Origin of the sequence: Bacillus chungangensis, from assembly GCF_030812995.1 — a bacterium.
GTDB lineage: Bacteria > Bacillota > Bacilli > Bacillales > Bacillaceae_C > Bacillus_CF > Bacillus_CF chungangensis.
On record NZ_JAUSTT010000008.1, the window covers coordinates 57672 to 173014 of the forward strand.

The window sequence follows — 115343 nt, forward strand, 5'->3', positions numbered from 1 at the left end:
ATAATCCGTTCTTCACGCATGAGTTTTGATACGGTACCAATTCGCAAATTTTTTTGTTTCATTGATTTGATTAGTTGATCAAGTGCTGCTGAAGTGGAAGCAGTTGGGTGCATTAAAATCATCGCTCCTGGAGAAACCTTTGTTGTGACACTATTAATGATGACTTCGGGACTTGGCTTTTGCCAATCAATTGTATCGACAGTCCACATGACTGTTCCTAATTGCAAAGAATGTGCCACCGCAACTACTTCATCTCGATAGCTTCCACTAGGCGGCCCAAACCACCGTACCTGCTTTCCGGTTGTTGCTTCTATCACTTGATTTGTTTTGATTAGTTGTTCTCGAATTTGCTCACGGCTTAATGTTTTCATATCAGGATGTGTATATGAATGGTTGCCGAGTTCATGTCCACTATCAGCAATCATTTTTGCTAAGTCTGGATTTGCTTTTACCCATCTTCCTTCCAAAAAAAAGGTGACAAATACGTCATGCTTCTTCAATGTTGCAAGCATATCAGGGATAAATTCATTGCCCCATGCCACGTTAATCAAAAAGCTGACCATAGGTTTGTCAGGATGCCCTCGATAGATAGGAGATGGAGGCAAGTCTGACAAATGGACTTTAGGCGATATTTGTTTAAATACTAATTTCCGATCATCGTATTTGCGCTCGCTTTTCATTTTCTTATAAGATGCTTCCACATCAACCGCGAGACCATTATAGCCGGGGATAGCCTTCCATACACGATCTACTTTTGCGTCAGATGGTGGAATGTAATGCTTTGATGCGTTGGCTTCAATTGTTTTCCAAAGAGAAGATTTTTGGGCAGAAGCAGTAACTGAACGCTGCTTCCATTTATTTACGTATTGCTTCGTTAAAGGGTTGTGCACTGCAGCTATTGCCGCAATAGCGATCATTCCAATTATAATTAATTTTTTTATCTGATTCATTTGCGCATTCCTCCTCGTTTTCAGCCTATGAAACGAGCATCTATAATTAGAACACGCAATTTAATATTAGAGAGGATGTACCAAGAGTCTAGGTTTATCTTTTCAGAAACCTTCGTTGTCTTTATCGCAGTTTATCTTATACAGCTGTCTTAATAGAGAAGATGTATTTTTTCCAAAAAGAAAAAGCCAGGGTCTCCTGACTTTTGTTATTATAAGCGATCATGAACAGCATTGCTATTGAATTGTCTCAAATTGACGATTATTTTTGGGTATTCTTTTCTTTTTGTTCTTTTAAGACGGCTTTTCGTGATAAGTTCACTCTACCTTGGTTATCAATATCAACGACTTTTACTAAAACCTCATCGCCAATAGAAAGTACGTCTTCTACTTTGCGGACTCGTTCTTCAGCAAGTTCGGAAATATGAACCAAACCATCTTTGCCATTAAATATTTCAAGGAAAGCGCCAAATTTTTCAATTCGCTTTACTTTGCCAAGATAAATCTGTCCCGGTTCTACTTCACGAACAATGTCTTCAATAATTTTCCGCGCTTTCTTGTTCATCACTTCATCAGTAGAAGAAATAAATATCGTTCCATCTTGCTCAATGTCAATTTTTACATTTGTTTCTTCAATAATTTTATTGATTTGTTTTCCGCTCGGCCCAATAACATCGCGAATTTTATCAGGATTAATCGCCATCGTTAAAATTTTTGGTGCATATTTAGATAAAGCTTCACGCGGCTGCGAAATCGTTGCCATCATTGAGTCTAAAATATGCATCCGGCCTCGTTTTGCTTGCTGCAATGCTTCCTCTAATATTTCTCGAGATAGACCTTCGATTTTAATATCCATTTGTAAAGCAGTTACACCTTTTGCTGTACCTGCAACTTTAAAATCCATGTCGCCAAGGAAATCTTCCATACCTTGTATGTCACTTAGTATTGTATAATGCTCTCCTGCTTTGACGAGTCCCATTGCAATCCCAGCAACTGGAGCCTTTAATGGCACCCCAGCATCCATCATTGCCAAAGTGCTGGCACATATACTTGCTTGTGATGTAGAGCCATTGGATTCCAATACTTCCGAAACCAATCTTATGGTATAAGGGAATTTGCTTTCTTCTGGAATAACAGGTTCGAGCGCACGTTCTCCTAGAGCACCATGCCCAATTTCACGACGGCCAGGTCCACGCATTGGTCCTGTTTCGCCAACACTGAATTGCGGGAAATTGTAATGATGCATAAAGCGCTTTGACTCCTCAATGCCAAGACCGTCTAGAATTTGGACATCACCAAGTGCTCCTAGTGTACAAACACTTAGCGCCTGTGTTTGTCCTCTCGTAAATAAGCCAGATCCATGCGTACGCGGCAGGATACCTACTTCTGAAGACAACGGACGAATTTCATCGACCTTTCTTCCATCAGGGCGCACTTTTTCTTCGGTAATGAGACGGCGTACTTCCTCTTTGACTAGCTTGCTTAACACTTCTTGTACTTGCTTCAACAGCGCCTCATCGCTCTCTTCGCGTTCCTCAAATACAAGTACCACCTTATCTTTTACAGCTTGAATCGCATCTTCGCGGGCATGTTTTTCTGCTACTTGGATTGCAGATTTCAGTTCTGTTTCACACATTTGTCGAACTTCTGCTTCAATGTTTGCATCAAGCTCGTACAATTCCACTTCAAGTTTTTCTTTCCCTACATGCTCAACAATTTTCTCTTGAAAAGCGATTAGTTTTTTGATTTCTTCATGGCCAAACATGATCGCTTTCAGCATCGTTTCTTCTGGAACTTCATCTGCTCCAGCTTCTACCATATTAATCGCATCTTTTGTTCCTGCAACGATTAAATTAATATCACTCTTCTCTAATTGCACTACCGTTGGATTAATAACAAATTCTCCATCTACACGGCCAACGACAACACCTGCAATCGGACCTTCAAAAGGGATATCCGATACACACAGCGCCAAGGAAGAGCCAAACATTGCAGCCATCTCAGAAGAACAGTCTTGATCAACACTCATTACGATACTTACGACTTGAACTTCGTTTCGAAATCCATCGGCAAACAATGGACGGATTGGACGATCAATAAGACGGCTTGCTAAAATCGCTTTTTCACTTGGCCGCCCTTCTCTTTTAATAAAACCACCAGGAATTTTACCAACAGCATATAAACGTTCTTCATAATTTACTGTTAGTGGAAAAAAGTCAACACTTTTAGCTGCTTTAGAAGCAGTTGCTGTACTTAATACTGCAGTTTCCTCATAGCGGACAAGCACCGCGCCATTTGCTTGCTTTGCCAATTGTCCGACTTCGACAGTCAGTTTGCGGCCTGCCCAATCCATGGAAAAGCTCTGTTTCTCTTGTTCCATATAGAAACTCCTCTCTATGAAAACAATCATAGTTTATTTTATGTTTAAAGAGGTTGTTCAAAAAGTCCGCCATTTACACTTCGCCTCTCCGGTTCGAAACGATGCACCTCATCGAACACTTCGAAGGTCAGCTTTCGAAAGGAATCAAGCTTGTGCTTTCAATCATCGAACTTCTCGGCTCTTTTTGTCCTCCTTTTTGAACACACAATCAAAACGTATAAATTCTCATGCAGCACTTATTAACATACGTCTATCAAGAGCATTTATATGTATTGTTCACCATTTAATATGATTTTAAATGTTTTTTGTATATTTTCCAACACTATACAAAGATTTTTGTGAAAATCTCAACATGAGGGTGGCGAACTGTATATGTTCACAAACGCAGTTCATTTAAACAGTTCACTTTTATAAGCAGGATCAGTTGCTTCCATTTTAACATAAATAACGAGTGATATTGAAAGAAAATCGTTATGTTAAAGGAAGGTATGATATTCGCTTCCTTTTGACCTTTCAAATTGTTGTTTGACTGTTCAAGTTTTGAATCTTGATTTTTTTGATTTTATGCTAACAAAAAAGCGGGGATTATCCCGCTTTCTCGTTGACCTTTAAGACCTTTCGGTCTACTTACATCCCTATAATGGACAAGGGATGTATATAAAAAACATTTCATACAGCACTGTTTTATATACAGTACAGAACAGCCTACATTTAGCGACGTAAACCTAGTCTGTTAATCAAATTACGGTAACGTTGAACATCTTTGTTACGTAAATACGTTAACAGGTTACGACGTCTACCTACCATCTTCATCAAACCGCGACGAGAATGGTGATCTTTTTTATGTGTGCTCAAGTGGCCGTTCAGGTTGTTGATTTCTTCCGTTAGAATAGCAATTTGAACTTCAGGAGAACCTGTATCACTCTCATGAATTTTATAAGCTGAGATAAGTTCATTTTTACGTTCTTGAGAAAGTGCCATTCTGTTTCACCTCCATTTTTTTGCATCCCCTTTTCCCTAGCAAGCGTTGGTGAGTCGCTTTGCCAAGCAAAGGTTCATATCATACGAGTATTAGAATACTACTTTCTGACAAAAAAAGCAAGGCATTTAAAAACGTTTCTTTCTAAAATAATCGAGTGCTTGCTGTTTATCTTTTTCCATCTGTGCAATCAATTCATCGACATGATTGAATTTTAACTCTTCGCGAAACCGCTGATGCCACTCAACAACGACCTCTTCACCGTATATATCATCAGAAAAGTCGAATATATGTACTTCTATAGAAAGTGCATATGCGCCCGGATGGGTAAAAGTTAAATTGTAGCCGACGTTGCAAACACCTTCATACCATCGATGATTCACAAAGAAACGAACAGCGTAAACACCCATCTTCGGAATTAAGTAATCATGATTCAAATGAATATTGGCTGTTCTAAATCCAATCTTCCTTCCCCGCTTCTCACCATGGACAACTGTTCCTTTCATCGTATAAAAACGGCCTAATAGATTGGTGACAGTGGGAAAATCCCCATCTTCCAATCGTTCTCTAATCTTTGTTGAACTCACTTTTTCTTCTGATTCCGATAGTTTCTCCACAACTGAATAAGTAAAACGGCTATCAGCAAATGTCTCCATTGCCTCCATTGTTCCCTTGCCATATTTTCCATATGTATAATCAAATCCTGCCGTCACATGTTTCACATGAAGATCAACCAAATACTGATCAACAAATTGTTGTGGGGAGAGACTGGAAAAAAACGAAGTAAACCTAACAATAAATAAGTAATCTACTCCAAGTGAAGCGATCAACGCAATTTTATCTTCTAGTGGAGTAATGTAGCGCACGAGTTTTTTTTCTTTGCCAAGGACAACAGAAGGGTGGGGATCAAATGTCATGACTGCACTCTTCCATTGCTGCTTTTGAGCGGTTTGAACTGCCTGCTGTATGACTTTCTGATGCCCACGATGCACGCCATCAAAAAAACCGAGTGCGATTGATAGCGGTGGAAAATCTTTTTTTGTTAATGAATGAGGATGGTGTATTGTTACTACTTTCATTTTCTCTCACCTTTTCAACGAATCAATTTGTAAAACTTTTACTGGTTTAATGACATGAGATTTCCGTGGATGAACTTGATAAATAGCAATTGCAGACTTTCCCTCATAAAATACTACTTGTTTTTGATGGTCTGTCCACCATTCAGGTGTTGGCAATACAGCGCCATTTCTTAGTTTTGCTGCAGTATCTGCTGATACTTGTCTTTGAGGCAAATGAGAAAGTCCTTTTTCCAACGGCGCGATGATATCAGACAGTGTTCCTGCCTCCAAATGCTGCGCTAATACTGAAAAAGGTATCGCATCTGATTGAGTGAAAGGGCCAGATGCAGTTCTCGTTAAAGCTTTCATATGAGCAGGATAGCCTAACTTCTCACCGATCATTACAGCAAGTGTACGAATGTATGTACCTTTGCTGCAGCGCACTCGGAACTGAAAGGAAACAGTTTCCCCGGAAAAGCTTTGTTCGTTATGGAGAAGCCGAAGTTCATAAATAGTCACTTTTCTTGTCGGACGCTCTATATGGATCCCTTTTCTAGCGTATTCATATAATCGCTTGCCATTTACTTTGACTGCTGAATACATGGGAGGCGTCTGCAAAATCTCTCCTGTTAAAGAGTGAAGCACCTCTTCGATTTCCTTACGGGTAAATGGACGCTCAATCGGTTTTCGTTCCACTACATCCCCGGAGGCATCTTCTGTAGTGGTTGAAAAACCAAGTGTCACTTCTCCTTCATATTCTTTTCCATCATTCGTCATGTATTCTGCAACCTTTGTAGCTCTTCCTAGGCAAATCGGAAGGACCCCAGTCACGTCTGGATCTAATGTCCCTGTATGTCCTACTTTTTTTGTTTTAAGCATTTTTCGGATTTTCCACACACAATCATGTGAGGTCATTCCTGCTGGCTTCCATAATGGGAGGATCCCATCCACTTTGATTCTCTCCCTTCCCTAAAATGAACTCGTTCATTATTTGTTTTTAAATCAGGAGGAGGAGATTCCCCATCCCGCTCTCTAATGAAACAATAACATTGTTTTCGAGCGAAAAAAGGATAGACACGGTGTCTATCCTTTTTCCTGTTCTTCAAGTAAACGCTAGCGATCTTATAAAGATTCAGAATACCCTCTTCACATTAGCCCCTTGCCACATTTCTCTTGCTATTTGTCTCTAAGAGGTTGGTTCAGATGCAGCAGGAAAAGAAACGTTTTGACGGTAGTATCAACGAGGCTTTCAAGGCTTTAACATTTTTAGTTTTGTTTAACAGTAAATGCCTTTCCTCTACATTCTTTTGAATAGACTTATTTGTCTTTTTTGAACAGATATAAAAAAGGTGTTCCAAATTAGATGTCAGTGAAAGGAAACGATTATTTCTCTTCGTCTACATGTTCCGGCGCTTCTTGAATTTGCTTTAAGATCGATTCAATCCGGTTTCCATATGAAATGGATTCATCGAATTCAAATGTCAATTCTGGCGTCTTACGCAAACGAATTCGCTGGCCTATTTCTGTGCGGATAAAACCGCTCGCTTTTGCAAGACCTTTTAATGTGTCTTCCTTTTTTTTCTCGTCTCCTAGGACGGAAATATACACTTTTGCTTGTTGAAGATCCCCAGTTACTTTCACGTCTGTCACGGTAACAAACCCAACACGCGGGTCTTTTAATTTTCGAGAAATAATCTCGCTAAGTTCCTTTTTCATTTGTTCACCGACGCGATTGGCACGCAGGTTCATTATCTTCACCTCTCATCTTTCAATCTAGGTGGCATGTGCTGCGCTAGATTCGTCCTTTTTCTTACAGCCATTCATAGATCGTTTCTCCTCTTTCCCAATCAGGATAGGAATCAAGAAACTTTAACGCATGACTCAGTTCTCTTTCAGCTGCTTGTCTAGAGGACGAGACTGTTACAATGGCAATTTTAGCATGTTTCCATTCATCTTGAAAGTCTATCTCAGCTGCAGATACATTGTACTTTTGTTTAAGACACGTTAAAGCTCGTTTGAGGACTGCCCTTTTAGCTTTTAATGATTGCGAAGTATATAGGTGCCATTCACATTCGGCATAACCGATCATTTCCGTTCAATTTCCTCCATCAAGAAGGCTTCAATCACATCATTTTCTTTAATATCGTTGAAGTTTTTAATCGTGATCCCGCACTCATAACCTTGGCTCACTTCTTTTACGTCATCTTTAAAACGTCTTAGAGCATCTATTTCCCCTTCAAAAATAACGACACCATCTCTAATGAGGCGAACACCACTGTCACGTGTGATTTTTCCATCGGTTACATAACTTCCAGCAATCGTTCCAATCTTAGAAACTTTAAAGGTTTGCCTAACTTCAGCTTGGCCGATAATTTTCTCCTCATACTCTGGATCAAGCAAGCCTTTCATTGCCGCTTCGATCTCTTCAATTGCTTTATAAATAATACGATGAAGACGAATTTCTACCTCTTCTGCATCCGCAGCACGTTTTGCATTGGTATCAGGTCTTACATTAAAGCCAATCACGATTGCATTAGAAGCAGCTGCCAGTGTAATATCAGACTCATTAATTGCTCCTACTGCGGTATGAATAATTTTAATATTAACGCCTTCTACTTCAATTTTTCGCAAGGAGGCAGCCATTGCTTCTACAGAGCCTTGAACATCTGCCTTAATAATAATATTTAATTCTTTCATTTCCCCTTGCTTCATTTGCTCAAACAAATTGTCTAGGCTGACACGGGTTTTTTCACCACGTTGAGCCATTAAATCCTGCTGCGCACGGTTTTCCCCAATTTGACGAGCTGTTTTTTCATCTGGAAAGACGACAAAACGGTCTCCAGCTTGAGGAACATCGCTCAAACCAGTAATCTCTACTGGAGTGGATGGGCCTGCTTCTTTTACACGGCGGCCAACGTCATTGACCATGGCACGAACACGACCAAAAGTAGAGCCTACTACAATTGGATCGCCAACATGCAATGTTCCATTTTGTACGAGCAATGTAGCAACTGAACCGCGGCCTTTGTCAAGCTGGGCTTCAATAACAGTCCCAATAGCACGACGCTTCGGATTAGCTTTTAGCTCCTCTACCTCACTCACAAGCAAGATCATTTCGAGTAAGTTATCAATTCCTTCTCCTTGCAATGCAGAAATCGGGACAAAGATTGTATCTCCACCCCATGCTTCAGCAACAAGTCCTTGTTCCGTCAGCTCTTGCATGACACGATCAGGATTAGCCGTTGGTTTGTCCATCTTATTTACTGCGACAATAATAGGAACTTCCGCTGCTTTCGCATGGTTGATTGCCTCAATTGTTTGCGGCATCACGCCATCATCAGCAGCAACAACAAGTACAGTAATGTCGGTTACTTTTGCTCCTCTAGCACGCATTGTAGTAAATGCGGAGTGTCCTGGTGTATCGAGGAAAGTAATTTTTTTACCATTAGCTTCAATTTGGTAAGCACCGATATGCTGGGTAATGCCTCCTGCTTCTCCTGCTGTCACTTTCGTATGGCGAAGTGAATCTAGCAGTGTTGTTTTCCCATGATCGACATGCCCCATAATCGTTACGACTGATGGCCGTTCCGTTTGATTTTCTTGATCGTCTTCAGTGAAATACGTTTCGAGGTCTGTTGCATCTACTTGAATTTCTTCCTCTACCTCTACCCCGTATTCGTCAGCGATAATTTCGATAGCATCTTTTTCTAATTCCTGATTAATCGTTGCAATGACGCCTACCATGAACAGTTTCTTGATAATTTCTGATGGTTCACGATGCAGCTTCTTTGCTAGTTCTGCAACTGTTAAGGAGCCGCTGAACGTAATTTTTTTAGGCAGTTCCTTCGGTTTTTGAGGTTGTTGTAATGTATGTTGCTGCTTCTGACGTTGTTTGTTTCTGTTTCCTTTTTTATTTTTATTCCCTTGATGTTTATTGCTCCGATGCTGACCAGTTGTCTTTTTCTGTTCTTGTTGATCCGTCCCCATTTTCATTGTTGGTTTTCCTGTCCCCTTGTCTACGCGTGTTGATTCTTTTTTCACTTGCTCTTGTTTCTTTGGAGCATCGTGTTCGCTTTTTTGATGTTGTTGCTTTTTTTCCTGTTTATCCGTCTGTTGCTGCCCTTTAGCCTCGGAATCTTTATTTTCAAAAATTTTATCCAGTTTATTCATCGTTGCACTATCAATTGTTGACATATGGTTTGCAACATCGATCTTCATTTCTTGAAGCTTTGTAATGACATTCTTACTAGAAATTTGTTTCTTTTTTGCATATTCATAAATACGCATTTTATTCATATGTTCACCCCCGCCTAAGATTCATCGAGCAATGATGCAAGCTTTTTAGCAAAGCCTTCATCTAAAAGCGCTACTGTTACTCTTGCTTCTTTCCCGATTGCATGCCCAAGCAATTCTCTGTTGGCGACGTAATAAAGCATCACATTATAATGAAGACACTTATCTTGCAGCTTCTTTTTTGTGTTGAGAGAGGCATCTTCAGATAATAACACAAGCTTTGCTCGCCCGCTTCTAATTTCCTTCAAGACAAGCGCTTCTCCAGAAATCACTTTCTGTGCTCGATTTGCCAGTCCTAGTAACAGTTCCCATTGACTATTTTTCATCGGACAGTAGCTTCTCTCTTTCTACTAGCCGCAGTAATTCATCATAAAAAGAGGATTCAATCTCTGTGTGCAGCTGGGCTGCTAAAATATTTTTCTTTTTCGCTAAAAGAATAACGTCCTTATCCTTAGATAGGTAGGCGCCTCTCCCTGATTTTTTTCCTGTTGGGTCAATTGAAACTACGCCTTCCTTTGAACGGACAATGCGAATCATTTCTTTCTTTGGTTTCATCTCACCACTCATCACACATTTACGAATTGGGATTTTCTTTTTGTTTGCCATTTCCTTCACCCCTTATTCGATTTCTTCCTGCTCAAAAGAAAAGATATCATTTATCTTGTCACTTTCCGAAACATCTGTTGCATCAGATGATGGATAGATTCCAAGTGCGCGTGCATCAGACTCGCTTTTAATATCGATTTTCCAGCCTGTAAGTTTTGCAGCAAGACGAGCATTTTGTCCACGTTTTCCAATAGCAAGCGACAACTGATAATCAGGAACAACAACAGTCGTTGCTTTTTCTTCTTCTTCTACCATCACTGTTAGCACTTTTGATGGACTAAGGGCATTAGCAACAAAAGTCACAGGATCATCTGTCCATTCGACAATATCAATTTTTTCGCCTTTTAATTCATTGACGATCGCCTGCACCCTCGCACCCTTAGGCCCAACACACGCTCCAACAGGATCCACTTCTGGATTATCCGTGTATACGGAAATCTTTGAGCGATCTCCAGCTTCACGTGCAACAGATTTAATTTCTACTGTCCCGTCATATATTTCTGGCACTTCAATTTCGAAAAGTCTTTTTAGAAGGCCTGGGTGTGTACGCGATACAAATATTTGCGGGCCTTTTGTTGTTTTCTCTACTTTCGTAATATATACTTTAATACGGTCATGAGGCTTGTATGCTTCGTTCGGCATTTGTTCACTTTGTGAAAGCAGCGCTTCAATTTTCCCAAGGCTTACATAAATAAAACGAGGATCCTGCCTCTCGACAATCCCTGTCATGATATCATCTTCACGGTCAACAAATTCAGAATAGATAATTCCGCGTTCTGCTTCACGGACACGTTGGGTTACTACTTGTTTCGCCGTTTGTGCAGCAATTCGACCAAAGTCTTTCGGTGTTACTTCAATCTCCACAACGTCTTCTAATTCATAAGCGGGATTAATGGCTCGTGCTTCTTCTAATGAAATTTCCAATCGCGAATCAAATACCTCTTCAACGATATCTTTGCGAGCAAATACACGCATCGTACCAGCTTCTAAATTTAGGTCAACACGGACATTTTGTGCTTGATTAAAGTTTCTTCGGTATGCAGAAACCAATGCCGCTTCAATTGCCTCAATAATGACCTCGCGAGAAATGCCCTTTTCTTTTTCCAAAACCGTTAGAGCATCAAGCAATTCTGAGCTCATGAAAATGTCATCCCCTTTCTCGATTAACCACTCGTAATCTCTATCATTTTCATCTTTAACAAGTAGAAGCTGTCAATATTTAAAAAGAAACGGCTAATCTTGCTTTTGCCACTTTGCTGTATGGTATGTTTATTGTTTTTTTTCGAGTTTTGATGGTGATTTCTATCTCTAATGCCTCTCCATCAAAAGTTAGTAGTTTTCCCTCAAATATCTTTTCATTATCGATTGGTTCGTATGTCTTTACGTGAACAAACTTTCCAATTGCCTGTTGAAAATCCTCCGCTTTTTTCAACGGACGTTCTGCTCCAGGTGATGAAACCTCTAAAAAATAATGATGTGGAATCGGATCCACTTCATCTAATTTTTCGCTCAAACGTTCACTGACAATCCCACACTCTTCAATATCAATTCCGTTCTCTTTATCAATGTAGAGGCGAAGGAACCAATTTTTGCCTTCTTTTACATATTCAATGTCCACTAATTCCAGTTGCATCTCTTCTAAAATTGGTGTAACAAGTTTCTCTGCAACGTCTGTTACCTTGCTCATACTTACCTCCAGAAATATTGATCTTCATTTTAAGACTATACCCTAAATCTCCTGCTTATGGTTAATTGAACCAATAAAGACTCCAACGGATGCTTATGTTCTTGATCCGTTAGATGTGGGATAATCGGAGACAATAGGAAAGAGTGGGGGGCACCCACTCTTTAAATTCAGAGAGTTATCCATAGTATTTCCAATTAAAATATACCATAGACATTGTTTTTTTGCAAATAGCATCCCGTGAATTACTCACCACTTATTGACCTTGCGGTCTGATTGAAGTGGGAGCTTCTTGGGAACTAGATACTTTTGTTAGCTATCTATATTTACCAAGCTATAAGGGCAGTCCCTGCCCCTAGAGAAAATACTAACTACATGGCTAGTTTCAGCAAGTTCTTACTTGCATTCACATCCCTGCCAATACAAGATGGTAATGCAAGAGAAAGACTGAGTGTTTGTTACGATCTAATTTCATAGTGCTATCAACTCCATATTGTATAGACTGATTATAGAACAATATTTTGGCTTACGCCAACCGAAAATTCATCTCCCACTTTCATTAGGCTATGCCCTTCACATTTAGAAGTGAGAAAATTCTTTTCGGAAATCAAGTTAAAAGAAAGATAATTGGTTTTGCTCTGGCAATGCATCTAAACATCCTTGTTTTTCGAGAAATTCAATAATCGTTTTCGACACTTTCCCACGCTTTTGCAAATCTTCCTTCGATAAAAACTCGCCCTCTTCTCGAGCTTGTACAATATTTTTAGCTGCATTCGTACCGAGTCCAGGAATGGCATTGAACGGTGGGATAAGTGTATCGCCATCAATTAGGAACTCTGCAGCGCTAGAACGATATAAGTCTACTCTTTGAAATTGAAAACCGCGCTCGCACATTTCCAGCGCAATCTCTAAAACCGTCAGCAAGCTTTTTTCCTTTGCAGACGCATCAAGTCCTTTTGCATGAATCTCTTCCATCTTTGCCCTTAATGCTTGGGAGCCGCGGATCATTGCTTCCAAATCAAAATCTTCTGCCCGTACTGTGAAATAAGCTGCATAATAGAGGAGCGGATGGTGGACTTTAAAATAGGCAATGCGAACCGCCATTAAAATATAAGCAGCAGCGTGTGCTTTCGGAAACATGTACTTAATTTTTTTACAAGAATCAATGTACCATTCAGGGACTTCATTCTTTCGCATTTCTGCTTCAAATTCCGGCGTCAATCCTTTCCCTTTTCGCACCGATTCCATAATCTTAAATGCGAGCGATGGTTCCAATCCTTGGTAAATTAAATAAACCATTATATCGTCGCGGCATCCTATTACGTCTGATAATGTACAAGTTCCATCTTTAATGAGCTCCTGAGCATTACCCAGCCAAACATCTGTCCCATGCGAAAGGCCAGAAATTTGAACGAGTTCAGAAAAAGTCGTTGGTTTTGTCTCTTCAAGCATCTGGCGTACAAATCGGGTTCCGAGCTCTGGGACGCCTAGCGTACCTGTCTTACACATAATCTCCTCTTCTGTCACTCCTAAAGGTGCTGGGCTGCTGAAAATTTCCATTACTTCAGGGTCATCCGTTGGAATTGTTTTCGGATCAATGCCGCTTAAATCTTGCAACATACGAATAACAGTCGGGTCATCGTGTCCAAGTATATCGAGTTTTAGCAAATTATCATGAATCGAGTGAAAATCAAAGTGTGTTGTTTTCCACTCAGAGGCGTTGTCATCCGCTGGATATTGTATAGGTGAGAAATCGAAAATATCCATATAATCAGGAACGACGATAATACCGCCCGGATGTTGGCCAGTCGTTCGTTTTACTCCCGTACAGCCTTGAACAAGCCGATCGATTTCTGCTCCGCGGATTGTAAGATCATGGTCGCTGGTATATCCTTTTACAAAGCCATAAGCAGTTTTATCTGCAACTGTGCCAATCGTTCCTGCTCGATAAACATAATCTTCGCCAAAAAGTTCTTTCGTATAATGATGAGCACGAGGCTGGTATTCACCAGAAAAGTTTAAATCAATGTCCGGGACTTTATCCCCTTTAAAGCCAAGAAATGTTTCAAACGGAATGTCGTGTCCGTCTTTTCTGTAAAGTGTCTGGCAGTTTGGACAAGATTTATCTGGAAGGTCATAGCCTGAGCCAACAGAGCCATCATTAAAAAACTCGGATTTTTGACAGTTTGGACAGACATAATGCGGCGGCAATGGATTGACTTCTGTAATATCTGTCATCGTTGCCACAAATGATGAACCAACAGAACCTCGGGAACCAACTAAATAACCTTCATCCAGCGATTTCTTGACAAGCTTATGGGAAATTAAATAAATAACGGCAAAACCATGTCCAATAATACTTTTTAACTCTTTTTCCAAGCGGGCTTCGACAATTTCGGGCAATGCCTCTCCATAAATCGATTTTGCCTTCTCATAGCTCATTGTTCTTATTTCTTCATCTGCCCCATCAATTTTTGGAGTGTAAAGATCGTCTTTAATTGGCTTAACAATTTCAATGCTGTCAGCAATATTATTTGTATTCGTAACCACGACTTCTTTTGCTCTTTCTGCACCTAAAAAAGAAAAAGCTTGCAGCATTTCGTCCGTTGTTCGGAAATGAACATCAGGAAGTTGATGGCGATTTAAAGGATTTGCACCGCCTTGTGAGTTAATTAATATTCTCCGATAAATCTTATCCGTTGGATTTAAATAATGAACATTGCCAGTAGCAACGACAGGAATCCCCATTTTCTGGCCAAGATTCGCTATATTCGTAATAATTTCCTCTAATTTCTCTTCATTTTGGACAAGTTCCATTTCAATAAGTGGAGCATATACTTCCTTTGGATGAATTTCAAGGTAGTCATAAAAATCAGCTTTTTCCTCTGCTTCCTCTACCCCTCTTTGCATCATGCTTTCAAAAATTTCGCCATTGCTGCAGCTGGAGCCAACGAGAATACCTTCACGATATTTGTTTAATAGTGATCTCGGGATTCTCGGCACCCGATAGAAATATTGCAAATGAGAAATAGAGATAAGCTTAAATAAATTTTTTAAGCCTGCTTGACTTTGTGCAAGCAAAGTACAATGAAACGGACGAGCCCGTTTGAAAGCATCGCCTTCTCCCATATGGTCATTGAATTGATCATGGTATTCGATGCCTTTCTCCTTTGCATCTTTAAGCATTTTTAAAAGCAAGTAGCCGGTTGCCTCTGCATCATAGATAGCGCGATGATGCTGTGTCAGTTCAATATCAAAACGCTTCGCCAATGTATTTAAGCGATGATTTTTGAATTGCGGATAAAGAAACCTTGCTAGTTCTAGCGTATCAATAACTGGATTTTTTGCTTTTCCAAGACTTATTTTTTGATAGCCTGTGTTTAAAAAACCCATATCAAAAGCTGCATTATGGGCAACGAGCACATCATTATCAGTCCATTCATAAAAATCTTTTAACACTTCTTCTGGAAGTTTGGCATCTTTCACCATATCATCCGTAATACCTGTCAGTTCAATTGTAGTAGCAGATAGTGGATGACCAGGATTCGCAAAAGCTTCAAATCGATCAATGATTTCACCATTATTAATTTTTACTGCAGCTAGTTCAATAATCGTATCATAGACAGCAGAAAGACCCGTCGTTTCTACGTCAAAAACAACAAATGTATCATCTGCTAGTAATCTATGAGCATCTTGATAAGCGATCGGTACACCGTCATCTACGACATTCGCTTCAATTCCATAAATAATTTTAATATCATGCTTGTTGCCAGCATGAAATGCTTCTGGAAATGCTTGTGCAACTGCATGATCGGTTACTGCTATTGCTTTATGCCCCCATCTTTTTGCTTCGGCTACATATTCACCTATAGAAGTAACAGCATCCATCTGGCTCATCGTCGTATGTAAATGCAGCTCGACTCTCTTTTCCTCAGCAGGGGCAAGATCCATTCTTAGTTTTGGCTTTATTTCGTTGATGTCCTGGGCAATCATAACGAGATCACGAACAAAGGTATCATTTTGAATACTTCCGCGAGCACGCACCCACATGCCCTTTTTTATATGGTTAAACAAAGATGCATCTTCCTTATCGCGAGAAAACATTTTCACCATCATTGAGTTTGTATAATCTGTTAGCTTAAAAGTTAACAAGGTTCTGCCGCTTCTTAGTTCTCTCGTCTCTACAAAAAAGATATATCCTTCCACAGCGATACGTCTTTCTTCATCAACGATATCAACTAGCTTATGAACTTCATCCTCCTTAATGGTATAACCGATCGTTAAAGGACCTTGCAGTGCATCTTTTGCATCTGTCTCTTTTTCAGATTCTCGTTTTTTCATTTCCATCATTGCTTGTTGAGCACGTTCTGCATCTTCTTTTTGTTTTTCCTCAAGAAATTTTGCATAATCATCATCCTGCTGGCGCTGCTTCCCTATTTCTGTCTCAAAAATCAGCGTTGGGAAACCAAAACTTTCATACATACGTGTAATCTGATCTCCATATTTCTGTTTTAAAGCGCGCGCCTCGGTGTCGTGCCGCGCTTGAATGATAAGCTTATTTCCATTCAAACTTGGCTTCTGGTCTTTTAATAGTGAGTGGAGCATTGGGGACATGCCTTCTAAGCCTTGGATGCAAAGCTGCCAATAATCCAACACAAATGACTCTGGATAATCATGTTGTCTTACACGTGCAGTGAATGCAACAGCAGCAATATGACGAAATGTCATTTCCAGCTGCTGGCTAAAACGCATGAATAAATTGATTGGCAAGATACGTTCAAACACGAAGTGAAAGTGCCATTCTCTTCGCTTCTTATCCACAACGAGCTTTTCAATTTCACCATCTTTAAAATAGGGCATGATTGTATCATCTGTTAGTTGCAGCTGCTGCAGCAAAATGAGAAAGCGTTCTTTCTCAGCAGTGGGATTACTTGTCATTTTTTCTCCCTCCTGTCTATACTTTCAAGAAAAAGGTACCTGTTTAGGTACCTTTTTAATCGAAACATCATCGTTTAAGTGTGTAACAATATTTTTTCCGAGGTCCTTTTCTTTAAAAAGTGGTACAAAAAAGCCTTTTTCATTGAAAAAAGATTCATATATGAAGACGATTTTTTTGCTTTACTGATCAGTAATGACTTCAGTCCTTTAGTCAGATGTCAAATCGTACAGTTATTCAATAAGCTTAGTATAACCGTCTATTGGTTATCTTTAAAAAAAGCATGAAGCTCTTCAATAAGTGCTTCTTTCTGCACTTCAATTGATTCGCCAGTTTTTCTGTTTTTCACTTCAATAATGCCATCAGCTGCTTTTTTTCCAACAGTAATCCGAATTGGCAAGCCGATAAGATCCGAATCAGTAAATTTAACTCCAGGCCGTTCCTTGCGATCATCAAGCAGCACATCATATCGGTGGTCTCTCAAAAAATCGTAAAGCTCATTTGTCAATGCAGCTTGTACGTCGTCCTTTACGTTGATCGGAATAAGATGAATATCGAATGGCGCTAGATTTGGCGGCCATATAAGTCCGTTGTCATCGTGAAATTGTTCAGCAACAGCTGATAATGTTCGTGAAACTCCTATGCCATAGCATCCCATCAACATCGTTTGTTCACGGCCATTTTCATCTAAAAATACCGCATGCATTGGCTCACTATACGTACTTCCAAGCTTAAATATATGCCCAACCTCAATGCCTTCTGCAAATCGAATAGTCCCTTTTCCATCAGGAGAAGCATCGCCTTCTTGAATAAAACGAAGATCAGCATATGTTTCCACATTAAAATCACGGTTAAGATTTACATTTATGTAGTGATAATTTTCTTTATTCGCACCGCATACCCCATTTACCAATCCTTTTACCGCTTGATCGGCAACTACTTTTATATTTGTCTTTAAGTTGATAGGGCCTAGCGAGCCGACGCGGCAGCCAAGGATCGCTTCTGTTTCTTCTGGTGTTGCCAATTCTACTTGATCTGCATCAAGCACATTTTTTAATTTAATTTCATTAATATCATGATCTCCACGGCAAAGCACTAAAATATGTACGTCATCTGCCTTAAAGAGCAATGATTTAATGCATTTTGCAGGTGCTACAGATAAAAATTCAGCTACTTCTGCAATTGTTTGTTGATTTGGCGTTTCCACTTTCTCTAATGATCTTGGTGCTTCATCTGATGTGTTATGCTCATAAAGAACTGGCGCCATTTCAATATTAGCTGCAAAATCAGAGCCGTCAGAATATACAATGGTATCTTCACCAATTTCTGATAATACCATAAACTCTTTTGTATCTTTGCCGCCAATTGAACCCGAGTCAGCAATTACAGCACGAAAGTTCAATCCGCAACGCTTAAAAATATTTGAATAAGCAACATACATTTTTTCATATGTTTCGTCTAAACTCTCAGCAGTTGCATGAAAGGAATACGCATCTTTCATAATAAATTCGCGGCCACGAAGCAATCCAAAACGCGGTCGTTTTTCATCGCGGAATTTTGTTTGAATTTGATAGAGTGTTAACGGCAACCGCTTATAGGACTTAATTTCATCACGTACGATTGTTGTAATTACTTCTTCATGAGTAGGTCCTAGAGTAAAATCACGTTCATGGCGATCTTTTAACCGCATCAGCTCAGGGCCATAGCTTTGCCAGCGTCCTGATTCCTGCCATAATTCTGCCGGCTGCAGCGCTGGCAATAGTAACTCGACACCTCCAGCACGTTCAATTTCTTCACGAATAATGGTTTCAATTTTCCTTAATACTTTCCTTGCAAGCGGCAAATAGCTGTAAACGCCACTTGCTGTTTGGCGAATAAATCCCGCTTTCAGGAGAAGCTGATGGCTTTTTACCTCTGCATCAGCTGGCACATCACGCATTGTTGGAATCAATGTCATACTTTGCTTCATAACTGCACCTCATTCTTTTTTATCCCGTCTAAATAATTGAAGTGAGAAATGGGAAGCGAGTCTTTTCTCACTTCTCATATCTCACTAGGTTGCATATTAAGTCTTCATCTCATTTTATAAGAAAAAACGCTGAATATCATTCCATGTTACGACGATCATTAATAGCATAAGCAACGCAATGCCGATAATATGAACCATCGTTTCCTTGTGGCGATCAACCGGTTTTCCTCTTACTAATTCAACGAGTAGGAACATAAGACGCCCGCCATCAAGTGCTGGAATCGGCAATAAGTTCATAATGCCTAGATTAATGCTTAATGCTGCCGCCCATCTCATTAATGATACAAGCCCTGATTTCACAAACGTTTCTGTTGACACGTAGATGCCGACAGGACCAGCTAGCATATCAATAGAAAACTGTCCTGTAATGATAGTCCCTAGAATACGGAAAATCTCTATTGTCCAAAAGTAAGTCGCTTCAAAACCATATGTGGCCACCTTCCAAAATGATCTTTCAAGCGGACTTTGAACGCCAATTAATCCATACTCTTCGCCATCGATCTTTTCCACTTTTGGTGTGACTGGTATCTCTAAGGTTCGGCCTTCTCTTTCAATAGTAAAGACCAGCTCATCTCCTGGATGTGACCGAATTTCCTTGACAACATCATTCCATGTAGAAATTTCACCGCCATCTATGCTAATGACGATATCGCCCTCTTGAAAACCTGCATCTCTAGCAACACCGTCGTCCGTTAATTTTCCAAAAACGGGATCTTCTACTGGCACTCCTTGCATAATCGCTAGAACAGTAAAAATCAAAATGGCTAGTACAAAATTCATCATCGGTCCAGCAAAAATAGTCATGATTCGATGGCCTAAAGATTTGGAGCCGAATTGACGATCCCACGGAGCAATTTGAGAAGACATTTGATCCTCAATGATAACAGCTTCCTTTGACAGTGGGAAAGTTTTTAACACTTCATCATCGGCTTCCTCATAGCCGCGAATAAAAAGCTCATGCTCTAAATCAGCAGACTCGACTTCTAAATTGCGGACGTTGGGATAACGGTCTTTTCCGCTTATAATGATTTTTTCAACGACTTCTTGTTCGTTTAAGATGAGCCCAACCCGATAGCCTGGCTTTAGTTCGATCATTTCAGGGTCTTCGCCTGCCATTCGAACGAATCCTCCAATTGGAAGCAATCGAATCGTATATGTCGTTTCATCTTTTTTATAGGAAAAAATCTTTGGTCCGAATCCAATCGCAAATTCGCGGACGAGTATGCCTGCTCTTTTAGCAAAAATAAAATGTCCGAATTCATGGAAGGAAACAAGCGTGCCAAAAATGATAATAAAGGCTATTACTGTGCTCAAATGCATAACCACCTTTTATAAATTTAATCAATAAGGGAGCCTACATAGACCCGTGTTTCCTGATCAACTGCACTAATTGTTTCTAAATCAGGCTGTTTAATGCCTTGATGTCTGTTAAGAGCAGCTTCAATCAATGATTCAATTTGTAAAAATGAAATTCTTTTTTGAAGAAATGCCTGAACAGCCACTTCATTTGCTGCGTTCAATACTGTTGCTGTCGTCCCGCCTTCTTTGCCCGCTTCAAATGCCAATTGCAGACAGTAAAAACGTTCTAAGTCCATTTCTTCGAAGTGAAGTTTGCCAATTTCTGCTAAATGAAGCTTTTTCGCTTGTTTGAGAGGCATTCTATCTGGATATGTAAGTGCATATTGAATAGGTACCCGCATATCAGGAGTCCCCAACTGGGCAATAACACTGCTATCTTGGAACTCCACCATCGAATGAATAATGCTTTCGTGATGAAGCAACACGTCTATTTGCTCATATGGTATTCCAAATAGCCAATGTGCTTCAATGACTTCCAAGCCTTTATTCATCATTGTGGCAGAATCAATTGTTAATTTTGCTCCCATAGACCAATTAGGATGCTTTAAGGCATCTTCTACCGTTACATGTTGCAATTGATCCCTCGATAACGAGCGAAAGCTTCCGCCAGACGCTGTTAAAATCAAACGATCTATTTGTGATTTTTTTTCACCTTGCAAGCATTGGAAAATAGCGGAGTGTTCACTATCAACAGGAAGCAAATCAACTTGATGCTCCTTTGCCGCAGCCATCACTAGATGGCCTGCTGTAACCAACGTTTCCTTATTCGCAATCGCTACTTGTTTTTTTGTTTGAATAGCCATTAAAGTCGGATGAAGCCCAATGCTGCCAATTACCGCATTTAGAAGCAAATCGGAAGGATAGACAGCTGCTTCTATTAAGCCTTCTTCCCCATATGAAAATGTTATGTCTGAGGAATATTCTTTACGTAATTGTTCATAATCATCCTTATATTGAACAGAAACAAATTCAGGTTTAAATTCTTTAATAATTTTTCTTGTCAACTCCATGTTGCGGCCAACAGAGATTGCCTTCAAATGGAATTTATCAGGATATGCCCGTATGACATCTAATGTCTGGGTTCCAATGGAACCAGTAGCTCCTAATAAACTAATATATTTCATCTCTTTTTTCAACTCCAAACATCTTTGCCTTTACGCTTACCTTGTTCCGAGAATTTGCCAAAAAGATTCTTTAGAGTGTTATTAAAAAGCCTAGTCTTTCGTTTTTACGTTATTAATGAAATAAAGATCTCTGGCAAAGACAAACAAGACTTATAACAAACACAGTTCTACTTTTTGTTACGATAATACGCTTACGATCTTGATAAAGTAGCTTATCCTGTTACTACTTTTAATAAGTGCAACAAGGGAAGCACAAATAATAGGCTATCAAAGCGGTCTAAAATACCACCATGTCCAGGCAAGATGTTGCCTGAATCTTTTACATTATAATAGCGTTTTAAAGCCGATTCAACTAAATCACCTATTTGTCCAAAAATTGATAATATCACCGTGAAAATAAGCAGTTTCCACATCGCAATATCCATATCTGCAAAAAGAGTGAAGAGCAGGGCTACAATCATCGCAAAGCCAATGCCGCCAAAAAAGCCTTCTACTGTTTTGTTTGGACTGATTTCAGGCCAAAGTTTCCTTCTGCCAAAAGACCGTCCAACAAAATAGGCCCCTGAATCAGTCATCCAAATAAGCAGCAAGGCAAAAAGTATGTATGTCATGCCTGCCTCTCTTGTTTCAATTAAGTAATAAAAACCGATGCCTATGTAAAACACACACATCAATGAGGAAGCGACATGTTCAAACGTACATTTATTCTTTGAAATTACCGTATAGGTTAAATAGAGAATGACTGCAATGAACATACATTCTAGTTTAGACAAGCCGATGTAGTCCATTACTACAATATATTTGCTTGGTATTAAAATAATCCATAAAGCAAGAAAAGAAATACATCCTGGAATAGAAATGATTTTTTCTTTTCGCATTCGGAATATTTCATATAAGGAAATGGATGCTAGCAAATAGGTCATAAACATAAAGGGCAGCTTCCCATAGAAAACAAAGGGCAGAAAAACAATTAATGCCACTATTGCTGTAATCACTCTTTGTTTCATATCTTAAAACTCCTCACTTTACAAACCGCCATATCTTCTCGAACGATGCTGAAATCCTTCAATGGCTTCGATCAGCTGTTCTTCGCGAAAATCTGGCCAAAGGACATCCGTAAACCAAAATTCTGTGTAGGCAAGTTGCCAAAGCATAAAATTGCTCAAACGAATTTCTCCGCTTGTTCGAATTAATAGATCTGGATCAGTTAGTTGGTTTGTCATTAAATATTTGGAAAATAATTCTTCGTTCATTTGATTTTCATTTATTATACCATTTTTCACATCATCAGTAACCTTCTTTACCGCTTCAATGATCTCAGATCTCCCTCCATAATTAAGCGCAAAATTTAAGACAAGTCCATTATTATCTTTTGTATCATAGATTGCCTTTTCAACAGCTGCTAATGTATGTGCAGGGACATGTTCTTTATGGCCCATCATTTTTACTTGGACATTCTCTTCAATTAGTTCTGGAAGAAAAGTTCCTAAAAACTCTCCTGGAAGCTTGAACAAATATTCCACCTCATATTGTGGACGTTTCCAGTTTTCTGTAGAGAATGCATATAAAGTGAGTATTTGAACACCTAGCTGACTTGCCATTTTTGTGATTCTTTTAACCACTTTCATGCCCTCATGATGACCTGCAATTCGTGGAAGTGCACGTTTTTTCGCCCACCTTCCATTGCCGTCCATAATAATAGCAATATGTGCTGGTATTGGATGCTTTTTCACTTTTTCAATTCTTTCCTCTAAGCCAGCGCTATTTTTAGAAGTAGTCCATAACTTCATTTTATTTAACATCACAAGTCCTCCACTTGAAATCCTTACCTATAATTCTTGCTGCACTTACTATCATACCAAAAAAAAAGATTCATATCTCTATTCATTTTCAAAAATAAAAAATCCCTTTTATATAGACAAACAGCAAATGTTTCAAAACTGTCTACATAAAAGGGATTATATCAAAACGGAAGCAGTAATTTTATACTTCCATGATTTCCTCTTCTTTTTCTTTCGTAATTTGGTCAATTTGCTTAATATGATCATCTGTTGCTTTTTGAATATCGTCTCCATAGCCGCGGAGATCGTCCTCAGTTATATCACCGCTTTTTTCGAGTTTTTTCAACTCTTCATTGCCATCACGGCGTACATTTCTTACAGCAACTTTTGCTTCTTCTGCTTCTTTTTTCAAGAGCTTGACAATTTCTTTCCGACGCTCTTCTGTTAATTGCGGAATAACGATCCGAATAAGAGAGCCATCATTGCTAGGTGTAATGCCAAGATCTGAGCGTAAAATTGCTTTCTCAATATCCCCAAGAGAAGATTTATCATAAGGCTGGATGACTAACATTCTTGGCTCTGGTATGGATATCGAAGCTAACTGATTAACAGGTGTTGGAGCTCCGTAGTAATCAACAGTAAGCTTGTCTAACAAAGAAGCGTTTGCTCTGCCGGCGCGAATGCTCGCGAGCTCTCTTGTAAAAGCTTGAACTGCTTTTGTCATTTTGTCTTTTGTTCTTGCAAGAACTTGCTTCGCCATTAATTTTTCCCCCTAACTGTAGTTCCAATTGTTTCGCCCATTACGGCACGCTTAATGTTCCCTTTTTCAGTAAAAGAAAAAACGATCAGTGGAATATTATTGTCCATGCATAAAGATGAAGCTGTTGAATCCATTACTGTTAAGCCGTCTTTTAGTAGATCTAAATAAGAAAGCTCATCATACTTCGTCGCACTTTTGTCTATCTTTGGATCAGCGGAGTAGACGCCATCAACATTATTTTTTGCCATTAGAATAACTTCTGCTTCAATTTCAGCTGCCCGTAATGCAGCTGTTGTATCGGTTGAAAAATACGGATTGCCTGTTCCAGCAGCAAAGATGACAACACGTTTTTTTTCAAGATGGCGGATAGCACGACGGCGAATATATGGTTCTGCCACTTGCCGCATATCAATCGATGTTTGAACGCGGGTTTCGATGCCCATTTGTTCGAGGCTGTCCTGAAGCGCCAAGGAGTTCATTACCGTTGCAAGCATCCCCATATAGTCAGCTGAAGCACGATCCATTCCCATTTCACTTCCGATTTTCCCTCGCCAAATATTTCCGCCGCCAACGACAACTGCGACCTCTACTTGCAGCTCTGCCACTTCCTTAACCTCTTCGGCAATTGATTTTATGACAGATGGATTGATTCCAAAGCCTTCACTGCCAGCCAGCGCTTCTCCACTTAATTTTAAGACGACTCGTTTGTATTTTGGGGTGCCCATATGTACCTCCAATATGTGTATGTAATTATTTTATCAAATTATTCAAAAGAAAGCTTCTTAAATTTATTTGTTTCGCTATGGTTTCAAAGCTCGTTCTCGAAAAAGAGGGAACACATGGACGTGTTCCCTTCACAAGCAACGAAGCAATTTCCCTAAAATAATTATCTAGGGCCTCACTTATCTAAAAGATTCGGTTCTAAGGATGCGAATCCATTTCGTGGAGTATGTTTGGAAACATTCGTTGTCATACAAGTTTTTATTTTTTCATTTGGCTCATTACTTCTTCTGCAAAGTTTTCTTGGCGTTTCTCCATTCCTTCTCCAACTTCAAAGCGTACCATTTCTTTAACCTCTGCATTATTTTCTTTCACAAACTGTCCAACTTTTTGGTCAGGGTTTTTAACGAATGATTGATCTAGCAAGCAAATATCTTCAAAAAACTTGCCTAAACGGCCTTCTACCATTTTTCCAACAATTTTTTCTGGTTTTCCTTCATTTAATGCTTGTTGTGTTAATACTTCTCTTTCCCGTTCTACTTCTTCTTGAGAAACTTGCTCACGAGAAATGTATTTCGGATTTAACGCTGCTACATGCATGGAAATGTCTTTTGCAATTGCAGCATCTGTTGTTCCTTCTAATACTGTTAGAACACCAATTCGGCCGCCCATATGCAAATATTCACCAAAAACGCCATTATCTGATTTTGTTTTGATTGCGAAGCGGCGCAGTGTAATTTTTTCGCCAATTTTAGAAATAGCTTCGTTAATAAATTCGCCTAATTGTTTTCCATTGTCCATTGTTTGTTCTAAAGCTTCTTCTGCTGTTGCTGGCTTTTTCGCAAGCACATGTGCAGCAAGATCTTTAACGAGAGTTTGGAAGCCTTCATTTTTAGCAACAAAGTCGGTTTCTGAATTCACTTCGAGAATGACAGCTTCGTTACCTTGACTCATAATAAAAGTAGTCCCCTCAGCAGCAATACGATCTGCTTTTTTAGCTGCTTTGGCGATTCCTTTTTCACGCAAGTAGTCAATTGCTTTTTCCATATCGCCATTTGTTTCTGTGAGCGCTTTTTTACAATCCATCATTCCAGCGCCTGTTTTTTGCCGTAGCTCTTTTACCATTTGTGCAGTAACTGCCATTGTCAAAACCCTCCTATGTCTTTCAATCTGAATCTCTGCACAACCAAAGTCGGCAGGTTCACAAATCATCACTTTTTTTGCATTTCCCTAATTCTTTCATGAGCAAGCATGCTCTTTGCTCCTGTTTAAGATGGTTTCTCATTCACGTATTGTGGCGAAAATCTTGAATGTACAAAACGAACATGTTGTCTTAAAAAAAGGTGATAAAGGATGCATCCTTATCACCTTTTGTCTCATTCTTTTCAGCCACAAAGATCAAAGGCTTATGAATGACCCTTCCAACATTTCGCAAAGTTTTATATCGTCTCCACAAGAAACTTTAACTGAAACCAAATCATCAGGGTCTATTATTTGCATGCCCGCATGTGATTGTCTAATCAATACGATTAGGGGATATTCCCATCTTAGTCAAATACCGTTTAAACTATTCAGCAGCTGCCGTCTCTGGTGCTGGTGCTTCTTCAACGCCTTGCTTTGATTCAATAATAGCATCCGCCATTTTTGCAGTTAATAGCTTCACTGCTCTAATTGCATCATCGTTTGCAGGAATCACGTAATCAATTTCATCTGGATCACAGTTCGTATCCACAATCCCAACAATTGGAATATGTAATTTACGTGCTTCTGCAACTGCGATTCGCTCTTTTCGTGGATCGATAATGAACAGTGCATCTGGGAGTTCTTTCATATCTTTGATTCCACCAAGGAATTTTACTAAGCGATCATATTCTTTATTTAACATAACAACTTCTTTTTTCGGCAGCACTTCAAAAGTTCCATCTTCTTCCATGCGCTCAATTTCTTTTAAACGTTCAATACGCTTTTGAATTGTTTCAAAATTAGTAAGCGTACCGCCTAGCCAGCGATGGTTCACATAATACATGCCAGCGCGTTCTGCTTCTTCTTTCACAGACTCTTGCGCTTGTTTTTTCGTACCTACAAATAGTACTTTTCCACCGTTTTCAGCAAGTTCTTTTACAAAGTTGTATGCTTCTTCTACTTTTTTAACTGTTTTTTGTAAATCAATAATATAGATTCCGTTGCGCTCCGTAAAAATATATTTTTTCATTTTTGGATTCCAACGGCGTGTTTGGTGTCCAAAATGTACACCAGCCTCTAACAATTGTTTCATTGAGATAACTGACATGTTTCATTCCTCCTAATGGTTTTTAAATTCCCTCCGTTTCTTTCATTTCCGAGTAAATACTGTCCTATAAGAAACAGCACCATCTACTCAAATCCAGAAACGTGTGTAATAACACCAGAAAATAATATAACATATTGAAATGCGACACGCAAGCGATTATGACTGTTTTTGCTGAAATTTGAGCAAGAGAGCGATTTCCGTTTTTCCTTTATTTAACTTAGCTGCAATTTCATCGTTCGATAGCCCTTCCTTTTTTAATGTATGAACCTTTTCGATAAAAACATCATTTTCAGTTTTTTTGTTTTCCTCGCTGCCTTTATTCCGCGGTTGAAGGGCCTGTTTTACGATTTGTTCGGGATCGCTCTGAGGCGGACGCTTTTCCATTGCCAGCTCATAGGCTTTTGCAGCATGCTGTTTAGGGACCAGAGCAGCCACTTCCTGGATCATATTTTCATGCTTCGGAATTCCTGCGGCAACAGTTTGGGAAATTCCTTGATCAGGAAGTTTTTCTCTAGTTTCTTTACGTAGTTTTCTTTGCTGCAATTGTTCCATCTTTTGAATAAATTGCTCATTTTCTTCTTTCATCTCAAGTATATAAGTTGAAATAACATCTTCCATTTCTTTGACTATTTGATCATACTGCTTTTCCATGTTTAATAGACGATTTTGCCGTGAATATAAAAGAACAATGGATAATAATGCGATTATATTTAATATGAGAGAAAAAAACAATAATGTTGTGATCATTTTATTACCTACTGTCTACCCGTTAAAGTCAATCGATTTTCCTTTGTAAGGATGAGATTGGCGGGATGCCTGTTTTTGTTTATTTTTCTTCTTGCGGTCGCTCTCGTCATGTGTTTGTTCTTTATCAAAGGGTTCTTCATGAAGTTTTGCAGGATCTTTTTGTTCTTGCTTTGTAATGCCTTTCCTTTTCAGTTCCAGCTCTTTTTTTAGCTGCTCAGCTGCCTGTTCATTCACCATATGCCCCCGCTGCTGAAGCTGTTCTGATAGTTTGCCAGCCTCATGAGTCCGCGGCAGCGCTACTTGCATTTCAATAGATTTCAGGCTCATTCATCATCACCTCGGTAACCTATGCATTCGGTTGTAATGCTTTTCTTAAACGAAACAATGCTTTTGAATGAATTTGAGAAATTCTTGATGTTGATAAATGAAGGATCTCCCCAATTTCTGTCAAAGTTAATTCCTCAAAATAAAAAAGACTAAGGACAATTTGCTCCTGTTTAGATAGTTCGGCAATTAATTTAGTTAATTCTTCAATTGTTTCATCTTTTAGAAGATGCTCTTCAGGACAAGGAGTGTGATCATCACGCAAAACAACCTTTCGCGTTTCCCCGTCTTCATTATCTTGAAAATGTTCGTCTATGGAGAGAATGGAAGCGGTAAAATGTTCATGAAGTGTTCGATACACTTCTTCTTCTGGAATTGCTAGTTCCTTGGCCACTTCCTCAGCTGCTACGTGACGCTGTTTTTCTTGTTCAAGCTTTTCAATGACTGCTTCAATTTTCTTTGCTTTTTCTCTTGTTCCCCGCGGTAGCCAATCTTCTTTTCTTAAGCCATCAATAATGGCTCCCCGTATCCGAAAGGAAGCATATGTATCGAATTTCAAGTCACGAGAGGTGTCGAATTTGTTTAAAGCATCAAACAACCCTATCATGCCTAGGCTTTTCAAGTCTTCAATTGAAACATTGCGAGGGAGGCCGACTGCAATTCTTTGGACATGATAATGAACGAGCGGCATATATCTCTTTACAAGAGCATTCCCCGCCTCTGTATCGCGTGAATCAGTCCACGATTGCCATTGTTTTTGTTCTTCGGTTAATGTTTGATTGGCCATCGCAATCCTCCTACGTTAGTTCATCTCTTGTCCCGCCTTGCGCTGCCGTTTCATTTCTCACTTATGATGTGAGAACCTCCATTATGTTTACATAACCGGCTGCTAGCATTCCTTGAACTTCATCATGTTTTGATGACTCGCTACATGCGCTTGACGGTCTTTTTTCATCAACTTTTTATAGTAGACTACTATTCTACCTTTCATTTGGCAAAGAAAAGCAGTCATATGCTGCCTGACTGCTCATATTTCCGAAGTTCCTTTATTGACAGTTCGGACCTGAAGAATGGATGTCTCTGGATCAAATTCTATTGTTCGTCCACTATTGCCTCCAGTATCTTCTGCAACTAAACGAATATGAAGCAATTTTAGTTCTTTTTTTACTGCTTCAACATTCCGAGGTCCAATACGCATCAGTTCACTTTTTGACGAAAATTGAAACATTTGTGCTCCACCAGCAATTTTTGCCTTTATTCGATATTTGCTGGCTCCCGCCTCTACTAATATTCGCATTAACTCCTGAACGCCCGTATCCGCAAACTTTGCTTTATTGATTGCTATATCTCCTTTTGCCAACTGAGAATCAGGAAGCATGACGTGCACCATGCCAGCAATTTTTGCTGTTTCATCATAAAGAACTGCCCCTACACAAGAGCCTAGTCCAGAAGTCCTAATTGTGTCAGGAATACGGACGATATTTAAATCAGCGATGCCCACTTTTACTACCATTTTCGTGTCAACCACTCAATCCCACTCCTAATGCATTAAATATTGTTTCAAAGGATGCTGGATCAGGAAGTAAGAAAAAATGGCCTTTAATTGTTTTCGATTCATCTGAATTTTGTTCGTTCAAGGTTGTATCAATGACAATTGCAAAATCGCTTACTTGCGATACTTCAATTAATCCATAGCTAATGACTGCTCCTACCATGTCGATGCATAACGCAGGCACTGATGGATATAACGGAATCTTTGTAAAATCCGATAATGCGGATAAATAGGACCCAGAAAGAATATTTCCAAGCTCCTGCATAGCAGATAGTCCAAGCTCAGAATAGGGAGGCACTTCAAAAGAAAATGTCAGGTCGCCAGTCATTTGTTGGATAAAACGCGTCCCTTGTTCTAGAGGTAGAATAAAAAACATACTTCCCGGCGCTTCTCCTTCAATCCGAAGAAAGACGCTCACTGCCACCTTTTCTGGACCTCCTGCAAGCTCCATCATTTCATCAAACGAAACAATTCGAACACTTGGCACTTTCATGTCAATCTTTTTTCCAAGTAAAGTAGAAAGCGCTGTCGCAGCATTACCAGCGCCGATATTGCCAATTTCCTTTAAAATATCCAGATGCATGGAAGTGATGTTCTTTTTATAAGTCATTGTTCACATTCCTTTAGTTTAATGGGTGCAAGACTTTTTCTAGATTGATAAGGTTTAGTAAGCGATTGCCATGCTTTACGACACCGCTAATAAATTCTGCTTCCTTCGTACCAACCACTTCAGGCTGCGGCTCAATGGAATTGCTTGATATATCCAACACATCGTTTGCACTATCGACAATCAAGCCAACTTCCATATTATCCATTGACACAATGATGGTTCTTGTCTGTTCAGAGTACTCCATTTCATCTAGGTCGAAACGTTTTCGCAGATCAATAATCGGAGTGACAACTCCCCTTAAATTGATAACCCCTTTTACAAAAGGAGCTACCCGTGGAACCCGGGTAATATGCTGCAATTTTTCTATTGCACTTACTTGCTCTACAGAAATCGCATATTCTTTATTTTTCAATTGAAAAACAATAATTTTTTGGTCTGTAGAAATAGCCGTTTCTGACATTTAAAACACTCCTCTCTATCAGTTCAAAACATTCTTTTAATTAATTATTTCTTATGCTTATACATTTATTTAATTAATTCATTACAATCGACTATTAATGCTACTTGTCCGTCTCCTAAGATGGTTGCTCCAGATATTGCAAATACAGTAGACAAATAATCTCCTAAAGACTTTAGCACAATTTCTTGTTGTCCAATAAAGGAATCGACAACAATTCCAGCTAATTTTTCTCCTTTGCGGACAATGATAACAGAAAGGAATTCGTCCTCTTCTTCGATTTGCGGTACTTCAAATACATCTTTCAGAAAGACTAATGGAACTACTTTCCCGCGGAAATCGATCACTTCTTGATTATGTGCATTTAAAATATCGGATTTATTAATAATTGCTGTTTCAATAATAGAAGAAAGTGGAATTGCATATTTTTCCTTTTGTAATTCTACAAGCATAACGGAAATAATAGATAATGTTAAAGGAAGTTGAATGAAGAAAGTAGAGCCTTCTCCTTCAACAGAGTCGATCGTAATCGAGCCGCCCAATGATTCAATCGTTGTTTTAACAACATCTAATCCAACACCGCGTCCAGACACATCTGAAATGGTGCTAGCTGTGGAAAAGCCAGAAGCAAGAATAAGCTCGTTAACCTGCTTATCAGTAAGGTTTGCAGCCATTTCCGGTGTGACGACATTTTTTTCAATCGCTTTTTGTAAAACTTTTTTGCGGTTAATTCCGGCTCCATCGTCTTCAATCTCGATAAATACGTGGTTGCCGCTATGATATGCTTTCAGCTTTATCGTGCCTTCAGGAGGCTTTCCATTTGCTTCTCGAACCTCTGGTGTTTCAATGCCATGGTCTAGTGCATTTCTTAATAAATGGACGAGCGGATCGCCAATTTCATCAATCACCGTTCGATCTAATTCTGTTTCAGCACCAATGATTTCCAATGTCATTTTTTTATTTAAATCGCGTGCAAGCTGCCTCACCATACGTGGAAAACGGTTAAAAACAGTTTCAACTGGAATCATTCTCATCGTTAAAATAATATTTTGTAGATCACCAGATATTCTAGACATTCGTTCGACCGTTTCATCAAGTTCAGCATGATTCAAGTCACGAGAAATTTGTTCCAATCGACCGCGATCTATGACTAATTCCTCAAATAAATTCATGAGAATGTCAAGGCGTTCAATATTTACACGAATTGTTTTGTTGTTGATTTGTTTCGTTCCGACACTTTTTGATGCTTTTGCTTGATTTGCACGCTTCTCTTCCGTTTTCTTGCTTTGTACGATCGGGCCTTTTTCTGTTGGTTTAGCATCTGCTGTCTTTTCTTGCTCTAATTGCGGCTGTTGGCGAAATTGTTCAGCTGTGATAACTGCTATCGAAACTGATTCAATTTCTGACACTTTCATCACTTTCTTTTCAATGTCTTCTTTCGGCTCTTTCGTAACTATTGTAACAGTAAAGTGTTGATCAAATTGCTCTTCTTCAAGCTGCTCAACGGACGGAACTGATTTTATGACTTCTCCACATTTCTCAAGTACTTCAAACACCATGTATACACGCGCAGTTTTAAGCAAACAATCGCTGCGAAGAACGATTGTAATTTCGTAGCAAGAAAAACCTTGTTCATTTGACTGTTGTATAACCGTTTGTTCAAATTGGTCATAATCTGCGTATGTTTTTTCTGCTTGTGCAGTAGCTGCAGTCTCCTGTTGAGCAGTTGGAGAGGGAATATCACCATTTTCAATCCGTTGCAGTTGTTCGACAATACTTGTAACATCTTTTTTTCCGTCTCCGCCAGTGGCAATTGACTCTAACATCTCTTCTAAATCGTCAACAGCTAGAAACACAACATCTAAAATATCTGCTGTAACATGCAGCTTTTCATTTCGAATTGCATCAAGCACGTTTTCCATCATATGCGTTAAATTAGCTAAATCCTCAAATCCCATCGTTGCGGCCATTCCCTTTAATGTATGGGCAGATCGAAATATTTCGTTGACTATGGATAAATCTTCTGGATTTTTCTCTAATTCTAACAAGTGTTCATTACAGCTTTGTAAGTGTTCTTTACTTTCGTCAATGAATACTTCTAAATATTGACTCATTTCCATCTGGTTCCCGCCTCTCTGTTAAGTAAGCTGCTCAAATAGTCATTGAATCAGTGCGCAAAAATTTTAGGCACGATATGAAAAACGGACGGAGTGAACATTGGTGCATAAACAGGTTTTTCATCGTGCAATGACAAAATGCGGATAGATTTTCATAGACTTTTGAACATCCTCCATTACATATATTTCATGATAGCTGGTGCAATTTGATCTAAATCCTCTACATCATCAACAAGATTTGTTGCAATGGCTGCTTTTGGCATGCCAAAAACGATGCAACTGTTTTTTGATTCTGCAATGACTCTAGCGTTTCCTTTGCTTTTTAATTCTTGTAAGCTGTTAGCACCATCTGCCCCCATCCCAGTCATAATAACGGCTACTTTATCATAATCCGCCAGCTCGCTGACAGATTGAAACATCGTATCAACAGAAGGGCGATGGCCGTTAACAGCAGGGGACGTGTCGATATTGACAGCCAAACTAGAGCCAATTTTTCTTACTTTTAGATGATATCCTCCCGGCGCAATATAAGCAGTACCTCTTTGGACAATTTCTCCATCGCTCGCCTCTTTGACACGGATGTCACATAATGAATCCAAACGATTCGCCAAGGACTGGGTAAATCCCGGCGGCATATGTTGAACAACAAAAATAGGTGCTTCTATATTTGCCGGTAAAGCAGTCAACACTTCCTGCAGTGCTCTTGGCCCGCCGGTAGACGTGCCGATACAAATGAGTTTTTTACTATTTTTTGACCACCGGCTCTTTACAGCTTTTTCAGTTCTGTTTTCTTGAACGATTAAGTTGGAAGGCTTTCTTTCCACGATTTTTCGTTCTTGTTTTGTCATTTTAGCAAGATTAACTTTACTAGCGGATAAAACTTTTCCGATAATGTCATCTTTCACCTTGTGCAAGTCAAGTGATATGGAACCTGATGGCTTGGCAACAAAGTCAATCGCACCATATTGCATTGCAAGCATCGTATTTTCTGTTCCCTCTTTCGTTGTACTTGAAAGAATAACGATCGGAACTGGCATTTCCTGCATAATTCTTTGCAGCGCCTCTAGTCCATTCATTACTGGCATTTCAATATCCATCGTCATCACATCTGGCGATAGGCTTTTCACTTTTTCTATCGCATCAAGGCCATTCCTTGCTATGCCGCATACTTCCATACGTGGATGCCCTTCTATAATATCTGTTATTAATTTGCGCATAAATGCAGAATCATCTACGACTAGGACTCTAAGTTTCTTCATCATTATGACCGCCCTTCGAAAATAGTCGACGAAGCTTATCTACAAATTTAGGCTTAGTTGAAACCGATGCTGTCAACGGAATGCCAGTTAGATAGCTTTCTAACATTTTCTCAATGTTCCATGCTGCTGGTGATCTAGGAAATGCCAAATAGAATGGTTCTTGTCTCGTTACCGCTTTTCTAACATGTATATCTTCTGGAATAGTTCCTAAAATGGTTACATCCTTATGTAAAAACTGGTTCATGACTTTTTGTAGTCTTATCAGTGTTTGCTGTCCTTCTTTTTCACTATCTGAACGATTGCAGATAAGATAGAAAGAACATGTTTTTTCTTGCAGATGAATAAACTTCATCATTGAATAGGCATCGGTCATGGAGGTTGGTTCTGGTGTTGTAACGACAAAAATGTCATCTACTGAAAGTAGAAACTGAATACTTGATCCTGTTGCACCTGCACCCATATCAAAGAAAATAACATCAAAATCATATTGAAGAGCCTCCAAGCTATCAAGCAATTTGTCTGTTAATTGGTTAGTAAAATCCAATACTTCTGCAAATCCGTTTCCACCTGCAATGAACCAAATGCCGCCTGGCCCTTGATAAATTAGTTCCTGTATATGTAATGAATGCTGTAGGTAATCTGTAATCGTGTAACGAGTTTGCATCCCTAACAAAAGATTCGTATTGCCCATACCAAGATCCAAATCAAAAACCAAGACTTTTTTTCCTTTTTTCGCCATTGCCAATGCTGTACTGATCGTAATATTGGATTTTCCTACTCCTCCCTTCCCACTAACAACTGCAATTGTTTTTGCTGCTTGTTTCTCTTTATTTCTTAATTTCATCCGCAGTTTTTCCGCTTGATCCATTATTGCTCTTCTACCTTCAATAAGTATTCAGCAAGTACCTTTGGACTCGCTTCAATCATATCATCAGGAACGTCTTGACCATTCGTAACATACGCAACTCCGATTTTATAATCAAAAATAAGATTCAGCATTGAACCATATGCAATTGTTTCATCAATTTTTGTAAAAACAAATTTGTCAATCGAAATGGAGGAAAAATTATGAATGATTGCTCGTAAATCTTTTTCTTTCATGGAGAGAGAAAGCGCAAGATAATTCTCCATTTCCTGTTCAAAGTCGATGATTTTCTTTAATTCGTCCATATATTGAGGATCTCGATAATTCCTGCCTGCTGTATCAATAAATATCAGGTCATAATCATGAAATTTGTCGACAGCTTTTTGGAAGTCCTCTCTTTTATAAACGACTTCAAGCGGAACATTTAACAAATTTGCGTAGACTTTTAATTGTTCAATAGCGGCAATTCGATAAGTGTCCGTCGTGATAAAGGCAACCTTTTTGTTTTTTTCCAGCACCTCATGAGCAGCCATTTTCGCTAGCGTTGTTGTTTTCCCAACACCTGTAGGTCCTAATATGTTGACAAATCGTTTCTTTATTGCTCCTCCATGTTGGAAAGAGGAAAGTTGTTTCTCAACGATCTCTCTCGTCCATTCTTTTAATTCGCGAGAGGACACTTCTTCATTTTTATTACGCCATTTTTCCAGCAATTTTTCTGAAATAGCCTGCTGATGTTTTTGTGCTAATTCTTGCTCCTCTAAATGTAAGAGCCAATTTTGAAGAAGTACTGGATAATGAGCAGTCGCTAAATGCCCAGGGGCGGACATCGTTTGAAGCATCGATTTTAATGATGCTACCTCTTGATAGAGTTTCTGATCATCCGCCGCTGCAGTTCTGGTTGGTACATTCCGCTGTAATTTAGGAGTACTATTTTTAACAGCTGTCTTTACAGGATTATTTTTCTTTATTTGTTTTACCTCTAAATCTACTGCTGCAATTACTTCGATATTTTTCTTTTTAAAAAGCCCCAAAAATCCAGAAGTAGTAATTTTTTTCGAATGAAGAATGATGGCGTCATCACCAAGCTCAGCTCTCACCCTTTTCATAACTTCAGGCATGGTTGGAGCGACATATTTTTTTACTTTCATTCGATATTCACCACCCCTACACTTTGCACTTCAATGTTTGCCTCTAGTTCGTTATAGGACAGAATCGGTACTTGTGGAAAGTAACGCTCTGTCATTTGGCGTACATACATGCGTACCGCAGGGGAACATAACATAATTGATGATTCTCCCGAAAGCGAACGTTGTTCAATTTGAGCAGCCATTGCCTCCAGGATTTTTTGTGATTCAGTAGGATCAATTGATAAATAGTTGCCATGATCGGTTTGCTGAACCCCATCTGCAATTAGTTTTTCAACTCTTCCAGATAAGGTGATGACTTTTAACGTTTCTTCGTTTTCTGCATATTGATTAGTAATTTGTCTTGCCAATGCTTGACGCACATACTCTGTTAATAAATCAGTGTCTGTGGACATTTTTCCATAATCAGCAAGTGTTTCGAAAATAATCGGTAAATTGCGTATCGAGACATTTTCTTTTAATAGTTTCGCAAGGACTTTCTGAATCTCTCCAATAGAAAGTGGATTTGGCGTGACTTCCTCGATCAATATCGGGTAAGTCTCTTTGACATGATCGATCAATTGTTTTGTTTCTTGTCTTCCTAATAGTTCATAGGCATTTGCCTTAATCACTTCTGTTATATGCGTTGAAACAACAGAAGGTGGATCGACAACCGTATATCCGAGTATTTCTGCCTGTTCTTTTGTACTTTCTGTAATCCATTTTGCAGGCAATCCAAAGGAAGGTTCAACTGTATCGATTCCTTCTAATCCATCATCTTCCATCCCAGGACTCATCGCCAAGTAGTGATCTAATAAAAGTTCGCCTTTCGCCATCTCATTGCCTTTTATTTTTAAGCGGTATTCATTTGGTTCGAGTTGAATGTTATCACGAATTCTCACAACCGGGATAACGATGCCTAGTTCTAAAGCGAGCTGTCTCCTAATCATGACAATGCGATCTAACAAATCTCCTCCTTGATTTGTATCCGCTAATGGGATTAAACCATATCCGAATTCGAATTCAATTGGATCAACATTTAATAGATTCACAACGCTTTCTGGACTTTTCATCTCGTCTGTTTGTGCTTCTTCTTCAAGCTCTAATAGTTCTTCCTCATCCTGCTTCGGCTGACGGGAGAGCATAAAGCCGCCAAATACAAGAATCGCAGAAATAGGCACAGTTAATAAATTATTAATCGGCGTGAAAATACCTAATGCGAAAATGGTAAATGCCGTAATAAATAGCAGCTTTGGATAAGCAAACAATTGGCTTGTAATATCCTGGCCCAGATTATTATCTGAAGCAGCCCGAGTAACAACTATGCCTGTAGCTGTTGAAATTAACAGTGCTGGAATTTGACTGACGATCCCATCACCTACTGTTAATAGGGAGAACTTGGTTACTGCATCGCCAAAACTTAAATCAAGCTGAAGCATACCGATAATAATCCCGAAAACTAAGTTGATAACAACGATAACAATTCCTGCAATTGCATCCCCTTTAACAAACTTACTAGCCCCATCCATGGAACCATAAAAATCAGACTCTTTGCTTACTTTTTCACGTCTTTCTCTTGCTTCGTGCTCAGAAATCATCCCCGCATTTAAGTCAGCGTCAATACTCATTTGCTTTCCTGGCATTGCATCGAGGGTAAAGCGAGCTGCAACTTCTGATACACGTTCAGCCCCTTTTGTAATAACGACAAACTGAATGACGATTAGGATTAAGAAAACGACCATTCCCACTAATACATTTCCACCAACTACAAACGTTCCGAATGTTTCAACTACATTTCCAGCATCTCCTTTTGACAAAATAGACCGGGTTGTAGAAACATTTAATCCAAGTCTAAACAATGTCAACAATAGCAGCAACGATGGAAAAATAGAAAATTGCAACGGTTCTTTCATATTCATCGTCGTTAACAAAACGATGAGTGCAAGAGAAATATTAATGATAATGAGTACACTTAATAGTACTGGCGGCAACGGAATAACCAGCATCGCAACAATTAAAATGACACTAAATAAAACTGAAACATCTCTTGCTGACATTGTTTTTCGCTCCTAACTTTAAGGGTTGTTCAACAAGTCCGGGAAAAAAGAGCTTTTAAAATGCAGCATCTGCTTACATCTCCTTGCACACGCTTGAAAGCCGTGCGTTCCGGTTCTTGAAAGTCTGTTCTTCCTTGAACTTTTAAACTCTTTTTGTCCTCTTTTTTGAACACGCACTATAAGGTGAAACTTGATCAAATTGGGCTTTTATCATCCCAATGAATAGTTGATTTACAGGTTATCTTCCACTTCATTTGCTTTGTGGAAAGGTCATAACTGACGTAGGCAGAGGAGAAAGTGAATTCACCGTTTTTCTTTCTTTTTATTAAGATGAGATTTTTAGTATATTGCTGGTGAACTTCTTTCATCTCAGTATAGAATGAAGCCACATTGATCTGCGATGCTGATTTTAGAGGCTATTCTTATCCTATCAGCCTACATTTAGCGTTAGAGGTGAGAAAAACACCTCACCAAACTTTCCAAGCTCTTACGAGTTCATGCGAGATAAACATTAAATTTTGTTTTTGATTCGATAAACATATGCTAATATTTCAGCGACCGCTTTGAAAAACTCTTCGGGTATCGCTTCGCCAATCTCTGTTTGATCATAGATAGCCCTTGCTAAGGGACGGTTCTCCACCATGACAATTTCATGCTCATTTGCAATCAGTTTGATCTTTTGAGCGAGAAAGTCGACGCCTTTCGCAATAACAATCGGAGCATCTGCTTTTTCTTCATCATACTTCAAAGCAATAGCGTAATGGGTCGGGTTTGTAATAACAACATCTGCCTGCGGAACCTCTTGCATCATCCTCCGCATCGCCATTTCTCTCTGCCTTTGTTTTATTTTTGATTTGATTAATGGATCTCCTTCGCTATTTTTATACTCATCCTTAATATCTTGCTTGGACATACGAATATTTTTTTCAAAATCATAACGTTGGTATAGAAAGTCAAAGATAGACAGAAATAATAATGCGATTGATGCAGCGATACCCACTTTTGTTACAAGATGTCCAACTGTTTGTAAAGCATTTGGGACTGTTTTAAAGGATAAGTACAAAACCTCATCAATACTGAGCCATAAAACGAGAAAGGTGATCGATCCAACGAATGAAATTTTCAATACCGATTTCAGCAGCTCCACTATCGCTCTAAGTGAAAATATCCGTTTTAATCCTTTGATAGGATCTAATTTTTCTAATTTAGGCTTCATCGGCTCTGTCGTAAATAGAAACCCAACTTGCAAATAATTAGCGACTAAACCAGCTACAAGGGCAATCGCCATAACCGGTGCCAGTATCAATGCAGTTTCTGTTAAAATGTCAACCAACACCATTTGGATATTTGTTTCCGTCGGCTCAAGCAGCATATATTCTTGGAAAGAGTGGCGAAAGATATTAAAAACACCTGATCCCATATAAGAGCCTGCAAAAGTAAGAAACAAAAAGATAAGAAGTAACCCAATTGCTGTGTTAACGTCCTGGCTTTTTGCTGTTTGTCCTTTTTTTCTGGAATCTTGTCGTTTCTTAGGTGTTGCTTTTTCCGTTTTTTCGCCAGCGAAAAATTGTAAATCCAGAGAGAGCCATTTCATCGTGTTTCACCTATCAATTTCATAATATCTCTCATGACGATAAACATCGTCTCAAATAATTGCTGGACGACGAGTAAAATAACGCCCATTACAATCATTAACATGATAAAACTGACAGCAATCTTTATCGGAAATCCAACAACAAACACGTTTAATTGTGGAACTGTACGAGCTAGAATGCCGAGTGTTACGTCTACCAAAAATAACGTTGCTATTACAGGGATTGCCATTTGAAATGCAATCACAAACATGCGATTAAAGGCAAGAATAACATATTCTACTAAACCTTCATGCCCGAATGGAATCGCAACTTGATCAATTGGAATAAATTGATAACTATAAAAGATGCCATCCAATATCATGTGATGACCGTTTACTGCCAATAGCAGCAAAAGAGCAAATGTATACAAGTATTGACCAACTAGTGGACTTTGGGCACCAGTTTGCGGATCAATAACGTTAGCGATTGCGAATCCCATTTGAAAGTCGATAAATCCACCTGCTATTTGAATAGCAGAAAAAATAATGTAAGCCATTAATCCAATTAAAAGACCAACAAGTGCTTCTTTCATCACAAGCAGAAAATATTCCCCATTTATTGAAAAAGCAGGGACATCTATCGTATAATACATGAGCCATGATAGAAAAAAGGCAAGCCCGATACGATACATTGTAGGAATCGTTCGATAGGAAAAAAATGGCATTGTGACGAAAAATGCTGATACTCTAACAAATACAAGTAAAAAAACAGAAAGCATCGGGACTAATTCTTCCATCCTATCAACCTACAAAACGTGTTAAATTTGTTAAGATTTCATTGGCAAAGGAAATGACTTTGGTCAGCATCCATGAGCCAAAAAAGACGAGACCGACTAAAACAGCAATAATTTTTGGAATAAACGCCAATGTTTGTTCTTGTATTTGAGTTGTTGCTTGAAAGATACTTACAGTCAGTCCGACAACAAGCGCTAGCAACAATAACGGTCCTGCTACAATAAGTGTTGTAAAAACTCCTCTTTCTGCCAAAGAAATGACCATTTCAGCATTCATTTAACCTTCACCTTCTTGTTCTATTCCACCGAATAAGCTATCTGCAAGACATTAAAAACTATGTATGTTTTATATCTAGGCGTTTTTTCGTTATCCAAAGCTTTGCAATAATGATTTCACAACTAAGTACCAGCCATCCACAAGGACGAATAATAATATTTTAAAAGGCAATGAAATCATCACTGGCGGCAGCATCATCATTCCCATTGACATTAAAACACTTGCAACAATCATATCTATGACTAAAAATGGAATGAAAATCATAAAGCCAATTTGAAAGGCTGTTTTGATTTCACTAAGAGCAAAAGCAGGTACTAGTGTTGTTAACGGAATATCTTGAATCGATGTCGGCTTCGGTGCTTTTGAATACTCAAGAAATAATTCCAAATCTTTTTGCCTTGTATGATTGCTCATGAATTCTTTAAATGGACCTGAAGCTCGTACATACGCTTCTTCTAGATTAATTTCTTCATTAAAAAGTGGTGACAATGCCTGTTCATTTACTTGGCTAAACGTTGGCGCCATAATGAAAAATGTTAGAAATAAGCTTAAACCAATTAATACTTGGTTCGGCGGCATTTGTTGTGTAGCAAGTGATGTTCTAGCAAAGGATAACACGATGATAATTCTCGTAAAGGATGTCATGAGAACAAGAATACTAGGTGCGAGTGATAGAACGGTTAGCAGCAGAAACAGCTTGACAGCAATTGATACATTTTCAGGAGAGCTGCTATTAAAAAATTCCATAAACTCATTCATCCAATTTCTGCTCCTTTTGTTCCATTTCTTTCATGGCTTTCTGACGATTCTTTTTGATTGTTGTTAATTGCTCCTGCAATTGATGTTCAAACGATGCTGTTGATGAATCAGTCTTTTGCGGAGACTTTCTTTTCGTTAGCCATTTTGTCAAAACATCCCTTGACTGAAGCATTTGCTCCGATTGTTCATTGTAATGTTCAAGAAAAGCTTTATACTCCTCTTCATCGTCGATTTCACGCAAAAGCTGCACATTTTCACCGACGCCTACAATTAAAATTCTATTTCCAACTCTAACCAGTTGAATAGAACGGTTGCCGCCAAGAGACGTTCCACCGAAATGATGAATAAATTGACTTTTTTGATATGCTTGGCTTTTTTTGTTTACAAATTTCAAGAGAAAATACAAAAGTCCAACGACAAAAAGGAGCGCAGCAATCATTTTGACAACATCTAGCAGCCCGACCCCAGGGGGCGATGCTGCCCCTTCTTTAGATGGTTGAATGCTCTCATTCGTTTCGGCAGGCTCATCGCAGCCTTCTGTAGATTCAAGGCAATCTTTTACACTTTTATCGATCGCATATGTATGGGCAATAGCTGATTGCCCATACAACATACTGAGCGAAAGTAGACATGATAACATAATAAATAAAGCTTTCCGCAAAATTCAGGCACCTTCTTAATATAGGTTTATTCTAATGTTTTTTGGATTGCTTCTACGACACGGTCTGCTTGGAAAGGCTTCACGATGAAGTCCTTTGCTCCCGCTTGAATTGCATCGATGACCATCGCTTGCTGCCCCATTGCGGAACACATAATAATCTTGGCATCTGGATCAAAGTTTTTAATTTCTTTTAATGCCGTAATTCCATCTACTTCTGGCATCGTGATATCCATCGTAACAAGATCTGGCTTATGTTCCTTATACTTCTCAATTGCTTGTGCGCCATCAGCAGCTTCTCCAACAACATCAAAACCATTTTTCGTTAAAATATCTTTAATCATCATTCTCATGAATGCTGCATCATCTACTATTAAAATCTTTTTTGCCATTTCTTTTACCTCCGTCGTCAATCGCTCTATTTAAGTTTTTTCAGTCGATCTGTTTGACTCATAATATCAGTGACGCGTACACCGAAATTTTCATCAATTACAACGACTTCGCCTTTCGCTATTAATCGGCTGTTAACTAAAATATCTACTGGTTCTCCAGCTAATTTATCCAATTCGATAATGGAGCCAGAACTAAGATCCAGTATTTCCTCTACAGGTCTTGTCGTCCTTCCAAGCTCAACAGTTACTTGCAAAGGAATATCTAAGAGCATATTTAAGTTCTTTACTTCAGATTGCTGCATTCCTTGACTTTCAAAATTAGAGAAGACAGCTGGCTGTACATTTGTCGGCTGCGCCGGCTGATAAGCTGGCTGTGTATAATGAAAACTTTCCGGTTGAGCAAATTCCTGATATTGCTCTTGGCTGCCACTAGGCATTGCTTGTCCTCCTTGAGCAAATGGCTGTTGATTTCCAATTGCTGTTTTTTCTTGAGCTGGTGGTGCAACTGTAGCGGTAGTTTCCGCTTTCCCAGCATTAACGTCACTTCCCTCTTGCTGCATTAGATCAGTGACAAGGTCTTTTGCAAAATCAAGTGGCAAAAGCTGCATGATATTAGAATCAATTAAGTGACTTACAGTTAGCCGAAAAGAAACACGAACTAATAAATCTTCAGGAGGGATCTTCTCTGCACCCTCTCCTTGAGCGAGATCAAGCAAGTCGATGGAGGGCGGGGAAATATCTACACGTTTACTAAAAATGGTAGACATTGAAGTTGCAGCTGAGCCCATCATTTGATTCATCGCTTCTTGGACGGCGCTTAAGTGAATATCGCCTAATTCATCTGTTGGATTTTCTCCATTGCCTCCAAGCATTAAATCTGCAATTATCGCTGCATCTGATTGTTTAATAACCAATAAATTGATGCCGGAAAATCCTTCTGTATAACTTACCTGGATCGCTACATATGGGTGAGGAAATTCATCCTCTAAATTATTCCGATCTACAAGGGAAACAGCAGGTGTTGTGATTTCCACCTTTTGATTCAACAGTGTAGATAATGCAGTTGCAGAGCTGCCAAAAGAGATGTTTCCAATTTCCCCCAGCGCATCTTGCTCTATTGGTGATAAATGATCATCAATCGCAACTTCTTTATTTTGTTCAGGCGCTGGCTCATCTGTGTTGCCGTTTAACAATGCGTTTATTTCATCCTGAGAGAGCATGTCATCACTCATCATCGTTCTCTCCCTCCTTTAAGATTTCTAATATTTGTACCGCTAGTTTCTTAGAAGATTGACCTGGCTGAGCCATAAATTTCGGAATTTGCCCAACTTTTACAAGCAATGGCGCTTCAATGTGCTGTTGCAGCTCTAACACATCGCCAATGCCAATCGAAAGGAAATCCTCAACAGTTATTTGTGCATTTCCAAGCTCTGCTACAATTGGAACATAGGCTTTTTTAATTCTTTTTTCCAATATCGCTGCTTCTTCAGGCAATCGTTCTTTATTGTTTGTCTGCATCCAATAATGTACAGAAAGCTTTGGAATAATTGGCTCTAGTACAACATGCGGAATACAAATATTAATCATTCCAGAAGTATCGCCGATTGTTGTGTTGAGAGAAATCACAACGACAGTTTCATTTGGTGATACCATTTGCAAAAATTGTGGATTCACTTCTAAATCTGTTAATACTGGATTGATTTCTGTAATAGTTGACCATGCTTCTTGTAAATATTCGAACGTTCGTTCAAATAAATTGCGCATAATCTTTGTTTCAATTTCAGTAAGGTTATCAATTTTATTGACACTTTCTCCTTTTCCGCCAAGAACGCGGTCAAGCATGGCGTAGCCGATATTCGGATTCACTTCCATTAGGATTCTGCCATCTAAAGGAGGCACCTCAAAGACATTTAGAATCGTCATATTTGGAATCGATCGAATAAATTCCTCATATGGAATTTGGTCAGCTGATGCCACACTAATTTGCACATAAGTCCGCAACTGAGCCGAGAAAAAAGTCGTCATTAATCTGGCAAAATTCTCATGTACCCTTGTCAAGCTGCGAATCTGGTCTTTTGAAAACCGCAGTGCTCTTTTAAAATCATATACTTTCACTTTTTTCTCTTGTTCTTCTTTTTTCAATTCATCAGCACTCATTTCACCAGTTGAAATGGCTGATAATAGTGCATCAATTTCGCTTTGTGATAATACCTCTTGAGACATAGGCGACACCCATTTCAAATGATTTAAAGAAAACGCAGAAAGCGTATTTGCTCCTCAATGATGGATGAAGGTGCTGTCGATTTTTGGCGACGAGTGAAAGCTCTCAATCTAGTTCCATTGTACCACCTTTTATTCCTGTTTGGCCATCTGAACCTATATCGAGACCTAGCACATTTTATTGAGGAGAGCTATTTACTTATTGTTACGTGTTCAATCAGTACGTTTGAAAGGCTATTAGTCTAAACTATGCCTCTACTGAACAATATGAGAAGTAATATACACCTTCACGATTTCTCCATTCTCCATCAATTCATTGATTCTTGTTTTAATCGTATCTTCAAGCTTGTGTTTGCCTGAACGACCGTCTAATTCCTCTGATTTCATTTCTGATAATTCTTCAATGATTGCATTTTTCACTTGGAAATCACGCTTTTCCAATTCTTTTTTTGCTTTTTTATTATCGGTTTGGATTTTAAATGAGATACGAATAAAATCATTACTTGCTAGATTTGTAGTAATTTCCTCAATATCTACCGATGCTTCGAGAACTTCATCAATAGATGGATTTTTCTTCGGGATATTATTGTTATTCATTGTATAGACTACAGCTAGCGCTATACCTCCAACTAGCAGAATAGCTACGACTAGAACCATGATAATGGTAAACACATTATTCTTCATGACCAATTCCCTCCGGCTTCTCTCCAAGAAGATTCACTGTTTGATAAAATTGGAGAATACGTTCCCTTACCAAGTTGTCTGATTCAGCGACGACAAATTTACGGCCATTTGTTAATGTAATGGTTGTGTCAGGGAATGTCTCTATCGTTTCTATGTATAGTGCGTTAAGCATAAAGGATTTGCCGTTTAATCTTGTTACTGTTATCAAAGCAGTCAGGACTGAGGAAGCGCCCTCAGCCCTGTCCCTCCCTTACTTATCGTTTAAGGTTAACCAGTTCTTGCAAAATTTCATCAGATGTTGTAATAATCCTTGTATTCGCTTGGAAGCCCCGCTGTGCAACAATCATTTCTGTAAATTCTTCCGAAAGGTCGACGTTGGACATTTCTAGAGAACTAGCTGCAATCGTACCACGGCCGTCACCTGCAATTCCAATGTTAGGTGTCCCTGAATTGACACTCTCTTGTAGTAAATTGCCTCCCGTTCTCATCAAACCTGAAGGGTTACTAAACTTTGCAATCGCGAGAATCCCGACTGTTACTACTTCCCCATTCGAGTAAACACCGCTAATTTCTCCAGAAGCACCGACACTAAAGCTTGTCAGCTTACCTTCCTTATTGCCATCTGGCTTCACTAGAGGAGTAGATGCGCCTTCTTTACCAGTAAGAGCAGATACGTCGGGTTTTATATCTACTACCCTAGGAGTTGTCTCTCCCTCTGCTGGAGGTAGTGGGATTTTCCATACTTGCGGATTAGTTGTAGTTAATTTTCCATTATTATCGAATTCCACTGAACCAAGCTCAACTGGTTGAGCAGGTGGATCAGCAGGTAGAGCAGGTGTAGTCATCGTCCACCCATTACCTTTTTTTGTAAACGTCACCTCTATCTTATGTTCTACGCCTTTTTCATCTACAACTTTTATTTGTTCAACAATTTCCGAACCTTCTGTTGCATCCTTAGATAAATTCCCGGTTAATGTTACATTTTCCGTCTTTTTAGCTGGTAAAGTCGCATTTGGATTAAGCATAATATCGCCATAATCTCTTGATCTCTCACCTTTTTCATCTACTTTGTAAGCTTGTACTTTCAAGCCGGCTCCATTCACGATTGCTCCCGTTGCAGGGTCCAAGCCAAATTTTCCGTCACGCGTATAATAATGCTCATCGCCTATTTTAACGAGAAAATAACCATCACCTTCAAGTGCGAGGTCAAGCGATCTTCCAGTTGTTTGCAAACCGGATTGTGTATCGATAATATCGATAGTGGCAATGGTTGCGCCAAGACCTACTTGTTTCGGATTGATGCCACCTCGATTGCCTTGAGCGCCACTAGCACCGGATAATGTTTGACTCATCATATCTTGAAAGGTAACCCGTCCTTTTTTAAAACCATAGGTGTTCACGTTGGCGATATTGTTACCAACTACATCGAGTTTTGTTTGGAAGTTTCTCATTCCACTAATTCCTGAGTACATGGATCTTAACATGTTCTGTACCCCTTTCCGTTTTTATTTACATCTACCTAATGTTGAGCTGTCTCTATCCATCAACAGCTCTAGCTTCCTTTAAAAGGTCCAGCTATTATCATCGGCTCGCCATTTTTCTATATTCAGCCTTTAAAACGAACAAATGATTAGTCTAACAAGATTGTGCCATTTATATTTGTGAAGATTTGTGAACTAGCTTCATGGCGATTCATTGCCGTAATGACTGTCTGATTTTTAGCACTAACGATGAGTGCAGCATCTTTCAAGATAACCAAAGATTCATTGACACCTTTTGTTTTCGCTTCGTAAATTTTTTTACTGACTTGATTCCACGTTTTGTCATTAATAAAAATGCCACGTTGTTCCATTCTTTCTCCGGCATGTTTGCTAATAGTAAGCTGGTGTGTATCTTTGTTAATTTCTTGCTGCAAATGCGCTGAGAATCGTTCATTTACTGATCGCTCTCTTATAGCAGGTTGTTGAAACAGCTGCTTAGGTGCTAATGTCTGCACAGGAATTTGGTGTAAAAAAGATTTTACCATTCAACCACATCCCTATGATCCAACTTTTATGATTTTATCTGCGCTTACTTTCTCATTATCTGAAAAATAAAGCCAAGTGGTACCATCTTTGATCGCAACAGAAGTGACAATGCCATTTTTTTCTTGTGGATCCTTGCTTTCATCATCTTCTATCCATGTAACCTCTTTGTTAATCAGATAACTTGCTTGAATAAGAGGAGAATCAATCGTTCCACTTTTTACGTCTGAAATATTTCCAGGTTGAAGAATCGTACCATCCTTCAATACCAGTTCCACTGAATCTCCTTTAAATTGAACCATTTGCACGACTCCCGTTCCATCTAAAATAACGGGGGCTTTTCCTTCTTCCTCGACGATTTTATGCCAAGCTACTTGCTTGCCGATAAACTGATTATACGCCATCAGCGTCGATTGCTCTTGTGTCTGTGCAAGCTTCTCAAAGGAGCGAGCCATGTTCATCATTTGCTCTAATGTCGAAAATTGAGCTAATTGGGCAATGAAATCTCTATCTTCCATCGGGTTTAATGGATCTTGATTTGCTAGCTGCGCCATTAATATCTTCATAAAATCATCTTTTCCTAAATTATCTCCCTTAGGCACCCGTTGTACCGGTGAGAAAATTAAATCGGGATCAATTGTCGTAAACATATTATCACCTACACTTTCATTTCTAGTAAGCTTTCCTGTAAAGCATCAGAAAAGACTGGCCGCTGCTCTTCTTCATCATTGAAGCGTTTCGCCTGCTCTTCTTTGTGCTGTTCTGACGCTTGCTGGCCGTGCTGTCCTTGCTGATGACGCTCAAAACGTTCTGCATCCTGCTGTTGATAGCTAATATCAATTTTATCAACTTGAATATTTTGCTGTGAGAATGCGTGTCTTAGACTGTGTAGTTGTGAATCCAGCATTTCTTTTGCCGCTTGCGTAGATGTAAGCATTCGTGCAGTCAACAATCCGTTCTGCTGAACAAGCTCCACCCTTAAAGTGCCAAGATGCTCTGGATAAAGCTTAATCATCAACCTATTCATATTTGGTGTCTTCATCAGCTGCGATTTAGATAGAATATTTGTAAACTGCTTGATCAGCTGCTCCTGGTCCACAGGCTTATTATCTTTACTAGCAAAAATAGTGAATTGTTCTATTTTTGTTAACGGCTGGTTATTCATTTGCGTACTTACTTGATTACTCATTTTGTCTCCAAGCGTTTCGCCTGCTGCTTCTTTCACCATTTCTGCAGCGGGTATACGAATTGGGCTTTCTCCAGTTGCTGCCAGCCTTTGCAACAATTGCTGATCAGCATTTCTGCTTTCTTCATCTACAAGCTGGGAAAATGTCCGTTGTAAAACCGATTGCTGTTCTTGAGCCCGCACATTTTCTATCATCGCTTCAAGCTTTGATGCAACTGTAGCAAGCTGATCGGTTATCGTAGATAAGCGTTGAATATTTGATAGAGATAAATCTTGCGATGCTTGCGTTTGCTGAACTGCTTTACTCATTTTCGCCAGCACCGCAAAGCTTTTCATCGCTTCCCCTTTTATGGATGATTCATCCATCTGCGATAGTATATTTAATATCTTCTCGAAACCATCCAACAGCTTTCCTGACTGAATAAGTTCATTTGCTTCTCGTAATGGAACAGAAATTGGAGCGTCCTGTTCAAAACGACTGATCATCATCAACAATGCCGCTTCCATCATCTTCTGAAGCTCATCTTCAGGAATGTCAAGCATCTCGCTTAACAACGGTATATCCACTTCTTGTTCAGCAGGAAGAATCTCTTGGAATAAAAACGTGTTTATAAAGTGCAATGCCCCTAGAAGTTCATCCACTAGATTCTCTTGTTCTGGTGCGATCGGCTCGATCATCTCTACTTGATTTCCTTGTGCTGCGCTCGCCAACAATGCTTGAAAGGTACCTCCGAGCATTGGCTGTTTAGCATTTGTAGCTTGCGGAAAATTTGTGTTCAGACTTTCAGTTCCAAATAACATTGGTATATTCATTGTTTTCACCTCCTTTCGTTTTAAATGGTTAATTACTAGTATCTGCTGATAAAAGCTCTGTAAATTTCGCTGCCTTGTCAGGAGGCATTTTTTCCATAATTTTAGCCAAGGTTTCTGTATTCAGTTGGCTTAAAATTTTTACGGCTTCCGCTTCCTCCATACTGATAATAATTGGTGCTGCCTTTTTCGCTGTCATCGCTTCATATGTTTTGATAATATCTTTATAAGCACGTTTATTCGGATCTTGCTCATTTCTCAACTCTTCTATTTCCTCTTCGAGCTGCTTCTTTTCTATGAGTAATTTTTCTTTATCTCGATCTTGCTTTTCTAATTGTTTTTTCAGTCGGTTCATTTGCGTATTTTTATCTTGAACGGCTGCTTCTAGTTTAATAATGGTGTCTTCCGTTTGCTTTGAATCTGTTTTTTTACTCTCATTACCAGCTACCATGCTTGATATATAAGGTATTTTACTGCCGTATTCTTTTGCTTTTTCAAACACGTTTACCCCACTGACGGTTGCAACAATGAGCAAAATCATTACACAAAACAAGAGCGGAATGACAAACGCAAATAAAAACAACTGGAATTTACTTTTGCTTTTCTTCTGTTTTTGTTTCTCTACTTTATTATCCATTCCCTCACCTAGCTCCCATTTCGGTTAAAGAATTGAAGTGTCGAAATTTCATCAAGTGCTTTGTTTTCCCTGCTTCTTAACACTTGTATCCATTTTTCGGTATTTTTCACTTTCATTTTTTCATATTTTTTAACTTCAATATTTTTTTCTTGCAGCTTTTGCTTATACCAATTCATACTGTTGCGGGCACTGATTACAATTTCTTGATAATGATTAATTGTTTCTTCCAAATTCGTGATGAATTGCTGATAATGTCTGATCTCATGAATTGAAAATCCGCCATTTAACTTGTTTGTTTGAAAAACTTCTAGTGTTTCTTTTTTCTTTAAGAGTGAATACAGTTTTTCCGCTGCTTCTTCAAAATTTTTCACTGCTTTCTCATATAAAAGCAATGCTTCATCTTTTTCTCGTTCTTTCAAAGCAAGAATTTTTTCAAATCGATAATGGTGGCTCATTGCCAATCACCCGTTTCAACCAAGCGAATAAGTGAGCGGACACTTTCATCCTTGGTAATCGCTTCTGTTGTATTTTGTTTTAGAAAAGAGGTGATTTTCGGGAAAAATTGAATTGCTTCATCAATCTCTTTCGAAGTTCCTCTTTTATAAGCACCGATGTTGATTAAATCTTCCGAGTTTATATACGTGCTCAATAAATCCCTAACCCGTTCTGCAGCTCGGCGGTGCTCATCGTCAGCAAGGTGGTTCATTAGCCTGCTGACACTTTTTAAAATGTTTAGTGCGGGAAAATGTCCTTTATTCGCTAATTCACGATCAAGAATAAAATGGCCATCCAAAATCCCTCGTACAGTATCTGCTACAGGTTCGTTCATGTCGTCTCCATCAACAAGCACTGTATAGAAAGCTGTTATCGTACCACGTTCATTTGTTCCAGTTCTTTCAAGCAGCTTTGGCAAAATGGCAAAAACCGAAGGCGTATAGCCGCGTGTTGCTGGCGGTTCGCCAACTGCTAAACCAATTTCTCTTTGTGCGCTGGCAATACGCGTCACAGAGTCCATCATGAACATCACATTATATCCTCGATCTCGAAAGTGTTCGGCAACAGCTGTTGCTGTAAACGCACCTTTAATCCTCATTAATGCCGGTTGATCAGAAGTAGCTGCAATGACAATGGATTTTGCTAATCCTTCCGGACCAAGATCTCTCTCAATAAATTCTCTTACTTCACGCCCTCGTTCACCAATAAGCGCAATGACATTAATATCCGCCTTCGTATTACGGGCAATCATTCCTAATAATGTACTTTTTCCGACGCCGCTGCCGGCAAAGATGCCAATCCTTTGACCTTTGCCAACGGTAAGCATACTATCGATCGCTCGCACTCCAACTTCTATCGGTTCATTAATCGGCGGCCGCTGTAATGGGTTTGGCGGTGCTTGGTCTGTCGGAACTGACATTAATCCTTTCGGCAGCAACGACTGGTCTAATGGATTCCCTAAAGAATCAATCACTTTCCCGATCAATCCGGTTCCTACTTTTATTTCCAACGGCTTCTTCGTTGCTTCAACGACACTTCCAGGGGCAATTTCTTGAATGTCTGTATATGGCATCAAAATAACACTTTCTTCTTTAAAACCAACGACTTCCGCCTGAATCCTTCTTTGATTGGCTTTGTTTGAGACATAGATCCAGCAGACATCTCCTATGGAGCTTTCTGGACCCTGTGATTCTATCATTAATCCTATAACACGTTTTACTTTGCCATAGCGCTTCAGTGTATCAATTTGTTCCACATAAGGCAGTAGCTCAGCAGCTTTCACGACCCATCACCTTCAAGGATTTCAAATAGTTTTTCTTTAATTTCCTGTAATTGACTATCAACGCTCGCATCGATTCTTCCATTAGTTGACTCAATGAAACACTGATGCACCTCTAAATCTTCATTAGGATAAATATAGAACTTTGCATCTGCAGGGAATAGCGCCTCTAGTTCTTCACTTTGCGCTGCGATCATCTCGTATTGAGAAGGATGAATTTGAATTTGAATTTCCTTGTAATCTCGTGCTTCTTTTAAAGCCATTTTTACTAATGGAATAAAATAAGCAGGTTCTTCCTTCAAGGCTGTGTCTAAAACTTTCTCAGCGGTTTTAATCGCCAATTCTAATATCGTTGCTTCTGATTTTTCGATATGCTCGATAGCAGCTATTTTTGACTGTTCCACCACTGCCCTTGCTTCTGCAATTACAGTCCCGTATTCGTCATATCCCTGCTGTCTTCCCTCTGCTATTCCTAGTTCTAATCCTTCTTTTTTAGCTGCTTCAATCCATTGCAGCCGCTCTTGTTCCCACGCCTCTTTTTCACTTTCTATAGCATGAAGAACTTGATCTCGCTCATTCATCGCTTTTTGAATGAGCGTTTGGGCCTCTTGTTCATATCTTTTCAAGATCGCCTTTTTTTCCTTTTCTATTGCTAGTACATTTTCATCCAGATCTGAAGAAACTGACGGTTTTTCTATTTCTTTCAGGTGAATATATTTTGCTTTGTTGTCATCCACCTTCGTACGATATGATTTAATTATTCTAGACAATGATATCGTCACCACCGCCCCGAGCAATTATAATTTCGCCGCTTTCCTCCAATCTGCGTATAATGGCTACGATTCTTGACTGTGCTTCTTCGACATCACGCAAACGAACTGGACCCATATATTCCATCTCTTCCTTGAATGTTTCTACCATCCGGCTGGACATATTTCGGAACAGCACATCCTTGACTTCATCACTAGATACTTTCAAAGCAAGGAGCAGGTCTTCGTTCTCACAATCGCGAATAACACGCTGGATAGAGCGGTTGTCCAATGTAACAATGTCTTCGAAGACAAACATACGCTTCTTGATTTCTTCTGCCAACTCTGGATCTTGAATTTCGAGTGCATCTAAAATGGTTTTTTCCGTTGCACGATCAACACCATTTAATACTTCTACGACCGCTTCTACTCCACCGGTTTGTGTATAATCTTGAGTCACAGTCGCAGATAGTTTTCTTTCTAAAATAGATTCCACTTCACTTATAATTTCTGGTGAAGTGCTATCCATAATAGCGATCCTTTTTGCAATATCTGCTTGCACTTCTTGTGGAAGCTCTGATAGTACTTGTCCGGCTTGCTCAGGTGCAAGATATGACAAAATTAAAGCGATCGTTTGTGGATGTTCATTTTGAATAAAGTTTAGAATTTGAGCAGCATCCGCTCTCCTCGCAAAATCAAATGGCCTTACTTGAAGGGCGGAGGTCAGACGGTTAATAATAGCCGTCGCCTGCTCACTCCCAAGTGCTTTTTCCAGTACTGTTTTCGCATAGCCAATTCCACCTTGTGAAATATAATCTTGCGCAAGTGCAATTTGATGAAACTCCTCCAAGATCTCTTCTTTTGCTTCTGTATCAACACTTTTTACACCTGTTATTTCCAAGGTTAATCGTTCGATTTCTTCTTCTGTCAAGTGCTTATAAACAGACGCAGAAACATCCGGTCCAAGTGAGATTAGGAGGATTGCAGCTTTTTGCCTTCCTGTTAGTGCTTTTTCTCTTCTTGCCATGTGTTCCCCCTCCTAATCCTCGGCTAGCCAGCTTCGTAGTAGTTTTGCAAACTCCTCTGGTTTTTCCTTCGCCATTTTCTCCAATTGTTTTCTTCTAATGGACGATTCTGTTTCAATTTCTTCTTCAATATCAGGTACATGAATCGGTTCTTCTTCCTCTTCCAGCACCTCTTCAAGTTCTTCTTCGTCTTTCCGTTTTCTAACCATCAAGAAGATTAATACGAGAATAATTGCTAATAATACGCCGCCAATAACATACGCCCACCATGGCAGTTTAGATGTAATTTCTTCTTCGAAGGATACTTTGCCTTCAAAAGGCTGGACAGAAACTGCAATTTTATCTTGAATCGCTTCATCTGATAAATCCATATTCGTATCCTTATTAATAGAGGCTCTTACGATTGTTCCTAGCACTCTTTCAATATCTTCAATACGCTCGTCATCGATAGTCTCCTCATTCTCTGGCGGTTCTACCATTACTTGAATGCCTAGATCCTGTACTTTATAAGGACTTTTAACGATTTCCTTGCGAATTTTATTTACTTCATTATTCATTGTTTCTTCAATTCGTTCGTAATCGCCGTTTCCATCAGTTCCTTCTAAATACTGGCCTTGCAACGTATCAGCTGGATCGCCTCCTTGAGGAATTCCGCCTTCAAGCGCTCCATCACCTGAAAAAGTTTCGGTAATTCGCTGTACACTAATTGCCAGCCCTTTCATATTTTCTTCATCAACAGGCTCTACAAGGTTTTCTTCGATGTTTTCTTGGGTGAAGTCAAGATCAGCAGTTACTGCTGTTACAACTTTATCTTGTCCTATAATCGTTCCTAGCATATGTTGAATTTGACGTTGAATGTCACGCTCTACTTGCTTTTTAATTTCCATCTGCTGAGCAAATTGGTCACCGCTTGTGTTTTGACTATTCAAATCAAAGTAATCAAAGAATTGGTTCATGATCACGATGTTTTCAGTAGGAAGATTAGGGATGCTTTTTGAAACAAGATGGTATAAGGAACGAATTTGCTTCTCACTAAATTCTACACCTGGTTTCGTGTTTAAAATGATAGAGGCCGAAGCTTCTTCCGACGTATCATTAACGAAAAGGCTTTTCTCTGGTAGTTGAATCATTACCTTCGCTTGATTGACACCATCAATTTCAGTAATTAAATTCGCTAATTCTGTTTGCATTGCATCAAGTTTCATGACATTAAACTCATTATCAGTTGTACCGAAACCAGCGTTCTGGCTAAAAAATGAATAGTCGATGCTGCCGGATTTCGGTATCCCCTCTGCCGCCAACTCCACTTTTAACGCATCAATGTTTTTCTCTGGGACTTTGATTGTCGTGCCATTATCGACAATTTCAGATTTGATGCCTCTTTCATCTAAACTTTCTTTAATAGCACCTGTTTCAGAAGGAGTAAGATTGCTATACAATGGCGCCATCGGTGTTTTTGTGGCAAAATAGCTGATCGTAATAATAAGCAAGATTGCTAAAATACTAGATCCTGAAATAATTAGTTTTTGTTTTTTTGATTTTGAAGTCCAAAAGTCTGTTATCCTATTTTTGTAATTCTGCAATGTTTCATTCATTATAAATCCCCCGGTCAATTAAAGAGAACTAGCCGAACAGTGAGCATATACTTTTCCAAAACATGTTAGGTTTTTACCAATACTTTCTGAAATGGCCAGGCAGCCGCCTTCCGATAGTGCAGCAGCATCTAGTAGAGATTTTCTCCCGTACTATCTATCAAGCTCTGTCACAATTACATTACTTCGCAACATCTTCTGTTCTGCCGCCTGCTAATATGCAGATTTTCCTTCAGAACAGTCACTAATATAGGATAAATTAAAAATATTACATGATTTCTTTAATGTTTTACTTTGAAGCAATGTGTCCCCTTGAAAGCAGACTATCATTCATTCTTTCGATAAGAGAATATCCGAAGAGCTTGATAGGATAGCTTGCTTCATCCACTTTGGTGTTTGAATGGTCTTCTGTAGCGCTTTTCCCATTCTGTACAAGTCAAACACTTGAAGTTTGTGCTTCTTTGAACTTATGTGCTTCTTGTTAAACACGCAATATAAGAAAACTGCTATGTATAACGGCGCCCATTGCTTTCCTTAGTTTAAGATAACCCTTGGCATCGGCGGAAGCTGAGTATGTACTTATCCGTTTTAAGAGATCATTCAGAGCTTTTAGGTTGCATTATACTTGCATTCTCATTACTTCTTGATATGCTTCTACAACTTTATTTCTAACTTCTAAAACAGTATTTAACGAGATGCTTGCTTTTTGTGTTGCAATTAAAACTTGATGTAAATCAACATTCTCGCCTCTAGCTAATTTTTCAGTAAGAATATCTCCTGTAACTTGAGCTTCGTTGACTTCCGCTATTGACTTTTTTAGAAAATCCCCGAATTTTACATGAGCTTCGTTTGGGGTTGGTGCAGCTATACGTGTTGTTTGTTCTAATTGGGTGTTAGGTGCCGTTAACGAAAATATATTAGAAACTGCCATTTCATCATGCCTCCTTATTTACCAATTTCCAAAGCTTTCATCATCATTGCTTTTGAAGCGTTAAAAGCTGTGACGTTTGCTTCATAGGAACGAGTTGCACTCATTAGATCAACCATTTCTCTGAGAGGGTCAACATTAGGAAGATCTACATAACCTTCCGCATTTGCATCTGGATGCAGCGGGTCGTATACAGATTTAAAAGGTGTGTTTTCATCTTCAATAATTTTTGTCACCTTTACACCATCTCCCACTGTATGACTATCTTTCGATCCCATTGCCATCTGTAGAAAGGATGAAAATGAATTGTTTTTAGGCTGCATCACAACCATTTTCCTTTTATAAGGCTGCCACTCTCCATCTACCATTTTCCCTCTAGTTGTATCTACATGAGCCATATTAGAGGAAATAACATCCATTCTAAGACGTTGTGAAGTTAAAGCTGTTGAAGTAATATTCATACTTTGAAACATAGACACAATTATTTACCTCCTTTCACGACACTTTGCAGCGTTGAAAATTTGCCGTTTAGCCGATCTATTAATACGTTGAAGTAAATTTGATTTCTTGCTGAGTCAGACATTTCGGCATCGATATCAACGTTATTACCATTGTCATGATATTTGACATTGTTTTTCTTATAAACAGCAGGATGAATAGCTGCTGTTTTAAATTGATAGTGCCGTTCATCAGACCTTTTGGCTGTAAGCGTTTCATTTTTTGCTTCCTGGAACACACTCTTAAAACTTACGTCTTTCGCTTTATAATTGGGTGTGTCATTGTTGGCAATGTTTTGTGATATTACTTTTTGCTTAGTTGCTGAATAATCCAATGCATGTTCCAGCGTATAAAAGGTATTTGTGAATAAATTCATTTCGACACCTCTATGTAAGAAATTTTACAAAATCGTATCCATTTTGACATAAAACATGCAAAACTTACTAACTATTGTAATGTTTTGTAACCAAACTGTCTACGAGAAAAAGACAAATTTCGAGAGAATAGTGCTTATTTAAATAAAATGATACTTTTGGTACACATGTGTTCATTTAATTTCTGTTACGTTTTTCCTGGTTTTATTAAATTTAAGCAGAATTTTCAAACTATACCATAGGGAAAATTTCTTATTTTTACCATTTACATAGTGAAAAACGGTAAAAGATGTATGGTATAAAAAACATTTCCATTAAAAATGGATGATATTGCTTCATTCTAAATTAGTACTTAATAAATACAAAGAGGAGAATAGTTCTAATACAATGGACAGATAAGTGTCCACCAAAACTTAAAAAAAAAAAAGAAAAATACCCTTTCTCACCAAGAAAAAAGTTTAAATTCCTTCAGAGCAGAACAATAGATAGGGAAAAAAGAATAGATGCAAGCCGAGGTAAATGACACTTTTAGCTTAGTTTCAACATGAAATGCAAGTTAATAACAGGTCCAAACGAATTACCGCTTGGGCCAAACTCGCAAACAGACCGAGGATACCCCTGAATAGATGGAAAGCATACAAATAACAAAACAGCGTTTTTCTTGGACTATTGTGATTCTTAATAGCAAGTTTATTTGTTGGGTACCAATCGCCTTTATAACATAAATAAACACCCTGAAAATGAGAAGAGCATTTTTTAAGGGTGTTTATTTTTGGTTTCACTATATATATTGTGATGCTCGTTTATTCACAAGCCGCAGCATTAGTTTGCTTTTAATTTCTCTAGCTCCACTAAAAACTTATCATTTAACACTTTAATATATGTTCCTTTCATGCCTAATGAACGCGACTCAATAACGCCAGCACTTTCAAGTTTACGCAATGCATTCACAATGACGGAGCGAGTAATTCCAACACGGTCTGCGATTTTTGATGCAACAAGCAAGCCTTCTTTGCCATTTAATTCTTCAAAAATATGCTCAATAGCTTCAAGCTCGCTGTACGATAGTGAACTTATTGCCATTTGAACAACTGCTTTGCTTCGTGCTTCTTCCTCAATTTCTTCAGCTTTTTCTCGTAATATTTCCATTCCAACGACAGTAGCGCCATATTCAGCTAATATTAAGTCATCGTCTTGGAACTTTTCTTCTAAACGAGCTAAAATGAGTGTTCCTAGACGTTCACCGCCGCCGATAATCGGTACAATGGTTGTCAAGCCGCTGCCAAAAATATTTTTATTTTCAACCGGGAATGCAGTATACTGACTGTTAATATCTAAATTTGAAGAGGTTTCTGTAATATTAAACAAGCTTTGTGTATACTCTTCTGGAAATTGACGCTCCTCTAACATTTTTTTCATGCGGTCATTTTCAATTTGTTGGTTAATCGAATATCCTAGTAGTTTCCCACGACGACTTACAATAAAAATATTTGCTCCTATGACCTCTTGAAGTGTTTCTGACATTTCAATAAAATTCACAGGCTTTCCTGCTGCTTTTTGTAACATTGCATTAATTTTTCGTGTTCTTGATAATAAATCCATTTTTTCTTCCTCCTAAATATCTGTCTGTTGTTTTTCATCGTTGAGTTCTGTAAAAGTTTTTTCAAACATTTCGCCTTATGCTAATAGAAGGCTGCTTCAGGACAAAACGTTTTTATTGTTACGTTCCGTCCTTCGCTTCGATTTTAATGCGACTATAAAATAAACTGGCTTAAATCTTTGTTTTTTGAAATTGCCCCTAGCTTTTCATCCACATATTGCGGGGTAATGATGATTTTTTCCATCGTGATGTCCGGAGCCTCAAAAGAAACGTCCTCCAACAATTTTTCCAAAATCGTGTGCAACCTGCGAGCTCCAATATTATCCGTATTTTGATTGACTTCGAAGGCTAATTCCGCGATTCTACAAATAGCCTCGTCAGAAAATTCAATTTGTATACTTTCCGTTTCCAATAAAGCGATATATTGTTTAACTAGAGCATTATCCGGCTCTACTAAAATTTTTATAAAATCTTCTGTCGTCAGCTTTCCGAGTTCTACTCGAATTGGAAAACGCCCCTGCAGCTCTGGTATTAAGTCAGAAGGCTTTGCCATATGGAAAGCACCAGCAGCAATAAAAAGGATATGGTCCGTCTTTACAGAGCCGTATTTCGAGACAACAGTCGAACCTTCTACAATCGGCAAAATGTCACGTTGAACGCCTTCACGCGATACTTCTCCAGATGAATGGTTTCCACTTCTGCTCGCAATTTTATCGATTTCATCAATAAAGATGATACCCGTTTGTTCAGCTCTAAAAACAGCTTCTTGTGTTACTTCGTCCATATCGATCAGCTTCTGGGCCTCAACATTAGTGAGAACCTTCCTGGCATCCTTTACTGGCAATTTACGCTTCTTTTTTCTTTTTGGGATTAAGTTGCTTAAAGCGTCTTGCATATTCATGCCCATTTGCTCCATGCCAGAGCCTTGCAGCATATCAAACATTGAAGGCTGCTGCTCTTCGACTTCGACACTTACCAGTTCGTTTTCTAGTTCGCCTTTCGCTAGCTTTTCCGCTATGACCCTCTTTTTATCACGTATGGATGTTTCTTCTAAATCATTCTCTTGCTCTGTTTCCTTCGCTTGTTGATCTCCTCCGAAAATCATTTCAAAAGGGTTTTTATAGCTAGTTGATTTCTTTTTGGATGGGACTAATAGGTCTACTAAACGGCGATTCGCATTTTTTTCGGCTACTTCTTTTACTTCTAGCATTTTTTCTTCCTTCACTAGTCGAACAGAAGTTTCAACTAAATCACGAACCATAGACTCCACATCACGTCCAACATAGCCAACTTCCGTAAATTTGGTCGCCTCTACTTTAATAAAAGGTGCTCCAACTAATTTTGCCATTCTCCTCGCAATTTCTGTTTTCCCAACACCAGTAGGGCCAATCATTAAAATGTTTTTAGGAATGATTTCATCGCGGATTTTCCCTGATAACAATCCACGGCGATAGCGATTCCTCAAAGCGACTGCCACCGCTCGCTTTGCTTCTTTTTGACCAATAATAAACTGATCGAGTTTTTCTACAATTTGCCTCGGTGTTAAGTTTGCTGTATTGTTTTTCAAGCTGCTCACTCCTTTTTTTTACAGCTCTTCTACAATAATGTTATTATTCGTATACACACAAATATCTGCAGCTATTTCTAGCGCAGATTTCGCAATCTCTTTTGCTGATAAATGTTCTCCAGCATATCTCTTTAATGCCCGTCCAGCAGCTAATGCATAGTTGCCGCCAGAACCAATAGCTAAAATATCGTCATCTGGTTCAATGACTTCACCAGTGCCCGAAATCAGCAGCAAATGCTGTTTATCCATTACAATCAACATTGCCTCTAGTTTTCTGAGGATTTTATCGCTGCGCCATTGCTTTGCTAATTCAACGGCTGCCCGCTGCAAATTGCCATTGAACTCTTGCAGCTTTCCCTCGAACATTTCAAAGAGTGTAAACGCATCAGCAACAGATCCAGCAAAACCGGCTAATACTTTTCCGTTAAATAATTTACGAACTTTCCTTGCAGTATGTTTCATGACAACAGCATTGCCAAATGTTACCTGTCCATCGCCAGCTATCGCATGCTTTCCTTGATGATGAATAGCAAAAATCGTCGTCGCATGAAAGCCTTCCATCGCATATTCCCTCCTTCTAGCTGCTCGTCTCTTACAACTCAGTATAACCTAGCCCCGTGGATGATGATTCAAATAAGTTTTACGCAAGTGTTCTTTTGTCACATGTGTATATATTTGTGTAGATGATAAATGGGAATGGCCTAGCAATTCTTGAACCGTTCTCATATCAGCACCATTATTTAAAAGATGGGTTGCAAAGGTGTGACGCAGCATATGTGGGTGCATCTTTCCATGAAGAGATGCCTTTTTCATCATCTCATTTAAAACATAACGAATACCTCTAGGCGTCAAGGGCGCTCCTCGGAAATTCACAAACAGTAAAGGATGGTCATGTTGTTTATCCACCAAATGAAGTCTACCTTCTTGTAGATAAGTTTGCAATGCTTCCTCAGCAAAAGCACCGAAAAGCACATATCGCTCTTTTCTTCCTTTTCCTCTGATCAAAATTGTCGAAAACTCAAAATCAACATCATCCAATCGGATGTTTGCACACTCGCTCACACGAATACCTGTCGCATACAATATTTCTAAAAGTGCACGGTTTCGTTTATCAAGTGCTGAGTCTGATTGGCAGCTATTAAATAACCGCTCCATCTCATCTTCATAAAAAAAGGTTGGCAGCTTCAGACTTTTTCTAGGCTGAGAGATAGACGAAAAAGGGTTCTTTTCGATGGCAGCTTCTCTCAGCAAGAATGTATAAAAACTTCTTAAACTTGAAATTTTTCTCGAAACACTATTTCTAGCATATTGCTTTTCATACAAAAGTGTTAAATATAGACGTGCATCAACATATTGACAATCACGGATTGAAGCAATACCTTGTTCAGCCATGAACATGTAAAAATGTTCTATATCTCGGCGATAGCATTCAATCGTATACTGTGAATAATTCTTTTCTATTTGCAAATATTCCATAAATGAGCGCAAATCTTCAGATATTTTTTTTTTCATTAAAACACCTCACAAGGCTATAAAAATCGTATCATATTTTTACAGCACTTGCAATGAACGTTACAAATTTTTCACAAAGTTTTGAATTGTTTGTAATGAGCGTTTAACATATTCTTGATTTCGTGCTTTTTTATCTCTAATCTTTACATCTAAAGCTGGCAATAATCCAAAGTTTACATTCATCGGCTGAAATCCTTTAGGATTTGTTTTTGTTATATAATGAGCCATGCTTCCCAACGAAGTTTCGGCAGGGAACTCAATTGGCTCCTTGTTTTCCGCAAGACGTGCAGCATTGATGCCAGCAATGAGGCCACTGGCAGCAGATTCAACGTAGCCTTCTACACCTGTCATTTGTCCTGCAAACAAGAGATTGTCATTCGTTTTCATTTGATAGGTTGAACGAAGGATTTGGGGAGAATTAATAAACGTGTTACGATGCATGACACCATACCGAACAATCTCCGCTTGCTCCAACCCAGGAATCATTCGAATAACTTCCTTTTGCGGCCCCCATTTCAAATGTGTCTGAAAACCGACAATATTATATAATGTTCCTGCCGCATCATCTTGTCTTAGTTGTACAACTGCATACGGACGCTTCCCTGTCCGAGGATCTTCCAAACCTACAGGCTTTAATGGTCCAAACAGCATCGTTTTCCTTCCCCTTGCTGCCATTACTTCGATTGGCATACAGCCTTCAAAAAAGATTTCTTTTTCAAATTCCTTTAGAGGTACGGTTTCTGCAGCCACAAGCGCATCATAGAAACGATTGAATTCTTCTTCTGTCATTGGACAATTTAAATAAGCAGCTTCTCCCTTATCATACCGTGATTTTAAATAAACCTTATTCATATCTATGCTGTCTTTTTCAATAATTGGTGCCGCAGCATCATAAAAATATAAATACTCTTCTCCAGTTAGTTTTCTAAGGGCATCTGATAAGGCTGGACTTGTTAAAGGCCCTGTAGCAATAATCGTGATCCCCTCGGGAATTTCTGTTACTTCCTCCAAAAAAACCTTTACATTTGGATGATTTTTAACTCGATCTGTAACCATACCGGCAAATTCATGGCGATCTACTGCCAGTGCTCCGCCTGCAGGTACAGACGCATGATCGCCTGCATGAATGATCACTGACTGTAAATGCCTCATTTCTTCCTTAATAAGGCCAACAGCATTTGTTAGTTCATTTGCACGAAAAGAATTAGAACAGACTAATTCAGCAAATTTGTCCGTATGATGGGCAGGTGTTTGTTTAACAGGCCTCATTTCATATAAATGCACCTGAATGCCCCGTTCAGCGATTTGCCATGCTGCTTCACTGCCAGCAAGGCCCGCACCGATGACATTTACCTTCATTCCATGTACCTCCATTCCAACTATTCAAAAGGTTACCGACCCTATTCTTATAAGAACTCGTTCAATCAAGCAGGATATAGAATCCCCTGTTGATTGCTAAAGCTTAGCGCACTTCAAAGGAAGATGATTCTTCATTGCAAAGAATACTTAGAAAAATAGATCTAAGCTAAAGATTGAGGCAACGCTTTTTTCTGTACTGTAAAAACAGTAGGGTTTATCTAGAAAGCAAAATTGTGATGCTGTTCGCATATGACACTTTCCTACACCCCTCCTGCATTTTACAATACATATGAAAAGAAGAAAAGTAAAATCTCCTACAGTCATGTAAAAAATGAAAAAAGCAAGCGAACCGCTTACTTTTTCTCACCTGCAGCAATAAATGTCAACTCTGTTGATTTTCTTTATAGTCACAAGCTGTACATTGCACTTGAACACCTTTTTTTAGCTTTTTCTCAATAAGAAGGTTCTCGCATTTTGGACAAACACGTTCAATTGGTTTATCCCATGATAAGAAATCACAATCAGGAAATCGATCGCATCCGTAAAAAATCCGTCTTTTTTTACTTTTTCTTTCTATTATATTTCCATCTTGGCACTTCGGACATTTTACTCCAATTTGTTTCACAATTGGTTTCGTATTGCGACAATCAGGGAAATTGCTGCAAGCCATAAATTTTCCATATCGCCCCATCTTAAACACCATTGGGTTTCCACATTGCTCACAATCTTCACCAGCATACTCGTCTTTTATTTCAACTTCTTTCATTTCACTTTCTGCTTTTTGCAAACTTTTTTCAAAACCTAAATAAAAATCATCAATAATCTGAACCCATTTCACTTTTCCTTCTTCAATTGCATCTAGATTATTTTCCATATTAGCAGTAAATTCTACGTTTAAAATTTCTGGAAAAAATTCCATCATTAGCTCTAACACAATTTCACCGAGTTCCGTCGGGACAAAACGCTTATTATCAAGTGCAACATAACCACGTTTTTGAATGGTATCCAGGGTTGGCGCATAAGTGGACGGCCTACCGATTCCAAGTTCTTCAAGTGTCTTTACAAGACGGGCTTCTGTATAGCGTGGCGGCGGCTGCGTAAAGTGCTGCTTTTCCTTCATTTCTTCAGAAAGGACTTCATCACCTTTTTCCAAAGATGGGAGCATTTTTTCTTTCTCATCTAATTGATCATCTGAACCTTCAACATATACTTTCATAAAACCAGGGAACTTCACTTTTGATCCATTCGCGCGAAAAGTGACTTCGCCATTAATAATATCAACACTCATCGTGTCCATCACAGCGGAAGCCATTTGACTAGCTAGGAAGCGTTCCCAAATCAATTTATATAGGCGAAGCTGGTCTCTGCTTAAATATTCCTTCATCATATTAGGCAGACGCATCGTACTCGTAGGACGAATCGCTTCATGAGCATCTTGGGCATTCGTTTGTTTCTTTTCTTTTCTCCCGGCTGTTTTCACATATTCTTTGCCATAATGGGTTGTAATAAAATCAGCCGCCTCTTTTTGTGCAATATCAGAGATACGAGTAGAGTCTGTTCTCATATATGTGATAAGCCCGACAATGCCTTCCTTGCCAAGTTCAATCCCTTCATAAAGCTGTTGAGCCAACATCATTGTTTTTTTCGCACGGAAATTTAATTTCCTGGCAGCCTCTTGCTGTAAAGAGGAAGTGATAAATGGCGGAGCAGGATTTCGTCGTCTTTCCTTTCTTGAAACAGTTGAAATAGTAAAGGTGCTTCCTTTTATTTTCTTGAGAACTTCCTTCACCTCGTCTTCTGAAGTAAGCTCCATTTTCTTGCCATTCATGCCATAAAAAGAAGCTTGAAAACGATCGTTTCCTTTTAAAAAGTCTGCCTCAATAGTCCAATACTCCTGCGGCTCAAAGTTCTTAATTTCATTTTCACGATCAATGATCAAACGTACTGCTACGGATTGTACACGGCCGGCGCTTAACCCTTTTTTTACTTTTTTCCATAGTAAAGGGCTAATGTTATAGCCGACAAGTCGATCTAGAATACGACGAGCTTGTTGAGAATTGACTAAATCTAAGTTGATTGGACGTGGATACTTAAAAGATTCTTTAATAGCATCCTTTGTAATTTCATTAAAAACAACACGGCAATCAGAATGAATATCTAATTGAAGACTATGGGCAAGATGCCATGCAATCGCTTCTCCCTCACGATCAGGGTCAGCAGCAAGAAATACTTTTTTTGCTTTTTTTGCCGCTGTTTTTAATTCTTTCAGCACAGGTCCTTTTCCTCTGATCGTAATATATTTAGGCTCATAATTATTTGTTGTATCGACGCCCATTTGACTTTTAGGCAAATCTCTAATGTGTCCCATAGACGCTTTTACTTTATATTTTTTTCCAAGATAACGTTCTATTGTTTTCGCTTTTGCTGGCGATTCAACAATTACTAAGTAATCCGACATGCAAAATCCTCCCTAGAGGTAAATATTCCAAATCAAGTGTAAATATTAGCTTTGATTTCGGTATTTGTCAATGTATATTAATTAGAAGTCTTTTTGAAGAGTCAAGAGATTAACGCTAGTAGACCATCGCAAACATAGAAATTGCCTGCATACAAAAGTGGTCGTTGCTATGATAATTGAATGAATAAATCATTTTTTTATTCCTTATATTAAAAACTGTGTATTTCAATCTATCACTCAATCATTTGAACATGAGCTGATACAATAAAAGTAGTATGATAATATGATGATAGGTTATAACTATTCATTGTCACGGTCTATATATCAGCGAAGTTTTTCTCTCATCAAACATACTTAAAAAAGGAAGCTGTGTGATTTTCAGCGATGATTTTTTAGAAGCTTCCTTTATGTTATCGGCCCCATTAGATGTTCACTTAATAATAGAAGACGAAAATTCTTCCAGTATATCCTTTCCATTTTGCACTAGCTTCGCTCCTTGCTGAATAAGTAAATTCGTGCCTTCTGATAATGGATCGGCAATATTTCCAGGAACTGCAAACACTTCTCTTCCTGTTTGCAGTGCATATTCAGCGGTAATAAAGGAGCCGCTTCGTCTTTTCGCCTGAACGATAAGCGTCCCCTTTGTAAGCCCACTAATGATGCGATTTCTCATCGGAAAGTGCCACTTTTGTGGTCGAATAAAAGGGGGGTATTCCGTTAGTACTAAATGCTCATTAGCGATTTTATCTAATAAATATTTATTTTCCTTCGGATATGGATGCCAAAAACCACTTCCAAGTACAGCGATTGTATGGCCGCCAGTTTCCATTGCTTCTAAATGCGCCATTGTATCAACGCCTTTCGCTAGTCCGCTAACAATAACAAGTTCATTGTCAACGAGTTCAGGAATCAATAAGTGCACAGCTTTATGGGCGTATGAAGATGCTGCTCTAGCACCAACGACAGCAATTGCTGACTTTTGCAATAGAGTTGCATTTCCTTTTAAAAAGAGTACAAAAGGTGGTTCATACGTTTCTTTTAATAATAGAGGATATGCATCATCGAATATAGTCATGATCTGAATGTTCATTTTTTTATAGGATTGAAGTAACGGTTCAATAGAAATATTGCGGAGATCGTGGAGTAAAAGTGTTGCTTGCTGAAGGGAGATTTGAGCGATGCTGTGGAAGTCTTGATTAGAAAACTCATAAAGATGTGTAAGCTTCGCATCGTGTTGAAGCAGTTTAATCATGCCTTTTCCACGTAAGCCGCGGCAATGGTGCAAATGAATTAATTTTTTTCTAAGTGCTTTCATTTTTTCATCCTTTCTTATGATCTTTAAAAAGCTAAATGTCTTGATGTTCTAGTCCTTACATACCACTATGATGAAGAAGCGTTTTCCAATATTAGTAGAAAATAATGTTGCTTGAATTGTGTCTATTTGAAAAATAGTCCCCATTAAATGGGGACTATTTCCTCCTTTATGAGTACAGACCAACGTCGCTTGGCTGTTTCCCTTACAGACTTAGTTCCTTGAACATCCTGAATTTTTTTTATATGTGCTGTCTAGTGTGTTTTACATTTTTCATAAAGGCCTTTTTCTTTTAGAACCTCTATCAATGTTTCACCGATGACTGATGGTGTATCTGCGACTTTAATACCACATTCATTCATAACACGTATTTTCTCAGCTGCTGTCCCTTTTCCGCCAGAGATAATAGCTCCTGCATGCCCCATTCTTTTCCCTGGTGGTGCAGTAGCTCCTCCTATAAAACCGACAACAGGCTTAGACATATTTGCCCTCACCCATTCAGCAGCTTCTTCTTCTGCAGTTCCGCCAATTTCACCGATCATGACAACTGCTTCTGTTTCAGGGTCTTCATTAAAAGCACGAAGTACATCGATAAAATCTGTACCATTGACTGGATCGCCGCCAATTCCAACAGCTGTTGTTTGGCCAACTCCTGCTTGGGAAAGTTGATGTACCGCTTCATAAGTCAATGTACCAGAACGGGACACAACACCAATATGCCCTTTGGTATGAATATAGCCTGGCATAATGCCAATTTTACACTCACCAGGTGTAATAACACCAGGACAGTTCGGACCTACAAGACGAGTCTTCTTCCCTTCCATATAGCGTTTTACCTTTACCATATCCAATACTGGAATATGTTCTGTAATGCAGATTACTAGATCAAGCTCTGCGTCTACCCCTTCCATAATCGCATCGGCAGCAAATGGTGCAGGTACATAAATAACAGATGCATTTGCATCCGTTGCCTTCACAGCTTCCTCTACTGTGTTAAATACAGGCACCCCTTCCACTTCTGTACCACCCTTGCCAGGTGTAACACCACCGACAATCTTTGTTCCATACTCTAGCATTTGTTTCGTATGGAACAATGCTGTTGAACCAGTAATCCCTTGTACAATTACTTTTGTGTCTTTATTAACAAACACGCTCATTAAAGTTCCCTGCCTTTCAAAATATCTCTTTCTCCCTTGTATCTAATCCCGAAATTGTTGTTCAGAGTGAACGTCCGCTTCCTGCATTTAACCAACTAATTCGACAATTTTTTGGGCACCGTCTGCCATTGATTCAGCAGCAATAATGTTTAATCCAGACTCTTGTAAAATATTTTTCCCAAGATCAACATTTGTTCCCTCTAAACGGACAACAAGCGGTACTTTTAATTCTACTTGCTTTGCTGCTTCGACAACACCTGTAGCGATAATGTCACATTTCATGATTCCGCCGAAAATGTTCACGAAGATGCCTTTTACATTTTGATCAGAAAGAATAATTTTGAATGCTTCTGTTACTTTTTCAGCTGTCGCTCCGCCCCCAACATCAAGGAAATTGGCTGGATCGCCGCCATAATACTTAATAATATCCATCGTCGCCATTGCAAGACCTGCGCCATTAACCATACAGCCAATATTTCCGTTTAAAGAAATATAGCTCAAATCATACTTGGACGCTTCAATTTCTTTTGGGTCTTCTTCGTCTAAATCACGAAATGCCAAAATATCTTTTTGACGGTATAAAGCGTTCGCATCAAAGTTCAATTTAGCGTCAAGTGCCATGACATTGCCGTCTCCAGTAACAACAAGAGGATTAATTTCAGCAATCGAACAGTCTTTTTCTACGAAAGCTGTGTACAGCCCCAACATAAATTTAACTGTTTTACCGATCAGTTCTTTCGGGATATTAATATGAAAAGCAATGCGCCGTGCTTGAAAAGGTGTTAAGCCGACAACTGGATCAATCACTTCCTTAAAGATTTTTTCCGGGGTTTGCTCAGCAACTTCTTCAATTTCTGTCCCGCCTTCTTCAGACGCCATTAGAACAACTCTTGAAGTTGCACGATCTAAAACTAAACCTATATAATATTCTTTTTTAATATCGCAGCCTTCTTCGATTAAAAGGCGTTTTACTTCTTTTCCTTCAGGGCCTGTTTGGTGAGTAATAAGTGTTTTTCCTAATATTTCATTCGCATATGTACGTACTTCATCTACATTTTTAGCGACTTTTACACCGCCAGCTTTCCCACGTCCACCAGCATGAATCTGTGCCTTCACCACACATACTTTTGTCCCAAGTTTCTTTGCTGCTTCCACTGCTTCGTCGACCGTGAATGCGACTTTTCCATTTGGTACAGTTACCCCATATTGTCTGAGGATCTCCTTACCTTGGTATTCATGGATATTCATTTCCCATCCTCCTATTTTCACTCTTCACAAAAATGATTGCGTTTTAATTGTATTAAATGCTTGAAAATATGTCCACTAAAATCGACGAATTTCTTCGTTTCATGAAAGTCGTTTACAAATAAGGAAGGAGGAATAGAAAAAAAAGATGACCAAAAGAATGCAGCAGATTTTTTTGATCATCACCATAAAATGATTTTATTCATGTTTAACTTTTGCCTTTTGATCCATACGATAAACAAAAGCAAATACTTCGGCGACTGCTTCATATAATTCATTCGGTATCGCTTCGTGAATGTTTAATTGTCCAAGCAATTCGACAAGGCTTGGGTCTTCTTGGATCGGAATTTGATATTCTTTCGCCTTTTCTAAAATATTATCAGCAATAAGCCCTTTTCCTTTTGCTACGACGATCGGAGCTTGCTGCTGCTCTGACTGATACGAAAGTGCTACTGCTTCTTTTCTTTTTAAATTGCTTTCTTTTTTATTCATATACGAATATCCACCCCGCTATAGTTTGCATATTCGTAATGCTTAAAGCCAGTTTCTTGTGTCATTGTTTTTTCTTCCGGCAATTTAAAATGAACAGCCGATAGTGTGTATTGAAGCTCTTTTAAGCCTGCTTTTAATGACGGTAAAAATGATTGCGACAGCTGGTGCATCTCCTCTGTCTCATTAAAAATATTGACAGTAACTACACGATTTTGCACTTGCATATCAACAATCGTTTCGCGCAAGTTTTCTAGCTCTAAATAAAAAATAATTCGACAGAAGTTAGGGTCAATCTTCCCATTTTCAAGACGTTTCCCAGCCCATTGCATTGTCAAATCTGTTTGATGGCCAAAAAGATTAATTGGAAGCTCATAGATAATCTGTTGAATAGGGCCGTTTGCAATTGACTGCAGTTGAAATCCATTCATTCTTAATAACAGCTGTTCAGCTATGTCTCTCGTTGTTGATTGCGGTGTTTCCTGCAATAATTGAACGAGAAGCGGCTTAACAGATTCCATGATTTTTTCTGGACCGCTGGAAGACATAATCTCCCCTTCATAAAATAAGCCAATTGAGCTCATCATCTGTTTAAATTGTAAAAGTGCATCTTGCCTTGGAAAGGTTTGTCTTTGTTCACCTTCTAGCATCTGCAAGATAGTTTTCTCATTTTGTGAAAACAATTGCTCCTGATTAAAATTAGCCATTCGCCTTACTGCATGTGACATTTGTTCCTGAGAGAGCTGCAGAACGTTCCTCACTTTTTCTAATGATTGTGATAGCTGTCTGCCATCTCCTATTGCATCATGATCTAGCTGAAGGTGAGAAAGCGATGCTGTCAGCCATTGAAGGATCGTACGATTAGTTAGACTTTTCTGCTGCCCTGATTGCATTATCTCTAAGAGTGACTGTCCTTTAACAATCTGCTGCTGCATGTGAATAACGGATTCCGGGAGTTGGCCAGCCCCTCGCAGTTGCTGATAAACGGACTCTTGACTACTAGCCGCTGACTGTTCTCCAGTTAATGGCACGTTGCCAGCGTTGTTATATTGAACTGTTTCAATGTTCATTTTTGCTGTCATTACTTGGCGAACCAGCTGATTAATGACTTGAGTGATGTCTTGTTGTAGAATACGGTTCTGATTAGCAGGTACGTTTCCGTCCAACTGCTGCATCTGCTGAGTGTTTAAAATACCAATTTTCGCTAAAATTTGCTGAGATAATGGTGCTAATGGCGTATTCTCCCCTTTCAAGACATGAGTCAGCAAGGAAAAAAGCATCCGTTCTCCAATCCTGTCTCCTTTTGTAGTAAGTGAATCTAAAAGAGATAACAAAGAAACAACTGTACGGCTTTGCATATTTTCGCCACGAAGTGCTTCCTGCAATGCTTGTAAAAGCTGTTGCGTCGTTTGCGGCTTTTCTGTTTCCAAAAGTGAAAGGAAATGAACCTCTGATAAAGGAATGCCTTTTTGCAGCATTCCCTTTAAGGTATTTAAGCCACTTTCTGATTGAGGCAGTTTTTGCAGCCATTGCATTGCTTTCATGATTGCTTCTTTTGAAAGTGGAAGCTGTTCTTTAACAAAAAATTCAACAAGCTGTAAATACTCTTTCTGCAAAGGTAATGAAAATTGGCGAAGCAAAGCTGCTGCTTTACTCTCTCCATGCAATGGTGTGTTTAATAGCTTTAATTGAATATCTCCATCCTCTGATGCTACTTGAAGCCAATACCCCTCCCCCGTTTTCAATGGGACTTCGATTTTAGCAATTACCTGTTGTTGGCCAACTTGTACAAGTGCTGTTTGATTCGGGAATAATTTTTTGATCGTTCCGTAAAAAATCTGGCCATTGCGGAAAGTCATCGTCTGTAAATTGTCCCTGCCTTGAATTTGGTTCAAGGCATCGATCGTTGAAGAGATCATAATCATTTTCTCCTTTTATGATGATTGAACAGTGAACACTTATATTTTTTACCATGATAAGGGAACAGCTTATTGGCGTATGTTGCGTTTGAAGACTGTACATATGATGACAATCTCAAAAGCAGACGCTAGAAAGCTGGTATGGGAGCGAACAATAGCTGCAACCACACAGGAGCTTGGGATTAGAAGTATCTGCCCCCATGTTGAATGGTTCTAAGCCATCAGTATGAGGGGGCAAAAGGTATCGGATCTTATACCTCTAGTTAATCTTCATCATGTATTCTTTAATTGGTGCAAATGATTTTCGATGAATAGGGCATGGTCCATGCTTCCTAAGCGCTTCTATATGTTCCTTTGTGCCATAGCCCATGTTTTGTTGGAAATGATACATGGGGTACTGTTTTCCATATGTACGCATCAGATTATCTCTAGTCACCTTGGCAATAATTGAGGCAGCAGCAATAGAAACACTTTTCGCATCTCCTTTTACAAGAGATGTTTGCGGAATTGGCGCTGTGATTTTCATCGCATCAAGGAGCAAGTAATCTGGGAAATATACTAAATGATCAACTGCTGCCATCATTGCTTTTTTAGTTGCTTCATAAATGTTAAGCTCATCAATTTCTGCTGCCGTGACAATTCCTACTCCAATTGCCAACGCTTGTTCGCTAATAATAGCGTAAAATTGTTCGCGAGTGTTCACAGTTAACTGCTTCGAATCATTTAAACCTGCTAAATAGAAGTGATCTGGCAATATAACTGCAGCTGCAACAACAGGGCCTGCAAGCGGGCCTCTTCCAGCTTCGTCAATTCCCGCAATTGCTTCAAACCCCTCGGCTCTGATTGCACGTTCATATTTTTTCATTTTTTGAAAAGCTGCCTGTTGCTCCACCTCTTTGATCTTTGCCTTTTCCCATTTTTCTAGAAGCTGCTGAACCCCTTTGCGTTTATCCTTTAAACATGCTTGATACAAAGGATCTTCCGTTGTCTTAACAGTTTGCAGGGCTGTCTTTATTTCACTGATCGTATATGGTTTTTTCATTCTATCACCTGGCATTTCTTTATTTATCGGCATTATTTTGTAAAATTAAAGGTCCTGGCAACCCAGGACCTTTTGATCAGTAATCTTTTTAGGTTTAGACACCCTTCGTTTTTAGAGTTTTTCTAATCAGAAGGAGGAGATTTTTCCCAATTACTAAACAGCACTGATGATTGGAGGAAAATCAAATGTAAAAGAACCAAGTTTTTCACTCCGAATGTCTTGAATGACAGTCGCTGCAACTTTATCATAATCAATCATGCCGCCAGCCATCAAACAGCCTCGCAAAACGCCAATATGATCAAACAGTTCTGCCATATCCTCTGGAATTTTTTCTAGTTGATATCGGCTTTCGAAAACACCTGGATAGTTTTCAGCAAGAAATCGAAGGGCAAAAACAGCAATATCTTGTTTGTTTAATAATGTATCTTTAATCGCACCAGTAAGTGCAAGCTTATACCCAACTTCAGGATCCTCAAATTTTGGCCATAGTATCCCTGGCGTATCAAGGAGTTCGAGTTCCTTTCCCACTTTAATCCATTGCTGCGCTTTTGTTACTCCAGGAGTATTTCCAGTCTTTGCGATATTTTTCTTTGCAAGTCGATTAATTAGTGTTGATTTTCCAACATTCGGTATTCCAACAATCATTGCACGTACAGCCCTCGGCTTTATTCCTCTCGCTTTCATCCGATCAAATTTTGGCTTCAACAGTTCTAGGCTCATCTTCGTAATCTGATGAACCCCTTCACCCGATTGAGAATTAATTGCTATTGCGATTTCATTTTCCCTAGTAAAATAAGCAATCCATTCCTTTGTCAATTCGTCATTCGCTTTGTCCGCCTTGTTTAATAAGATAATCCTTGGCTTATCTTGAATAATTTCTTTTAACATTGGGTTGGCAGATGATAAAGGAATACGTGCATCAACAAGCTCAAATATGATATCAACCAGTTTGCGTTTTTCTGTTACTTCTCTGCGTGCTTTTGCCATGTGGCCAGGAAACCACTGAATCGTCATTTTTACACCTCCTGACGCTTTTAAACCCCTTTCCCTCAATAGCTGGAAAATCCTTGCCTTGGAAGCGCTAGACTTCTTTAAACACAGTCTTTCTATCAACAAGGAAATCGCTCAGCAATTATCTCCATCTATAAGCTTCGCCTATTTAACGATGCGTATATCCTTTAATGGCCAATATACAATACTTGTATCTCCAATGACTTTATCGAGTGGAATAGTGCCGATATGACGACTGTCTTTACTAAAGCGCCGATTATCACCCATTACGAATATTTCTCCATCAGGAACAACATCATTATCAAGTATTTCGCTAAGGGTAAAGTCTTCAGTGAGGGGACCATCTGTAATCTGGTTTTTATACTCTTCTAAGTAAGGCTCTTCGTATTTTTTTCCATTAATATAAAGTGTATCATCCCGATATTCCACAGTATCTCCAGGTAGCCCAATGACCCTTTTAATATAATCTTTTTGCTCAGGCGCATGAAAGACAACAATATCAAATCTATCAGGTTTACCAAGTTTATTGACAATCATGCGGTCTCCATTATGTAATGTTGGCATCATCGACAGTCCATCAACGACAATTGGTGCGAATAGAAAAAGTCTAATTACTGCCGTTAATCCTACTGCAATGAGCAATGCCTTTGTCCATTCCCATAATTCATTTTTTTCTTTAGCCACTGATACACCACCTTCTTCAATTAAAACGTATTAAGTCCCTCTAGCTCTATTTTACATAATTTTTGCAAATAATACACCAACAACTTACATTTATCTATCATATTGCCCGTCCAATATCATATCTGATTTATACTCTGTTGTAACTACAGCTGTCTATTCATAAAGAAAAGGAGCTTGAAATCAAGCTCCTTTTCCATATCTTTTCATCAATATGTCATTAACGAATTTCTTTAATTCTAGCAGCTTTACCACGCAGCTTGCGCAAGTAGTAAAGTTTCGCACGACGAACCTTACCGCGACGCACCACTTCCAGCTTCGCTATTCTAGGTGTGTGAACAGGAAAAGTCCGCTCTACTCCAACGCCATAAGAAATTTTGCGTACAGTGAAAGTTTCACTGATTCCTCCGCCACGGCGTTTGATTACAACACCTTCAAAGATTTGGATACGCTCACGCGTTCCCTCAACAACCTTTGCATGAACACGTACTGTGTCACCAGCTCGAAACTCTGGAATATCAGTTTTTAATTGTTCATTTGTTATTTCTTCTATTAACTTGTGCATCGATTTCATCTCCTTCCAACAGATGCTCTTATAAAACGTTCATTTATAGCGGAACATCGTTATCAGACAAAACTTATTATCAACTAGTTTTAGTCACAAAAAATATATTAGCATATAACAAAACGGTTTGCAATGCATCTATTGAACTTTTCAAGTTTTTTATCCCACACCTAACTGGCAAGTCAAGACCCCCACTGATAGAAGTTTTCACTTTATTTCATGAGGATTGAAAGCGGAAAAACGCTATAAACGATGCCCACAAAATATTTGGAGAGTACGTGCTATGATTCTGATAAAGTTAGAAGAATAATCTTTTCATTATATAAAGGAATTGATACTCATTTTTCCTTCATTTTTCGAATATCTTCCAACCACCCTTTTTCTTCTAGAGACGGAGAATATTGCGTCAGCAAGTCTGGGCGTCTTTCCCATGTCCTCTTCAAAGATTGCTTTTTTCGCCATTCATCAATTTTCCGATGATTTCCTCCTAACAGAATGTCAGGTACTTTAAATCCGCGAAAATCAGCTGGTCTTGTGTACTGTGGATATTCCAGCAATGGGGCGGAAAAAGAATCGTGCTGGGCAGAAGCTTTGTTTCCTAGTACACCTGGAAGGAGACGAACTACACTATCTACAATGACCATCGCTCCAAGCTCCCCACCTGTTAAGACAAAGTCGCCAATTGATATTTCATCCGTGACAAGGTGTTCACGAATTCGTTCATCATATCCTTCATAATGGCCGCATATAAATATTAAATGCTCCTCTTTCGCTAATTCTTCCGCTTTTCGTTGACTATACCTTTCTCCTTGAGGGCACAAGAGAATAATCCTTGGCATTTTCGCTTCAATTGTTTTGCTAGTGAGGTGATGAACAGCATCAAAAATAGGCTGAGCCTTTAACACCATTCCTGCTCCGCCTCCATATGGGTAATCATCGACTGTTTGATGCTTATTGTCAGCAAAATCACGAAAGTTAACGACTTGATAAGCAACCTTTTGCTTATCAGCCGCTTTTTTTAAAATAGAGTTGCCTAACACACCCGTAAACATATCTGGAAATAAAGATAAGATATCAATTCTCATCATGATAACAGCCCTTCCATCGGATAAATACAAATGGTTTTCGTCTCTACATCAACGGTGCGGACAACATCTTCAATATATGGAATAAGAAGTTCTTTCCTATCCTCTCCTTTTACAATCCAGACATCATTTGCTCCTGGCGTCAAAATTCCCTGGACAATGCCAAGCTTTTTATTGTCAGTTGTATAAACGGTGCATCCGATAATTTCATGAAAATAGTATTCCTTGTCAGGAAGCGGGGCAAGTTGATCTTCATTTACCTTTAACGATGCTCCTTTCCAGCTTTCCACATCGTTTATATGGTCGTATCCGTCAAAACAAAGAAGCTCAAATTGCTTATGCTTACGGTGTGTTTTAATAGTGAGTTTTTGTGGTTGTTTGGCATCAGGAAGAAATAGGTAAAGGTTATTGCCAGGTTGGTAACGTTCTTCAGGAAAATCTGTCTTGGAGATCACACGAACTTCTCCCTTTAATCCATGGGTGTTCACAATTTTTCCTACATGAAACCAGCGTTTCATTCTCTTCACCTCTCGCGTATTTCTGTGATGATGCCATCTTTTATAATGATAGTTGGATTATTCGATACTTTATCCCATTTATCGCCTAACTTGATGTCCACTAGTGCTTGAACTTCTGTCTCCTTTAGCTCGCTGCCAAGTGGAAGCATTTGTAATTGTTCTGTTTGGAATTCAATCAGCTTCATTTTTTCTTGCCGAAATTCCATTTCTTTTTCAAAATGCGACAGTAAATTAGCGGTGGAATATTTTTTCGTTCGTTCTAATTTTTTTAATTCAAAGCGCAGCTGATCACATTCTTTTTTTAGCTGAAATAATTTTTGTTCGTATTCCTGAAGCAGCATTTCCTTGCTTTTTTCAGTGAGTACTTGTTTGACAGTGATTGTTTGGAGAATTTTCACATTGCCAGCCTCCCCCATTTAAATTCTTAGTATACTTGGATTTTGGGCTGTTTTCTCTTTATTATGATCACTACTGTCAATATGATACAACACAATGACAGCTATTGTTTATATGTAAAAAGGGAGGTAAACAACCTCCCTATTCGACGATTTCTACATACACTTTCTTTTGTTGTGGCAATCCTGCTGCTGCATATACGACTGTTCGAATGGCTTTCGCAACTCTTCCCTGTCTTCCGATCACTTTCCCCATATCTTCCTTATGAACTGAAAGGTGGTAAGTAATGCGGCGCTCCTCTTCCACAACCTTCACTTCTACATCGTTAGGATGATCGACAAGCGGCTTTACAATTGCTAAGATTAGTGCCTGCATCGCGGCCATCTTTATTTACTATTTTTCGCGTTGTGGAATTTTTCCATAATTCCTTGTTTTGAGAAAAGGTTGCGAACAGTATCAGACGGTTTTGCACCATTTTGCATCCATTGAAGTACTGATTCTTCATTAATCTCTACTTTTGCTGGCTGCGCAACTGGATTGTAAGTACCTACTTCCTCAATAAAGCGGCCATCTCTTGGTGAACGTGAATCAGCCACTACAATACGATAGAAAGGAGCTTTTTTTGCTCCAACACGTTTTAAACGAATTTTAACTGCCATTTTATATAGCACCTCCGAATAGTTTTACACAAGACATTATATTACCAAAAGACACTTATGATGTAAAGTCTTTTTTCTTAACAGACGCAATGCGCATTTACATAAAAGGTAATTTAAAGCCTTTCTTTTTGCCCTTTTGCTGCATATTTGTCATTTGCTTCATCATTTTCTTCATCTCATCAAACTGTTTGATAAGCCGGTTCACTTCTTGAACAGTAGTACCGCTGCCTTTTGCAATTCTTCTTCTTCTGCCAGCATTAATAATCTCAGGGTTGGTTTTCTCTTGTTTCGTCATCGAGCGGATAATCGCTTCAATTTGACTAATTTGTTTGTCGTCCACTTGTAAATTAGCCATACCCTTCATTTTACCAGCACCAGGCATCATCTTTAAAAGCTCATCAAGCGGACCCATTTGTCTTACTTGACCAAGCTGCTCAAGAAAGTCATCGAACGTAATAGAAGCTGTCCGCACTTTTTGCTCTAGCTCTTTCGCTTTTGCTTCGTCAACATTGGCTTGTGCTTTTTCAATTAATGTCAGCATGTCGCCCATGCCTAAAATTCTCGATGCCATCCGTTCTGGATGAAAGGCTTCAAGCGCATCGAGCTTTTCTCCCATTCCAACAAATTTAATCGGTTTTTCCGTTACTGTTCGAATGGAGAGAGCGGCCCCCCCACGTGTATCTCCGTCAAGCTTCGTTAAAATGACACCTGTAATGCCAAGCTGTTCATTAAAGCTTTGCGAAACATTGACTGCATCCTGCCCCGTCATTGCATCTACAACAAGGAAAATTTCATCAGGATTTGAATTCGCTTTTATCTCCTTTAATTCGTCCATTAATTCACCGTCAATATGCAAGCGGCCGGCAGTATCAATGAGAACATAATCATAATGTTCTTCCTTTGCTTTTTGCAGCGCTTGTTTGGCAATTTCTACTGGGCTTACTTGATCTCCCAATGAAAAAACAGGCATATCTAACTGCTTGCCAAGTGTCTCCAGCTGTTTAATTGCTGCTGGCCGATAGATATCAGCTGCAACAAGCAGCGGATTGCGGTTATATTTTTTTCGCAGCAAGTTTGCAAGCTTGCCAGTTGTCGTTGTTTTACCTGCACCTTGCAGACCAACCATCATAATGACAGTAGGAGGTTTATTTGCAGCAGCAATTTTGCTTTGCTCTCCGCCCATTAGCACTGTCAATTCTTCTTTTACTACTTTGATCACCTGCTGGCCTGGTGTTAAGCTTTTCATTACTTCTTGGCCAACAGCGCGTTCACTTACTTTCTTAACAAATCCCTTTACAACCTTGAGGTTTACATCCGCTTCTAGTAAAGCGAGGCGAACCTCACGCATCATTTCCTTGACATCCGCTTCGGAAACCTTTCCTTTGCCGCGAATCTTTTGAATCGTGCTTTGCAATCGGTCTGCTAAACCTTCAAATGCCATTTATGCCGCCCCCCTAATCCAATTTCTCAAGCATCTTGATTAACTGATCCACTTTTGCTGCGTTAGGGTGTTCGTTGTTTATCGTCTTTTTAAGTTTTTCTAAAATATCTTGACGTGTTTGGAATTTTTGAAATAAAAGCAGTTTCTTTTCATAATCTTCCAGCATCGCCTCTGTCCGTTTAATATTATCGTAAACAGCTTGTCTGCTTACCTCATATTCTTGTGCAATTTCTCCTAAAGAGAAGTCATCTAAGTAATAGAGAGACATGTAGCTTCGTTGCTTTGTCGTCAACAAAGATTGATAAAAATCATATAAGTAATTCATCCGAGTTGTTTTATCAAGCATTTGCCATCTCTCCCTGTTAAGTGAAAAACCTTTACATTTTACAATCTACATCGTTTGAGAGAAATTGTCAAGTGTTCTAAGAAGATTTTGCTGTCTTTAAATGAAAGCTAGCCTCTACTTGCTTTCCTTCTAATCAACGATGTTTGCAAATAAGCCATAAACATATTTTTCCGCGTCAAAAGGCTGAAGATCATCCATTTGTTCACCCAAGCCAACAAATTTGACTGGGATGGAAAGTTCATTGCGAATCGCGAGGACAATACCTCCTTTTGCAGTTCCATCCAATTTCGTTAACACAATACCGGAGACATTGGTTGTTTCTTTGAATGTTTTCGCTTGCACCATTGCATTTTGGCCAGTCGTCGCATCCAAAACGAGCAAAACCTCATGTGGTGCATTCGGTACCTCTCTTTCAATAACACGCTTTACTTTTTCCAGTTCTTTCATTAAATTAACTTTATTTTGCAAACGACCAGCAGTATCACAAAGGAGAATATCTACTTGCCGTGATTTGGCAGCCTGAAGTGCGTCATATATGACAGCGGCAGGGTCCGCCCCCTCCGTATGCTTAATCACATCAACTCCTACGCGGTCCCCCCATACCTCCAGTTGAGCAATAGCACCAGCGCGGAATGTATCACCAGCAGCTAGCAGCACTTTCTTCCCTTCTTGATGAAATTGGTGCGCAAGCTTGCCGATAGTCGTTGTTTTACCAACTCCATTTACACCTACAAATAAAATAACCGTTAACCCATTTTCTTGAAGATTGAGCGTTTGCAAGGACGTTTCTCCAGCCTCATAAATCTCCACTAGCTTTTCAGAAATTGCTGCCTGAACACCAGATGGATCTTGTATATTTTTACGCTTTACTTCCATTTTCAACTCATCGATCAGCTTCATCACTGTTTCGTAGCCGACATCTGCTTCGAATAAAATTTCCTCCAGCTCTTCAAAGAAATCTTCATCTACTTTACGGTAACGAGCAACCAAATCATTTACTTTCGCTGAAAATTGATCACGGGTTTTCGTCAATCCATCCTTAAATTTTTCTGCTACTGAATCAGTCGATTGTGACCATTTATCTTTTAATTTCTTAAAAAAGCTCAACCGTTGTTCCTCCTTTTTTTGTAAAGTTTCCCGTTTTAACGAGTTATTGTGCAAGTGCTTCCGTCTCTTCCATTCTCACTGAAACAAGCTTAGAGACGCCAGATTCCTGCATCGTCACGCCATATAACACATCTGCTTCCTCCATCGTTCCCTTTCGATGAGTAATAACAATAAATTGTGTTTCCTTGCTAAATTGCTTTAAATATTGACTAAAGCGATAAACATTCGCTTCATCCAATGCCGCTTCTACTTCATCTAACACACAAAAAGGAACAGGACGAACTCTTAAAATTGCAAATAAAAGTGCAATCGCCGTCAAAGCTCGTTCTCCACCAGACAATAAACTGAGGTTTTGCAGCTTCTTGCCAGGAGGCTGTGCGACAATCTCTATCCCAGTGTGTAAAAGATCCGAAGCATCTGTCAGTCTGAGCTCGGCTCGGCCTCCTCCAAATAAAGATTGAAAGACAGATTCGAACTGATCGCGAATCGCTGAAAAAGAAGCGTCAAAACGTTTGATCATTTCTTCATCCATTTCAGCGATAATCTCAAAGAGCGTCTTTTTTGCTTCTAAAAGATCGTTTTGCTGTTCCTGCAAAAATTGATGGCGTTCTGATACGCGCTCGTACTCTTCAATAGCTCCGAGATTAACGGTTCCAAGTTCCTCTAATGCTCGTTTAATAAATGTTACTTTTTTTCTTGCTTCTTCTGCTGATACGGTAAGTGGGTATGCTGTCTTAGCTGCTTCATATGTAAGGGTGTATGCTTCACGCAAAAATTGAAGTCGGTTTTCCAATTCTAAATCTAAACGATTTAATTGAATTTCCTCTTCTTTAACAGTCTCTGCTATTGTGCGCTGGTTTCTTTTTAACTGTTTTAAATGTATATTCTTATCATCGATATGCTGTTGCAGCTTCAAACGTTTCTCGCGATGGTTGACAATTTGCGCCTGCAGCTCTTTTTTTGCTTGCAGCTTATTTTCAGCAGCTTGCTCAAGTTCATTTTCTCCTGAATGCTGATCAGTCATTTCTGTCTGCAGCCAATGAAGCTCTTCTGCAAGTATTGTTTTCCGCTTGGAAACATCTTGCCACTCCCGTTCGGCACGCTCTAACTGTTCTTGAAGTGAAAGCAATTGTTCTGTTTTTACAGCTGCTTTTGCTTTAAGGTCGCTCATTTCTGACTGCAATGCTTCTTTTGTCTGTCTCCCATGTTTTTTCTCATACTGCAATTCTTCTATTCTCTCTTCGCATGTACGGAGGGTTTCTTTCCCTTCTTTTGCCTTCTGTTGGAGCTCTTTTATTCGTGTCTCTATTTTTGTTTTTTCAGTTGTTAAGTCTGACTTTTCATAATCATACATTTGTAAGCGATCTGCAGCATTTTTTGCTTCCATTTCCACTTCTCTTTGTTTGGCTTTCACTTCGTGCTCTCTTAAACGAAGTGCTTCTCCTTGCTCTCTCAATTCTTCCAAAGTATTTTCCTGCTGTTTGATCTCTTGTTGCATCTTAAATACTTCTTCCTCAAGCTGGCTTGTCTTTGTCTCCATTCCTTTTATTTTGTCCTTTAATGCTGCAAGTTCATTTTTTCTTCCCAACAATGACGAATTCCGTTTCTTGGATGCACCGCCTGTCATAGAGCCGCCTGGATTCACGACATCTCCTTCTAATGTTACAATGCGATAGCGGTATTGGAGCAAGTTTGCCAGCTCGTTTGCACCACTTAAATTTTGAGCAATCACAATATTTCCAAGCAAATGTCTCATAACGGGAGCATATTTTTCATCATAGTGCAAAAGGGACGAAGCAATATCTACAAATGCAGGATGTGCTTGTAATTGCGTTAACTGTATGTAAGGAATGCTTTTTGCTTTTAGAACGTTTAAAGGTAAGAAGGTCGCTCGTCCATATTGATGCTTTTTTAAGAAAGCTATCGCTTGACGTGCATCTGCTTCTGTTTCAACTACAATGTGCTGCATCGCATTTCCCAACGTTGTTTCTATTGCCATTTCGTATTTGCTCGGAACATGAATAAGCTCAGCAACCGCCCCTTCTATACCAGACAAAAGCTGTCTTCTTGCTTTTAATACCTCTCGTGCTCCTTGATAAAAACCGGTATAATCTTCTTCCATTTCTGCCAATGTGTCTTTCCTTGATCGTGCTTGCTGTACATATTGGCGGGCTTTATCAAGGTCTCTTTTTAATTGTGTTTCATGCTGTTGGCAAACTGATAGCTGCTTTTTCGTGTCATGGTAAAGAGAGACTTGGTTTTCAATTTTTGTGCGCAGGCCAATTAGCTCATTTTCAATCTTTTTCTTTTCGCTTATCAATCTTGTACGCTGTTCAAGCCATTTTTCATGGTCATGATCAAGTCTTTCGCTTCTGATTGCTTGTTGCTGCAATTGTTTTTCCAAATAGTGTTTTTCATTATTTGCGCTTGCTTGTTTGTTCATAAGCTGAATGTAGTCGCTTTTTAAAGATTCAATAATCTCTTCTACATCTTCATTAACAAGCTCCAATTGTTTGCTTTTATCAGCTATTTGCTGCTTTATTCTCTTCGCTTCCTCCTGATGACCTGCTAACTCCAGTTTATAACGCTTTATTTCTTCTTGAAGCTGTTTCATTTTATCGGACATTTCCTGGAGTGTTTGGGTTAATTGGTCTTGATTTTGAGAAGCGTGCTTTTTTCTTTCTTTAAGTACTTGTTTGCGTCCTTCTACTTTTTCTAATTCTTCGGAAGTGAGCAGCAACTTATTTTGCAGTGTTCCCGTTTCCTCTTCTATCATACTGAGTTGCGTGCGCAATGTTTCGATTTCAAGTTCTTTCTTTTGTATTTGCGTAGTTGTTTCTATTTCTTCATCTTGATGACGTTCAAGCTGGTGTTTAAGCTGTTCCCATTTTTTATGTAGATCTTCAATGTCGTAAACAGTGATGGATACTTCAAAAGCTTCCAGTTCCTCTTTTTTTTCTAAATAATCTTTCGCCATTGATGCTTGGATCTTTAAAGGCTCTACTTGGGAGGATAGCTCATGAAGGATGTCATTGACACGGTGTAAATTTTCTTCCGTTTCAAATAGTTTCAATTCCGCCTTTTTTTTACGTGTCTTATATTTCAACACCCCTGCAGCCTCTTCGAAAATAGTACGGCGATCCTCTGCTTTACTATTTAAAATTTCCTCAACTTTCCCTTGACTAATAATTGAAAATGCTTCTCTTCCAAGACCAGAATCCATAAAAAGCTCGACAATTTCTTTTAATCTACAAGGCTGTTTATTAATGAAAAATTCGCTCTCTCCATTGCGAAATACCCTTCTTGTCACACTTACTTCACTATAATCAATCGGCAAGAGAGCATCCTCATTGTCTAATGTCAATGTTACTTCTGCAACATTAAGGGGCTTGCGGGAATCGCTACCAGCAAAAATAATATCCTCCATCTTACCGCCGCGAATCGATTTAACAGATTGCTCCCCTAATACCCAACGGATTGCATCTGTAATATTACTTTTTCCACTGCCATTAGGGCCTACTACGGCAGTTACACCAGGAACAAATTCGATTGCAGCTCTTTCAGCGAAGGATTTAAAACCAAGCACATCTATTCGTTTAAGGAACATAAGATTGCCCCCTTTTTCAGTAATCTCTTGAGTCGATTTTATTAAGTAGGTGTCTAGGTACAATCCTACCTTCCCGCTAGTACTCTTTTCACTTTTATGATTGATCTTTTAGCTTTCCTAGCGCCATTTGAGCTGCGTGCTGCTCTGCTTCCTTTTTCGATCTGCCAGAGCCGTTCCCTAACACATGTCCATTTAAGGATACTTGGGAAACAAACTCACGGCTATGCGCTGGACCCCGTTCATCTAAAATTGTATATTCCAATAGTCCTGTCGCCTCTCTTTGCACGTGCTCCTGCAATTGACTCTTAAAATCCATCACATGAGAAAAAGCACCGGCATTGATTTTCGGGAAGACAATTTTTTCTAAAAAGATGACCGCTTCGTCCAATCCTTGATCTAAATATAGTGCTCCAATAAAGGCTTCAAACACATCAGCAAGCAAAGCTGGACGCATTCTTCCGCCAGTCATCTCCTCTCCTTTGCCCAGCAGAATATAGTTGCCAAATTCCAACTCATTTGCAAAGGTTACGAGCGAAGGTTCACAAACAATCGCAGCTCGCAATTTCGTGAGTTCTCCTTCAGACATAAGAGGATACTTTTTAAATAAATATTTTGAAACGATCACTTCTAATACGGCATCGCCTAGAAATTCTAAGCGCTCATTGTCTTCGTGTGGTTTTTTTCGATGCTCATTCACATAAGATGAATGTGTAAAAGCCTGTTTTAGCAAGGAGATATTATGAAAGAAAATCCCCATTTTTTGCTGAAGCTCTTTGAACTTTTCTTCTTTTTTCATATAATATTTTTTTTCTTTCCGTTTGTACGGTTTACTCATGGGATCTCCCACCTTGATTAAGTTTTCATTTTAGACTGTGAAATAATAAGAAAAGAGGCAAGGGCCCATGTCTGTAGTGATTAATGTCCCTCCCCTATGCAGTGGATATGCTCCTAAGTCTCTTATCCCAAGTTTATAAAAAAATGGCGCTCAGTGCAAAACCTTCTTCGTATTTATTCCACATCCAACTAATTTTAAAGTGAAACTTCCAGCAGTGGGGGTTTTTTTCTCATCCCCACTGATAAGAAGTAGAACAAAGGCTAAGATCGTAGGCGTCCTCGAAAAAGGAAACTGCTTTTTCTTCGTGCGATGCTGATTCAAGAAGCTTTCCTTATCCTATCGGCCCGAACCAATCGGACATTGACTTTCAGTTATCCCCCACCTAGCGCTTCTGATTCCTCTTATTCCCCGAGGTGGGGGTCTTGACTCGCCAGTTAGATGTGGGATGAATATTTAACCAAACAGATAGATAAGGAAAGCTTCTTCAAATCAACATTGCAAGAAGGAAAAGGGGCTTTTTTTCAAGAATGGTGCGTTCCTAGCTTGACGTCCCTAATATAAGAAAGACCCCGATGCGGAAGTTTTCACTTTTTAGAACATAAAAGTCCCGTTTTAGTTAAACGGGACATGCTGTTCTTGCTAACGATTATGCTTTGCTTTCTATGTAATTCACAGCATCGCCTACTGTCGCAATTTTCTCAGCATCGTCATCAGAAATCTCCATTTCAAACTCATCTTCTAGTTCCATCACTAGCTCGACAACATCTAATGAATCTGCACCAAGATCGTCTTTAAAAGAAGCTTCCAATGTAACTTTACCTTCATCAACACCGAGGCGATCCACAATAATTTTTGTTACTCTTTCTAATACATCAGCCATTTGATTCACCTCCCCTCAAGCCATTATAGAATATTTTCTCCTAATAATACATAAGGAAATGCAATTCAGGCAAAAAATGCAGCGTTTTTTCTTACATTTACATAACCATGCCACCATCTACATGAAGCGTCTGGCCAGTCATATAGCTCGCATCATCAGATGCAAGGAAAACAACTACTTTCGCAATATCTTTCGGCTTTCCTAAATAACCAAGTGGAATTTGTTTTAACATGTCTGCTTTTAAGTCTTCTGTCAATTTGTCTGTCATATCAGTTGCAATAAAACCTGGTGCTACAGCATTCACAGTAATTCCTCTAGAAGCTAATTCTTTAGCAGCCGTCTTCGTGAAGCCGATCACACCTGCTTTGGCAGCAACATAGTTTGCCTGTCCAGGATTGCCGCTGACTCCAACGATCGAAGAAATATTAATAATGCTGCCTGATCTTTGTTTCATCATCTGGCGCACTACTGCTTTTGTACACAAGAAAACACCTTTCAAATTCGTATTCATGACAGCATCCCAATCTTCTTCTTTCATACGCATTAACAGGTTGTCCTTCGTAATTCCTGCATTATTGACAAGAATATCTAGCTTATTAAAATGTGAAATGGCTGCTTTTACCATTGCCTGTACAGATTCTTGATCAGAGACATCTCCTTGAAGTACGATTGCTTCCTGCCCTATTTCCCGTATTTCGTCCGCTACAGCTTCCGCTTTTTCTTTGCTGCCGGCATAATTAATAGCAACATGTGCGCCTTGTCGAGCAAACTCTAAAGCGATTTCGCGGCCGATTCCCCTAGATCCTCCTGTTACAAATGCAACTTTTCCTTTAAGCTTCATTGTTTCACCTCCTGTAATGCTTTGGCGACTTCATTGCAACTCTCTATGTCCTGAACAGCAAAAGTTTGAACTTGGCGATTGATTTTTTTAATTAATCCAGAAAGTACTTTCCCAGGGCCAATTTCAATAAATGTGTCTACCCCTAATGAAAGCATCTTCTCTATCGAGTCTTCCCAAAGAACGGGAGAATAAAGCTGTTCGACTAATTTCTTTTTAATCTCCGAAGCACTTGTCATTTCATTTGCGGTGACATTAGATATAACTGGTATTTTTGTATCAGTTATAGATATTTTTTCTAAAATAGCTGCAAGTTTTTCAGCTGCCGGTTTCATCAACACAGAATGAAAAGGACCGCTTACTTGGAGAGGCAAAACTCTTTTTGCTCCGTGCTCTTTTGCAAGCACTCCCGCTTTTTCAACACCCGCTTTCGTCCCAGAGATGACAATCTGCCCCGGGCAATTTAAATTTGCAAGCTGAACAGCATCGCCGGCTTTTGTTATCTCGTCTGTGATCGATTGCAAGGCTTCACGGCCCATTCCTAAAATTGCTGCCATCGTTCCTTCTCCGTTAGGAACTGCCTCTTCCATAAATTGTCCTCTTTTATGAACAGTATAAAGAGCCTCTTCAAATGACATGCTTCCGCTGGCAACAAGTGCGGTATATTCTCCTAAACTATGACCAGCAGTGTAGTCAGCATGGACGCCTGCTTCTCGCAGACATTGTAAAATGGCAATGCTCGTTGTAAGCAGCGCTGGTTGTGCATTTGTTGTTAGCGTCAATTCTGATTGCGGACCATCTTTAATAATGGAAGACAATGGATATTCCAATGTTTCGTCTGCTTTTGTAAAGATTGCTTTTGCCTGTTCGTTCGCTTCAGACACTGACTGCCCCATTCCTACTTTTTGTGAACCTTGTCCTGGAAACACAAAGGCTATTTTTGACAACTGAACTCCCTCCTTTATTCCGCTGTTTCTGTCTTATCTTGTAATGTTGCAATGGCTTTCTGAATCGTATTTGGAACATCATGATTTACCATATCTCGCGCTTGACGAATAGCATTAAAAATTGCATTGGCATTAGATGAACCATGTGCTTTAATAACTGGCGAACGAATGCCAAATAAACCAGCACCGCCATATTCTGTATAATCCATCAGGTGGCGAAGATCAACTAAGTCAGACTTCACAAGACCTGCTGCTACTTTATTTTTAAGATTACTAGTAAAGACTGATTTCAACATTGCAAAGATGGTAGAAGCTGTTCCTTCCATCGTTTTTAATACCATATTACCAGTAAACCCGTCCGTTACAACGACATCGGCAACACATTCTAGCAAATCTCTGGCCTCAACATTGCCTATAAAGTGAATGTCTGTTTTTTCCAACAAGTCATATGCTCTTTTCGTCAGTTCGTTGCCCTTTTTTTTCTCTGTCCCAATATTTAACAGTCCTATTCGAGGTTTATCAATACCTCTTACTTTTTCTGCATAAATAGAACCCATAATTGCATACTGCAAAAGATGTTCCGGTTTTGCATCAGCATTTGCACCTAAATCAAGCATTAAAAATCCCTTGCCATTTGCAGTCGGCAGTGTTGGTGCTAACGCGGGACGCTCAATTCCTTTAATGCGGCCAACAATAAATAAACCAGCAGCCATTAGAGCACCTGTGTTGCCAGCGGAAATACAAGCGTCTGCCTCTCCATCAGCAACTGCTTTGGCCATTAAAACCATCGAAGCCTGCTTTTTTCTTTTAATGGCACGCACTGGTTCATCTGTTGCTTCAATCAGTTCATCCGTATGAACAATTTGGACACGATCATTCGTTTCTAAAAATGGTGTAATAGCATCTTTTCTTCCAAAAAGTACTGCCTCTATGTCAGGAAATGCTTTTATCGCACGGTTCACACCTAAAATTACTTCTTTTGGTGCGTGGTCACCGCCCATTGCATCGATAGCTAACTTCATTCGGACTCATCCTTTGCTGTTAAATTGGAACGATACATGTCAAATTCACCTTTAAAAACGACTTCTTTTCCAACATAGCTGTGAACGATCACAGTGGTGCGGCCTTTACTGCGATTGTTTTCAACAACTTTTGCTTTAGCAATAACCCTTTCCCCTTCCTTAACAGAGCGAGTAAACTGTATTTGTGCTTTCCTCGTCAGTGCCAAATCATCTTTTATAACAGCAACAGCCAGAGAATTAGCCTGAGCAAATAAATGATGGCCGCGCGCTATTGAATTACGTTTAAAAACATTTTCCTTTTTAATATCAAAAATGGAGATCGCGCTTTTATCTAGATCAATATCGATAATTTCGCCAATGACCTCATCGATCGGAAGTGCTTTTACCTGATCAGTAAAACGCTTTTCTGCAACCGTCTTAATACGTTCACGCAGTTCAGGAATTGCAAGTTCCATTCGATCAAGACGGATAGTCTGTACACTAACTCGAAAAATTTCTGCCAGTTCTTCGTCTGTAATAAAAGGATTGTCCATTATTGTTTCTTGCAACTGTTTTTGACGTTCTTTTTTCGTCGTTCTCATTTCCCCACACCATCCATGTCTGTGATACTAGGACTTGGTACTAGTAGTAGTATATAAAAAAAAGATGCTTCTGGCAAGCATCTTACCGAAGCAAAAGGACTAAAAACGGACTTCCAAGAAAGGGTTTAACCTTCAGGGCATTAAGAGCGAGTTCTCAGCTAATAATAACTAGTTTTGATCATTAATCCAACTTATTGCCAGAAAGTGCTCCCGTCTTCTCTAAATAATTCCGTAATGGTGCATAATCTTCTTGCTCCCAAAATGATTCTGAATGAATAAATTTTATTGCATCTTTTCGAGCTGTTTCTAATGCACGATAATCATGAACCATATCTGCCACTTTGAATTCTGGCAATCCACTTTGTTTTTTCCCAAAAAAATCTCCAGGCCCTCGCAATTCTAAATCACGTTCACTCAAGACAAAACCATCGTTCGTTTCGGTCATGATTCTCATTCTCTCTTTTCCAATCGCCGTTTTCGGATTTGCAAGCAGTACACAAAATGACTGATCGCTGCCTCGGCCTACCCTGCCGCGCAGCTGATGAAGCTGTGCCAATCCAAAGCGTTCTGCATCATAAATGATCATCATTGTAGCATTGGGAACATTCACCCCGACTTCGACAACAGTAGTAGCTACTAATATTTGTGTCTTATTCGCTGAGAAGGCTTGCATCGCAGCATCTTTATCTTGGCTGGAAAGTCTGCCATGCATCAGCGCGACTGAATAGCGGCTGCCATAATAAGTTGTAAGCATTTCATAGACATCAATCGCATTTTGAACATCGAGTTTATCCGATTCCTCAATCAACGGACAAATGACATATGCCTGCCGTCCATTCCTTAACTCTTTTTCCATAAACTGCAGTACACGCTCCAGCATTTCATGTTTCGCCCAATAAGTTTCTACTGGCTTTCTCCCTGCCGGCATTTCATCGATGATCGATACATCCATTTCGCCAAAAGCGGTAATTGCCAATGTTCTTGGGATAGGCGTTGCTGTCATAAAGAGTGTATCAGGATAAAGACCTTTATCTTTTAGAATACGCCTCTGTTCAACTCCGAACCGATGTTGTTCATCTGTAATGACCAAACCCAAATTTTGAAACGAAACATCTTCTTGAATTAAAGCGTGAGTACCGATCATGCAATCGATTTCTCCGTCTTGTAGACCTTGCAACATTTCCTGTCTTTTTTTCCCTTTTACACTACTCGTTAAAAGTGCGATTTTTATTCCCATTGGTTCAAGCATAGATCTGAATGATGCTGCGTGTTGTTCAGCTAATATTTCGGTCGGCACCATTAAAGCTCCTTGATATCCCGCGGTAATAGAAGCATAAATCGCGATTGCTGAGACAACCGTTTTCCCAGAACCAACATCCCCTTGTAAGAGCCGGTTCATGCGAAAAGGAGCTTTTAAATCTGCACAAATCTCATTTACGGTTCGTTTTTGTGCAGTTGTTAAAGGAAAAGGCAATGTGGAAATAAATTGTTTTAATTTTTGTAAATTGTAATGCTTGGCAGAACCTGCAGCATGCTCTCGTTCCATCTTTCGCAGTGCTTGCATTTTCAATTGAAAGTGCAAAAATTCCTCATATACGAAACGGCGGCGCGCTTGCTTTACTTCTTCATTATTTTTTGGAAAATGATAAGAGCGAAATGCTTCTGATCGGGATAATAATTGATACGTTTGTAGACAATATGGCGGCAAATTTTCTTCAATAGCTTGACTATAGTGCTTTAATGCTTCTTTTATAAAACGGCGAATACCTTTTGAAGTAAGCTTTCCTTTTGTTGCATAGATGGATTCAAATTCTTCCATTTGTTGATGGGAACCGCTCTTGTATTGACTGACAGTAATTGTTTGGCGGTGTTGATCCCACTTTCCCGATACTGTTATCATGTCATTAATAGAAAATGTTGTTTTTAAGTAGGCCTGATTAAAGAACACTGCTTTAATTAAATAACGCCCAACCAATAAACGGATGGTAAGGCGCGATTTCTTCTTCCCAAAAAATTGTAGAGAAGGTTCACTATGAACCTTCCCTTCCACAGTCACTCGCTCCTCATGTTTTACCTCAGTTAAATCTCGAAGGCGATAATCTTCATAGCGATAAGGAAAATGTTCCAATAAATCACCAACAGTAACAATATTCATTGCGGCCAAGTTAGCGGCTGTTTCTTCTCCAATTCCTTTAATTTCCGTAATCGGATCACATATTGATTTAGTCACGATGCTCCATCGGCATGCCAAAAATTTTCGCTTCTAGTTTGCGTCCAGTCGGCGTTGCCGCTAACCCTCCTTGACCTGTTTCTTTTAATGTCGTCGGCATTCTTTGGCCAATTTTAAACATTGCTTCAATGACTTCGTCACATGGAATGCGACTTTTAATGCCTGCAAGCGCCATATCGGCTGCCACCATCGCATTAGAAGCACCCATCGCATTACGCTTGACACAAGGAACCTCTACAAGACCAGCAACGGGATCACATACAAGACCTAGCATATTTTTTAATGTGATCGCCATCGCTTCTGCACATTGCGACGGCGTACCGCCAGCCATTTCGACAATTGCTGCCGCTGCCATCCCTGCTGCTGATCCTACCTCCGCTTGACAGCCGCCAGCAGCGCCAGAAATCGATGCATTATTAGCGACAACAAAACCAAACGCACCTGATGTAAACAAAAAACGCACCATTTCTTCTCTCGATGGATTCAGTACATTTTTCACTGCAAAAAGAGTTCCAGGCACAACACCGGCGGAACCTGCCGTTGGCGTCGCACAAATCGTTCCCATAGCAGCATTCACTTCATTCGTTGCTACTGCTTTACTTACTGCGTCTAAGATCGTTTTGCCGGACAAAGTATTGCCTTTTTCAATGTATTGTTTCATTAAGACCGCATCGCCGCCAGTTAGGCCTGAATGTGAATGGACACCTTGGATGCCGCGTTCGATCGCTTGTTCCATCACCTTTAAATTTTTGTCCATCTGCTCCATGATATCCTTTTTCGGCCTGCCGGTTACCTCTGCTTCTTGTTCAATCATCACATCCGAAATTTTTTTCTGTTGGTTTTCGGCTAATTGAACCAACTCAGCAACATTACGAAACATGAAGAGCGCCTCCTTTCTTGAAAACGTTCCCAAATATAGCAGCTTGATGCTTAGATCACTTTCTTCACCAAACGGACTTCTTAGTCAACAATTCTCGTTACCTGTGTAACATTTGGCAAAGAGCGAATCTCTTTCAAAATCGCATCATCCATATTTTGATCAACCTCAATGGTCATTAATGCTGTCTTTCCTTTTTCTTTACGAGAAACCTCCATATGGCCGATATTGATTTCATGTGCAGAAAGAATATTAGCTACGGAGGCAATAACGCCATAACGATCATTGTGTACAACTAAAATGGCAGGATGATGGCCAGATAATTTTAATAGAAAGCCGTTCAATTCAATGATTTCTATTTTACCACCGCCAATGGAAATGCCGACAAGCTCCATTTCTCCTTCTTCATCGCCTATTCGTACCCGGGCTGTGTTCGGGTGATCTGGAATCGCATTTTCCTCATAGAACGTGATTTCCATGCCTCGTTCTTGGGCAAATTGTATAGCATGAATAATTCTCTCATCATCTGTTTCAAAATTAAGTAAACCGCCAGCAAGTGCAACATCTGTTCCATGACCTTTATACGTATCCTTAAAGGACCCATAGAAGGAAATATGAGCCCACTTAGGCTCCCGGCCAAACAAACTTCTAGCTACTTTTCCAATCCTGGCTGCACCAGCCGTATGGGAACTGGAAGGTCCTATCATCACAGGTCCAATAATATCAAACACACTTTTAAACTTCATGTGCGTACTTCCCTTCCTCATCGTCGAAATCTTGACTGTTTTCAACTGCTTTCTAGCCTATTTATGCAAAAGTCATACATTAGGTTCGCCTCCTCTCGCAAAGTGAAGGAGGCGCATTAGGTTAAGAATTTCCTATATCGACTGTAGACCTATCACTTCTTGTATCTCGCTTCTATTTAACAAATGTTTATTGATTTGGCTTATTAAAGCAAGAAAAACTTCCTGATAAGGCATTGTTAAAATTTCGAGGATATAGGCTTCTTATCTTAAGATTTTAGTTCCTTATATAAAGGAAGTGGAGCCTTCAAGGATGAATGCTTCTCTTTATTCTACTGAAAAAATAAAAGCATACAGGGGCTGGTTTCCATGATGAATCTCCATTTCAATATCAGGAAATGCCGTTTGCAATTCATTTTCAAGATTTGACAATTCTTGTTGAGAAACGTCCTCCCCATAGATAATGGTGATAATTTCCGTATCTTCATCAACCATTTGCTCTAAAAGTGCTTTCGCCGATGCGACTTTATCTTTGTTTACATCCACAATTTTTCCGTCGGCAATCCCCATAAAATCGCCCTTGGAAATTGCCAATCCATCTATATTTGTGTCGCGGACGGCATATGTAATTTGTCCCGTTTTTACATGTAGAAGGGCATCGCTCATTGCTTCATGGTTATCTTCCAAATTAGCTGAAGGATTAAAAGATAATAGAGCCGCTAATCCTTGAGGAACTGTCTTTGATTCCACCACGATTGTTTTTTCCTTCACAATATCTGCTGCCTGCTTTGCCGCCATAATAATATTTTTATTGTTAGGCAAAATAATGATATTCTCAGCATTTACATTCTCAATAGCGTTGACAATGTCCTCCGTGCTTGGATTCATCGATTGCCCGCCTTCAATCACAGCGGTTGCACCAATACTTTTAAATAGCTCGCCGATGCCGCTTCCCATTGAGACAACAACAATCCCATATTTTTGTTTTTCACTATGTACAGTTTTTTCTTTCAGTTGTTGGCTGTTGTCAATCATCGAACGATGTTGTTCACGCATATTTTCTATCTTCATATTAATGAGACTTCCATAGCGTTGGCCATAGGATAAAACATCACCAGGACGCTCAGCATGAATGTGAACCTTGACGAGTTCTTCATCTGTAATGACCAATAAGGAGTCTCCAAACGCACTTATTTCCTTCGTAAATAGTTCTTCCGTAAATGGATGTTTTTTTAATTTCTCCGTTTCTAATTTGACCATGAATTCGGTACAATATCCAAATTCAATATCCTCTGGATCCATAAAGCTTTGGGCACCTTTATGATGCTCCGCGTTAACGAGCTCCTTCATTGAAGGGATAATCGTCGAATTCTCAGGTGATGCTTCACCTTTTAAGGAAGCTAGAAAACCTTCGTACACACAAACAAGCCCTTGACCACCGCTATCCACTACACCAACCTCTTTTAACACTGGCAAGAGATCGGGAGTACGCTTGAGAGATCGTTTCGCTTCTTTTAAAACTTCTTCCATTACAACCACAAAATCAGACTGATTTTTAGCAATTTTGACTGCTTTTTTCGCTGCATCTTTTGCAACTGTTAAAATTGTTCCTTCTACTGGTTTCATTACAGCCCGGTAAGCTGTGTCGACTCCAGCTTCTAAACCGGCTGCAAATTCTTTACTAGTGATGCTGTCTTTGTCCTCAATTGCTTTAGAAAAGCCACGGAAAAGCTGCGATAAAATAACACCAGAATTTCCTCTTGCTCCCATTAAAAGTCCTTTAGCAAGAGCTTTCCCTACATAGCCAATATGAGGCTGGATATTTTGTTGTACTTCTTTTGCCCCGGAAGACATCGATAAATTCATGTTTGTACCAGTATCACCGTCAGGAACTGGAAACACATTTAGTGCATCGACCATTTGAGCATTGACAGATAAGTGATTCGCTCCTTGGATAATCATTTCTGCAAATCTTCTTCCGTCTAATGATGTAATCGCCACAAAACTTTCCCCCTCACGATGGGTTCGTTACTCGAACCCCTTGAACATAAATATTAACGGAATCTGCTGCAAGACCGATTGTTTGCTCTAATGTGTACTTTACTTTTGCTTGTACATTGTGAGCAACTTCAGAAATCTTTGTCCCGTAGCCAACAATAATATACATATCAATGTGCAGTTCCTCATTTTCCTGCCTAACGATGATACCGCGTGTAAAATTATCTTTCCCTAAAATTTCAGTTAATCCATCTTTAATTTGATTTTTTGACGCCATTCCAACAATACCATAATTATCAATTGCAGCGCCTCCCGCAATTGCTGCTATTACTTCATTGGCAATATGAATATGCCCGTAATTTGTTTTCATTTCGATGGACATGCAACGTCCCCCCTTTATCATCTAGCTTAGGCTTGAATACAGTCATTTTACTATAAGTACCTATTTTTTTAAAGCAAGATTTGCAGGTAAGAGAACCCGTTATTTATCATTCCAATTATACAGGTGAATGTCAAGGTTTTTTTCTTGAAAGAGTAAGTACAAGTATTGCATTATCAGTACTAGTGTGATAAATTATTAAGGTATGTTTATGTGAAAAGTGAATTTCTTCATAAGTAAGGAGGGAATGCTATGGCTAAAAAATGTGTGATTACTGGTCGAAAAACAAGTACTGGAAACAAACGTTCCCATGCATTAAATGCTAACAGGCGAACTTGGAAAGCTAACCTTCAAAAAGTTCGCATTCTTGTAGATGGAAAACCAAAACGTGTTTGGGTTTCTGCTCGAGCGCTGAAATCTGGAAAAGTAGAACGCGTATAATTCGCTTATTTACGAAAGAAACGTAAAAGCAATGAAAGAAGCGAGTGCAATTTGCTTCTTTAAAGCACCCATTTAAAATGGGTGCTTTTTTATATGATGATGGATTCTCTTATAATAAATCTCTCCGCAAGTCTTCAACAGGTCGATCTGACAAGTATTTTGGCGCAATATCATACACCGTTTTCGCTCCAATGTCACCTGCTTTGTTTAAATAATAAGCTGCACGTGCATACGTCACAAGCACGCTGGAAGTAAAAGCTGGATTGCTATCAAGCTTCAGTGAAAATTCAAAGATTTGATTGCTATTATCACCTGTTTTTCCACTTCTTATAACAAACCCTCCGTGCTTCATTTTCGCATGTTTTGTTTTTAATTCTGATTCTGAAATAAAGGTAACTGTCGTCTCATAATCAGCAAAATAATTTGGCATTGTCTTAATTTGCCGTTCAATCTCGACTGGATCCGCTTCTTTTTCTAAGACGACATAGCATTCTCGCAAATGTTTTTCTCTAGTTGATAATGTAGGTAGTTCTCCTCTTCTTACCTTTTCCATTGCTTCTGCAATTGGCACCGTATATTGAATGGCATCCTTGACTCCTTTAATTCGTCGAATTGCATCAGAATGTCCTTGACTCACGCCTTCACCCCAAAAAGTATATGTTTCACCTTTTGGAAGCATTGCTTCTCCTAACATACGATTAAGGGAGAACAAACCTGGATCCCAGCCTACAGATATGACGCTTGTTTTTCCACCGTTTTTTGCCGCCTCATCCACAGAAGAAAAATATTCAGGTATTTTTGCATGGGTATCATAGCTGTCCACTGTATTAAACATATGAGCGAAAAATGGACCTTGTTCTGGCAAATCTGTCGCTGATCCTCCGCAAAGAATCATGACATCAATGTGATCCTTATATGCTTCTGCCTCTGATATATGTACAATATTCAGCGTTTCATCCTCCACCTGCATGCTATCTGGGCTTCTGCGCGTGAAGATGGCAATCAGTTTCATATCTGCTCGTTGTTTGATTGCTTGTACCGCTTCCCTTCCTAAATTGCCATATCCAACAATGCCTATTCTTATTTGATTGTTCATTTTTTTTCCTCCTTGTTTTCGATAGCTTTCAGGGCGAAGAACCTTTTTACTTCTACAAACAGCATGTCCCAATGAAAAGTCTCACTAACTATACCTGAATTGAAACATTTTCATCATTAATGTTAACTTTTTTTTGTTAACCCTGCAATTATTTTTTACGTCACTAATCATGAAAATAATATTTCACTTAATCGAGTCATTTCAACATGCGGCGAGTAGTATCAAGTCATTTTACCATCATTCTTAGAGATAAGAATGGAAATAATTCCTCAATAAAAATACACCCATAAAAGGGTGTATTTAGCAAGGTGCTAATTATTTCTTTTGAAAAGTTCCTAACATTGCTCTAACAATACCGCCAATAAATTTTGGTAGTTTTATTGTATAAAATTTCATGAAAAGTCCCTCCTTATTCAACAAAGTATCTGGTCTCTTATATCATATTCATGTACCTTTCGTTCAGTACATAGAGTCAGATATCCACTTTTTCTACATTAATCCATACTTCTTACCATTATTAGTATGCCTTCCTTAAAAGAAAAAGTACCCTTTGATTGAATAAGTTCATTGCTCATGCATAAAGTCGATCCTCTCGAAACATGTTGATCTTTTAATGGATATTTAAAGCCTATTAAAGTAATATCTATAATTTCTCTGCTTAGCGGCAGAAAGGAAATATATTGTTTATCAGCAATTTTTTCAATTGTATACGTGCCAGGTCGAAGGATGGAAATGATATTCTTTTCATCAATCATCTCAATCGTACAAGATAGAGACGATAAAATGGATGGTCTAGCCATTAAAAATACATTAGCTAGAAAATGATCTAGTCTTCCTCCCGTACCTCCAAAAATTCGAATCAATGCCGGCTGCTGCTTCACTGCCCAAAGTAGGGCAAGTTCCATATCTGTTTCATCCTTTTCAGGAAGGTAGCGATTGATATTAGTTAATTGCTTATTGATCACGGCCCATTCCGCTTCATTTACAGAATCAAAATCACCGAATGCAATATGCGGACAAATACCTGCCTGCAGCAAATAATAAACGCCGCGATCTACTCCTATCCAAAGCACATCTTGATCGTTTTCAAGCTTCGGAATATATGCTTCCGGCCCCCCAGCAACGATATAGATTGTTTTTTGCATGCTTTTTCTTCTTCTATCCTCCCAAGCATAGAGTATTCAAATAGTCTTTTATCACCGGCAGTCTTGGTGCACTGTGAAAATTTTTGTTATACGAAGCTTTTTTCACAAGCGAAAGAAGTTGTCAGGTAAAAGTTCCTGGGACGTCTTTGAACATCTCTACTAATCTTTTTATTAATAATTCGTTTTTTGCATCATTCATCTATCACAAGTTGATGAACGATAGCTTTATCGGACAATACATCTATCGTTCACATTGGCGGCGAATTGCTTGTAGAGCAGCATTTCGATCTGGATGATTATAAATAGCTGATCCTGCAACTAATACATCTGCTCCTGCTTCTACACATTGTTTGGCAGTGTCTGCGTTAATTCCTCCATCCACTTCAATTTCGACCGTCAATCCTTTTTCTTCTACAAGCTTTCTTGCTTGCTCTATTTTCCCTAACACATTCGGTATAAACGATTGTCCGCCAAATCCCGGATTAACAGTCATTAATAGAATCATATCAACTTCTTCCAATACATGCTGAATCGTTTCAAGGGGTGTTGCTGGATTTAATACAACTCCTGCCTTTACACCAAAAGAACGAATAAGCTGTAAAGTTCGATGAAGGTGGCGGCATGCCTCTACATGAACGGTTAAATAATCGGCGCCAGCTTTTGCAAAGGCTTCTATATAATGATCTGGGTTTTCAATCATGAGATGAACATCTAATGGAAGCTTAGTTACTGGTCTAATCGCTTCTACAATCATCGGCCCCATTGTAATATTGGGAACAAAATGGCCATCCATAATATCAACGTGAATGTAATCTGCTCCTGCATTTTCTACTTCCATAATTTCCTCTGCCAACTTCGCGAAGTTAGCTGATAAAATCGAAGGTGCTATTTTTATCATGATTAATACCTCGGCTTTCTCTCTCTCATTTCTTCTAAAAACTGTACATAGTGTTCATAGCGGGAAGTGAGAATTGTTTTTTTCTCTACAGCTGCTTTCACCGCACATCCAGGTTCGTTGACATGAAGGCATCCCCGAAACTTACACTTTATTTGTCTCTCTCTCATTTCTGGAAAACAAAAGGAGAGATCTTCTGCTTCTAAATGCTGTAATTCCAATGAACTAAATCCTGGTGTATCGGCTACTAGTCCGCCTTCTAATTCCAATAGCTCTACATGCCTTGTTGTGTGCTTTCCCCGCCCTAAATGTGTTGAAATACGAGCTGTTTTTAATTCTAGTTCAGGTTTCAGCACATTAAGAAGTGTAGACTTACCGACTCCAGATTGTCCAGCAATAACTGAGGTTTTATTTGCAAGAAATGGTTTCAAAGCATGCATTCCTTCCTGTGATTGCGAGGAAGTTAGTAATACATGGTAACCAATATCTTGGTAGTCAGCAGCTATTTGTTCTATCTGCTCTCGCTGATTCTCATCTAAAAGATCCATTTTTGTAATACAGATAAGCGGCTCAATCTCATGTGATTCTAGTAATAATAGAAAGCGATCTAAAAGAACGGTGCTAAGTGCCGGCTCAATTGCGGAAAACACTAGGATACCTTGGTCAACATTCGCTATAGGCGGCCTAACTAGCGCATTCTTCCGTTCCCGAATCTCCATAATATAGCCTTCTTTGTCATTCTCAGCTTGATATACAACATAATCACCTACGAGAGGTGTGATCTTCTGTTTTCGAAAAACACCTCTCCCTCGACATTGAATAATCTGATTACCATCAAGAACATAATAAAATCCACTAAGTGCTTTAATAATTTTTCCTTTTCCCATAGCATCGCTCCTACTTATTAATCTTCTGGATATGGAATAACTTCTTCCATTAGAACAGATTGATCGCGAATCACTTTATAACCAGCTTTCTTTCCATGCTCAATATTAAATTCTAAACGTTTTTTAGTTGTTTCCGTAATCAAAAATGTTTCATTTGCTTCAGTCATACTATTGTTCATGTCTTCAATATAAATTTGAATTTCCTGCGGTTTTTTCTCTCCACCTATAGCGTCATCATCGGTTTCTTCACCAGGATCATATGGGATAACGATTTCTTTAAAAATCGTTTTAGGCGGTATTTCTTTCTGTCCTTTTGAAAGTACTACTTTAATCTTATCACCTTTGTTTAATAGTGTTCCAGGTTTATGAGACTGCGAAATGACTAAACCTTCTCGCACAGTATCTGAGTATTCTTCAGATGACATATCAATAACCAATCCGGTTGAATCAGCATAATCATTTAATCCCTTTACATTGTATTCTCGCAAATCTTTTAAGGAAATTTGTTCGAGGCCCTTACTCACTGTAAAAGTAAAAACCGTTTCATCTGGAAAAACTTCTGTTCTTGGCAGTGGATTTTGGTCTATAATTGTTCCAGGCGGATTGTCATCGTGTACTTCTTCACGAACTATGTCCCCCTTAAAGCCATTTTTCTCTAGCAGCTTCATCACATCGTCAATATCGCGACCAATATAATCATCAACAACAGATTTTTCTCTTCCTATACTCAAGTATACATCTACTGAGCTGCCTTTTTTCGCTTTTTTCCCCCCCTTTGGTTTTGTCTTAACCACTTCACCAGCTTCGATCTCATCACTGTTCATATCAATTGTATCGCCAATGACAAATCCAGCAGAAAGTAAAGAAGCAATTGCATCTTCTAATTCTTCGCCACTTACATCAGGCACCTTAATTTCCTTTGGCCCTACTAATCCAGGGAAAAAAGTAAGGGCAAAAATACTTAACACAAATAGAAAAATGAATGAAATAGCAACGATAAATGGCCATTTTTTCTTTTTTGGCTTCTTTTTTTGCTGCTTTCCATTCTTTTTTTGACTTCCTTGATGAATAGTATCTCGTTTCTCCACTTTATCTCTACGAATTTTAGTTTCATCAAGGTTTTGATCGTGGTCTTCTTCTTGATTCGTTAAAATCGGAATCGCTTTAGTAGCATCATGATCTTCGGGAACATGAAATTTCGGTTCATTTCGTCTTGCTTCGTCTAGCGCTGTATCAATATCCTCATGCATTTCATCAACGCTGTGATAACGTTGAAACAAATCCTTTGCAGTTGCTTTAAACACGATGTTTTCCATGCTTTGCGGTATATTTGGATTCCATCTTCTAAGTGCTGGTGTTTCAGCTTGTAGGTGCTTTAATGCAATCGATACCGCTGATTCTCCTGAAAATGGGAGCCTCCCAGTTAATAATTCAAAGAGGACAATGCCAAGTGAATAAATATCTGATTTTTCAGTCGCCATCCCACCTCTAGCTTGTTCCGGAGACAAATAATGTACTGACCCTAGTACAGAGTTTGTTTGTGTGATAGAAGTGGCACTTAATGCCATTGCTATTCCGAAATCAGTAATTTTCACATTTCCATCATGATCAATTAATATATTTTGCGGTTTAATATCACGGTGGATAATATGATTTTGATGAGCATGAGAAATGGCAGATGTTAATTGCTTCATAATATCCCGTACTTTTTCAACAGGAATCGGATGAAACTGTTGAATGTATTGCTTTAAAGTCATTCCATCCACATATTCCATCACAATATAATAAATATCTTTTTCTTCCCCAACATCATAAATACTGACGATATTTGGATGTGTTAAACTAGTAGCAGATTGTGCTTCCCTTTGAAAACGCCGAATCAATTCGTCTTCATTAGCGAAATCCAAACGCAAGATTTTGATGGCTACATCACGGTCTAAAATACAATCGCGTGCTAAATAAACATTTGCCATTCCGCCGCCGCCAATCATTTCTAAAATTTTATAGCGGCCGCCGCTAATTCTTTTTCCAATTAGCACCTTTGTCACCCACTTTCGCCACATACCTGCTGCACGATTGCAACTGTGATATTGTCTTCCCCACCCTGCTCATTTGCAAGACGAATCAAATTGCATGCTTTCTCATCTAACTCCTGCTCTGTTGATAACACATCTTTGATTTGTTGTTCGGAGAGTTCATTTGTTAAGCCATCAGAGCATAGAAGGAGAAGATCTTCATGTTCGAAAGTAATGGTTTTTACATCAGCCTCAATGGTTGTTTCTGTTCCTAATGCTTTTAATATCCAATTTTTACGTGGATGATGCTCAGCAGCTTCCTTCGATATTTCTCCTGTTTTTACTAACTCATTGACCAAAGTATGATCCTCTGTTAGTTGCTTAAAACCGTCTTCATTTAATAAATAACAGCGGCTGTCGCCAATGTGAATAATAGTGACAAATCGATTTGTACATATAGCAGCAACTAATGTCGTTCCCATACCACTGCATTCTGAATGTTGCTGAGCATGACGAAAGAGGTGCTCATTAATCGCAGCCACATTTTCTGTAAACCATGATTCAGCAATATCCGGGGTGCCAATATCTGTCGTTTCTTCCCACTTCTCCTGCAATAAATGCGTTGACATTCTGCTTGCAACATCACCTGCTTGATGACCACCCATGCCATCAGCTACAACAGCTAGAATTTGCCCGTTATGATTCCGAAAAATTCCGCCATTGTCTTCATTTTGCTGGCGGATTTGTCCACGATCCGTACTGAACACAGACTTCATCACATTCACCTCGTCTCGTCTTTTCTTTCCTTTGCGCGTAATTGGCCGCATGCCGCATCAATATCATGTCCTTGCTCTCGACGAATGGTCACATTAATCCCATGGCGCTTCAATGTTTTCTCAAATAGAAAGATTTGATTTCGTGGTGTTCTAACATAATTACGTTCAGGTACATAGTTAACAGGAATTAGATTGACATGACAATGAATCCCTTTCAACAATTCAGCCAGCTCTTCTGCATGTTCTACTTGATCATTTACTTTTCCGAATAAACCATATTCAATACTGACCCGCCTTCCAGTCGTTTCTGTATAATATTTAATCGCTTTTATCAACTCTGGCAACTGATAGGCGCGGTTTATAGGCATTAATTGCGTTCTTAGATCATTGTTAGGAGCATGTAAAGAAACAGCAAAATTTATTTGCATTTTTTCATCTGCAAATTGATAAATCTTTGGTATAATCCCACTTGTAGAAACAGTAATATGACGAGCTCCTATATTTAAGCCTTTATCATGATTAATAATACGCAAAAATGCAAGCATTTGCTTATAGTTGTCAAAGGGCTCTCCAATTCCCATTATCACAACCGAGCTAACCCGCTCTTCCGTTTCGTCAAGTGCTTTTTGCACTTGGACTACTTGTGCAACAATTTCACCAGCCTTTAGATGGCGTTTTAGGCCTCCTAGTGTGGAAGCACAGAACGTACATCCAATACGGCAGCCTACCTGTGTTGTCACACAAACAGAACAGCCGTAGTCATGGCGCATTAACACTGTTTCAATAGAATAGCCATCTTGCAGCTCAAATAAAAATTTAATCGTACCATCAGAAGATGTTTGCTTTATGATTGTTTTTAATGTCGTGATTTGAAAAGCATCTGTTAACTTTTCCCTTAATGCTTTCGAAAGGTTGGTCATCTCGTCGAAAGAAGATCCACGTTTTTCATATAGCCATTCAAAAATTTGTTCAGCTCGAAACCCTTTCTCTCCATTTGTTATGAGCCAGTTTTTTAATTCTTCTAGTTGATAGGAGTATATAGAGGGCGTTTTTTCCTCTAATTCAAATAAAGGTTTTTTTTTCACTTTTTCCAAGTTCATACCTTCTTTCTCAAACTTGAGATGAAAAACCCATCTCCGTTAAAATCCTGGGGAAATATCTGCATGATATGTCCTGCAGCAAAGGGAATAAAAGCTGCTGGAACCTGTAAATCATATGCTTCAAAATCGGAATGATTGTGTAAAAAATGTGAGACAACAGCATCATTTTCCAGTTTATCCACTGTACAAGTGCTATAGACAAGCAAACCGCCTTTTTTCAAAAGTGGTGCGACTGCGTCTAAAATAGATAGTTGAACTTTTTGCAGCGATGTAATGTCTTGTTGTGATTTTGTATATTTAATATCTGGTTTTCTTCTAATAACCCCTAGTCCTGAGCAAGGAGCATCTACCAAAATACGATCAAAGCTTTCCTTAGCAAAATGTTCAGCAGCATTGCGGCTATCTAATATTTTAGTTGAAATATTAGAAAGATCCAATCGCTCTGCTTGTTGGCGAATCAATTTAATTTTATGTTCGTGAATATCAAGTGCAGTAACGTTTCCTGTACAATGAAGCTTCTCAGCAATATGGGTTGCTTTTCCTCCTGGAGCTGCACAAGCATCCAGCACCGACTGATTCTTATCTAGCTGCAATGCATATGCAACGATCATAGAGCTTTCATCTTGAATCGTAAGGAACCCTTCTCGGTACGCTTGAGAATAGGCCAAGTTGCCTTTTATTGCATGAATCGCTTCCTCTAGCATCGGACTCTCTTCTACTTGATATCCCTCGCCTCTAAGCAGATCGACGACTTCTTTGCGTGTTGCTTTTGTAGTATTTACTCGTGCTGTTTGCGTTGGAGCAGTTACATTTTTTTCACACATTGCAGCAGTTTTTTCATAGCCATATTGTTCAACCCATCTATCAACTAGCCATTGAGGATGACTCGTTGCAATCGCAATTTTTTCGATAGGGTTTTTAATCATTTCAAGAGAGGGCAAGCCTTTTCGCTGTATGGATCTTAAAATCGCATTTACCATTCCAGCAATCCCACGGTGTCCACGCTGTTTAGCTATTTCCACCGCCTCATGTATGGCGGCTCGTTCTGGAATTTTGTCTAAATACACATTCTGATATATGGTTAAATGTAATAAGTGGCGTACCCATGTTTCAATTTTTGTTTTCAAAAAAGGCTGTAAATAAAAATCGAGCGCCATTCTTCTCTGGAGAGTACCATAGACCAGCTCTGTTAGTAGACCAGCATCTCGACCTGTTAACTGATATTTTTGAATAAGGTCATTTAGCAGCAGGTTGCTATATGTCTGCTGCTTTTCTATTTTCTCAAGAGCTTCCAGCGCTATTTCACGTATTTTTTTCGGTTGTTTTTTCATATTCTTCTCCTAGCATCATCCCGATCTGAACAGTTTGTCCAGCTCCACGCAAGAATGATTGGGCTGTCATTTTCTTTTTGCCAGCTGGCTGCAGTTCTGTTACTTTAATTCCAATGTCATTTCCTGTTTTTACAACAAATCCATCTTCTACTATTTCAATAATGGTTCCAGCAGCCTGCTTTTCGTTTGTCGGCTGTTTTTCTCCACCCCAAATTTTCATTACCTTGCCTTGGAAGCTCGTATAAGCAACTGGCCACGGGCGCAAGCCGCGAATATGATTATATATTGCTTCACCAGGCTGCGACCAATCTATTTTTTCATCTTCCCGCTTAATATTAAAAGCAAAAGTTGCTTGTTCTTCGTTTTGCGGAAGCGGGGTAATATCACCTGCTATTATTGCTGGTAATGTTTCTGACAATAAACGTGCACCGGCAGCACTCAATTTATCATGTAATGTGCCAACATCGTCTCTCTCATCAATGGGCACTTTCACTTGTCTAATCATATCACCAGCATCCAACTTTTCAACCATGTACATGATCGTAATACCTGTTTGCTTTTTCCCTTGAAGGATTGCGTAATGTATCGGCGCACCGCCTCTTAATTCAGGCAATAAAGATGCATGTACATTAATACAGCCATATGTTGGCGCTGTTAATATTTGCTTCGGCAATAATTGTCCAAAAGCAGCTGTTACAATGAGATCAGGTTTTAATGCTAAGATTTGCTGGATAGCAATTTCATTCATCTTTTCCGGTTGGATTACTGGCAGCTGGTGTTTTTCAGCCTCTTGCTTTACAGGAGGCGGGGTTAGGACTCGTTTTCGGCCAACAGGTCGATCTGGCTGTGTAACGACACCACAAATATCGTATCCATCTTTTATGAGCTGGCGCAATATTGGAACGGAAAAGTCGGGCGTTCCCATAAATACAATCTTTGTCATTCTATCCCACTCCCTTCTAATTCATGTTCTTCCACATATCTTTCTACTTTAGACGTAAACAAGACACCTCGTAAATGATCGATTTCATGAAGAATAGCTCTTGCTAAGAAGCCTTCCGCTTCAAAGGTAAAAGCGGTTCCGCACCTATCCTGTGCAGAAACTTTCACATAGAAAGGTCTAGTTACTTCTCCAAATAGGCCTGGAAAGCTTAAACAACCTTCAACATCTGTTTGCTCCCCGGACATACTTATAACTTTTGGATTGATAAGCTCAATTGTACCAATCTCATCATCATCAATATCAACAATTGCTATTTCTTTTTGAACGCCAACTTGAGGAGCGGCTAATCCGACACCATCAGCATCGATCATCGTATCATATAAGTCGTCTAAGAAGACTGCTATTGTTTTATCAAAAGTGGTTACTGGTTCACACTGTTTTTCTAAAATTGGGTTTGGATGCTTTACTATTGGAAGAATGGCCAATCGTCTTCCTCCTTGATTCTTTATTTTTAAGCTACATCATCATATAAGGGTTCACATCGATTGAAATGGTCACCCCTTCTGTTGTGCTTTGTTTTTGATAATGATTTCTTACCTTTTGTAATGCTGGAATCAACTTTTCTTCCTTTTTATATTTTATCAAACATTGGTAACGATATCTATTATTGATCCTAGGAATTGGCGATGCAGAAGGGCCAAGAATGATCGCTTGTTTCGATAACTGCCTACGCATGTAAGCTGTAATTTTTTCTGTGATGGAAACAGCCTTCATTAAGTTCTCATGAGTAATAGTGAGGAGAGCGATAAAATAAAATGGCGGATAAGCGCCAATTTTTCTCATCAACATTTCTTGTTCATAAAATCGTTCAAAGTCTTGTTCTCCTGCAAGCTTAATACTATAATGCTCCGGTGTATAGGTTTGAATAACAACCTCTCCCTTTAGGTCATGTCGGCCTGCTCGTCCACTTACTTGTGTCAATAATTGAAAGGTTTTTTCAGAAGCACGAAAGTCCGGAAGATGGAGCATCGTATCAGCACTAAGGACGCCAACAAGCGTAATATTAGGGAAATCAAGACCTTTCGCAATCATTTGCGTTCCGAGTAAAATATCTGCTTTTTCTTCTTGAAATCGACGAAGCAGCGTTTCATGGGCACCTTTTTTTCCTGTTGTATCAACATCCATCCGTATTGTTTTTGCCGTTGGAAACAGCTTCGCAATCTCCTCTTCCACTTTTTGTGTACCAGTACCAAAATAGCGAATATGCTTGCTTTCACACTCTGGGCATTGTGAAGGCACTACTGTTTCATAACCACAATAGTGGCATTTCATTTGATTGTTATATCTATGATAGGTAAGGGAGATATCACAGTGCGGACATTGTAAAACATAACCGCAATCTCGACACATAATAAATGATGAGTGGCCGCGGCGGTTCAAAAATAACACCGTCTGCTCTTTTCTTTCTAAGCGTAGCTCCAATTGCTTGGCCAGCTCTCTCGAAAACATCGAACGATTTCCTGCACGCATCTCTTCTCTCATATCGACAATTGCCACGGAGGGCAAATCTTGGTTGTTCATCCGCTTTTTTAATGTTAATAATTGATATACTTGTTTTTTTGCGCGGGCAAAAGACTCTAAGGATGGCGTAGCACTTCCTAAAACAACAGGGCACCGATGATTTTTCCCTCGATAAATAGCAATATCTCTTGCATGATATCGTGGATTTTCTTCCTGCTTATAGCTCGTTTCATGTTCCTCGTCAATAATGATGATCCCCAAATTTTCAAAAGGCGCAAAGATGGCCGAACGTGCACCGACTACTACTTTTGCTTCTTTTCTTTGAATTTTTCGCCATTCATCATACTTTTCTCCAATTGACAAGCCACTGTGTAATACGGCAACAAGTTTTCCGAATCGTTCTTTAAATCGTTGTACCATTTGTGGAGTTAAAGATATTTCCGGAACAAGTACGATTGCTTCTTTATTCATTGCTAAAACTTGTTCGATCGATTGCAAATAAATTTCTGTTTTCCCGCTCCCTGTTACGCCATATAAAAGAAACGTCTCATGAACATGGTCCGTAATCTTCTCTATGATCGGTTTGATCACTGATTGCTGTTCTTCAGTCAGCGGAAGGGCTTTCGTTGTTTTAAAATGGCGATCTTCATAAGGATCTCTGTATATCTCTTCCTTTTCTATCACAAGCAGTTTCTTCTTTATTAACGATTCAATAGCAGCTTGAGATGCCGACGTTTTTTCCATTAACGCTTTCCTAGAAATCCGCAGCTCGCTATCTAACAAAAACTGTTCCAACACTTTTTTTTGCCGATAAGCATTACTTGGCAGCTTCTCTATTGCTGTTCCTAATTCACTTTTTGACCGTTCCGTTCTAATCATCTGAACCATTTTTTTATTTGCACGATTTTTGACTAAATAAATAACCTCTATATGTTCACTTTTCACTGCTTTTTGCAATTGAGGAAGCAGCCCCTTCTCTTCCGCGTGTTCCCACATAATCTCTTCACGTTTACCAAAAAGATGGTAAAAGTATTGATCTTCACGATCCTGAACAATGCGCAGCTTTTTGTCATATTTTGCTTTCATTGCTGTAGGAAGCATCGCTTGAAATGCTGACATGTGGAAACATAATGTTTTTTCAGTCAACCATTCGCCTAGTGATAGTAATTCATCATTTAAGACAGGAACAAGATCGAGCGGTTTTACAATTTCCTTTAATTTCTTTACTTCAGAATCCTGTTTTATTTGGATCACAAAACCTTGTATCTTTCTTGGTCCAAACGGAACAATCACCCTCATTCCAGGCTGTATATGACTTAACCATTTATCCGGTATAACATAGTCATATGTTCGATTTGTTTGTATCGTTTGAACATCTACAATGACACTTGCAATCCGCATCTTATTCAGCTCTCTCCCATTGTTAAAATGATCTCGGTTAATATTTCGCGGGCTGTCTCGTGTTTCGTTAGTAAAGGCAATGATTTAGAAATCCCATTCTTTTTATAGATAGTAACTTTGTTTGTGTCGTGGGCAAAGCCAGCTCCTTCCTGACTAATATTGTTTGCAACTATCATATCTGCATTTTTTTTCTGGAGCTTTTCTAAAGCAAACGTTTCTACTTGTTGTGTTTCAGCAGCAAATCCTACGATAAATTGCTTTGTCTTTTTTTGTCCCAATTCAAGTAAAATATCCTTTGTTCTTTCCATCTCTATAACAAGCGTCCCCGCTTGTTTCTTCATTTTTTCTGAAAAAGCTTGTTTCGGACGATAATCTGCTACTGCTGCACTTTTAATCACAATATCAACGTTTGGAAAGTAACGCATGACAGCACGATACATATCTTCAGCTGATTTGATCTGGATAAATGTCGTTTGTTTTGGAACTGGAAGCTGATCAGCGCCTGAAATTAAAATAACAGAGGCTCCCAATTTTACTGCTTCTTCAGCAAGTGCATACCCCATTTTTCCTGATGAGCGATTCGTAAAATAACGAACTGGATCGATAACTTCCTTTGTTGCCCCTGCAGTAATAAGGATCGTTTTGTCTTTTAACGGTTGATCTGAAACATCTTTAAAATACTGATATAAGAGTGACAGCAGTTTCTCTGGTTCCTCTAGCCGCCCTTTACCAACATATCCGCATGCTAAATAGCCTTCGCTCGGTTCAATAAATTGATAGCCAAAATCACTTAACGTTGTGATATTCTTTTGAACGGCAGGATGATCATACATATGGACATTCATCGCTGGAGCGATCCAGACTGGAGCAGTAGTTGCTAATAGAGTAGTTGAGATCATATCATCAGCAATTCCGTTCGCAAGCTTTCCAATAATATTAGCTGTAGCTGGTGCTACGAGAACAAGATCCGCCCAATCAGCAAGGTCAATATGTGCGATTACTGTAGGATCTTTTTCAGCAAATGTATCTGTATAAACATTATTTCTCGATAAAGCTTGAAAAGTAAGCGGGGTTACAAATTCCTGTGCAGATTTACTCATAATGACTTTAATCTCAGCACCTGCTTGTTTTAATTTACTCGTCAAAGCAGCTGCTTTATAAACTGCGATTCCCCCAGTTACACAAAGCAAAATCTTTTTACCTGTTAACATGTCTTATCAACTCCTCTATTTTCCAAAAGCGAATGTGAATGTTGCTCTTTCTATTATGAATGATTCAATTGATTGTTCGCCAGTTTGATGTAGAAAAAAGTGAAATTTCCACAATAGGGGTTTTCTCTTATGCCCATAACAAAAAAGAACACTGCGTCATCAAAAAAGCTTATTATTGCCGATGCTTTCCCTACTCTATTGGCTCTAACAATTAGACTTCTGACTAACCCTTGTGAGAGGTTTACAACCAGTTAAATGTGAAATAAAGTGAAACTTCCATCAGTGGGGGTTTTCTTTCATCCCCCACTGATAAGAAGTAGAACAAAGGCTAAGATCGCAACATCCTGTTGCACGCCTTTGTGACCGACATCCTGTCGGCCCGAACCAATCGGACATTTGACTTTCAGTTATCCCCAACCTAGATTTCTTCGATTCCTCTTACTCTTGAGGTGGGGGTATTACTGCCAGTTAGATGTGGGATAAAAGAAAAAACAACCTATCAGGTTGTTATTTTCAAGAGGATGCTTCTTGCTCATTCATTTCCTTGATTTTTAAATAGCCTTCATTGATTTCCTCTAGCGCTTTTCCTACAAATTTATGAGAAACAAAATGATCTAGGCCACCTTTTTCTCCTTCTTCTTGTAGATAACGAGCTCTTTTTGCAGCAACTGATACCAATGAGTATTTAGAATCTATTTTCGTTAATAATTTGTCAATAGATGGATATAACATACTTATTCCACTCCCAGCATTTTAAGATAGTGATGTGCAATACGATCGCTGCGAAGATGTTCAGCTTGAACAATAGCATTTATACGCTGGCATGCAAGTTCAATTGTATCATTTACAACAACATAATCATACATGTGCACTAATTCAATTTCTTCACGAGCTGCTTGCATACGATGTTGAATCAAATCTGATGATTCTGTTCCTCTTAATACAATGCGTTTTTTAAGCTCGTCTAAACTTGGCGGCATTAAAAAAATGAACAAGCCTTCTGGAAATTTCTCCCGCACTTGTTTAGCCCCCTGAACTTCTATTTCTAAAAAAACATCTTTACCTTCATCTAATTGTTGCCGCACATAATCAACTGGCGTCCCATAATAATTCCCGACGTATTGTGCATATTCCAGCAATTTCCCTTCTTCAATTAAACGCTCAAATTCAGTCTTCGTTTTAAAAAAATAGTCAACACCATTTACCTCTCCTTCACGTGGAGCTCGTGTTGTCATTGAAATTGAATATGCATAATGGACATCTGGACGTGAAAAGACTGCTTTTCTTACAGAACCCTTCCCAACGCCAGATGGTCCAGAAAGCACAATCAATAGCCCTTTTTCCTTCATCGCTTTATGTCCTACCCTTCCTCGCTGTTTTCATCGCGATCAATTAATCTATGCGCTACTGTTTCAGGCTGTACCGCAGATAAAATCACATGTTCACTATCCATAATAATAACAGCCCGCGTTCTTCTTCCAAATGTGGCATCAATTAATGTCCCTTGATCGCGCGCATCCTGAATTAAACGCTTAATTGGTGCAGATTCTGGACTTACGATTGAAATAATCCGATTCGCTGCTACAATGTTGCCAAAGCCAATATTAATTAGTTTAACCCCCATTATGTTCCTCCCATCTCTTTTATATCTTTATCAACCTTTATATTTATCTCTGTCATAGCGAAGTTTTTTTGCAGCTTATACTAATCGCCTGTCCAATAAGAAACAGCTTTCGAGATTCTGGCATCTGCTTCTAGAGAAGAAAGCGGCAACTAAATATATATAGGTAAAAATTTTAGAAAAAAAACGTCGTCTCTCACAATACATCCATGTGATCTCTACAGTGAAAAGTCACTATATATAATCAAGGGAAATTCAATCCCAAATGTCATGATACGTAAACCTCAAATAACTTGATCCTTGCAAGACGAGAAGATAAAAATCATATGCTTCCTTCAAAAACATATTGGAGATCATCTAGGGATTTATCTTGATTGGGAGAATGAAGCTTTAAGGCCTGTTTTTAATAACAAGAACATTTGAAAGACCATTTTAATTTTATCATGGTCTATTCAATGTTTTGAATCTGCTCACGCATTTTTTCTAAGTTTGACTTTAATTCTACAACAGCTGCTGTTATAGCTGCATCATGTGCTTTTGAGCCGATTGTATTGATTTCTCGATTCATTTCTTGAATGAGAAAATCAAGTTTTCTGCCGACTAATGTTTCAACATCCAATGTTTTCTCAAATTGCATCAAATGACTTTCCAAACGAGCAATTTCCTCACTAATATCCGATTTATCAGCATAAAGGGCGATTTCTGCCAATAAGCGAGCCTCATCAATTGATTCATGTACGTATTCTCTTATCTTTTTTTCTAATCGTTCTCGATATTGTTGAAAAACATCAGGACTTTTTGCTTTTATAAAAGCAGCAGAGTCGCGAACTTGCAACAAGTACATTTTTAGCTCTTTTTTCAGGGCAGCGCCTTCTGCTTTTCTCATTTCCATTACTTCTTGAATGGCTTCTTGAATTGCAGCAAAAATATGGTTTTCAATTTGCTCATTAAAAGCTTCTTTCTCTTCTACAATCATTATTTCTGGATGGCGAAGCAAATTTGACAAGTTCATTGTTTCGTCGAGATTGTACTGATCTATTATTTTAACAAGCGCCTGGTAATATTCATCCAGCAAGTTCCAATCAATTGCTAATGTTCTTTGAACGAAACCTTCGCCTTCTAACATGACAAACACTTCTATTTTTCCACGTTGTATGTATTGGCTAATGCTTTTTTTTATCACATTTTCTATTCGAACATACTGCTTAGGCATCCGAATCATACATTCCATATATCGATGATTCATTGTTTTTATTTCAACAGTTACTTGATATGTATCTGACTTGCTAACTCCACGTCCATATCCTGTCATACTTACAACCAATTCCATCACACTCCGGCATTAACATAATGAACTTGTGCAACAGTGCTGAAGCTCTAATCGGCCAAATGTGTAGAAAAAACCCTGATAACGCCTATTTTAAAAAATGAAAAGAAGTACGTCATGAAGACAACCAGCTCTTTTTCTTATGACAAAAAAGTATATCCCATGACGTTATGTTAATAAACTGTTCTTGAATTTTCAAGGTATGATGATCTTATAAAAAAATCAACTATCTTCTGGATTATATCATATATTATGCTTTTTTGTTGCAAAAATTGAACCTGCCAATAGAAATGTTGGCAGTGCACTGAGTCCAATAATCAAAAGCCAATCTAATTTAGCAATAGAAACTGTATGGAAAATAGGTTGTAAAACAGGTACATAAATAACTGCAATCATCATTGCAAATGAAAAAATAACTGCCCAGAGAAGATACTGATTGCCAAATGGATTGCGAGAAAGAACAGAATGTTCACTTCTACAATCAAATACATGAATGAGCTGTGCAGCAACTAAAGTAGCAAAGGCGACCGTTTGTGCATATGGAAGGTCAGCAGGGTTGCGATAATACACGATGATAAAGGCGATCAGCGTTACCACTCCAATTAAGAACCCCCTAGAAATTACTTTCCACCCAAGCCTTCTCGCAAATACTCCTTCCTTCGGATGACGAGGTTTTCTTTTCATCACATCTTCTTCTGGTTTATCTAATCCAAGAGCCATCGCTGGCAAGCCATCTGTTACTAAGTTTACCCATAAGATTTGGATTGGGACAAGCGGTAATGGCAACGAAAGCAGCATTGCAAACAACATGACAAGAATCTCTCCGACATTCGATGCAAGTAAATAGCGAATGAACTTTCTAATATTTTCATAAATATTCCTGCCTTCTTTAATTGCTGATTTAATGGTTGCAAAATTATCGTCTAATAAGACAAGAGAAGATGCTTCTTTCGCAACATCGGTTCCAGTTATGCCCATTGATATTCCAATATCGGCACTTTTAATAGCTGGAGCGTCATTAACGCCATCTCCTGTCATTGCAACAATGTGTCCTTTTTTTTGCAAGGCTTTGACTATCATTAGCTTATGCTCAGGAGATACCCTGGCAAAGACAGACACATCCTCAACAACTGCTTGCAAATCTTCAACAGTCATCCCATCTAACGATTGACCATCTAAAACCATCGATTTGTTATGAAAAATTCCAAGCTCACGTGCAATAACCTTTGCAGTTACAACATGGTCGCCAGTAATCATAATCGTCTTAATACCTGCTTCTCGACACTCTTTTACAGCTACTTTCACCTCTGGACGTGGTGGATCGATCATCCCTTGAAGGCCAAGAAAAATGAAATTTTTTTCGATCACTTCTTCCGATAGTTTTTTTGGGTCTTCATGCAATGGTTTATAGGCGATCGCAATCGTCCTTAATGCTTTTTCAGCAAGTATCTCAATCTCTGTTAAGACAGCCTGTTTTTCCTTGTCATCTAATGAACGACTCTCTTTGTCCCACTGAATAGCTTTACTACGTTGGATGAGTACGTCCGGAGCTCCTTTAGTAATGACAAAGCGACGCTGTTGTTTATCTTTAATAACGATGCTCATCATTTTTCGTTTAGAATCAAATGGATATTCTTTTTCTATTGTGTAATCCTGCATTAATTGCTTTCGAGTCAAACCTGCTTTCATTGCTGCTACTAACAATGCACCTTCTGTTGGGTCCCCATCAATGATAAACTCCTTGTCCTTTTTGATCATTTCTGCATGGTTGCAGAGCAGCCCAAATGACAAAAGTTGATGCAAACATTTTTGTTGTTGAGGTACAACAAGCTGTTCTTGATGATAAAAACTTCCTTCTGGAACATAGCCTGTCCCTGAGACGGTCCAAGTCTTTCCAGCGCTCCACAAATGAGTAACTGTCATTTTATTTTGTGTCATCGTTCCTGTTTTGTCAGAGCAAATAATCGAGGCGCATCCTAACGTCTCCACTGCTGAAAGTTTTCTAACAATTGCTTTTTGTTTAATCATTCTCTGTACACCAAGGGATAGAGATACTGTTACGATAGTAGGCAGTCCCTCAGGAATAGATGCAACAGCTAAAGACACCCCAGCTAAAAACATTGTATAAAGATCATGGCCATGGGCTACTCCAACAAAAACAACTAAAATCGTTAAAAGCAAAGCAACTGTGATTAGAATTTTGCCAAGCTGTTCC

General features: G+C 39.0%; 110 protein-coding genes (2 of these 110 cut by a window edge). 1 reads left to right on the forward strand and 109 read right to left on the reverse strand.

Going from position 1 to position 115343, the window contains the following annotated elements:
- From J2S08_RS08005 to J2S08_RS08455, 91 genes are all read right to left on the reverse strand, one after another.
- On the reverse strand, positions 1 to 950 hold the 5' portion of the coding sequence (locus J2S08_RS08005) for a polysaccharide deacetylase family protein (protein ID WP_307228367.1). The gene continues 13 nt to the left of window position 1, outside the view; only the first 950 of its 963 coding nucleotides appear in the window; it begins with the start codon at positions 948 to 950; its stop codon lies off the left edge, out of view.
- Positions 951 to 1209: 259 nt separating this feature from the next.
- The gene (gene pnp / locus J2S08_RS08010) at positions 1210 to 3327 is read right to left on the reverse strand and encodes a polyribonucleotide nucleotidyltransferase (protein ID WP_307228369.1); all 2118 of its coding nucleotides are present in this window, start codon (positions 3325 to 3327) and stop codon (positions 1210 to 1212) included.
- A gap of 711 nt (positions 3328 to 4038) precedes the next feature.
- Positions 4039 to 4308, reverse strand: a complete 270-nt coding sequence (gene rpsO / locus J2S08_RS08015; RefSeq protein WP_307228371.1) for a 30S ribosomal protein S15 — start codon at positions 4306 to 4308, stop codon at positions 4039 to 4041.
- Positions 4309 to 4434: 126 nt separating this feature from the next.
- Positions 4435 to 5385 (reverse strand): bifunctional riboflavin kinase/FAD synthetase, encoded by a 951-nt coding sequence (gene ribF / locus J2S08_RS08020; RefSeq protein ID WP_307228373.1) that lies wholly within the window; start codon positions 5383 to 5385, stop codon positions 4435 to 4437.
- 6 nt (positions 5386 to 5391) lie between these two features.
- Complete coding sequence (gene truB, locus J2S08_RS08025; protein ID WP_307228375.1) at positions 5392 to 6315, reverse strand: tRNA pseudouridine(55) synthase TruB; 924 nt, start codon at positions 6313 to 6315, stop codon at positions 5392 to 5394.
- Positions 6316 to 6747: 432 nt separating this feature from the next.
- Positions 6748 to 7113, reverse strand: a complete 366-nt coding sequence (gene rbfA / locus J2S08_RS08030; RefSeq protein ID WP_307228377.1) for a 30S ribosome-binding factor RbfA — start codon at positions 7111 to 7113, stop codon at positions 6748 to 6750.
- 61 nt (positions 7114 to 7174) lie between these two features.
- Positions 7175 to 7453: a DUF503 domain-containing protein gene (locus tag J2S08_RS08035; protein ID WP_307228379.1), complete on the reverse strand. Its 279-nt coding sequence runs from the start codon at positions 7451 to 7453 to the stop codon at positions 7175 to 7177.
- On the reverse strand, positions 7450 to 9660 hold the full coding sequence (gene infB / locus J2S08_RS08040) for a translation initiation factor IF-2 (RefSeq protein WP_307228380.1): 2211 nt from the start codon (positions 9658 to 9660) through the stop codon (positions 7450 to 7452). The genes J2S08_RS08035 and infB overlap by 4 nt, the downstream gene beginning before the upstream one ends.
- Before the next feature lie 14 nt (positions 9661 to 9674).
- The gene (locus J2S08_RS08045; RefSeq protein ID WP_307228382.1) at positions 9675 to 9983 is read right to left on the reverse strand and encodes a YlxQ family RNA-binding protein; all 309 of its coding nucleotides are present in this window, start codon (positions 9981 to 9983) and stop codon (positions 9675 to 9677) included.
- Positions 9973 to 10263 carry an RNase P modulator RnpM gene (gene rnpM / locus J2S08_RS08050; RefSeq protein WP_307228384.1) on the reverse strand — a complete coding sequence of 97 codons (291 nt, stop codon included), beginning with the start codon at positions 10261 to 10263 and terminating at the stop codon, positions 9973 to 9975. The genes J2S08_RS08045 and rnpM overlap by 11 nt, the downstream gene beginning before the upstream one ends.
- Before the next feature lie 12 nt (positions 10264 to 10275).
- A complete protein-coding gene (gene nusA / locus J2S08_RS08055; RefSeq protein ID WP_307228386.1) occupies positions 10276 to 11403 on the reverse strand; it encodes a transcription termination factor NusA in 1128 nt (375 codons plus the stop codon).
- 79 nt (positions 11404 to 11482) lie between these two features.
- A complete protein-coding gene (gene rimP, locus J2S08_RS08060) occupies positions 11483 to 11950 on the reverse strand; it encodes a ribosome maturation factor RimP (RefSeq protein ID WP_307228388.1) in 468 nt (155 codons plus the stop codon).
- Between the two features lie 609 nt (positions 11951 to 12559).
- On the reverse strand, positions 12560 to 16885 hold the full coding sequence (locus J2S08_RS08065; RefSeq protein WP_307228390.1) for a PolC-type DNA polymerase III: 4326 nt from the start codon (positions 16883 to 16885) through the stop codon (positions 12560 to 12562).
- Positions 16886 to 17142: 257 nt separating this feature from the next.
- Positions 17143 to 18852, reverse strand: a complete 1710-nt coding sequence (locus J2S08_RS08070; protein WP_307228392.1) for a proline--tRNA ligase — start codon at positions 18850 to 18852, stop codon at positions 17143 to 17145.
- A 114-nt stretch (positions 18853 to 18966) separates the two neighbouring features.
- A complete protein-coding gene (gene rseP / locus J2S08_RS08075; protein WP_307228394.1) occupies positions 18967 to 20226 on the reverse strand; it encodes an RIP metalloprotease RseP in 1260 nt (419 codons plus the stop codon).
- 23 nt (positions 20227 to 20249) lie between these two features.
- Positions 20250 to 21395, reverse strand: a complete 1146-nt coding sequence (locus tag J2S08_RS08080; protein ID WP_307228574.1) for a 1-deoxy-D-xylulose-5-phosphate reductoisomerase — start codon at positions 21393 to 21395, stop codon at positions 20250 to 20252.
- A 212-nt stretch (positions 21396 to 21607) separates the two neighbouring features.
- Entirely contained in the window at positions 21608 to 22402 is a 795-nt protein-coding gene (locus J2S08_RS08085; RefSeq protein WP_307228396.1) for a phosphatidate cytidylyltransferase, read from the reverse strand.
- Positions 22403 to 22420: 18 nt separating this feature from the next.
- Positions 22421 to 23197 carry an isoprenyl transferase gene (locus J2S08_RS08090; RefSeq protein WP_307228398.1) on the reverse strand — a complete coding sequence of 259 codons (777 nt, stop codon included), beginning with the start codon at positions 23195 to 23197 and terminating at the stop codon, positions 22421 to 22423.
- Positions 23198 to 23378: 181 nt separating this feature from the next.
- Positions 23379 to 23936: a ribosome recycling factor gene (frr, locus tag J2S08_RS08095; RefSeq protein WP_307228399.1), complete on the reverse strand. Its 558-nt coding sequence runs from the start codon at positions 23934 to 23936 to the stop codon at positions 23379 to 23381.
- Positions 23936 to 24661 carry a UMP kinase gene (gene pyrH, locus J2S08_RS08100; protein ID WP_307228401.1) on the reverse strand — a complete coding sequence of 242 codons (726 nt, stop codon included), beginning with the start codon at positions 24659 to 24661 and terminating at the stop codon, positions 23936 to 23938. Before pyrH ends, frr begins: the two co-directional genes overlap by 1 nt.
- 256 nt (positions 24662 to 24917) lie before the next feature.
- A complete protein-coding gene (gene tsf, locus J2S08_RS08105) occupies positions 24918 to 25799 on the reverse strand; it encodes a translation elongation factor Ts (RefSeq protein ID WP_307228403.1) in 882 nt (293 codons plus the stop codon).
- 424 nt (positions 25800 to 26223) lie between these two features.
- Positions 26224 to 26946 carry a 30S ribosomal protein S2 gene (rpsB, locus tag J2S08_RS08110; RefSeq protein ID WP_307228405.1) on the reverse strand — a complete coding sequence of 241 codons (723 nt, stop codon included), beginning with the start codon at positions 26944 to 26946 and terminating at the stop codon, positions 26224 to 26226.
- Between the two features lie 156 nt (positions 26947 to 27102).
- The gene (locus tag J2S08_RS08115) at positions 27103 to 27693 is read right to left on the reverse strand and encodes a hypothetical protein (RefSeq protein ID WP_307228407.1); all 591 of its coding nucleotides are present in this window, start codon (positions 27691 to 27693) and stop codon (positions 27103 to 27105) included.
- A 15-nt stretch (positions 27694 to 27708) separates the two neighbouring features.
- Positions 27709 to 28020, reverse strand: a complete 312-nt coding sequence (locus tag J2S08_RS08120) for a hypothetical protein (RefSeq protein ID WP_307228409.1) — start codon at positions 28018 to 28020, stop codon at positions 27709 to 27711.
- Between the two features lie 19 nt (positions 28021 to 28039).
- The gene (locus J2S08_RS08125; RefSeq protein ID WP_307228411.1) at positions 28040 to 28804 is read right to left on the reverse strand and encodes a FliA/WhiG family RNA polymerase sigma factor; all 765 of its coding nucleotides are present in this window, start codon (positions 28802 to 28804) and stop codon (positions 28040 to 28042) included.
- Between the two features lie 240 nt (positions 28805 to 29044).
- Positions 29045 to 29530, reverse strand: coding sequence for a chemotaxis protein CheD (locus tag J2S08_RS08130; protein WP_307228575.1), 486 nt, complete (start codon positions 29528 to 29530; stop codon positions 29045 to 29047).
- A 7-nt stretch (positions 29531 to 29537) separates the two neighbouring features.
- Positions 29538 to 30179, reverse strand: a complete 642-nt coding sequence (locus J2S08_RS08135; RefSeq protein WP_307228413.1) for a chemotaxis protein CheC — start codon at positions 30177 to 30179, stop codon at positions 29538 to 29540.
- A gap of 13 nt (positions 30180 to 30192) precedes the next feature.
- Complete coding sequence (locus J2S08_RS08140; RefSeq protein ID WP_307228415.1) at positions 30193 to 30639, reverse strand: chemotaxis protein CheW; 447 nt, start codon at positions 30637 to 30639, stop codon at positions 30193 to 30195.
- Between the two features lie 65 nt (positions 30640 to 30704).
- Positions 30705 to 32756, reverse strand: a complete 2052-nt coding sequence (locus J2S08_RS08145) for a chemotaxis protein CheA (RefSeq protein ID WP_307228417.1) — start codon at positions 32754 to 32756, stop codon at positions 30705 to 30707.
- 173 nt (positions 32757 to 32929) lie between these two features.
- On the reverse strand, positions 32930 to 34012 hold the full coding sequence (locus tag J2S08_RS08150) for a protein-glutamate methylesterase/protein-glutamine glutaminase (protein WP_307228419.1): 1083 nt from the start codon (positions 34010 to 34012) through the stop codon (positions 32930 to 32932).
- Positions 33999 to 34880, reverse strand: coding sequence for a MinD/ParA family protein (locus J2S08_RS08155; protein ID WP_307228421.1), 882 nt, complete (start codon positions 34878 to 34880; stop codon positions 33999 to 34001). The genes J2S08_RS08150 and J2S08_RS08155 overlap by 14 nt, the downstream gene beginning before the upstream one ends.
- Positions 34880 to 36025, reverse strand: a complete 1146-nt coding sequence (gene flhF, locus J2S08_RS08160) for a flagellar biosynthesis protein FlhF (RefSeq protein WP_307228423.1) — start codon at positions 36023 to 36025, stop codon at positions 34880 to 34882. Before flhF ends, J2S08_RS08155 begins: the two co-directional genes overlap by 1 nt.
- The gene (gene flhA, locus J2S08_RS08165) at positions 36022 to 38058 is read right to left on the reverse strand and encodes a flagellar biosynthesis protein FlhA (protein WP_307228425.1); all 2037 of its coding nucleotides are present in this window, start codon (positions 38056 to 38058) and stop codon (positions 36022 to 36024) included. The genes flhF and flhA overlap by 4 nt, the downstream gene beginning before the upstream one ends.
- 511 nt (positions 38059 to 38569) lie before the next feature.
- Positions 38570 to 39652, reverse strand: a complete 1083-nt coding sequence (flhB, locus tag J2S08_RS08170) for a flagellar biosynthesis protein FlhB (protein ID WP_307228427.1) — start codon at positions 39650 to 39652, stop codon at positions 38570 to 38572.
- Positions 39649 to 40428 (reverse strand): flagellar biosynthetic protein FliR, encoded by a 780-nt coding sequence (gene fliR / locus J2S08_RS08175; protein ID WP_307228429.1) that lies wholly within the window; start codon positions 40426 to 40428, stop codon positions 39649 to 39651. The genes flhB and fliR overlap by 4 nt, the downstream gene beginning before the upstream one ends.
- Positions 40429 to 40432: 4 nt before the next feature.
- Entirely contained in the window at positions 40433 to 40702 is a 270-nt protein-coding gene (gene fliQ, locus J2S08_RS08180) for a flagellar biosynthesis protein FliQ (RefSeq protein WP_307228431.1), read from the reverse strand.
- 90 nt (positions 40703 to 40792) lie between these two features.
- The gene (gene fliP, locus J2S08_RS08185) at positions 40793 to 41461 is read right to left on the reverse strand and encodes a flagellar type III secretion system pore protein FliP (protein ID WP_307228433.1); all 669 of its coding nucleotides are present in this window, start codon (positions 41459 to 41461) and stop codon (positions 40793 to 40795) included.
- Positions 41454 to 42122, reverse strand: a complete 669-nt coding sequence (locus J2S08_RS08190) for a flagellar biosynthetic protein FliO (protein WP_307228435.1) — start codon at positions 42120 to 42122, stop codon at positions 41454 to 41456. The genes fliP and J2S08_RS08190 overlap by 8 nt, the downstream gene beginning before the upstream one ends.
- Positions 42123 to 42148: 26 nt before the next feature.
- On the reverse strand, positions 42149 to 42511 hold the full coding sequence (locus J2S08_RS08195; protein WP_307228437.1) for a response regulator: 363 nt from the start codon (positions 42509 to 42511) through the stop codon (positions 42149 to 42151).
- Positions 42512 to 42537: 26 nt separating this feature from the next.
- Complete coding sequence (fliY, locus tag J2S08_RS08200; protein ID WP_307228439.1) at positions 42538 to 43746, reverse strand: flagellar motor switch phosphatase FliY; 1209 nt, start codon at positions 43744 to 43746, stop codon at positions 42538 to 42540.
- A complete protein-coding gene (fliM, locus tag J2S08_RS08205; protein ID WP_307228441.1) occupies positions 43736 to 44734 on the reverse strand; it encodes a flagellar motor switch protein FliM in 999 nt (332 codons plus the stop codon). Before fliM ends, fliY begins: the two co-directional genes overlap by 11 nt.
- 252 nt (positions 44735 to 44986) lie before the next feature.
- Complete coding sequence (gene fliL / locus J2S08_RS08210; RefSeq protein WP_307228444.1) at positions 44987 to 45415, reverse strand: flagellar basal body-associated protein FliL; 429 nt, start codon at positions 45413 to 45415, stop codon at positions 44987 to 44989.
- Positions 45405 to 45623, reverse strand: a complete 219-nt coding sequence (locus J2S08_RS08215) for a flagellar FlbD family protein (protein ID WP_307228445.1) — start codon at positions 45621 to 45623, stop codon at positions 45405 to 45407. The genes fliL and J2S08_RS08215 overlap by 11 nt, the downstream gene beginning before the upstream one ends.
- A gap of 46 nt (positions 45624 to 45669) precedes the next feature.
- The gene (locus J2S08_RS08220; protein ID WP_307228447.1) at positions 45670 to 46899 is read right to left on the reverse strand and encodes a flagellar hook protein FlgE; all 1230 of its coding nucleotides are present in this window, start codon (positions 46897 to 46899) and stop codon (positions 45670 to 45672) included.
- 146 nt (positions 46900 to 47045) lie between these two features.
- Positions 47046 to 47441 (reverse strand): TIGR02530 family flagellar biosynthesis protein, encoded by a 396-nt coding sequence (locus tag J2S08_RS08225; RefSeq protein ID WP_307228449.1) that lies wholly within the window; start codon positions 47439 to 47441, stop codon positions 47046 to 47048.
- A gap of 12 nt (positions 47442 to 47453) precedes the next feature.
- Positions 47454 to 48089: a flagellar hook assembly protein FlgD gene (flgD, locus tag J2S08_RS08230; protein ID WP_307228451.1), complete on the reverse strand. Its 636-nt coding sequence runs from the start codon at positions 48087 to 48089 to the stop codon at positions 47454 to 47456.
- 8 nt (positions 48090 to 48097) lie between these two features.
- A complete protein-coding gene (locus tag J2S08_RS08235) occupies positions 48098 to 49438 on the reverse strand; it encodes a flagellar hook-length control protein FliK (RefSeq protein ID WP_307228454.1) in 1341 nt (446 codons plus the stop codon).
- Between the two features lie 28 nt (positions 49439 to 49466).
- Complete coding sequence (locus J2S08_RS08240) at positions 49467 to 50072, reverse strand: MotE family protein (protein ID WP_307228456.1); 606 nt, start codon at positions 50070 to 50072, stop codon at positions 49467 to 49469.
- 8 nt (positions 50073 to 50080) lie between these two features.
- Entirely contained in the window at positions 50081 to 50527 is a 447-nt protein-coding gene (fliJ, locus tag J2S08_RS08245; protein WP_307228458.1) for a flagellar export protein FliJ, read from the reverse strand.
- On the reverse strand, positions 50524 to 51849 hold the full coding sequence (fliI, locus tag J2S08_RS08250) for a flagellar protein export ATPase FliI (protein WP_307228459.1): 1326 nt from the start codon (positions 51847 to 51849) through the stop codon (positions 50524 to 50526). The genes fliJ and fliI overlap by 4 nt, the downstream gene beginning before the upstream one ends.
- Positions 51846 to 52616 carry a flagellar assembly protein FliH gene (gene fliH / locus J2S08_RS08255; protein WP_307228461.1) on the reverse strand — a complete coding sequence of 257 codons (771 nt, stop codon included), beginning with the start codon at positions 52614 to 52616 and terminating at the stop codon, positions 51846 to 51848. Before fliH ends, fliI begins: the two co-directional genes overlap by 4 nt.
- A complete protein-coding gene (gene fliG, locus J2S08_RS08260; RefSeq protein ID WP_307228463.1) occupies positions 52609 to 53622 on the reverse strand; it encodes a flagellar motor switch protein FliG in 1014 nt (337 codons plus the stop codon). The genes fliH and fliG overlap by 8 nt, the downstream gene beginning before the upstream one ends.
- A 12-nt stretch (positions 53623 to 53634) precedes the next feature.
- Positions 53635 to 55215 carry a flagellar basal-body MS-ring/collar protein FliF gene (fliF, locus tag J2S08_RS08265; RefSeq protein WP_307228464.1) on the reverse strand — a complete coding sequence of 527 codons (1581 nt, stop codon included), beginning with the start codon at positions 55213 to 55215 and terminating at the stop codon, positions 53635 to 53637.
- Positions 55216 to 55831: 616 nt separating this feature from the next.
- Complete coding sequence (gene fliE, locus J2S08_RS08270) at positions 55832 to 56143, reverse strand: flagellar hook-basal body complex protein FliE (RefSeq protein WP_307228466.1); 312 nt, start codon at positions 56141 to 56143, stop codon at positions 55832 to 55834.
- A gap of 14 nt (positions 56144 to 56157) precedes the next feature.
- Positions 56158 to 56619 (reverse strand): flagellar basal body rod protein FlgC, encoded by a 462-nt coding sequence (gene flgC, locus J2S08_RS08275; protein WP_307228468.1) that lies wholly within the window; start codon positions 56617 to 56619, stop codon positions 56158 to 56160.
- Positions 56620 to 56621: 2 nt separating this feature from the next.
- Positions 56622 to 57014 (reverse strand): flagellar basal body rod protein FlgB, encoded by a 393-nt coding sequence (gene flgB / locus J2S08_RS08280; RefSeq protein WP_307228470.1) that lies wholly within the window; start codon positions 57012 to 57014, stop codon positions 56622 to 56624.
- Positions 57015 to 57834: 820 nt separating this feature from the next.
- Positions 57835 to 58614 (reverse strand): GTP-sensing pleiotropic transcriptional regulator CodY, encoded by a 780-nt coding sequence (codY, locus tag J2S08_RS08285; protein WP_307228472.1) that lies wholly within the window; start codon positions 58612 to 58614, stop codon positions 57835 to 57837.
- Positions 58615 to 58766: 152 nt separating this feature from the next.
- Positions 58767 to 60179, reverse strand: a complete 1413-nt coding sequence (gene hslU, locus J2S08_RS08290) for an HslU--HslV peptidase ATPase subunit (protein WP_307228473.1) — start codon at positions 60177 to 60179, stop codon at positions 58767 to 58769.
- A gap of 18 nt (positions 60180 to 60197) precedes the next feature.
- Positions 60198 to 60740, reverse strand: a complete 543-nt coding sequence (gene hslV / locus J2S08_RS08295) for an ATP-dependent protease subunit HslV (RefSeq protein ID WP_307228475.1) — start codon at positions 60738 to 60740, stop codon at positions 60198 to 60200.
- Between the two features lie 48 nt (positions 60741 to 60788).
- A complete protein-coding gene (gene xerC, locus J2S08_RS08300) occupies positions 60789 to 61691 on the reverse strand; it encodes a tyrosine recombinase XerC (RefSeq protein WP_307228477.1) in 903 nt (300 codons plus the stop codon).
- Positions 61692 to 61751: 60 nt separating this feature from the next.
- Complete coding sequence (gene trmFO / locus J2S08_RS08305; protein WP_370875651.1) at positions 61752 to 63050, reverse strand: FADH(2)-oxidizing methylenetetrahydrofolate--tRNA-(uracil(54)-C(5))-methyltransferase TrmFO; 1299 nt, start codon at positions 63048 to 63050, stop codon at positions 61752 to 61754.
- A gap of 382 nt (positions 63051 to 63432) precedes the next feature.
- Positions 63433 to 65508 carry a type I DNA topoisomerase gene (topA, locus tag J2S08_RS08310; protein ID WP_307228481.1) on the reverse strand — a complete coding sequence of 692 codons (2076 nt, stop codon included), beginning with the start codon at positions 65506 to 65508 and terminating at the stop codon, positions 63433 to 63435.
- Between the two features lie 430 nt (positions 65509 to 65938).
- Positions 65939 to 66823 carry a DNA-processing protein DprA gene (gene dprA / locus J2S08_RS08315; protein WP_307228483.1) on the reverse strand — a complete coding sequence of 295 codons (885 nt, stop codon included), beginning with the start codon at positions 66821 to 66823 and terminating at the stop codon, positions 65939 to 65941.
- A 251-nt stretch (positions 66824 to 67074) separates the two neighbouring features.
- Complete coding sequence (gene sucD / locus J2S08_RS08320) at positions 67075 to 67977, reverse strand: succinate--CoA ligase subunit alpha (protein ID WP_307228485.1); 903 nt, start codon at positions 67975 to 67977, stop codon at positions 67075 to 67077.
- 87 nt (positions 67978 to 68064) lie between these two features.
- Entirely contained in the window at positions 68065 to 69225 is a 1161-nt protein-coding gene (sucC, locus tag J2S08_RS08325) for an ADP-forming succinate--CoA ligase subunit beta (RefSeq protein ID WP_307228487.1), read from the reverse strand.
- A 195-nt stretch (positions 69226 to 69420) separates the two neighbouring features.
- Positions 69421 to 69714 (reverse strand): EscU/YscU/HrcU family type III secretion system export apparatus switch protein, encoded by a 294-nt coding sequence (locus tag J2S08_RS08330; RefSeq protein WP_307228488.1) that lies wholly within the window; start codon positions 69712 to 69714, stop codon positions 69421 to 69423.
- Positions 69711 to 71630, reverse strand: a complete 1920-nt coding sequence (locus J2S08_RS08335) for a hypothetical protein (protein ID WP_307228490.1) — start codon at positions 71628 to 71630, stop codon at positions 69711 to 69713. Before J2S08_RS08335 ends, J2S08_RS08330 begins: the two co-directional genes overlap by 4 nt.
- A 259-nt stretch (positions 71631 to 71889) precedes the next feature.
- Positions 71890 to 72672: a ribonuclease HII gene (locus J2S08_RS08340; protein WP_307228492.1), complete on the reverse strand. Its 783-nt coding sequence runs from the start codon at positions 72670 to 72672 to the stop codon at positions 71890 to 71892.
- Between the two features lie 153 nt (positions 72673 to 72825).
- On the reverse strand, positions 72826 to 73686 hold the full coding sequence (gene ylqF, locus J2S08_RS08345; RefSeq protein ID WP_307228494.1) for a ribosome biogenesis GTPase YlqF: 861 nt from the start codon (positions 73684 to 73686) through the stop codon (positions 72826 to 72828).
- Between the two features lie 141 nt (positions 73687 to 73827).
- Positions 73828 to 74367, reverse strand: coding sequence for a signal peptidase I (lepB, locus tag J2S08_RS08350; protein ID WP_307228496.1), 540 nt, complete (start codon positions 74365 to 74367; stop codon positions 73828 to 73830).
- Between the two features lie 217 nt (positions 74368 to 74584).
- The gene (gene rplS, locus J2S08_RS08355; RefSeq protein WP_307228498.1) at positions 74585 to 74929 is read right to left on the reverse strand and encodes a 50S ribosomal protein L19; all 345 of its coding nucleotides are present in this window, start codon (positions 74927 to 74929) and stop codon (positions 74585 to 74587) included.
- Between the two features lie 338 nt (positions 74930 to 75267).
- Positions 75268 to 76014, reverse strand: coding sequence for a tRNA (guanosine(37)-N1)-methyltransferase TrmD (trmD, locus tag J2S08_RS08360; RefSeq protein WP_307228577.1), 747 nt, complete (start codon positions 76012 to 76014; stop codon positions 75268 to 75270).
- On the reverse strand, positions 76014 to 76532 hold the full coding sequence (rimM, locus tag J2S08_RS08365; RefSeq protein ID WP_307228500.1) for a ribosome maturation factor RimM: 519 nt from the start codon (positions 76530 to 76532) through the stop codon (positions 76014 to 76016). Before rimM ends, trmD begins: the two co-directional genes overlap by 1 nt.
- 5 nt (positions 76533 to 76537) lie before the next feature.
- A complete protein-coding gene (locus tag J2S08_RS08370) occupies positions 76538 to 76930 on the reverse strand; it encodes a YlqD family protein (RefSeq protein WP_307228502.1) in 393 nt (130 codons plus the stop codon).
- Positions 76931 to 77069: 139 nt separating this feature from the next.
- On the reverse strand, positions 77070 to 77303 hold the full coding sequence (locus tag J2S08_RS08375) for a KH domain-containing protein (protein ID WP_307228504.1): 234 nt from the start codon (positions 77301 to 77303) through the stop codon (positions 77070 to 77072).
- Positions 77304 to 77314: 11 nt separating this feature from the next.
- The gene (rpsP, locus tag J2S08_RS08380; RefSeq protein ID WP_307228506.1) at positions 77315 to 77587 is read right to left on the reverse strand and encodes a 30S ribosomal protein S16; all 273 of its coding nucleotides are present in this window, start codon (positions 77585 to 77587) and stop codon (positions 77315 to 77317) included.
- 97 nt (positions 77588 to 77684) lie between these two features.
- Positions 77685 to 79028, reverse strand: coding sequence for a signal recognition particle protein (gene ffh / locus J2S08_RS08385; protein ID WP_307228508.1), 1344 nt, complete (start codon positions 79026 to 79028; stop codon positions 77685 to 77687).
- A gap of 13 nt (positions 79029 to 79041) precedes the next feature.
- On the reverse strand, positions 79042 to 79374 hold the full coding sequence (locus tag J2S08_RS08390) for a putative DNA-binding protein (RefSeq protein WP_307228510.1): 333 nt from the start codon (positions 79372 to 79374) through the stop codon (positions 79042 to 79044).
- 129 nt (positions 79375 to 79503) lie between these two features.
- Positions 79504 to 80481 (reverse strand): signal recognition particle-docking protein FtsY, encoded by a 978-nt coding sequence (gene ftsY, locus J2S08_RS08395; protein ID WP_307228512.1) that lies wholly within the window; start codon positions 80479 to 80481, stop codon positions 79504 to 79506.
- 43 nt (positions 80482 to 80524) lie between these two features.
- Positions 80525 to 84088 (reverse strand): chromosome segregation protein SMC, encoded by a 3564-nt coding sequence (gene smc / locus J2S08_RS08400; protein ID WP_307228513.1) that lies wholly within the window; start codon positions 84086 to 84088, stop codon positions 80525 to 80527.
- Between the two features lie 94 nt (positions 84089 to 84182).
- Positions 84183 to 84923, reverse strand: a complete 741-nt coding sequence (rnc, locus tag J2S08_RS08405) for a ribonuclease III (RefSeq protein ID WP_307228514.1) — start codon at positions 84921 to 84923, stop codon at positions 84183 to 84185.
- 646 nt (positions 84924 to 85569) lie between these two features.
- A complete protein-coding gene (locus J2S08_RS08410) occupies positions 85570 to 85803 on the reverse strand; it encodes an acyl carrier protein (RefSeq protein ID WP_307228516.1) in 234 nt (77 codons plus the stop codon).
- Positions 85804 to 85900: 97 nt separating this feature from the next.
- A complete protein-coding gene (gene fabG, locus J2S08_RS08415) occupies positions 85901 to 86644 on the reverse strand; it encodes a 3-oxoacyl-[acyl-carrier-protein] reductase (protein WP_307228518.1) in 744 nt (247 codons plus the stop codon).
- Positions 86641 to 87588, reverse strand: coding sequence for an ACP S-malonyltransferase (gene fabD / locus J2S08_RS08420; RefSeq protein ID WP_307228520.1), 948 nt, complete (start codon positions 87586 to 87588; stop codon positions 86641 to 86643). The genes fabG and fabD overlap by 4 nt, the downstream gene beginning before the upstream one ends.
- 14 nt (positions 87589 to 87602) lie before the next feature.
- Positions 87603 to 88610 carry a phosphate acyltransferase PlsX gene (gene plsX, locus J2S08_RS08425; RefSeq protein WP_307228522.1) on the reverse strand — a complete coding sequence of 336 codons (1008 nt, stop codon included), beginning with the start codon at positions 88608 to 88610 and terminating at the stop codon, positions 87603 to 87605.
- Positions 88607 to 89191 carry a transcription factor FapR gene (gene fapR, locus J2S08_RS08430; RefSeq protein WP_307228523.1) on the reverse strand — a complete coding sequence of 195 codons (585 nt, stop codon included), beginning with the start codon at positions 89189 to 89191 and terminating at the stop codon, positions 88607 to 88609. Before fapR ends, plsX begins: the two co-directional genes overlap by 4 nt.
- Before the next feature lie 181 nt (positions 89192 to 89372).
- The gene (gene recG, locus J2S08_RS08435) at positions 89373 to 91421 is read right to left on the reverse strand and encodes an ATP-dependent DNA helicase RecG (RefSeq protein WP_307228525.1); all 2049 of its coding nucleotides are present in this window, start codon (positions 91419 to 91421) and stop codon (positions 89373 to 89375) included.
- Complete coding sequence (gene sdaAA, locus J2S08_RS08440; protein WP_307228527.1) at positions 91414 to 92301, reverse strand: L-serine ammonia-lyase, iron-sulfur-dependent, subunit alpha; 888 nt, start codon at positions 92299 to 92301, stop codon at positions 91414 to 91416. Before sdaAA ends, recG begins: the two co-directional genes overlap by 8 nt.
- A gap of 80 nt (positions 92302 to 92381) precedes the next feature.
- Positions 92382 to 93044, reverse strand: a complete 663-nt coding sequence (gene sdaAB / locus J2S08_RS08445) for an L-serine ammonia-lyase, iron-sulfur-dependent subunit beta (protein WP_307228529.1) — start codon at positions 93042 to 93044, stop codon at positions 92382 to 92384.
- A 324-nt stretch (positions 93045 to 93368) separates the two neighbouring features.
- Entirely contained in the window at positions 93369 to 95042 is a 1674-nt protein-coding gene (locus tag J2S08_RS08450) for a DAK2 domain-containing protein (protein WP_307228531.1), read from the reverse strand.
- 13 nt (positions 95043 to 95055) lie between these two features.
- A complete protein-coding gene (locus tag J2S08_RS08455) occupies positions 95056 to 95421 on the reverse strand; it encodes an Asp23/Gls24 family envelope stress response protein (protein ID WP_307228532.1) in 366 nt (121 codons plus the stop codon).
- Positions 95422 to 95670: 249 nt separating this feature from the next.
- On the opposite strand from J2S08_RS08455, the gene rpmB reads away from it, so the two are divergent.
- On the forward strand, positions 95671 to 95859 hold the full coding sequence (gene rpmB / locus J2S08_RS08460; protein WP_307228534.1) for a 50S ribosomal protein L28: 189 nt from the start codon (positions 95671 to 95673) through the stop codon (positions 95857 to 95859).
- Positions 95860 to 95968: 109 nt separating this feature from the next.
- Here rpmB and J2S08_RS08465 read toward each other — a convergent pair whose 3' ends face one another.
- From J2S08_RS08465 to J2S08_RS08550, 18 genes are all read right to left on the reverse strand, one after another.
- Positions 95969 to 96955 carry a diaminopimelate dehydrogenase gene (locus J2S08_RS08465; protein ID WP_307228536.1) on the reverse strand — a complete coding sequence of 329 codons (987 nt, stop codon included), beginning with the start codon at positions 96953 to 96955 and terminating at the stop codon, positions 95969 to 95971.
- A 315-nt stretch (positions 96956 to 97270) separates the two neighbouring features.
- A complete protein-coding gene (spoVM, locus tag J2S08_RS08470; RefSeq protein ID WP_307228579.1) occupies positions 97271 to 97351 on the reverse strand; it encodes a stage V sporulation protein SpoVM in 81 nt (26 codons plus the stop codon).
- Between the two features lie 98 nt (positions 97352 to 97449).
- Complete coding sequence (locus J2S08_RS08475) at positions 97450 to 98100, reverse strand: thiamine diphosphokinase (RefSeq protein ID WP_307228537.1); 651 nt, start codon at positions 98098 to 98100, stop codon at positions 97450 to 97452.
- Positions 98101 to 98341: 241 nt separating this feature from the next.
- Positions 98342 to 98998 carry a ribulose-phosphate 3-epimerase gene (gene rpe / locus J2S08_RS08480; RefSeq protein WP_307228539.1) on the reverse strand — a complete coding sequence of 219 codons (657 nt, stop codon included), beginning with the start codon at positions 98996 to 98998 and terminating at the stop codon, positions 98342 to 98344.
- 2 nt (positions 98999 to 99000) lie between these two features.
- Positions 99001 to 99882, reverse strand: a complete 882-nt coding sequence (rsgA, locus tag J2S08_RS08485; protein WP_307228541.1) for a ribosome small subunit-dependent GTPase A — start codon at positions 99880 to 99882, stop codon at positions 99001 to 99003.
- 17 nt (positions 99883 to 99899) lie between these two features.
- Positions 99900 to 101921 (reverse strand): Stk1 family PASTA domain-containing Ser/Thr kinase, encoded by a 2022-nt coding sequence (gene pknB / locus J2S08_RS08490; protein WP_307228581.1) that lies wholly within the window; start codon positions 101919 to 101921, stop codon positions 99900 to 99902.
- A gap of 5 nt (positions 101922 to 101926) precedes the next feature.
- A complete protein-coding gene (locus J2S08_RS08495; RefSeq protein WP_307228542.1) occupies positions 101927 to 102673 on the reverse strand; it encodes a Stp1/IreP family PP2C-type Ser/Thr phosphatase in 747 nt (248 codons plus the stop codon).
- 5 nt (positions 102674 to 102678) lie between these two features.
- A complete protein-coding gene (gene rlmN / locus J2S08_RS08500) occupies positions 102679 to 103773 on the reverse strand; it encodes a dual-specificity RNA methyltransferase RlmN (protein ID WP_307228544.1) in 1095 nt (364 codons plus the stop codon).
- Positions 103770 to 105104, reverse strand: coding sequence for a 16S rRNA (cytosine(967)-C(5))-methyltransferase RsmB (rsmB, locus tag J2S08_RS08505; RefSeq protein WP_307228546.1), 1335 nt, complete (start codon positions 105102 to 105104; stop codon positions 103770 to 103772). The genes rlmN and rsmB overlap by 4 nt, the downstream gene beginning before the upstream one ends.
- A complete protein-coding gene (gene fmt, locus J2S08_RS08510; protein WP_307228548.1) occupies positions 105076 to 106047 on the reverse strand; it encodes a methionyl-tRNA formyltransferase in 972 nt (323 codons plus the stop codon). Before fmt ends, rsmB begins: the two co-directional genes overlap by 29 nt.
- The gene (def, locus tag J2S08_RS08515) at positions 106044 to 106532 is read right to left on the reverse strand and encodes a peptide deformylase (RefSeq protein ID WP_307228550.1); all 489 of its coding nucleotides are present in this window, start codon (positions 106530 to 106532) and stop codon (positions 106044 to 106046) included. Before def ends, fmt begins: the two co-directional genes overlap by 4 nt.
- 31 nt (positions 106533 to 106563) lie before the next feature.
- Positions 106564 to 108969: a primosomal protein N' gene (gene priA, locus J2S08_RS08520; RefSeq protein ID WP_307228552.1), complete on the reverse strand. Its 2406-nt coding sequence runs from the start codon at positions 108967 to 108969 to the stop codon at positions 106564 to 106566.
- A 5-nt stretch (positions 108970 to 108974) separates the two neighbouring features.
- Positions 108975 to 110180 carry a bifunctional phosphopantothenoylcysteine decarboxylase/phosphopantothenate--cysteine ligase CoaBC gene (gene coaBC / locus J2S08_RS08525; RefSeq protein WP_307228555.1) on the reverse strand — a complete coding sequence of 402 codons (1206 nt, stop codon included), beginning with the start codon at positions 110178 to 110180 and terminating at the stop codon, positions 108975 to 108977.
- A gap of 513 nt (positions 110181 to 110693) precedes the next feature.
- Positions 110694 to 110912 (reverse strand): DNA-directed RNA polymerase subunit omega, encoded by a 219-nt coding sequence (rpoZ, locus tag J2S08_RS08530; protein ID WP_307228557.1) that lies wholly within the window; start codon positions 110910 to 110912, stop codon positions 110694 to 110696.
- Between the two features lie 2 nt (positions 110913 to 110914).
- Positions 110915 to 111529: a guanylate kinase gene (gene gmk, locus J2S08_RS08535; RefSeq protein WP_307228560.1), complete on the reverse strand. Its 615-nt coding sequence runs from the start codon at positions 111527 to 111529 to the stop codon at positions 110915 to 110917.
- An 11-nt stretch (positions 111530 to 111540) separates the two neighbouring features.
- A complete protein-coding gene (remA, locus tag J2S08_RS08540; protein ID WP_307228561.1) occupies positions 111541 to 111804 on the reverse strand; it encodes an extracellular matrix/biofilm regulator RemA in 264 nt (87 codons plus the stop codon).
- A gap of 445 nt (positions 111805 to 112249) precedes the next feature.
- Entirely contained in the window at positions 112250 to 113125 is an 876-nt protein-coding gene (locus J2S08_RS08545; RefSeq protein WP_307228563.1) for a YicC/YloC family endoribonuclease, read from the reverse strand.
- Positions 113126 to 113371: 246 nt separating this feature from the next.
- Positions 113372 to 115343, reverse strand: the 3' portion of a protein-coding gene (locus J2S08_RS08550) for a cation-translocating P-type ATPase (RefSeq protein ID WP_307228565.1). The gene runs 713 nt beyond the window's last position; the window shows 1972 of its 2685 coding nt (coding positions 714-2685); its start codon lies beyond the right edge, outside the window; the stop codon is at positions 113372 to 113374.

Excerpts from the sequence above, each read along its gene's own strand:
- rpmB (WP_307228534.1), top strand. The coding sequence starts at position 95,671 with ATGGCTAAAAAATGTGTGATTACTGGTCGAAAAACAAGTACTGGAAAC.
- coaBC (WP_307228555.1), bottom strand. The coding sequence starts at position 110,180 with ATGTTAACAGGTAAAAAGATTTTGCTTTGTGTAACTGGGGGAATCGCA.
- J2S08_RS08455 (WP_307228532.1), bottom strand. The coding sequence starts at position 95,421 with ATGTCCATCGAAATGAAAACAAATTACGGGCATATTCATATTGCCAAT.
- fliY (WP_307228439.1), bottom strand. The coding sequence starts at position 43,746 with ATGATGAGTGATGACATGCTCTCTCAGGATGAAATAAACGCATTGTTA.
- J2S08_RS08330 (WP_307228488.1), bottom strand. The coding sequence starts at position 69,714 with ATGAATAAAAAAGAAAGCAATTTAAAAAGAAAAGAAGCAGTAGCACTT.
- J2S08_RS08220 (WP_307228447.1), bottom strand. The coding sequence starts at position 46,899 with ATGTTAAGATCCATGTACTCAGGAATTAGTGGAATGAGAAACTTCCAA.
- J2S08_RS08150 (WP_307228419.1), bottom strand. The coding sequence starts at position 34,012 with ATGAAGAAACTTAGAGTCCTAGTCGTAGATGATTCTGCATTTATGCGC.
- trmFO (WP_370875651.1), bottom strand. The coding sequence starts at position 63,050 with ATGAAGGTAAATGTCATCGGTGCGGGCCTTGCTGGCAGTGAAGCAGCA.
- fabG (WP_307228518.1), bottom strand. The coding sequence starts at position 86,644 with ATGAAGCTTAAAGGAAAAGTTGCATTTGTAACAGGAGGATCTAGGGGA.
- J2S08_RS08080 (WP_307228574.1), bottom strand. The coding sequence starts at position 21,395 with ATGAAATATATTAGTTTATTAGGAGCTACTGGTTCCATTGGAACCCAG.
- topA (WP_307228481.1), bottom strand. The coding sequence starts at position 65,508 with ATGTCGGATTACTTAGTAATTGTTGAATCGCCAGCAAAAGCGAAAACA.
- flhF (WP_307228423.1), bottom strand. The coding sequence starts at position 36,025 with ATGAAAGTAAAAAAATATGTCGCTCCAACCATGCCTGAAGTTATGAAA.
- rpsO (WP_307228371.1), bottom strand. The coding sequence starts at position 4,308 with ATGGCACTTTCTCAAGAACGTAAAAATGAACTTATCTCAGCTTATAAA.
- rimM (WP_307228500.1), bottom strand. The coding sequence starts at position 76,532 with ATGAAACGCTGGTTTCATGTAGGAAAAATTGTGAACACCCATGGATTA.
- J2S08_RS08240 (WP_307228456.1), bottom strand. The coding sequence starts at position 50,072 with ATGGATAATAAAGTAGAGAAACAAAAACAGAAGAAAAGCAAAAGTAAA.
- J2S08_RS08130 (WP_307228575.1), bottom strand. The coding sequence starts at position 29,530 with ATGGTAGTAAAAGTGGGCATCGCTGATTTAAATATCGTCCGTATTCCT.
- nusA (WP_307228386.1), bottom strand. The coding sequence starts at position 11,403 with ATGAGCTCAGAATTGCTTGATGCTCTAACGGTTTTGGAAAAAGAAAAG.
- hslV (WP_307228475.1), bottom strand. The coding sequence starts at position 60,740 with ATGGAAGGCTTTCATGCGACGACGATTTTTGCTATTCATCATCAAGGA.
- flgD (WP_307228451.1), bottom strand. The coding sequence starts at position 48,089 with ATGTTTACGACAATTGATCCCGATTTAATTTTCTCACCGGTACAACGG.
- rpsB (WP_307228405.1), bottom strand. The coding sequence starts at position 26,946 with ATGTCAGTTATCTCAATGAAACAATTGTTAGAGGCTGGTGTACATTTT.
- sucD (WP_307228485.1), bottom strand. The coding sequence starts at position 67,977 with ATGAGCGTGTTTGTTAATAAAGACACAAAAGTAATTGTACAAGGGATT.
- flhB (WP_307228427.1), bottom strand. The coding sequence starts at position 39,652 with ATGAAATGGCTCTCTCTGGATTTACAATTTTTCGCTGGCGAAAAAACG.
- J2S08_RS08125 (WP_307228411.1), bottom strand. The coding sequence starts at position 28,804 with ATGGCCAATCAAACATTAACCGAAGAACAAAAACAATGGCAATCGTGG.
- smc (WP_307228513.1), bottom strand. The coding sequence starts at position 84,088 with ATGTTCCTTAAACGAATAGATGTGCTTGGTTTTAAATCCTTCGCTGAA.
- J2S08_RS08070 (WP_307228392.1), bottom strand. The coding sequence starts at position 18,852 with ATGAAGCAAAGTATGACATTGATTCCAACAATGCGTGATGTGCCAGCT.
- gmk (WP_307228560.1), bottom strand. The coding sequence starts at position 111,529 with ATGAAGGAAAAAGGGCTATTGATTGTGCTTTCTGGACCATCTGGCGTT.
- rsgA (WP_307228541.1), bottom strand. The coding sequence starts at position 99,882 with ATGGGAAAAGGAAAAATTATTAAAGCACTTAGTGGATTTTATTATGTT.
- rpoZ (WP_307228557.1), bottom strand. The coding sequence starts at position 110,912 with ATGTTATATCCATCTATTGACAAATTATTAACGAAAATAGATTCTAAA.
- flhA (WP_307228425.1), bottom strand. The coding sequence starts at position 38,058 with ATGTCAGCAAGAGATGTTTCAGTTTTATTTAGTGTCATTTTAATTGTT.
- J2S08_RS08145 (WP_307228417.1), bottom strand. The coding sequence starts at position 32,756 with ATGGAAATGAGTCAATATTTAGAAGTATTCATTGACGAAAGTAAAGAA.
- dprA (WP_307228483.1), bottom strand. The coding sequence starts at position 66,823 with ATGAAAGCACTTAGAAAAAAATTAATTCATTTGCACCATTGCCGCGGC.
- fmt (WP_307228548.1), bottom strand. The coding sequence starts at position 106,047 with ATGACAAAGATTGTATTTATGGGAACGCCCGACTTTTCCGTTCCAATA.
- J2S08_RS08225 (WP_307228449.1), bottom strand. The coding sequence starts at position 47,441 with ATGGTAAAATCTTTTTTACACCAAATTCCTGTGCAGACATTAGCACCT.
- rnpM (WP_307228384.1), bottom strand. The coding sequence starts at position 10,263 with ATGGCAAACAAAAAGAAAATCCCAATTCGTAAATGTGTGATGAGTGGT.
- rbfA (WP_307228377.1), bottom strand. The coding sequence starts at position 7,113 with ATGAACCTGCGTGCCAATCGCGTCGGTGAACAAATGAAAAAGGAACTT.
- trmD (WP_307228577.1), bottom strand. The coding sequence starts at position 76,014 with ATGAGAATTGATATCTTATCTTTATTTCCAGATATGTTTACGGGTGTG.
- pyrH (WP_307228401.1), bottom strand. The coding sequence starts at position 24,661 with ATGGGCACCCCAAAATACAAACGAGTCGTCTTAAAATTAAGTGGAGAA.
- plsX (WP_307228522.1), bottom strand. The coding sequence starts at position 88,610 with ATGAAGTTAGCTATCGATGCAATGGGCGGTGACCACGCACCAAAAGAA.
- J2S08_RS08465 (WP_307228536.1), bottom strand. The coding sequence starts at position 96,955 with ATGAACAATCAAATAAGAATAGGCATTGTTGGATATGGCAATTTAGGA.
- rlmN (WP_307228544.1), bottom strand. The coding sequence starts at position 103,773 with ATGAACTTGGAAAAAGTGAAAAAAAAACCTTTATTTGAATTAGAGGAA.
- flgB (WP_307228470.1), bottom strand. The coding sequence starts at position 57,014 with ATGAATTTATTCACAAATACCTTTTATACGCTGGAACATGCATTGGAT.
- J2S08_RS08090 (WP_307228398.1), bottom strand. The coding sequence starts at position 23,197 with ATGTTAAATAAAATGAAGTTATGGACTACTTCTAAAAATAGCGCTGGC.
- J2S08_RS08475 (WP_307228537.1), bottom strand. The coding sequence starts at position 98,100 with ATGCAAAAAACAATCTATATCGTTGCTGGGGGGCCGGAAGCATATATT.
- J2S08_RS08135 (WP_307228413.1), bottom strand. The coding sequence starts at position 30,179 with ATGACTTATAAAAAGAACATCACTTCCATGCATCTGGATATTTTAAAG.
- frr (WP_307228399.1), bottom strand. The coding sequence starts at position 23,936 with ATGGCGAAGCAAGTTCTTGCAAGAACAAAAGACAAAATGACAAAAGCA.
- J2S08_RS08335 (WP_307228490.1), bottom strand. The coding sequence starts at position 71,630 with ATGATCTCTTCAACGATCGATGCCTTGAACCAAATTCAAGGCAGGGAC.
- ffh (WP_307228508.1), bottom strand. The coding sequence starts at position 79,028 with ATGGCATTTGAAGGTTTAGCAGACCGATTGCAAAGCACGATTCAAAAG.
- infB (WP_307228380.1), bottom strand. The coding sequence starts at position 9,660 with ATGAATAAAATGCGTATTTATGAATATGCAAAAAAGAAACAAATTTCT.
- J2S08_RS08155 (WP_307228421.1), bottom strand. The coding sequence starts at position 34,880 with ATGGATCAAGCGGAAAAACTGCGGATGAAATTAAGAAATAAAGAGAAA.
- rimP (WP_307228388.1), bottom strand. The coding sequence starts at position 11,950 with ATGAGCAAGGTAACAGACGTTGCAGAGAAACTTGTTACACCAATTTTA.
- fliM (WP_307228441.1), bottom strand. The coding sequence starts at position 44,734 with ATGTCTCAAGAGGTATTATCACAAAGCGAAATTGATGCACTATTATCA.
- ribF (WP_307228373.1), bottom strand. The coding sequence starts at position 5,385 with ATGAAAGTAGTAACAATACACCATCCTCATTCATTAACAAAAAAAGAT.
- rplS (WP_307228498.1), bottom strand. The coding sequence starts at position 74,929 with ATGCACAAGTTAATAGAAGAAATAACAAATGAACAATTAAAAACTGAT.
- pnp (WP_307228369.1), bottom strand. The coding sequence starts at position 3,327 with ATGGAACAAGAGAAACAGAGCTTTTCCATGGATTGGGCAGGCCGCAAA.
- J2S08_RS08045 (WP_307228382.1), bottom strand. The coding sequence starts at position 9,983 with ATGAAAAATAGTCAATGGGAACTGTTACTAGGACTGGCAAATCGAGCA.
- rpe (WP_307228539.1), bottom strand. The coding sequence starts at position 98,998 with ATGATAAAAATAGCACCTTCGATTTTATCAGCTAACTTCGCGAAGTTG.
- xerC (WP_307228477.1), bottom strand. The coding sequence starts at position 61,691 with ATGAAAAAAAAAATATCTGAAGATTTGCGCTCATTTATGGAATATTTG.
- fliR (WP_307228429.1), bottom strand. The coding sequence starts at position 40,428 with ATGGAAGAATTAGTCCCGATGCTTTCTGTTTTTTTACTTGTATTTGTT.
- fliQ (WP_307228431.1), bottom strand. The coding sequence starts at position 40,702 with ATGAATGCTGAAATGGTCATTTCTTTGGCAGAAAGAGGAGTTTTTACA.
- fapR (WP_307228523.1), bottom strand. The coding sequence starts at position 89,191 with ATGAGAACGACGAAAAAAGAACGTCAAAAACAGTTGCAAGAAACAATA.
- sucC (WP_307228487.1), bottom strand. The coding sequence starts at position 69,225 with ATGAATATCCATGAATACCAAGGTAAGGAGATCCTCAGACAATATGGG.
- J2S08_RS08065 (WP_307228390.1), bottom strand. The coding sequence starts at position 16,885 with ATGACAAGTAATCCCACTGCTGAGAAAGAACGCTTTCTCATTTTGCTG.
- rnc (WP_307228514.1), bottom strand. The coding sequence starts at position 84,923 with ATGAGTAAACCGTACAAACGGAAAGAAAAAAAATATTATATGAAAAAA.
- J2S08_RS08390 (WP_307228510.1), bottom strand. The coding sequence starts at position 79,374 with ATGCTTGATAAAACAACTCGGATGAATTACTTATATGATTTTTATCAA.
- J2S08_RS08120 (WP_307228409.1), bottom strand. The coding sequence starts at position 28,020 with ATGAGCCTGAAATCTATTGAAATGCAAGTAGCGCTGCCGCGGACTCAT.
- fliE (WP_307228466.1), bottom strand. The coding sequence starts at position 56,143 with ATGGCAGTTTCTAATATATTTTCGTTAACGGCACCTAACACCCAATTA.
- J2S08_RS08235 (WP_307228454.1), bottom strand. The coding sequence starts at position 49,438 with ATGAATATACCAATGTTATTTGGAACTGAAAGTCTGAACACAAATTTT.
- sdaAA (WP_307228527.1), bottom strand. The coding sequence starts at position 92,301 with ATGTTTCGTAATGTTGCTGAGTTGGTTCAATTAGCCGAAAACCAACAG.
- J2S08_RS08035 (WP_307228379.1), bottom strand. The coding sequence starts at position 7,453 with ATGATCGGTTATGCCGAATGTGAATGGCACCTATATACTTCGCAATCA.
- rsmB (WP_307228546.1), bottom strand. The coding sequence starts at position 105,104 with ATGAAAAAACAACCGAAAAAAATACGTGAAATAGCGCTGGAAGCTCTT.
- J2S08_RS08115 (WP_307228407.1), bottom strand. The coding sequence starts at position 27,693 with ATGATCACAACATTATTGTTTTTTTCTCTCATATTAAATATAATCGCA.
- fliJ (WP_307228458.1), bottom strand. The coding sequence starts at position 50,527 with ATGAGCCACCATTATCGATTTGAAAAAATTCTTGCTTTGAAAGAACGA.
- J2S08_RS08140 (WP_307228415.1), bottom strand. The coding sequence starts at position 30,639 with ATGTCAGAAACGGCTATTTCTACAGACCAAAAAATTATTGTTTTTCAA.
- ylqF (WP_307228494.1), bottom strand. The coding sequence starts at position 73,686 with ATGACGATTCAGTGGTTTCCTGGCCACATGGCAAAAGCACGCAGAGAA.
- fliP (WP_307228433.1), bottom strand. The coding sequence starts at position 41,461 with ATGAATGAGTTTATGGAATTTTTTAATAGCAGCTCTCCTGAAAATGTA.
- J2S08_RS08375 (WP_307228504.1), bottom strand. The coding sequence starts at position 77,303 with ATGCAGGCACTAATCTTAGCAATTGTAAAGCCGCTTGTCGATCATCCT.
- fliF (WP_307228464.1), bottom strand. The coding sequence starts at position 55,215 with ATGAATGAAACATTGCAGAATTACAAAAATAGGATAACAGACTTTTGG.
- priA (WP_307228552.1), bottom strand. The coding sequence starts at position 108,969 with ATGCGGATTGCAAGTGTCATTGTAGATGTTCAAACGATACAAACAAAT.
- remA (WP_307228561.1), bottom strand. The coding sequence starts at position 111,804 with ATGGGGGTTAAACTAATTAATATTGGCTTTGGCAACATTGTAGCAGCG.
- spoVM (WP_307228579.1), bottom strand. The coding sequence starts at position 97,351 with ATGAAATTTTATACAATAAAACTACCAAAATTTATTGGCGGTATTGTT.
- fliG (WP_307228463.1), bottom strand. The coding sequence starts at position 53,622 with ATGGCAAGAAGAGAAAAAGCACTAACAGGAAGGCAAAAAGCTGCAATC.
- J2S08_RS08495 (WP_307228542.1), bottom strand. The coding sequence starts at position 102,673 with ATGAAGTCTGTGTTCAGTACGGATCGTGGACAAATCCGCCAGCAAAAT.
- J2S08_RS08340 (WP_307228492.1), bottom strand. The coding sequence starts at position 72,672 with ATGAAAAAACCATATACGATCAGTGAAATAAAGACAGCCCTGCAAACT.
- J2S08_RS08410 (WP_307228516.1), bottom strand. The coding sequence starts at position 85,803 with ATGGCTGATGTATTAGAAAGAGTAACAAAAATTATTGTGGATCGCCTC.
- rpsP (WP_307228506.1), bottom strand. The coding sequence starts at position 77,587 with ATGGCAGTTAAAATTCGTTTAAAACGTGTTGGAGCAAAAAAAGCTCCT.
- sdaAB (WP_307228529.1), bottom strand. The coding sequence starts at position 93,044 with ATGAAGTTTAAAAGTGTGTTTGATATTATTGGACCTGTGATGATAGGA.
- tsf (WP_307228403.1), bottom strand. The coding sequence starts at position 25,799 with ATGGCAGTTACTGCACAAATGGTAAAAGAGCTACGGCAAAAAACAGGC.
- codY (WP_307228472.1), bottom strand. The coding sequence starts at position 58,614 with ATGGATTTATTATCAAGAACACGAAAAATTAATGCAATGTTACAAAAA.
- J2S08_RS08085 (WP_307228396.1), bottom strand. The coding sequence starts at position 22,402 with ATGAAACAAAGAGTGATTACAGCAATAGTGGCATTAATTGTTTTTCTG.
- fliL (WP_307228444.1), bottom strand. The coding sequence starts at position 45,415 with ATGAAGAATAATGTGTTTACCATTATCATGGTTCTAGTCGTAGCTATT.
- J2S08_RS08195 (WP_307228437.1), bottom strand. The coding sequence starts at position 42,511 with ATGGCAAAAAAGATTTTAATAGTAGATGATGCAGCATTCATGAGAATG.